The sequence below is a fragment of the Myxococcus sp. AB056 genome, assembly GCF_006547365.1.
Lineage (GTDB): Bacteria > Myxococcota > Myxococcia > Myxococcales > Myxococcaceae > Myxococcus > Myxococcus virescens.
On record NZ_VHLB01000018.1, the window covers coordinates 1 to 115,343 of the forward strand.

The 115,343-nt window shown below is 68.8% G+C and carries 71 protein-coding genes and 1 pseudogene (1 of these 72 running past the window's edge); 39 read left to right on the forward strand and 33 right to left on the reverse strand.

Going from position 1 to position 115,343, the window contains the following annotated elements:
* Positions 1-573, forward strand: a pseudogene (locus FMP39_RS10820) (hypothetical protein); the annotation flags it as partial.
* Positions 574-657: 84 nt separating this feature from the next.
* The gene (locus FMP39_RS10825) at positions 658-1,467 is read left to right on the forward strand and encodes a sigma-70 family RNA polymerase sigma factor (protein WP_141589837.1); all 810 of its coding nucleotides are present in this window, start codon (positions 658-660) and stop codon (positions 1,465-1,467) included.
* A 41-nt stretch (positions 1,468-1,508) separates the two neighbouring features.
* Here FMP39_RS10825 and FMP39_RS10830 read toward each other — a convergent pair whose 3' ends face one another.
* The 5 genes from FMP39_RS10830 to FMP39_RS10850 all read right to left on the reverse strand — a co-directional run bounded on the left by FMP39_RS10830 (position 1,509) and on the right by FMP39_RS10850 (position 11,970).
* Positions 1,509-4,955 carry a hypothetical protein gene (locus FMP39_RS10830; protein WP_228557865.1) on the reverse strand — a complete coding sequence of 1,149 codons (3,447 nt, stop codon included), beginning with the start codon at positions 4,953-4,955 and terminating at the stop codon, positions 1,509-1,511.
* Positions 4,949-5,488 carry a DUF1318 domain-containing protein gene (locus FMP39_RS10835; RefSeq protein ID WP_141589839.1) on the reverse strand — a complete coding sequence of 180 codons (540 nt, stop codon included), beginning with the start codon at positions 5,486-5,488 and terminating at the stop codon, positions 4,949-4,951. Before FMP39_RS10835 ends, FMP39_RS10830 begins: the two co-directional genes overlap by 7 nt.
* Positions 5,485-9,174 (reverse strand): hypothetical protein, encoded by a 3,690-nt coding sequence (locus tag FMP39_RS10840; protein WP_141589840.1) that lies wholly within the window; start codon positions 9,172-9,174, stop codon positions 5,485-5,487. Before FMP39_RS10840 ends, FMP39_RS10835 begins: the two co-directional genes overlap by 4 nt.
* A 145-nt stretch (positions 9,175-9,319) precedes the next feature.
* A complete protein-coding gene (locus tag FMP39_RS10845; protein WP_141589841.1) occupies positions 9,320-10,834 on the reverse strand; it encodes an amino acid adenylation domain-containing protein in 1,515 nt (504 codons plus the stop codon).
* Positions 10,831-11,970: an acyl-CoA dehydrogenase family protein gene (locus FMP39_RS10850; protein WP_141589842.1), complete on the reverse strand. Its 1,140-nt coding sequence runs from the start codon at positions 11,968-11,970 to the stop codon at positions 10,831-10,833. Before FMP39_RS10850 ends, FMP39_RS10845 begins: the two co-directional genes overlap by 4 nt.
* Before the next feature lie 599 nt (positions 11,971-12,569).
* Here FMP39_RS10850 and FMP39_RS10855 point away from each other — a divergent pair.
* The 12 genes from FMP39_RS10855 (at position 12,570) to FMP39_RS10910 (ending at position 55,707) form a co-directional block, all read left to right on the forward strand.
* Positions 12,570-13,955: an alkaline phosphatase family protein gene (locus FMP39_RS10855; RefSeq protein WP_141589843.1), complete on the forward strand. Its 1,386-nt coding sequence runs from the start codon at positions 12,570-12,572 to the stop codon at positions 13,953-13,955.
* Between the two features lie 52 nt (positions 13,956-14,007).
* A complete protein-coding gene (locus FMP39_RS10860; protein WP_141589844.1) occupies positions 14,008-16,551 on the forward strand; it encodes an NAD(P)/FAD-dependent oxidoreductase in 2,544 nt (847 codons plus the stop codon).
* A gap of 78 nt (positions 16,552-16,629) precedes the next feature.
* Positions 16,630-18,840: a beta-ketoacyl synthase N-terminal-like domain-containing protein gene (locus FMP39_RS10865; RefSeq protein ID WP_141589845.1), complete on the forward strand. Its 2,211-nt coding sequence runs from the start codon at positions 16,630-16,632 to the stop codon at positions 18,838-18,840.
* Positions 18,840-23,081, forward strand: coding sequence for an SDR family NAD(P)-dependent oxidoreductase (locus FMP39_RS10870; RefSeq protein WP_194858347.1), 4,242 nt, complete (start codon positions 18,840-18,842; stop codon positions 23,079-23,081). The genes FMP39_RS10865 and FMP39_RS10870 overlap by 1 nt, the downstream gene beginning before the upstream one ends.
* Positions 23,078-31,999, forward strand: a complete 8,922-nt coding sequence (locus FMP39_RS10875) for a non-ribosomal peptide synthetase/type I polyketide synthase (RefSeq protein ID WP_141589847.1) — start codon at positions 23,078-23,080, stop codon at positions 31,997-31,999. Before FMP39_RS10870 ends, FMP39_RS10875 begins: the two co-directional genes overlap by 4 nt.
* Before the next feature lie 10 nt (positions 32,000-32,009).
* Complete coding sequence (locus tag FMP39_RS10880; protein WP_141589848.1) at positions 32,010-37,568, forward strand: type I polyketide synthase; 5,559 nt, start codon at positions 32,010-32,012, stop codon at positions 37,566-37,568.
* A gap of 7 nt (positions 37,569-37,575) precedes the next feature.
* On the forward strand, positions 37,576-43,065 hold the full coding sequence (locus FMP39_RS10885; RefSeq protein ID WP_141589849.1) for a type I polyketide synthase: 5,490 nt from the start codon (positions 37,576-37,578) through the stop codon (positions 43,063-43,065).
* On the forward strand, positions 43,062-47,369 hold the full coding sequence (locus tag FMP39_RS10890) for a non-ribosomal peptide synthetase (protein WP_141589850.1): 4,308 nt from the start codon (positions 43,062-43,064) through the stop codon (positions 47,367-47,369). Before FMP39_RS10885 ends, FMP39_RS10890 begins: the two co-directional genes overlap by 4 nt.
* Positions 47,369-48,448, forward strand: coding sequence for a patatin-like phospholipase family protein (locus FMP39_RS10895; RefSeq protein WP_141589851.1), 1,080 nt, complete (start codon positions 47,369-47,371; stop codon positions 48,446-48,448). Before FMP39_RS10890 ends, FMP39_RS10895 begins: the two co-directional genes overlap by 1 nt.
* 18 nt (positions 48,449-48,466) lie before the next feature.
* Positions 48,467-49,630 (forward strand): ArsA family ATPase, encoded by a 1,164-nt coding sequence (locus tag FMP39_RS10900; protein ID WP_141589852.1) that lies wholly within the window; start codon positions 48,467-48,469, stop codon positions 49,628-49,630.
* Complete coding sequence (locus FMP39_RS10905; RefSeq protein WP_228557866.1) at positions 49,630-50,100, forward strand: hypothetical protein; 471 nt, start codon at positions 49,630-49,632, stop codon at positions 50,098-50,100. Before FMP39_RS10900 ends, FMP39_RS10905 begins: the two co-directional genes overlap by 1 nt.
* A 48-nt stretch (positions 50,101-50,148) precedes the next feature.
* Complete coding sequence (locus FMP39_RS10910) at positions 50,149-55,707, forward strand: type I polyketide synthase (RefSeq protein WP_194858348.1); 5,559 nt, start codon at positions 50,149-50,151, stop codon at positions 55,705-55,707.
* Positions 55,708-55,711: 4 nt separating this feature from the next.
* On the opposite strand, the gene FMP39_RS10915 is transcribed toward FMP39_RS10910, so the two are convergent.
* The 7 genes from FMP39_RS10915 to FMP39_RS10940 all read right to left on the reverse strand — a co-directional run bounded on the left by FMP39_RS10915 (position 55,712) and on the right by FMP39_RS10940 (position 61,756).
* On the reverse strand, positions 55,712-55,972 hold the full coding sequence (locus FMP39_RS10915) for an acyl carrier protein (protein WP_090490716.1): 261 nt from the start codon (positions 55,970-55,972) through the stop codon (positions 55,712-55,714).
* The gene (locus FMP39_RS10920; protein ID WP_141589854.1) at positions 55,969-56,757 is read right to left on the reverse strand and encodes a thioesterase II family protein; all 789 of its coding nucleotides are present in this window, start codon (positions 56,755-56,757) and stop codon (positions 55,969-55,971) included. The genes FMP39_RS10915 and FMP39_RS10920 overlap by 4 nt, the downstream gene beginning before the upstream one ends.
* A gap of 30 nt (positions 56,758-56,787) precedes the next feature.
* Complete coding sequence (locus tag FMP39_RS10925) at positions 56,788-58,188, reverse strand: hypothetical protein (RefSeq protein WP_228557867.1); 1,401 nt, start codon at positions 58,186-58,188, stop codon at positions 56,788-56,790.
* 145 nt (positions 58,189-58,333) lie between these two features.
* Entirely contained in the window at positions 58,334-58,486 is a 153-nt protein-coding gene (locus tag FMP39_RS37390) for a hypothetical protein (protein WP_194858349.1), read from the reverse strand.
* Positions 58,487-58,547: 61 nt separating this feature from the next.
* The gene (locus tag FMP39_RS10930) at positions 58,548-59,876 is read right to left on the reverse strand and encodes a cupin domain-containing protein (RefSeq protein ID WP_141589856.1); all 1,329 of its coding nucleotides are present in this window, start codon (positions 59,874-59,876) and stop codon (positions 58,548-58,550) included.
* A gap of 3 nt (positions 59,877-59,879) precedes the next feature.
* Positions 59,880-61,124, reverse strand: a complete 1,245-nt coding sequence (locus FMP39_RS10935; RefSeq protein ID WP_228557868.1) for a hypothetical protein — start codon at positions 61,122-61,124, stop codon at positions 59,880-59,882.
* An 11-nt stretch (positions 61,125-61,135) separates the two neighbouring features.
* Positions 61,136-61,756 carry a DUF6624 domain-containing protein gene (locus FMP39_RS10940; RefSeq protein WP_141589858.1) on the reverse strand — a complete coding sequence of 207 codons (621 nt, stop codon included), beginning with the start codon at positions 61,754-61,756 and terminating at the stop codon, positions 61,136-61,138.
* A 422-nt stretch (positions 61,757-62,178) separates the two neighbouring features.
* Here FMP39_RS10940 and FMP39_RS10945 point away from each other — a divergent pair, with 422 nt between their 5' ends.
* The 4 genes from FMP39_RS10945 to FMP39_RS10960 all read left to right on the forward strand — a co-directional run bounded on the left by FMP39_RS10945 (position 62,179) and on the right by FMP39_RS10960 (position 69,544).
* Positions 62,179-63,564: a hypothetical protein gene (locus tag FMP39_RS10945; protein WP_228557870.1), complete on the forward strand. Its 1,386-nt coding sequence runs from the start codon at positions 62,179-62,181 to the stop codon at positions 63,562-63,564.
* Positions 63,561-65,756: a phospholipase D family protein gene (locus FMP39_RS10950; RefSeq protein ID WP_228557871.1), complete on the forward strand. Its 2,196-nt coding sequence runs from the start codon at positions 63,561-63,563 to the stop codon at positions 65,754-65,756. The genes FMP39_RS10945 and FMP39_RS10950 overlap by 4 nt, the downstream gene beginning before the upstream one ends.
* Positions 65,743-68,676: a helicase-related protein gene (locus FMP39_RS10955; protein ID WP_228557872.1), complete on the forward strand. Its 2,934-nt coding sequence runs from the start codon at positions 65,743-65,745 to the stop codon at positions 68,674-68,676. The genes FMP39_RS10950 and FMP39_RS10955 overlap by 14 nt, the downstream gene beginning before the upstream one ends.
* A 169-nt stretch (positions 68,677-68,845) precedes the next feature.
* The gene (locus FMP39_RS10960; protein ID WP_090490707.1) at positions 68,846-69,544 is read left to right on the forward strand and encodes a LysM domain-containing protein; all 699 of its coding nucleotides are present in this window, start codon (positions 68,846-68,848) and stop codon (positions 69,542-69,544) included.
* A gap of 121 nt (positions 69,545-69,665) precedes the next feature.
* On the opposite strand, the gene FMP39_RS10965 is transcribed toward FMP39_RS10960, so the two are convergent.
* A complete protein-coding gene (locus tag FMP39_RS10965) occupies positions 69,666-70,577 on the reverse strand; it encodes a serine protease (RefSeq protein WP_228557873.1) in 912 nt (303 codons plus the stop codon).
* 305 nt (positions 70,578-70,882) lie between these two features.
* Between FMP39_RS10965 and FMP39_RS10970 the strand changes: the two genes are divergently transcribed.
* The 5 genes from FMP39_RS10970 to FMP39_RS10990 all read left to right on the forward strand — a co-directional run bounded on the left by FMP39_RS10970 (position 70,883) and on the right by FMP39_RS10990 (position 76,151).
* On the forward strand, positions 70,883-71,440 hold the full coding sequence (locus FMP39_RS10970; protein WP_141589861.1) for a hypothetical protein: 558 nt from the start codon (positions 70,883-70,885) through the stop codon (positions 71,438-71,440).
* 173 nt (positions 71,441-71,613) lie between these two features.
* Positions 71,614-72,831: a hypothetical protein gene (locus FMP39_RS10975; RefSeq protein WP_141589862.1), complete on the forward strand. Its 1,218-nt coding sequence runs from the start codon at positions 71,614-71,616 to the stop codon at positions 72,829-72,831.
* On the forward strand, positions 72,828-73,100 hold the full coding sequence (locus FMP39_RS10980; RefSeq protein WP_141589863.1) for a hypothetical protein: 273 nt from the start codon (positions 72,828-72,830) through the stop codon (positions 73,098-73,100). Before FMP39_RS10975 ends, FMP39_RS10980 begins: the two co-directional genes overlap by 4 nt.
* Positions 73,097-73,681, forward strand: a complete 585-nt coding sequence (locus FMP39_RS10985) for an HMA2 domain-containing protein (protein ID WP_141589864.1) — start codon at positions 73,097-73,099, stop codon at positions 73,679-73,681. The genes FMP39_RS10980 and FMP39_RS10985 overlap by 4 nt, the downstream gene beginning before the upstream one ends.
* Positions 73,682-73,718: 37 nt before the next feature.
* Positions 73,719-76,151: a cation-translocating P-type ATPase gene (locus FMP39_RS10990; protein WP_141589865.1), complete on the forward strand. Its 2,433-nt coding sequence runs from the start codon at positions 73,719-73,721 to the stop codon at positions 76,149-76,151.
* Positions 76,152-76,154: 3 nt separating this feature from the next.
* Here FMP39_RS10990 and FMP39_RS10995 read toward each other — a convergent pair whose 3' ends face one another.
* From FMP39_RS10995 to FMP39_RS11025, 7 genes are all read right to left on the reverse strand, one after another.
* A complete protein-coding gene (locus FMP39_RS10995) occupies positions 76,155-76,670 on the reverse strand; it encodes an SgcJ/EcaC family oxidoreductase (RefSeq protein ID WP_141589866.1) in 516 nt (171 codons plus the stop codon).
* A 405-nt stretch (positions 76,671-77,075) separates the two neighbouring features.
* Positions 77,076-77,564 (reverse strand): Hsp20/alpha crystallin family protein, encoded by a 489-nt coding sequence (locus tag FMP39_RS11000; protein WP_141589867.1) that lies wholly within the window; start codon positions 77,562-77,564, stop codon positions 77,076-77,078.
* 144 nt (positions 77,565-77,708) lie between these two features.
* Positions 77,709-78,965 carry a hydroxymethylglutaryl-CoA synthase family protein gene (locus tag FMP39_RS11005; RefSeq protein WP_141589868.1) on the reverse strand — a complete coding sequence of 419 codons (1,257 nt, stop codon included), beginning with the start codon at positions 78,963-78,965 and terminating at the stop codon, positions 77,709-77,711.
* Positions 78,966-79,014: 49 nt separating this feature from the next.
* The gene (locus FMP39_RS11010; RefSeq protein WP_141589869.1) at positions 79,015-80,052 is read right to left on the reverse strand and encodes an alcohol dehydrogenase catalytic domain-containing protein; all 1,038 of its coding nucleotides are present in this window, start codon (positions 80,050-80,052) and stop codon (positions 79,015-79,017) included.
* Between the two features lie 47 nt (positions 80,053-80,099).
* Entirely contained in the window at positions 80,100-80,840 is a 741-nt protein-coding gene (locus FMP39_RS11015) for a CoA-transferase subunit beta (RefSeq protein ID WP_141589870.1), read from the reverse strand.
* A complete protein-coding gene (locus FMP39_RS11020) occupies positions 80,837-81,634 on the reverse strand; it encodes a CoA transferase subunit A (protein ID WP_141589871.1) in 798 nt (265 codons plus the stop codon). The genes FMP39_RS11015 and FMP39_RS11020 overlap by 4 nt, the downstream gene beginning before the upstream one ends.
* Positions 81,631-82,317 carry a TetR/AcrR family transcriptional regulator gene (locus FMP39_RS11025; protein WP_141589872.1) on the reverse strand — a complete coding sequence of 229 codons (687 nt, stop codon included), beginning with the start codon at positions 82,315-82,317 and terminating at the stop codon, positions 81,631-81,633. Before FMP39_RS11025 ends, FMP39_RS11020 begins: the two co-directional genes overlap by 4 nt.
* A 153-nt stretch (positions 82,318-82,470) precedes the next feature.
* On the opposite strand from FMP39_RS11025, the gene FMP39_RS11030 reads away from it, so the two are divergent.
* The 7 genes from FMP39_RS11030 to FMP39_RS11055 all read left to right on the forward strand — a co-directional run bounded on the left by FMP39_RS11030 (position 82,471) and on the right by FMP39_RS11055 (position 90,093).
* Positions 82,471-84,579 (forward strand): nitrogen regulation protein NR(II), encoded by a 2,109-nt coding sequence (locus tag FMP39_RS11030; RefSeq protein ID WP_141589873.1) that lies wholly within the window; start codon positions 82,471-82,473, stop codon positions 84,577-84,579.
* The gene (locus FMP39_RS11035; RefSeq protein ID WP_141589874.1) at positions 84,569-85,927 is read left to right on the forward strand and encodes a sigma-54 dependent transcriptional regulator; all 1,359 of its coding nucleotides are present in this window, start codon (positions 84,569-84,571) and stop codon (positions 85,925-85,927) included. Before FMP39_RS11030 ends, FMP39_RS11035 begins: the two co-directional genes overlap by 11 nt.
* Before the next feature lie 124 nt (positions 85,928-86,051).
* Positions 86,052-86,465, forward strand: a complete 414-nt coding sequence (locus tag FMP39_RS11040; RefSeq protein ID WP_141589875.1) for a DNA-binding response regulator — start codon at positions 86,052-86,054, stop codon at positions 86,463-86,465.
* On the forward strand, positions 86,458-86,955 hold the full coding sequence (locus FMP39_RS11045) for a DUF6232 family protein (protein WP_141589876.1): 498 nt from the start codon (positions 86,458-86,460) through the stop codon (positions 86,953-86,955). The genes FMP39_RS11040 and FMP39_RS11045 overlap by 8 nt, the downstream gene beginning before the upstream one ends.
* Positions 86,956-87,083: 128 nt before the next feature.
* Positions 87,084-87,233 carry a hypothetical protein gene (locus FMP39_RS37395; protein WP_194858350.1) on the forward strand — a complete coding sequence of 50 codons (150 nt, stop codon included), beginning with the start codon at positions 87,084-87,086 and terminating at the stop codon, positions 87,231-87,233.
* A 657-nt stretch (positions 87,234-87,890) separates the two neighbouring features.
* Positions 87,891-88,103, forward strand: coding sequence for a KTSC domain-containing protein (locus FMP39_RS38670; protein WP_141589877.1), 213 nt, complete (start codon positions 87,891-87,893; stop codon positions 88,101-88,103).
* A 1-nt stretch (position 88,104) separates the two neighbouring features.
* Positions 88,105-90,093: an ATP-dependent endonuclease gene (locus FMP39_RS11055; protein ID WP_141589878.1), complete on the forward strand. Its 1,989-nt coding sequence runs from the start codon at positions 88,105-88,107 to the stop codon at positions 90,091-90,093.
* Positions 90,094-90,868: 775 nt separating this feature from the next.
* Here the strand turns inward: FMP39_RS11055 and FMP39_RS11060 are convergent.
* The 10 genes from FMP39_RS11060 to FMP39_RS11105 all read right to left on the reverse strand — a co-directional run bounded on the left by FMP39_RS11060 (position 90,869) and on the right by FMP39_RS11105 (position 103,243).
* On the reverse strand, positions 90,869-91,888 hold the full coding sequence (locus FMP39_RS11060; protein ID WP_141589879.1) for a sulfotransferase family protein: 1,020 nt from the start codon (positions 91,886-91,888) through the stop codon (positions 90,869-90,871).
* Complete coding sequence (locus tag FMP39_RS11065; protein WP_141589880.1) at positions 91,885-92,091, reverse strand: Nif11 family protein; 207 nt, start codon at positions 92,089-92,091, stop codon at positions 91,885-91,887. Before FMP39_RS11065 ends, FMP39_RS11060 begins: the two co-directional genes overlap by 4 nt.
* Complete coding sequence (locus tag FMP39_RS11070; RefSeq protein WP_141589881.1) at positions 92,081-92,662, reverse strand: aspartyl/asparaginyl beta-hydroxylase domain-containing protein; 582 nt, start codon at positions 92,660-92,662, stop codon at positions 92,081-92,083. The genes FMP39_RS11065 and FMP39_RS11070 overlap by 11 nt, the downstream gene beginning before the upstream one ends.
* Before the next feature lie 38 nt (positions 92,663-92,700).
* A complete protein-coding gene (locus FMP39_RS11075; protein WP_141589882.1) occupies positions 92,701-94,485 on the reverse strand; it encodes a GAF domain-containing protein in 1,785 nt (594 codons plus the stop codon).
* Positions 94,486-94,572: 87 nt separating this feature from the next.
* The gene (locus FMP39_RS11080; protein WP_141589883.1) at positions 94,573-96,030 is read right to left on the reverse strand and encodes a CHASE2 domain-containing protein; all 1,458 of its coding nucleotides are present in this window, start codon (positions 96,028-96,030) and stop codon (positions 94,573-94,575) included.
* A 72-nt stretch (positions 96,031-96,102) separates the two neighbouring features.
* The gene (locus FMP39_RS11085; protein WP_228557874.1) at positions 96,103-97,269 is read right to left on the reverse strand and encodes a FecR domain-containing protein; all 1,167 of its coding nucleotides are present in this window, start codon (positions 97,267-97,269) and stop codon (positions 96,103-96,105) included.
* Positions 97,269-99,080, reverse strand: a complete 1,812-nt coding sequence (locus tag FMP39_RS11090) for an OmpA family protein (RefSeq protein WP_228557875.1) — start codon at positions 99,078-99,080, stop codon at positions 97,269-97,271. Before FMP39_RS11090 ends, FMP39_RS11085 begins: the two co-directional genes overlap by 1 nt.
* A 184-nt stretch (positions 99,081-99,264) precedes the next feature.
* Positions 99,265-99,645, reverse strand: coding sequence for a response regulator (locus FMP39_RS11095; protein WP_141589886.1), 381 nt, complete (start codon positions 99,643-99,645; stop codon positions 99,265-99,267).
* 86 nt (positions 99,646-99,731) lie between these two features.
* Positions 99,732-101,123 carry a sigma-54 dependent transcriptional regulator gene (locus tag FMP39_RS11100; protein ID WP_141589887.1) on the reverse strand — a complete coding sequence of 464 codons (1,392 nt, stop codon included), beginning with the start codon at positions 101,121-101,123 and terminating at the stop codon, positions 99,732-99,734.
* Positions 101,120-103,243 (reverse strand): PAS domain-containing protein, encoded by a 2,124-nt coding sequence (locus tag FMP39_RS11105; RefSeq protein ID WP_141589888.1) that lies wholly within the window; start codon positions 103,241-103,243, stop codon positions 101,120-101,122. The genes FMP39_RS11100 and FMP39_RS11105 overlap by 4 nt, the downstream gene beginning before the upstream one ends.
* Positions 103,244-103,437: 194 nt before the next feature.
* Between FMP39_RS11105 and FMP39_RS11110 the strand changes: the two genes are divergently transcribed.
* Positions 103,438-104,628 carry a fatty acid desaturase gene (locus FMP39_RS11110; RefSeq protein ID WP_141589889.1) on the forward strand — a complete coding sequence of 397 codons (1,191 nt, stop codon included), beginning with the start codon at positions 103,438-103,440 and terminating at the stop codon, positions 104,626-104,628.
* 19 nt (positions 104,629-104,647) lie between these two features.
* Here the strand turns inward: FMP39_RS11110 and FMP39_RS11115 are convergent, their stop codons facing one another.
* Positions 104,648-105,328: a phosphoribosyltransferase gene (locus FMP39_RS11115; protein WP_141589890.1), complete on the reverse strand. Its 681-nt coding sequence runs from the start codon at positions 105,326-105,328 to the stop codon at positions 104,648-104,650.
* Between the two features lie 177 nt (positions 105,329-105,505).
* A complete protein-coding gene (locus FMP39_RS11120; RefSeq protein ID WP_141589891.1) occupies positions 105,506-105,727 on the reverse strand; it encodes a hypothetical protein in 222 nt (73 codons plus the stop codon).
* A gap of 236 nt (positions 105,728-105,963) precedes the next feature.
* On the opposite strand from FMP39_RS11120, the gene FMP39_RS11125 reads away from it, so the two are divergent.
* The 6 genes from FMP39_RS11125 to FMP39_RS11150 all read left to right on the forward strand — a co-directional run bounded on the left by FMP39_RS11125 (position 105,964) and on the right by FMP39_RS11150 (position 112,929).
* Positions 105,964-107,151 carry an SRPBCC family protein gene (locus FMP39_RS11125; RefSeq protein ID WP_228557876.1) on the forward strand — a complete coding sequence of 396 codons (1,188 nt, stop codon included), beginning with the start codon at positions 105,964-105,966 and terminating at the stop codon, positions 107,149-107,151.
* Between the two features lie 258 nt (positions 107,152-107,409).
* A complete protein-coding gene (locus FMP39_RS11130; protein WP_141589893.1) occupies positions 107,410-108,300 on the forward strand; it encodes a LysR family transcriptional regulator in 891 nt (296 codons plus the stop codon).
* Positions 108,301-108,596: 296 nt separating this feature from the next.
* Positions 108,597-109,301 carry an ABC transporter ATP-binding protein gene (locus FMP39_RS11135; protein WP_141589894.1) on the forward strand — a complete coding sequence of 235 codons (705 nt, stop codon included), beginning with the start codon at positions 108,597-108,599 and terminating at the stop codon, positions 109,299-109,301.
* A gap of 10 nt (positions 109,302-109,311) precedes the next feature.
* Positions 109,312-110,739, forward strand: a complete 1,428-nt coding sequence (locus FMP39_RS11140) for a DUF3526 domain-containing protein (RefSeq protein ID WP_141589895.1) — start codon at positions 109,312-109,314, stop codon at positions 110,737-110,739.
* 20 nt (positions 110,740-110,759) lie between these two features.
* On the forward strand, positions 110,760-112,175 hold the full coding sequence (locus FMP39_RS11145; RefSeq protein ID WP_194858351.1) for a DUF3526 domain-containing protein: 1,416 nt from the start codon (positions 110,760-110,762) through the stop codon (positions 112,173-112,175).
* A 271-nt stretch (positions 112,176-112,446) separates the two neighbouring features.
* Positions 112,447-112,929 (forward strand): MerC domain-containing protein, encoded by a 483-nt coding sequence (locus FMP39_RS11150; RefSeq protein ID WP_194858352.1) that lies wholly within the window; start codon positions 112,447-112,449, stop codon positions 112,927-112,929.
* A gap of 24 nt (positions 112,930-112,953) precedes the next feature.
* Here the strand turns inward: FMP39_RS11150 and FMP39_RS11155 are convergent, their stop codons facing one another.
* Positions 112,954-113,181: a di-heme oxidoredictase family protein gene (locus tag FMP39_RS11155; protein ID WP_228557877.1), complete on the reverse strand. Its 228-nt coding sequence runs from the start codon at positions 113,179-113,181 to the stop codon at positions 112,954-112,956.
* Positions 113,182-113,652: 471 nt separating this feature from the next.
* On the opposite strand from FMP39_RS11155, the gene FMP39_RS11160 reads away from it, so the two are divergent.
* A complete protein-coding gene (locus FMP39_RS11160; RefSeq protein WP_141589899.1) occupies positions 113,653-114,843 on the forward strand; it encodes a sensor histidine kinase in 1,191 nt (396 codons plus the stop codon).
* On the forward strand, positions 114,818-115,343 hold the 5' portion of the coding sequence (locus FMP39_RS11165; RefSeq protein ID WP_141589900.1) for a response regulator. The gene runs 188 nt beyond the window's last position; 526 of the gene's 714 nt are visible here — the first part of the coding sequence; it begins with the start codon at positions 114,818-114,820; the stop codon falls past the right edge of the window. The genes FMP39_RS11160 and FMP39_RS11165 overlap by 26 nt, the downstream gene beginning before the upstream one ends.

Genomic DNA, 115,343 nt, shown 5'->3' on the forward strand with positions numbered 1-115,343 from the left:
GGCCTTCTCCGGGGGGAGGGCTGGAGCGTGCGCTATGATTCGGGCGTGGTGGTGTACCGCCACGGGCCCGAGGGGGCGTGGCGACCGCCGCTGCTGGTGGCCCGCGCCGCGCTCACCCTGGGCGAGCCCGAGGCGGAGTCGTATTCCCTCAGCCTGCCCATGAATGACTTCGGCCTTCGTCCGGGCCTCACCCTGGCCCTGCAAGGGAGCACGGAGCCCAAGGGCGACGCACGCTCCTGGGGCGTGGACGCGCTCCTGCGCCTGCGCCCGCTGGTGCTCTCAGCCGAGCTCCACCAGGTGGCTTCTCCCCAGGGACACGCGGTGCTCGCCCACGTTCGCGCGGGCCTCAACCTGCCGGGGCCAGGGGCCACGGTGCTCGAGCCGTGGGTGCTGGTGGCGCGAGTCACGGGCGGCGCCCTGGCGGACGCTCCGGGCGGGGCGCGGCTGGATGCCGGGCTTAGCTGGTATCTCCGCCGGCAGGCGCTTCGCGCCACGCTGGGTGGGAGCTGGCGGCCTCCAGGGCACGGCGCGTCCGGCGGTCAACTCGGCCTGTCGCTTCAGCACCGGCGCTAGGTTTGGCGCGATGTAACCTCCTGGCGCCATCCAGGAAGGCATCCTGGTGACTGGGCGTTCTTCCGATGAGGAGGCGAAGGGCGGATGTCGACGCGAACCGATGAGCAGTTGATGGAGGCCGCGCGCGCTGGCGACGACAAGGCCCTGGACGAGGTCCTCGCCCGCCACGAGAAGCAGGTGTACCGCTTTGGCCTGCGCATGTGCGGCTCCGAGGAGGACGCCATGGAGGTCCTCCAGGAGACGCTGTTCTCCGCCTTCCGAGGCATCCACGCGTTCCGGGGGGACGCGGCGCTGTCCACCTGGCTGTACCAGGTGGCCCGCACGCACTGCTTCCGCCTGCGCCGCCGTCGCGTCGGCGCGCCCGAGGACTTCCAGCCGCTCGACTCGCCCGCGGCCACGAACGTCGCGGCGGAGGAGGCGACGCCGGACATGGTCTCCCACGCGCGGCAGATGGGCGAGGTGTTGCAGGCGGCCATCCTCGCGCTGCCGGAGGCGCATCGAGAGGTGCTCATCCTCCGGGACGTGGAGGGGCTCACGGCCGAGGAGGCGGCCAGCGTGGTGGGCATCGAGGTGCGGGCGCTCAAGAGCCGGCTGCACCGCGCGCGGCTCCAGATGCGCGAGCACCTCGCCACCCTTCTGGGGGAGGGCGCCCACGGACAGGGCGCGGGGTGTCCGGAGCTGGCGCAGGAGCTGTCGGAGTTCGCCGCGGAGGAGGTGGACCAGGCCGCCTGTGTGCGCCTGGAGGACCATCTATCCCGCTGCCCCCGTTGCAGCGACGCGTGCGACGCGCTCAAGCGCACGGTGTCCCTGTGCCGGCGCATCCCCGGGGATGAGGTCCCCGCGCCCGTGCGCGCGGCGGTACGGCAGGCGCTGTCACGCGCGCTGCCCGCCTGAGCCCGCTCGCCTTGGCGCACCGGGAGCCCCGGGGGCGCGGCCTACGGGGCCGAACGGGCCTCCTCGGCGGCGGGCGCCGCGAGCGCAGCGTAGATGTCGAACCACGCCAGGTACGAACGCCAGGCCGGGTCTCGCAGCTCGACCAGGGTGCGGCGCGCCTTGCCCAGTCGCTGAGGCACGTCGAAGGGCAAGCCTCCGTCGCCCTTCACATTCAACTGGGCCGCGAACCAGAGCACGTCCAGTTGCCCCGGATCGACGTTCGCGTGCGTCCGCGCGACCAGCGAGTCGGAGTGCTTCAGCGCCTCGCCCAGCCAGCGCGCCGCCCGTGCCGGGTCCTGCTGGTCCACCGCGTTCTCCGCCAGCCGCAGCTCCGCCAGCGTCACGGCGCGGATGTCCTCATCGCGGTCCAACTGGTCGAACTGATCCAGGTACAGCTTGCGCCGCGTTTCGAGCGCCCGCGCCGCGGCGTCCAGGCGTCCCAGCCGGGTCTCCGCGTTCGCGCGCAGGCCCGAGGCGATGAGGCGGTAGGAGCGCAGGACATGCTCCGGCGTGGAGTGGGCCCACTTCAACGCGCTCCGAACACCGGGCGTCGCCAGGTCTCGCTCGACCTGTTCTATGTCCTCCAATGTCCGCTGCGGCTGACCAGCACCCAGCGCCGCGGCGCCGCGCGCCAGCCGCACCACCATCCGGTTGCGCAGGCCCTCTTCGTCCTGGGGGCTCGCTTCCACGAGCGGCAGCTCCCGGTCATAGAGCGTCAGCGCCCGTTCGAAGCGGCCCGCGGCGAGGTTGTAGAGCGCGGCGCGGTCCAGGGCCAGCGGGAGGAACCTGGACAGCCGCTGCGTGGTCTCCACCATGGCCAGGGCCTTGTCCGCCGCCTGGGCCGCGTCAGCCTCACGGTCGACGTGGAGCAGCGCGTGGGCCCGCGCCATGGACACCGCGAGCCCCGCCCAATTGTCCACGTACGGCAGCTTGTCCCGCTGTTCGAGGTAGCCCAGGGCGATGTGGAAGTTGCCCACCTGCGTGTGCAGCAGCCCCAGCGCGCCGAGAATCATGGCCCGGTAGCGGACGTTGTTCCGCATCAGGTCCAGGGCCACCATGTAGTAGCGGTTGGCGCGCTCGGCGGCGGCGGGGTCGTGGTTGCGCAGGAAGTCCTCGTGATGGATGGCGCCCAGGAGCGCCTGCACCACGCGCTGGTTCTTCAGCTCCGGCCACGCGGCACGCAGCTCCCTCACCGCCGAGGTCACGGCCTGCGCATGGGCATCCCCCTCCAACTTGGGGAGCTGGCGCGCGGTGACGTAGGCCTTCACGAAGTGCGCGAGCGGCTTCGCCATGTTCGGAGCAGTGGTGGTGACTTCCTTCTCCACCACATCCGGACTGACGCCGGCTCGCAAGCGCAGGTTCATGGCTTCGACGGCGCTCTCCAGCGAACCGGTCCGCTGCGTCACCAGGTCGAAGTCCGCACGCGCCATGTCCTGGCGTTGCCGCGCCAGCCGCCGGTACGCGCGGCCCATCATTGCGCGGCGAAAGAGCCGCTCGGCGCGGCGTCGCTCCTCGCTCCCCGGTGGCGTGTCGTCGACGTAGACCATCGCCAGCGATTCCATGATGCCATCGGCGCCGAGCCCCGCCGCTCGCTCCACGGCGTCCTGGACCAGGACCCGTCTGCGCAGCGGGTCCTTCTGCTGCCGGTAGAATCCGAGCAGCGCCTCCCGCACGGCACGAGGAGGCCGCTCGCTTCGGAGCGCATTGATGTGGCGGCCCAGCTCCAGCGCGTACGCGTAGGCCGAACCGGCGGGCGCTGTCGTGAGTGCCTGCGCCATCGCTGCGTCCGCCTCGTCGTAGGGGCGTCCCCGGTACAGGGCGCGGACCGCGGCGCGAGCGAAGTCGAGCTGGTCGTCGGCCGGGAAGATGCGGTGCTCGGAGAGCCGCCGGCCCGCTTCAATCAAGGGCTCGCGCTCATCGAGCTTCCGGTACAGCGCGTCCGCTCGCGCGTGGTACGCCTCCAGCACCGCGCGCGGCGTGGTTTCGGCGATTTCGGCCGCCTCCAGCTCCTTCCGGGCCCGCGTGAAGTCACCCGCGTCATCCGCCAGCTCACTGCGCACCACGCGCTGGAAGACAGCGGCCGCGGGGCTGAGCGCGTTCGCGGGATCCAGCGCGGCCATGCGCTTCTGCTCCGCGACACTCAGCTCCTCCACCATGCGGCCCCGCTCGCGCTCCTTCATGGCGCGCCGGTGGTCGATGAGGACGCGGAGCGGTTCCTCCAGGCCCGCGGTGGCGGGGTCGCTCACCGAGCCCAGGTGGCGGGCGTAGAACTCCGCCGCGCTGAAGTCCTCGTAGGCCAGGTGCAGCATGCTCATGCGCATCATCAGCAGGCGGCGAAGCCTGGGCCGCGTCTCGAGCAGCAGCCGGTGGCGATAGAGCAGCAGCTCATCAGCGCGCCGGCCCACCATCCTCAGCTCCTCACTGAGCCGGCGCGCATCCCAGGCACTGGGGACCTGGCCATCCAGCGGCATCTGGTACACGTCCAGGGACTGCGCGCGTGAACAGGTCGCCGCCAGCGACGTGGCCGAGGGCGCCGGGTACTGGCAGTTCCAGGACGCACTGGTGAGCTGGTCCGGATTGGCGGCGGCGGCTTGCTCGGCGGCGTCGTCACGTTCCGTCGCGAAGGGCACCCGGAACAGCACGCCGCTGTCGCTGGCATCGATGACGCCATCCGCATTCGAGTCCGTGAAGAACTGCACCACGTACAGGTAGCGCCCATCCCGGGAGAACGTCGGCTGTCCGGTCTGCCCCGGGATGTCGAGCGACAGCGGGACGGGCTTCGCGCCGGGGGTATCCAGGCGCAGCGCCTCCAGATGGGGCGCGGCGCGCGCGGCGAAGCCGGGTCCCACCTGCCGCACGGAGCGCTCGATGGGGACGTACACCAGCCAGCGCCCATCGGGGGACAGGGTCGGGCTGGTCAGGTTCCGCTCGAGCAGGGGCGTCACGCGCCACTCGTCGCCCAGCTCGACGCGCGACAGGTGGAGGTCGCCCTGGATGGTGGTCCGGCTCACCAGCGCGATGCGCGAGGCGTCCATCCACTCCGCCTGGAGGGCGTTGGCGTCTCCTTCGAGGCACCGGCGCTCTTTCGCGGTGGGCAGCTCGCGCACGCACAGCTGGCCACCGGCCTGGTTGCGGAACGAGATGTAGAGCAGGTGCTTGCCGTCGGGACTGATGCGCGGCCAGGTGACATCCGCGCCTTCGTCGAACAGCCGGCGCTCGCGTCCGCGCTCCAGGTCCTGCGTGAAGATTTCGGTCGCGATGCTGCGGTTGGACGCGAAGATCAACGTGTTCCCGTCAGGCGCCAGTTGCCCCAGGAACTGGTCGCCCACGCCCACGGTGAGCCGGGTGGGCGTGCGCAGTCCTCCATCGTTCTCATCGTCCTGCGCCCAGACGCTCCCCGCGATCAGCGTCACCAGGGCCACGACGCCCCGTCTCCGCCGCGTCAGCACTGCTTCTCTCCCCAGGTCCCATCCTCGGCCTCGACCCAACCGCCGCAGACGACACCCTCCGCGTGCACCTTGTGCCAGTTCCGGCGCAGCGTCTCTTCCGGGACGTCGGGGCGGGCCGACCGCATCCACTTCCAGAGCAGCTGACGGGAGCGATTCACCCGCTCGACCAGGGCCACGTCGTCGGCGGTCATGCGCCCGGCCTGGCAGCGGCGCCGGGATGTCACCAGCAGCCCGTCCCGCCCTTCGCCCACGCAGTGGCGACGGAGCAGGTCGTCAACGCGGTCCGCGGGCGTCCTGCCGATGTTCTCCACCAGCGGCGTGGGCTGGATGCCCAGCTCTTCCAACTGATTGGGGGTGAATGGCACCGGCGTGGGATTCATGCCCGCGCGAGCCAGCCGCTGCTCCACGTCCTTGAACGAGCCCGAGGCCTGTTCCTCGAGCGCCGTCGCGCGGTCCACCATGACGATCTCCGGCGCGCTGATGCACCCGGACGTGGCGAGGGCGGCCCACAGCAGCAACCCACGGTGTTTCATGGCGTGGTCTCCGGAGGAGTCATGGATTTGATGAGCTGGTCGACGATGGGACCCATGGGGATGCCCCGGATTTCGTCGATGCTGAGCAGCTTCGCCAGGCCGCCCATGGTGATGCGCAGGCTGCCGAAGCCGTGGTTGAAGCTCACCCGCACGTGCTCCGGGTAGCCCAGCCGCAAGGCATAGCGGACCCGGTTGGTGGCGGGATTGACATGGCGGGGGTCTTCGATGTCGAGCAGGTCCAGCAGGTGGCGGTTGCCAATGCGCAGAATCTCCGCGCGGCCATTGATGCTGCGGTCCTTCGCGGAGATGACCACGGCGGCATTGCCGTCGAAGGGCTCGCCTCGGGAGGACTGGACGCCGGTGGCTCGCACGCGGGCCTCCAGGGTGGAGTGCTTGCCTTGCCAGTCCAGGAGCCACTGTCCGGTGATGCGCCCACCGCGAACCCCCATCTCCAACTGCGTCATGGAGACGACGTGCTGGTCGATGGACAGGTTCCCCGCCAGGGGCGCGACGGCGACGAGCGGCGTGCTGATGCGTTTGGCGGACACATACCCGCTGCGGGAGAGCAGGGGATGCTGGTCGGCGAAACGAAGCATCGGGTACGGGTTCACGTCGATGTCGCTCAGCAGCCGCAGCTGTCCCTCGCTGAGCTCGAGGTTCTCGGTGAGCGGGACGTTGCCGTCCATCCCTTCAATCTCGAACCCCTGCTCGGGCAGGCGCAGGTTCAAGTCCTGGAGGAGCAGGTTGGAGACGGTCCGGAAGACAGCGAGGTCGGGTGAGCCCACGCGGAAGTCGACGGTGACCTTGCCGCTTCCCTCCAGAATCCCGGGGCGCGCGAGCCTGGCCATGTCCTGCGACAGCTCGCCCCGGAGCCCCAGGCGGCGCCGGTCCTCGCTGAGGTCGAGCCGCCCCCGGACCTTCAAATGGGTGCTGGTCCCCGCGTTGGTCAGTTGGAGCTGGGGAACGTGGATGACGCCCGTGGGCTTGCGCCGCGCGGAGAACGTCGCTTCCACGTCCTGGACTGGATAGGGCAGCGCCGGGTTCTGTTCCAGCGCGCGAAGCTTCAAGTGCTGCTTCAGCTCGATGTCGTCCGCTTCCAGCGCCTCGGTGAAGCTGGCGGTGGTGTCGCTGGTCAGCTCCGAGAAGGACAGCCGCCGATCGCTCATTCCGACCGTGAGCTTTTCCACGCGCAGGTCACTGTGAACGGTTCGCTTGGGACCTTCGACGCGAGACGCCAGCTGCCAATGCAGCGCGGGAACGTTGAGCGACAGGGCGTCCTGCCTCCAGCGCAGGCCCCGCGCGCTCAACACCGCCGTTCCATCGAAGCTGGCGGTACGCGCCGGGTCCGGGGCGAGCCGCGGCGTGCCATCGGCTGTGACACCCGTGAGCACGCCGCGAAGCGTGCCGTGCACCTCGATGCCCACCGCGAGCCGCCCGGCATTCAGCTCCGGGGGCACCTGCGCCATGGCCAGCAAGGGCGCCAGGGGGCCCAGTGGGGGAATGTCGCCCTTCACGTCGATGCGAAGGGCGCGGGCCTTCCGGTCGAACGCCGCCGCGGCGTCCAGCATCACCTTCGGCCCTTCATGACTGGTGAGGCCCAACCGGAACGCGGGCTTCCGGCGATTGAGGTCCAGGGTCAGCGTCTGATGCTGGAGCCCCATGTCCTTCTCACCAGCCCGGAGCCCTTCGATTCGCAGGTCCACGTCGCCCTGGTGGCGCCAGGCGTCACCCCGCGAGCGCATCACTAGGGTGACGTCGCTGGCCGTCACGTTGTCCCACGCGGGCCGTTGCAGCTTCAGCTCCGTGCGGTGCTCCAGCCGTGGCGCGGATGAGAAGAGCGCCTTCACGCTGCCCTTGGAGTCCAGGCTCACACCCAGGTGCCGCCACGGAATGCGCGCGCCGACCGAGTCGGGAATGAAGGGGCGGGCGGCGGCGAGGTCCGGTGTCCGCGCGGCCAGGGTGTAAGACACCGCGTCGGTGTCCTTGGTGGCATCCAGGGACGCCTGCATGCCGCCGACGTCGAGCACGAGCTGCGCGCGGCCTCGGCTGAGCTGGGGCTCGTCGAGCTGCGGGAACGCGTCCGACGCATCGAGCTTCACGCGCACGGGGCCCTTCAGCAGCGTGCGCCCATCCGGCAACGACACATGGAGCGCCCCGACGGGCACGTTCGCGCTCAGTGCGAGGGGAGGCGCTGCCGCCAGCGGCGCGCTGAGCTGGAAGCCCATCCGTTCGGCCTGCGCTCGGAGGTCCGGAGTCCGGAGGTCCAGGGACTCCACCATGCCCGACAGGCTCGCGTTCCCGGCGACCTGGAGTGGGGAGGAGGGCTCTGGGCGGAGCTGATGTCCCTTCACTTCACCGTGGGCCTTTGGAATCCGCAGGGCCGTGGGGCCTCCCACGACGAGCCCATCGATTCCGAACGTCAGCTGCGCGGAGAGCCCCTGCCGCGGATCAGGTGTCGCCACCAGGGTGACGCGTCCTCCGCCGAGCGCCAGCCGGACCGGCTCACCGGCCATCCGGAGCGACGCGACGTCCACGTCCAGGCCCAGTCTGCCGCGAGGCCCCAGTTGAGGCATCGCGCTCAGGGTGACGTCTTGTGCGTCCAGCTTGACCTTGCCGCGCTCGAGCGTGAACGGACGCCATTCGGAAGGGATTGCCGCCAGCAGCCTTCCAAGGTCGATGTCCGCCAGGGCGCGTGTCACGACCGGGGGCGCGTCCGCGGCATCCGGGAGCACGGCCTGGGCCTCGAGCTCCGCGCTGTCCGTCAGCCGGGTGCGCTCCAGCTCCACGGCGATGTGGCGCTTCTCGACATCGAACCGCGCGGCCACCGCGCCGTGAAGCAGCGACCGGACCGAGAAGCGTGGGTCGAAGGTCTGCCGGGTGACATCGAGGTCCACCTGCGCCCGAGCGGCCGAAGCGCCAGCCTCCATCGAAAGGGCGAACGCCAGCTCCGCGAGGGCCGGGGGCGTGGCGGCGCCTTCGTGGCGCAGCTCCAGCGGCAGCGGCGCACCCGCCTGGCCCAGGTTCGCGAAGACCTTCCATTCCCCGTCGTGTTGCTTTGCTTCGACCCGCGCCGCGAGCCCGCCCAGGGACCAGCGCTCGGCGACTTCGCCACGCTGGACGCGGACGTAGCTCAGCGACACGCCCGACACATCGACGTGCCCGACAGGAAGCGGCGCTCCCAGGAGAACGGCGACCTGCTGGGAGGCACTCACCGGCGCTTCAACGCGCGGTGGCTCTGGGGCTTCAGTTCCCGTCAGTCCCGTGAGGGAGGTGGCGCCTGAATCGTCAGCGACCAGGGCGAGCGCCACGTCCCGCACCACCACCCGCTCAATCCGGATGGGGCCGGTCACCAGCGCACGGGGCGACCAGTGCGCCTCCAACGTGCCGACGCGCAGCAGCTCCGGCGCGGCGGTATGGAGCGGAGCGGGTGTCCGCACCACCAGCCCACCCAGCTTCAACCCCGAGAGGAGCTCGACCTGGGCGACCTGGTAGTCCACCTGGAGCCCGGTGGCCGCCTCCACCTCGGAGACAATGGGCTGCTTCAGCCAGGGACTGTCGAGGTTGCGCAACACCACCACGGCAGCGACCAGTGCCAGCGCGGGGAGCACGACCAGGATTGTAAAGACCACGCCCGCGATGATTCGAGCCCACCGCCGGCGAGGCCGTTCAGCTGTGGTGGAATCCATGTGGCCCGGTTGACGCGCGCGGCCATCATGGTCGGGGGCCTGTACGAAGTCGAGGAGACGTTGTGGGCAGGCGGGCAGGCGCGGGGCGGCTGCACGGACGGTGTGGGGGAGGGCCGCCAGGGCTCCCTGGCGGCAAGTCACCGGCTCAAGGCGCCTGCGTCAGTTCCCTCAGTGCGCGCCGGTTGAGCTTGCCGTTGGGAGTCCGGGGCAGCTCGGGCAGCACGCGGACCTCGTCGACAATCATGTAGCGAGGCAACCGCTCCGCGCAGTGCTTCTTCACCTTGAGCAGGGAAGGGGGCTTGCTGGCGCCGCTGACCACGAAGGCCACCAGCCGCGCTTCCAGGCCGGAGCCGGTGGCAATCACGCCCGCCTCGCGGATGTCCGGGTGCGTGAGCAGCGCCGCTTCGATTTCGCCCGCTTCGATGCGGCGCCCGCGCACCTTCAGCATGTTGTCGCGGCGGCCCAGGTATTCGAACGTGCCGTCCGGCAGCTCGCGGCAGCGGTCCCCCGTGGCATACGGCCCGCTCCCGTGGCGAGGCTGGCCCCAGTAGCCCAGCATCACCGTGGGGCCTTCCACCATCAGCTCGCCCACGCCGTCGCCTTCCTCCCGCGCTTCCTCTGAGTCCGGCGGCGGCCGGGCCAGCCACACGCGGTTGCCACAGCTCGCTTGGCCAATGGGCACCGGCTCGGTGCGGTGGGGCGAAATGTCCGTCACCTCATGGAAGGTGCAAACGTTTGTCTCCGTGGGTCCATAGAGGTTGAAGAACCGCGCCTGCCGCAGGTGCTCACGAAGCGGGCGCAGGTGCCGGATGGGGAACGGCTCGCCCGCGAAGAGCACGGCGCGGAAGGGCAGCGCCCCATGCTTCAGCAGCCCGCCTTCCTGCATCATCAGCATCAGCGCCGACGGCACCGAGTACCAACAGGTGAACCGCTCGCGGAGGACCAGCTCCACCAGCTTCTCCGGCGCGAAGGCCAGCGCCTCCGGGATGAGCGTGACGGACGCGCCACCCATGAAGGCCGCGTACAGGTCCAGCACCGAGAGGTCGAAGAAGAACGGCGCGTGGTTGCTGAAGCGGTCCTCCGGCGTGGTGCCCAGGAGCGCATGGCACCACTCGATGAAGGCCATCGCGTTCCGCTGGCTGATGCACACGCCCTTGGGCGTCCCCGTGGAGCCTGACGTGTAGAGGATGTACGCCAGGTCGTGGTCGCCCGAGCCGTGCGGCGGCAGCGGCTCAGACGAGAAGCTGCACAGCCGGTTCCAGCAGATCTCGGGCCCCTTGTCGTCCACCAGCAGGTAGCGCAGCCGGCTCACGCCGGCGTTGTGGAGCTCGGACGCACGCGTGGTGGTGGTCACCATCACGTCAATGCCGCAGTCGTCGAGGATGAGCCGCGTCCGCGTCGCGGGGTTCAGCGGGTCCAGGGGGACGTAGGCGGCGCCCAGCCGGGCAATGCCCTGCATCGCGGCGACGGCGCGCACGGACTTCTCGGTCCACAGCCCCACGCGGTCTCCCTGCTTCACGCCCAGCTCCTGGAGCGCACGGGCGATGCGGTTGGCGAGCGCGTCCAACTGGCCGTAGGTGAGGGTCCCGTCGGGACCCTTGAGGGCGATGGACTCGGGAGCCTTCGCCGCTGCACGGATGACGATTTGGTCGAGTGTCATAGGCCGAGCTGGTTGGCGATGATGTCGCGTTGGATTTCAGAGGTACCGGAGAAGATGGCGCTGGGAATGGCGTCACGCAGCACGCGCTCGATGCCCGTTTCGGCCACGTAGCCCATGCCGCCGTGAATCTGGATGGCGTCCAGGCCGCTCTGGATGGCGGCCTCGCTGATGGCCAGCTTGGCCAGGGACACCTCCATGACGGCGTCCTGGCCCCGGTCCATCTTCCAGCAGGCCTGGTACAGCAGGAGCCGGGACGCCTCCAGCCGCTGCTTCATGTCCGCCAGCTTGTGGGAGATGGCCTGGTTCTTCCCCAGGGCCTTCTTGAACTGCTTGCGGGTCCGGGCGAAGTCCGCCGTCTGTTCGAGCACCCGCTCCATCACGCCCACGTAGGCGGCGAAGAGGCACGCGCGCTCCCACTGCATGGAGCGCTTGAACATCGCCGCGCCCTGGCCCTCCGCACCCAGCCGCGCGGACTCCGGGACACGGCACCCCTCCAGATAGATGGGGGCGATGGGCGACGTGGACAGCCCCATCTTCTCGAAGGCGCGCCCGACGGACAGTCCCGGCGTGTCCTTCTCGATGAGGAAGGCGCTCAGGCCCATGTACCCATGGGCCGGCTGCGTGGCGGCGTAGACGAGGAAGACGTCCGCGGAAGGGCCATTGGTGACGTAGCTCTTGCCACCATCGAGCACGTAGCTGTCGCCGTCCCGCACCGCGCGCGTCTTCAGGGCAAACACATCCGAGCCCGCTTCCGGTTCGGAGATGGCGTTGGCGCCCACCCATTCCCCCGAGCACAGGCGGGGCAGGTACCGGGACTTCTGCGCGTCATCCCCGCTCTCCAGGATGGGCATCACGCAGGCGAAGAGGTGCGCTCCCACGGAGAACACCAGTCCGGTGTCCACGCAGCCACGCCCCAGCGCCTCCATCACCCGCGCGGTGGTCAGTGTGTCCAGCCCCAGTCCGCCATGCGCCGCTGGCACGGGCAGCCCCAGGAAGCCGAACTCACCACAGCGTTGCCACAAATCGCGTGGCAGGGCTTCCTTGCTGGGCCTTGCGGCCTCCGGCAACTGCGCCCGCGCGAAGGCGACGGCACGGTCATAGAGCTCCACCTGCTCGTGAGTCCAACTGAAGTCCATGTTTTCCTGACGTTCCAACGGGTGACAGCAACGAGGGGGCGCGCTTCGAACGCCTTGCGCTCGCGCTGCATGGCCCTCGGAGATGGATGGTGAGACGTGAGAGGAGTCAGGCGAAGTCTCGCGTGCGCGGGAACGCGTCGTCAAGAACCTCGGGGATGGTGGTCGAAAAGTGTGTCTTTTGAGGTGATGCTGGATGGGATTGAAGTGCGGGGTTTGGTAATTCCTATCTGCTGGGTCTGGTCCGGGGTGGACTCAATGAGTTACAAATGGGCGGGGACGCGATTTTCCGCTGCCGCGGAGGACCTGGTCTCGAGGGCCGGCCGCGCACCGTCGAACAGCACGGAAACGGGCTGAAATGAGGCCCATGACCCGCCCCTCCAGACCATGTATTCCGTTTCGTTTCACTACCCATTGCACTGGGTACGGTGTCACTCATTCCCGCTGCGATCGCTCGCGTGAGTGATTCCCAGCCTATGGCCGCGGTAAAATTCTACACGCGGCTGACCTGGTTGAAGTGGCTGAGCACGCATCTCAGACCAGGGTATGGGACAACCTGGTCGGTGATTGACTGGTTTGCTCGTGGGCAGTTTGCTTCGGACATGGAACGTTGCGTCGTTTTGGATTTGCCTGGATTGAGCGCGAGGTATGTCGGCCCCTCGACGCCAAACATGCAGGCATTCGTGGAGCGGGGGCGCATGGTGCGGCTCCAGCCCATCCTGCCGGCGCTGAACTGCACCATGCAGGCGACGTTCCTGACCGGAAGATACCCCAGCGAGCACGGAATCGTCGGAGATGGATGGCTCCATCGGGAGCTGGGAGAGGTCCGCTTCTGGCCCCAGTCCGATGGGCTGGTGCAGACGCCGCAGCTCTGGGACGCCGCCCGCAAGCTCGACCCCAGCTTCACTTGCGCCCGCGTGTGCTGGTTCATGAACATGTATTCGAAGGCGGACTACGCCATCACGCCGCAGCCGTCCTTCACCGCGGACGGGCGGGTGGTGCCTGACGTGTTCACGGAGCCGCTCCACCTGCGCAAGCCGCTCGTCGAGGCGCTGGGGAACTTCCCCGCGTATGACTACTGGGGGCCCCGCTACAGCATCCGCTCCTCGGAGTGGATCGCCGACGTCGCCATGTGGCTGGAGCAGCGGCACGGCCCCACGCTCTCGCTCGTCTTCCTTCCGCACCTGGACTACACGCCGCACACGTTTGGACCGGACGCGAAGGAGATCCACAAGAGCCTCCGGGAGATCGACGACGTCGTCGGGAAGCTGATTGGCTTCTACGAGTCGCGCGGCGTGCGCGTCATCATCCTCTCGGAGTTCGGCGCGGTCCCCGTGTCCCGGGCCGTCCACCTGAACCGCCTCTTTCGCCGCCGAGGGTGGCTGGCGATCCGGGAAGAGGGCGGCCGTGACGTCGTCTATCCCAGCGGCAGTGAGGCGTTCGCCGTCGCGGACATGCAGATCGCGCACATCTATGTCCGGAACCCGGCGCTCCTGGACGAGGTCAAGGCGCTGGTCGAGGCGGAGCCCGGGGTGGCCCAGGTGCTCGATGCCGAGGGCAAGCGCGCCCACCATCTGGACCACCCACGCTCAGGCGAGCTGGTGGCCCTGGCGGAACCGGATGCCTGGTTCACGTACTTCTACTGGCTCGATGACGCGCGTGCGCCGGACTACGCGCGCACCGTCGATATCTACCGCAAGCCAGGCTACGACCCGTTGGAGATGTTCGTGGACCCGAAGCTGGGTCTGCGCATGTTGGAACTGGGGGGCAGTGTCGTGAAGGAGAAGCTGGGCGTACGCTCCCGACTGGAGGTCGTCTCGATGGACGGTTCCCTCCTCAAAGGGGCGCATGGCCTGCCCACCGGCCCGGAGGATGGGCCGGTGCTGCTCACACGACACGGCGAACTGATCGAGGCAGAGACACTCCACGCCACGCAAGTCCACGACCTCATCCTGGCGCACCTGACCAGACAGCAGGCGGCGGCCTGAACGGCTTCCGCGAGCAACCTGAGCGTTGTCGCTGCAAGAGGCGGGACACTGCATGAACAAACTTCCAGGGAGCGCCATTGTCATTGGCGCCAGTATCGGTGGGCTCAGCGCCGCGCGCGTGCTGGCGGACCATTTCGAGCGCGTCACCGTCATTGAACGGGACGTGCTCCAGGATGGTCCGCGTCAGGGCGCGCCCCAGGGCAATCACATCCATGTCCTGCTGCGAAAGGGTGTGGACCTGTTGGAGCAGTACTTCCCCGGCCTCGTCGAGCAGATGAAGGCGGACGGCATCGAGCCCTTCGACTTCACCCAGGACCTCCGGTGGCTGCAGTTTGGTGACTGGATGCCGCGCCACCGCAGCGGCATCGTCCTGTACCCGCAGACGCGCTGCTCCCTGGAGCGCTACCTGAGAGCGCGGCTTCGCGCCTATTCCAACGTGGAGATCCTGGAGTCGACCTCCGTGCGGGCGCTGCTGGCCACGCCGGATGGACGGCGGATTCTCGGTGTCCAGACGCATGACCGCCACGAGGACGGCGGCGCGGTGACGAACCGGCTCGCCAACATCGTGGTCGACGCGAGCGGGCGCGGATCGCAGTTGGGCAAGTGGTTGTCGGAGTTGGGGTTCAGCCCGCCGGAGGAGAGCCGGCTGCCCATCAACCTCTGCTACGTGTCACGCCTCTTCGAGCAGCCGGAGACAGCCAGGGACTGGCGCGGGCTGTGGATCACCCCGCTGCCGCCCGACAAACCGCGCGGCGGGGCGATGCTGGGCGTGGAAGGCAATCGCTGGATTGTGTCCTTGTTCGGCTACGAAGGACACCACCCGCCCCGCGACGAGGACGGATTCGTGGAGTTCGCCCGCAGCCTCCGCGAGCCGGACATCTACGAAGCCATCAAGGACGCGAAGCCCGTCTCGGACGTTGGGGTGTACCGGGTGCCGGACGTGAAATGGCGCCACTTCGAGCGCATCCGGGACTTCCCCGCGGGGTTGCTCGTCCTGGGGGATGCCTGGTGCTACTTCGACCCTGTCTTCGGCCAGGGCATGTCGGTGGCGATGCTGGAGGCGAACCTCCTCAACGAGGCGCTGCACCAGCTCGACAGCCTGGAGGCGGTGACCCAGGCCTGGACGGCGTCCTATCTGCGCACGGGCGCGCAGTGGCTCCAGGGCCTCTGGTTCTTCGTGACGGCGGAGGCCATGCGGCATCCCCACGTCCCCGGCGAACGGACGCGGCTCATCAAGCTGGCCCAGTGGTACGTGGAGGAACTCTACGCGCTGAACCACGAGCATCCGGAGATCTACCAGGAGTTCCTCAAGCTGATGCACGTCCAGGCGGGGCCGGAGTTCCTCCTGCGCCCGGACATCGCCTTGCGGCTCGCGAAGCGCGCCTGGCAGCAGAAGTCCGAGAAGGGCTTGGGCTCCGAGGCACTGTGGCCCGCCAGCCGGGTGGCGCTGGGGGCGCGCTACGCGGGACGGATGCTGGCCAACCTGGTGGTTCCTCAACGGGTCGGCCCGCGTGATCGCATCTGCCACTTCGACACGGAAGTGCTGTGGAAGCCGGACAAGACGCTGGGGTGGTTCGTCCGGGATGCCCTGCGCGCCCAAGGTCTGCTGAGCGAGGCCGCCGAGGTGCGGCGGTTCCTGGACTACTGGCTCCCGGTGCAGGGCCTGGGCATCGCGAAGAAGGCGTTGATTGAGTTCTCCTACAACGTGGACGAGCCCGGCTTGGGCTTCATGCTCTACAGCGACAATGGGACGGTCACGCAGGCCTTCCGGGAGTACACGCGTCTGCTCGGCATCTCCAACGAGGGCATCGAGCGGTCCGTGGCCATCTGCGAGACATTCCGGCCTTCGGACCTGGGCCTGGTGCGCGCGGAGTTCAAGCCCGGAGGCCCTACCCGGTATTCCATTGCCGCGAGCTGGCATTTCGATTCCATGCGTGGGCACTCCGGCTTCGATGAGGCGATGAGCCGCTTGCCGGAGCGCTTCCGGGCAGGGCCCTTCGCGGAGCGGGTGAAGACCTACGCTGACGCGCTGCGGACCGAGTACTACCCGCTGTTCCTGGGACTGAGCTTCCTGGAGGACGGAACGCTCGAATCCAAGATGTACCTGGTGCGCTTCGACGAGCAGCGGCCTCCATTCCAGCCTGGCTCGGAGCTGTGGCGCTTCCTCCAGGAAATGGGCGTGTCTGCCCCGGAGCTGGAGCGGGTTCGCCAGTTGAACGCGCTGCTCTGGGAGCACTCCGCGGACAAGATGACCCAGGTCGCCATCGAAGCCTCCGAGTCCCAATCCCAGCCCAAGCGCATCAACCTCATCTACAGCGGGATCCAGACCTCTGCGGTTCTGGAAGCCATCTCCCGTTTCGGGTATCCCAACTCCTCGAAGCAAGCCGTTCGGGACTTCGAGCGGATGATGCAGACCGATCGCGCGAAGTTCGTCGCGGTGCGGGTGGGGCCCGAAGGTTTGAGTCCGCGCCTCAAGCTGTACAAGCACGCCCTTTTTGATTTTGGCGATCTGTCCGTGGTGGAGGACGGAGGCCTCGGGCCGCGTGATGCCACGCCGGCCGCAGTGAAAGACGTTCCGGACGTATGTCTTTATTGATTCTTGTTGGTCGAGAATGAAGTTCAAACAGGTGATGAGTCTGAGCGGCTTTCGAGTCGCCAGCGGAGCCGTGCTCTGATGTGGTGTGAACCCATTGCTGTGATTGGACTGGGGCTGCGTTTCCCCATGTCGGACTGCCCGCGTACGCTCTGGCAAATGCTATGTGATGGGATTGATGCAACGGGGGACATCCCGTCCGGGCGCTGGCCTTCGGCCTCTCTTTTTGATGCGGCACCTGATCGCCCCGGCACGATTCGCAACCGCAAGGCCGGACTGATTGAAGGCGTGGAGCTGGCCGACCCCGCGGCGTTCCGGCTGTCGAAGCGGGAGCTGCGGCAGATGGATCCGCAGCACCGTCTCCTCTTCGAGTGTGCATGGCATGCGCTGGAGGATGCGGGCCTGCCCTTCGACGCCGTGCGAGGGAGCCGCACGGGCGTCTTCATGGGCGTCAACTTCAGCGACTTCCAGCGGATGCTGGCGCGGGACTGGTCCGCGCTGGATGGCTATTCCGTCCTGGGAACGACGGCGTCCTTCGCGGCCAACCGGCTCTCCTACGCCTTTGATTTCCGGGGACCCAGCACCGTGTCGAGCGTGGGGTGTGCCTCCTCGACGGTGGCCCTCCATGAGGCGTGCCGCAGCCTGGCGCTGGGCGAGGTGGAAATGGCCCTCGCCGGGGGCGTCGAGCTGATGCTGTCGCCGGACAGCAGCATCATGCTGTCCCAGGCCGGCGTGTTCTCCGAGCGGGGGCAGTGCCGGACCCTGGATGCCCAGGCGGACGGCTACGTGCGCGGGGAGGGCGCTGGTGTCGTCGTCCTCAAGCGCCTTTCCAGGGTTGAGCCCGGTGACCGCGTGTACGCGGTGATTCGGGGCAGCGCCGTCAATCACAACGGCCGAAACGAGTGGATCATGGCGCCCAGCGCCTCGGCGCAGGCGGACGTCATCCGGCAGGCGTGTGAGCAGGGCGGGGTGGCTCCGGCGAGCATCGACTATATCGAGCTGCACGGTTCGTCCTTCCTCAAGGGCGACGCGGCCGAGGCGGAGGCCATCGGGGAGGCGCTCGGGACGCAGCGGCCGTTGCCCTGCAGGCTCGGCGCCATCAGCAACAACGTGGGCTACCTGGGCGCCGCGGCGGGCATCGCGCAGTTCATCAAGGTGTGCCTGTCGCTGCACCACCGCACGCTGGCGCCGACGATTCACGTGGACGCGCCCAACCCGTTGGTTTCGTTCGACGCGCTCGGGCTGAGCATCCAGACGGAGCTGGAGCCCTGGGCCGCGCGGGAGCCTGGGGTGCCTCTGCGAGCGGGCATCGTGTCCACGTCCCTGGGCGGTGCCAACGGCTTCGTGGTCCTGGAGGCGGCTCCGGCTGAGGTGCTGGAGCGGACGCCAGCGCCGGTCCATTTCCTGGCGCTCTCGGCGCTCTCTCAGGACGCGCTCCGTCAGCGGGCGCTCCAGCTTCGGGAATTCCTCGCCACGACGCCGGACTCGGTGGCGACGCTGGAGGACGTCTGCTTCACGGCGGCGCTCAAGCGTCAGCACCACCGGCACCGTGCCGTGGTGATCGCGGGCGACCGGGCTGGGCTCGTGGCGCTCCTCGATTCGCTTGCGACGTCGAGTGGGACGACGCTCCTGGTTCAGGAGGGCATGCCGCTGGATCAGGTGGAGGCCGGGCGTGTCTTCGTCGCGGATGGTGCGGTCCCGCCCGAGGTGTTCCCGGTGCGTGCAGGGCGCTGCGTGAGCCTGCCGGTCTACCCCTTCCAGCGTCAGCGCCTGTGGCCCGAGTGGCTTTCACCCGATGAAGTCTGCCGCTCACCCAAGGACGCGCGGCCAGACGCCGCCGCCCTGCTTCAGGCCGCCGCGGTGGCCGCCGGGGATGCTTCCCGCGTTCCCGATGTGCATGGGGAGGCCCAGATGCGGGCGTTCCTGCGTGGGCACCTCGCGGACGTGCTGGAGGTCGAGCCCGCGACGCTCGATGTGCAGGGACGGACCTTCTTCGAACTGGGCCTGAACTCCATCGGGGCCACGTTGTTGAAGGAACGCATCTCGCGGGCGCTCGAGCTCCCGTTGTCGACGACGCTCTTCTTCGAGCTGCCCCGGCTGGAGTCGCTGGCGAAGCGGCTGCTGTCCCTGCTGGAGGCGCGGCGTAGCCGCCTGCCGTCGGGCCCGGGCGACGTGAGCACGCCCGAGCAGGAGGAGCAGGGCCTGATGGAGCGCATTGCCGGGCTGTCCGAGGACGAAGCGCGCGAGCAGATCGCCCGGACGTTGGCCGAACTCAGCCTCGAGGTCGCGTGATGAACCGCAAGGACGGATTCATGGCGGAGTTGTCGCCACTCCAGCAGGCGTTGCTGACCATCGAGAAGCTGCAGAAGAAGCTGGCGACGGCCTCGAATGGTGAGCGGGAGCCGATTGCCATCATCGGCATGGCCTGCCGCTTTCCGGGGGGCGCCACCAACCCCGCGAAGTTCCGTGACCTGCTGTGGGGGGCACGGGAGGCGCTGACGGAGATTCCCAGCGACCGGCAGGCGCTCCAGGGGCTCTATGACCCGGACCCCTCCAGGCCCGGGAAGCTGTCCATGCGCCGCGCCGGCTTCGTCGACGAGGTGGACCGGTTCGACGCGGAGTTCTTCCACATCTCCCGGCGTGAAGCCGAGGGCATGGACCCGCAGCAGCGCTTCTTCCTGGAGGTGAGCTGGGAGGCCCTGGAGGACGCTGGCATTCCCCCGCACCAGCTCCAGGGGACGCGGACCGGTGTCTTCGCGGGCGTCCACGCGAAGGACTACGCGTTCGTCACGGGGGGCGGGCTGGAGAAGGTGAGCGCCCACTACTCCACGGGTGTGGACGCCAGCTATGTGGCGGGCCGGCTGTCGTACCTCCTCGGGCTCGAAGGGCCGAGCATGGCGGTGGACACCGCGTGCTCGTCCTCTTTGTCCGCCGTGCACCTGGCGTGTCAGAGCCTGCGGACGGAGGAGTCGACGCTCGCCATCGCCGGAGGCGTGAAGCTCATCCTGGCGCCGCAACTCAGCGTGTTCCTGTCCAAGGCGGGAGCCCTCTCCCCCAGCGGCCATTGCCGCACGTTCGACCGGGACGCGGACGGCATGGTGCAGGGGGAAGGCTGTGGCGTGGTCGTCCTGAAGCGGCTGCGGGACGCCGTCCGGGATGGCGACCGCATCCTCGCGACCCTGCGTGGCACGGGCATGAACCACGACGGCGCCAGCGGTGGTCTCACGGTGCCGAACGTCGGGGCGCAGGAAGCGCTGTACCGGCGCGTGTTGCAGCGCGCGGGCATCGAGCCCGGCCAGGTGGACTACCTGGAAGCGCACGGGACGGGAACGCGGCTGGGAGATCCCATCGAGCTGGACGGCGTGTCGCGCGTCTACGGCGCAGCGCGGACTTCGGAGCGCCCGCTGTGGATTGGCTCCGTCAAGCCGAACATCGGTCACACGGAAGCCGCGGCTGGCATCGCGGGACTCATCAAGGCCGTCCTGGTGCTCCAGGCCGGCGAGGTGCCTCCCTCCATCAACTTCGAGCACCCGACCCCGGAGTTCACGTGGGAGGGCTCAGGGCTCGCGGTGCCTCGAGCGCGCACGGCCCTGGCGGCGAAGGACGGACCTCATCGCGTCGCCGTGAGCTCGTTTGGGATGAGCGGTGTGAACGCGCATGCGCTCGTCGAGGCGTACGCGGAGGCCGCCCATGCCGCCGTGGACGCCGGGCCGTATGTGTTGCCCCTCTCCGCGCGCTCGGAGCCTGCGTTGCGCACACTGGCGGCGTCGTGGCTCCGGTACGTGTCGGAGGAGGCCGGTCCAGGAACGCGGCTCCAGGATGCGTGCTTCATGGCGGGCGCTGGACGCTCGCACCATGCGCACCGTGCGGTGCTCGTGGCGAAGACGCCCGAGGCGCTTCGAGCGGCCCTTCACGCTGTCACGGAGGGACGCGATGCGCCGGGTGTCACTCGAGGTCCAGTTGAGGGCGGGCCCGTCTTCGTCTTCGGTGGCACGGAGCCCGAGGCCAACCGGCTGATGCGTGAGCTGCTGGGCCGGGACGTCTTCCGCGCCCACGCGGAGAAGGTGGACGCAGTCTTCCGGCAGGTGGCGGGAGCGCAGGCGGGCGAAGGACACCCGGTGGGCGCGCTCCTCGTGCTCCAGCTCGCGTTGGCGGAGCTCTGGCGCGCGTGCGGTCTGACCCCCGCCGCTGTTTCCGGATTCGGCGTGGGAGCGCTCTCCGCGGGAGTTGTCGCGGGAGCGCTCAGCGTGGAAGACGCCGTGCGGCTCGCCCTGCAACTGACGCCAGCGCAGCCCGTGCGTCCTCAACCCGTGAAGTACCCATTCTTCTCCACCGTCGATGGCACCTGGGTCGAAGCGGGCGCGACGGTGCCGGGGGCGTACTGGGAGAGACAGTGCGCTGACGTGAGCGACCCGGCGTCGTCCGTGGCGCACCTGTGTGCGCGGAACGCCTCGGCATTCATCCAGGTCTCTTGTGAGGCTTCCGTTGGGGAGGCGTTCGAGGCCACTGCACGAAGCCGTGGAAGCAAGGCCGTCATCCTGCGTGCCAGCAAGCCCGGTGATGATGCCTGGACGGGTGTCCTGGACGTCATCGCGGGAGGGTACTCCTCCGGAGGCTCCATTCGCTTCGAGGGCCTCTTCACGGGGGCGCGCAAGACGGTGGTTCCGACGTACCCGTGGCAGCGTGAGCGCTACTGGTGGGACGGAGCGGTCGCTCCAGCGCCGAGCAGCGTGCAGCCCGTCCGGGATGCATCCCCCCGGGACCTCTTCTGCGAACTTACGTGGCATGCGCACACGGTGGGGCAGGGGCCCGTGGACGCGGAGGGGCGCTGGCTCATCGTGAGCACGCAGCCGGCGGCCTCGGAGTCGCTTCGGCAAGCCCTGTCCACCGCCGGAGGCACGGTGCGCGTGGCCATCGGGGGCTCCGAGCAGGCGTCGGTGCTGCGGGAGTGGCTGTCCGAGAGCCCGGCGCCCCGAGGCGTCATCTACCTGTCGGGTTCGGAGCACCCCGAATCACTGGAAGGGCTGCGCACATCGGTTCAGCGTGAGGTCCACGCGGCGGCGTCGCTCGTGCAGACCCTGGCACGGCAGTCGGCGCCTACGCTGCCTCGGTTGTTCCTCGTCACCCAGGGCTCGCAAGCCGCTGGCGGCGCGGCTGGCCCCACGGCGATTGCTGGCGCGCCATTGTGGGGCCTGGGACGGGTTGTCGCCTACGAGCACCCGGAGCTTGCCTGCAAGCGCATCGACATCGAACCCGCGGCCTTCGGTGCGCTGGTGACGGAGCTGGCGCGCAAGGTCCCTGCTGCCGCTGACGACGACGAGGTCGTGCTGCGCGGCGAGCAGCGGCTGGTGCCCTCGCTCACGCAGAGCCAAACGATTCCGGAAGGCGCGGGAGCGTTTCGTCCCCGGCAAGACCGCACCTATCTGATTACGGGTGGGCTCGGCGGAATCGGACTGCGGCTCGCCTCCTGGCTGGTGGAGCGCGGCGCGCGGCACCTTGCCCTCTGTGGAAGAAAAGGTGAGACCGACGAGGCCCGGCAGGCCCTGGCGCCGTTGCGTGCAGCGGGCGCGCGGGTGGAGACCTTCCGCGTCGATGTGAGCCGCCCGGAGTCGGTGGCGGAGATGCTGGCTGCCGTCCGCAGAGGCGGAGCGCCGCTGGGGGGCATCTTCCACAGTGCGGGTGTGCTGGCGGACAGCTCGTTGTTGCAGTGGGAGCCCCAGGACTTCGAGACGGTCATGGGCCCCAAGGTCGACGGTGCCTGGAACCTCCATGCGCTGGCCACCGACACCACCCTCGAGCACTTCGTCCTGTTCTCCTCGACAGCGTCGCTGATTGGCTCGCCGGGGCAGGCTAGCTACGCCGCGGCCAATGCATTCCTCGATGCGCTGGCGCACTTCCGTCGCGCACGGGGGCTGCCGGCCATCAGTCTCAACTGGGGGAGCTGGGGCGAGGTCGGTATGGCCGTCGCGGATGCTCGGCGTGGCGACCGGCTGGCGGAGCGGGGCATGTCGCCCATGTCCGTGGATGAAGCCCTGGCGGCCATGTCGCTGGTGCTCGCGGAGAACCGCGTCACCCGGGGCATCGCGCGCTTCGACGTGACGCGATGGACTGCCAGCCATCCTTCCATCGTGGCTTCGTCGCTGTTCCGGACCGCATCCGTCACCGATGCCGTGCCTGATGTCGTGGAGGCGCCGCGCAAGCTGCGCGAGGTGTTGCTCGCGTTGGAAGGCTCCGCTCGCCGCGGCGTCCTGGAGGCACGGCTCAAAGAGATGATCAGCGAGGTTGGAAAGATTCCGACGACGAAGCTCTCGTCCACGGACTCGTTCGACGCGCTGGGGTTCGACTCCATCATGGCGCTTGAGTTGCGGGACATGGTGCTGGGCGAACTCGACGTGAGCATGCCTCTCAAGAGTTTCGTTGATGAAAGTTCCATTGAGCAGGTGACGGCTGAGCTTCTCGGAAAGCTCGCTGTGGCCAGTGTGCTCGGCGCTGCCTCCTCGGAGCGCGATGAATCGAAGCGGGTCCTGCTATGACATTGAATGAGCTTCTTCAGGCCCTCGCTGGGCACGGCATCAAGCTGTCGGTGGAAGGGGACCGCTTGGCGGTCGATTCGCCCACGGGCGAGATTCCGGGAGCGCTGCGAGAGCAGCTCGTGGCGAACAAGGCCGCGTTGCTGACACTGCTGTCGGAGCAGCGCATGCCCCAGGCGGAGACGCTGCCGCAAATCACGCCCCGGCCCGAGGAGCGGCACGCGCCGTTCCCGATGACGGAGATCCAGCAGGCCTACAGCGTGGGCCGGCAGGCCGAGCTCGAGATGAACGCGGCGATGCACGCGTACAACGAGATTGACTGCCACGCGCTCGACCTGGCCCGCTTCGAGGACGCCTGGAACCTGCTCATCGCCCGCCACGAGATGCTGCGGGTGGTGGCGCTCCCGGGCTTCCAGCAGCGCATCCTCCCCGACGTGCCGCGCTACGTCCTGCCCGTGGAGGACCTGCGCGGACGCGAACAGGAAGAGACGGAGGCTCGCTTCCAGGCCATCCGTGAGCGGCTGTCGCAGCAGGTGCTGGCGCTCGACCAGTGGCCGTTGTTCGAGCTCCGCGTGTGCCAGCTCGACGGGGGCCGCTCGCGCCTCTTCATGAGCATCGATGGGACCTTCATCGATGGTTACAGCTTCCAGATTCTCTACCGGGAGCTCGTCCACCTCTACAAACACCTGGGTGGGGCGCCCGCGCTTCCGCAACTGGACCTGTCCTTCCGGGACTACGCGCTGGCGGTGCAGCACGCGCGCGGTGCTCGTTATGCGCGTTCGCTCGAGTACTGGCGCTCCCGCCTTCCGAACCTCCCGCCCGCGCCGGACCTCCCGCTCGACAAGGACCCGGGTTCGCTCCGACGTCCTCGTTTCGGGCGCGTGTTCGAACGGCTGGGGCCGGATATCTGGCAGCCGCTCAAGCAGCGAGCCCGCGCGCGCAAGCTGACGGAGCCGGAGTTGCTGCTGGCGGCGTACGCGGAGGTCATGGCGCGCTGGAGCCGCAGCCCTCGCTTTACGCTCAACGTCCCGCACTTCAACCGGCTGCCCCTTCATCCCCAGGTCAACGAGATTGTCGGCACCTTCGCCAGCTTCACGCTGATCGAGGTGGACCACCGGCCGGAGCGGACGTTCACGGAGCGGGCCCTTGCCATCCGGGACCAGCTCTTCCTGGCGCTGGAGCACCGTGAGGTCAGCGGCGTCGAGCTGCTGCGGGAGCTGTTCAGGGCCCAGGGCCGTATCGCGGGCGCCATCATGCCGGTGGTGATGACGAGCTTCGCGTCTCACTCCAAGAGCAAGGACTCGCACTGGGTCGACTTCCTGGCGGAGGAGTTCGGCGAGCTCATCGAGGCGCTGACGCAGACGCCCCAGGTGTGGATTGACCTGCAGATTGTCTACCAGCGGGGCGGCGTCTTCCTGAACTGGGACGTGGCGGAGGAGCTGTTCCCGCCCGGCATGATTGAAGACATGTTCTCCAGCTTCTGCGCGCTGCTACGGCGCCTGGCGGAGGACGACGCGGCGTGGGACCAGCAAGGGCTGGACACCCGTCCGGTCCGGCAGGTGGAGCTGCTGGCCCGCGTCAACGACACGGCGCGCCCGCGGAGCGGGGAGCTGCTCCACACCGGCTTCTACCGCCACGCCGCGGCGCGCCCGGACGCCCTGGCGCTGGCCTCGTCGAGCGTCAGCCTGAGCTATGGCGAGATCGCCCGGCGCTCCAGCCGGCTCGGACATGCGCTGCGCGAGCGTGGCGCCGCGCCCAACCGCATCGTCGCGATTGTGATGGAGAAGGGATGGGAGCAGGTCGTGGCCGCGCTGGGGGTTCTCAGCTCGGGAGCGGCGTACCTGCCCATCGACGCGGGGCTGCCGCACGAGCGGCGCGTCTACATGATGCGGAACGGCGGGGCCGAGCTGGCGGTGACGCAGCCGAAGTTCGCCCAGGAGTCCTGGCCCGAAGGGGTGCAGGTACTGGTCGTCACGCCGGACGCCTTCAGCGAGTACAGCGAGGCGCCACTGGCGCCCGTGCAGAAGCCCGAGGACCTGGCGCACATCCTCTACACCTCCGGCTCCACGGGTCAGCCCAACGGGGCCATGCTCACCCACGCCGGGATGGTCAACGGCGTGGAGTGGACGAACCGGAAGTTCGGCGTCGGGCCGGATGACCGCGTCATCGCGCTCAGCGCGCTCCACCACGACTTCTCCGTCTACGACGTCTTCGGAACCCTGAGCGCGGGCGCGGCCCTGGTCATGCCGGATGCGTCCTCGCGCAGGGACCCCTCCCACTGGGCCGAGCTGATGTCCCGTCACGGCGTCTCCATCTGGAGCACCGTGCCGGCGATGATGGAGATGCTGCTGACGTATCTCGAAGGCAGCAATGCCCGGCTGACCTGCCCGCTGCGTCTGGTGATGCTCGGCGGAGATTGGCTCCCCGTCACCATGCCCGCGCGGCTGCGGGCGAAGTTCGGCGACGTGAAGCTGATGAGCGTCGGCGGGCCGACGGAGACGTCCCTGTGGAACATCTCCCATCCGGTCGTCGAGGCCGACGAGCGCCGCCGCAGCATCCCGTACGGCAAGCCCATCTCGAACACGAAGTACTACGTGCTGGACGAGCACCTGGACGAGCGCCCCATCTGGGTGCCCGGCGAGCTGTGCTGCGCGGGCGTGGGCGTGGCGCTGGGCTACGTGGGCGCGGGAGCGGGCTCGAAGAAGTTCACCGTGCACCCTCGGACGAGCGAGCGCCTCTACCGCACCGGTGACCTCGGGCGGTACCTGCCGGATGGCACCATCGAGTTCCTGGGCCGCGTCGACTTCCAGCTCTCCATCCGTGGACAGCGCATCGAGCCGGGTGAAATCGAGGCCGCGTTGCTCCAGGAGCCGAGCATCAGCGCGGCGGTGGTCGGGGCGGTCGGCGAGCACCACGAAAAGCGCCTGGTCGCCTACGTCGTCGCCTCGGACACGAAGCGCGGCGTGGATACCCGGCACGTCCGCGAGTTCCTGTCCCGCAAGCTGCCCGAGCACCTGGTCCCAGCGACCTACGTCGTGCTGGAGGCGCTGCCGCTGACCCGCAACGCGAAGGTGGACCGCAAGGCGCTGCCGCATCCGGACCACGTCGCCCGGCCCACGCAGCGCGAGGAGAGCAAGCCCGCCGTCGCCGCCCGTCCAGGCCGTGAGGCCCAGGCGCTTCAGCAGTCCATCGCGAAGGCCGTGGCGGAGGTGCTGGGTGTTCCAGAGGTCCACCCGGACCGGAACTTCTTCGAGCTGGGCGCCAACTCGGTACACCTCATCAAGCTCCACCTCGAGCTCAAGGAAAAGCTGGGGCTGTCGGTTCCCGTCACGGACCTGTTCGGCCGGCCCACCGTCAAGGTGCTCGCGGCCAGGCTCGCGGCGGCGGGCGGTGAGGCGAAGCCCGAGGTGGCACTCGCGCCGCGCGAGGAGACGCCGCGGACGCAGGATGCGCGGGACATCGCCATCATCGGCTTGAGCTGCCGCTTCCCCGGGGCTTCGACGCCCGAGCAGTTCTGGCAGAACCTGATGCAGGGCGTGGAGTCGGTGGGCACCTTCACCGATGACGAGCTGCTGGCCGCGGGCGTCAGTCCGGAGGCGTTCCGGAATCCCGGGTACGTCCGCTCGTCGGCGGTGATGGAGGACTTCGACACCTTCGACGCGGAGTTCTTCTCGCTGACGCCCCGTGAGGCGCGCGCGTTGGATCCGCAGCAGCGGGTGTTCCTGGAGTGCGCCTGGGAGGCGCTGGAGCACGCGGGCTACCCGCCGTCGGGGCGCAACGGGCTCGTCGGCGTGTATGCCGGGAAGAGCGTCAGCCACTATCGCTATCCCTACCCGGACCTGACGCGCCCCATCGGCTTCTTCCAGGACCTGATGGCCCAGGACAAGGACTTCCTGGCCACGCAGGTGTCCTACAAGCTCGACCTGCGCGGGCCCAGCATCAACGTCCAGACGGCGTGCTCCACGTCCCTGGTCGCGGTGTCCGAGGCGTGCGCGGCGCTGAATGAGGGCAGCTGCGACCTGGCGCTCGCGGGCGGCGTCGCCATCAAGGTCCCCCACCGCGTGGGCTACCTGTACGAGGAAGGCAGCGTCTTCTCGCGCGACGGCCACTGCCGTCCCTTCGACGCCGGGGCCAACGGAACCATCCCAGGAAGCGGCGCTGGCATCGTGGTCCTCAAGCGCCTGAGTCAGGCGCTGGCGGATGGGGACCGGGTGCTCGCCGTCATCAAGGGCTCCGCCATCAACAACGACGGGCACCGCAAGGTGGGCTTCATGGCGCCCGGTGTCGAGGGCCAGACGGACGTGGTGCGCCGCGCGCACCAGCACGCGAAGGTGGACCCGCGGACCATCTCCTATGTCGAAGCCCATGGCACCGGAACGGCCATTGGCGACCCCATTGAAGTCTCCGCGCTGACGGAGGCGTTTGGGGGACAGGTCCAGGCGCAGTCGTGCGGCCTGGGCTCGGTGAAGGGCAACATCGGCCACCTCGACAGCGCGGCGGGCATCGCTGGGCTCATCAAGGTCGTGCTCGCGCTTCAGCACCGCACCTTGCCGCCCACGCTCCACTATCAGTCGCCGAACCCGCGGCTGGAGCTCCACAAGACGCCCTTCTACGTGGTGGACAAGGCCCGGCCGTGGACCGCGACGCAGGGTGTCCTGCGGGCGGGGCTCAGTTCGTTCGGCATCGGCGGCACCAACGTCCATGTGGTCGTCGAAGAGGCGCCGCCGCAGGCGACGCCGACGCCGGACGTGCAGCAGTTGGACCGCTCGCGGCACCTCCTGGCGCTCTCGGCGCGGAGCCCGGAGGCGCTGCGGCAGCTCGCGGGCCGCTACAGGGCGGCGCTCGAAGCACCGGGCGCATCGCTCGCGGACGTGTGTTTCTCCGCGAACACCGGGCGTGTCGCCTTCGACCACCGGCTCGCGGTGGTGGGGGCGGACGCCGCGCAGGTGGCCGCCGTCCTGGGCGCGGCGGAGCGGAAGGACGAGCACCCGGGAGTCATCCAGGCAGAGGCCGACACGAAGCAGGCGGTGAAGGTCGCGTTCCTGTTCTCCGGTCAGGGCTCGCAGTACGTCGGAGCCGCGCGCGAGCTGTACCAGACGCATCCGGGCTTCCGCCGGCGCATCGACTCGTTCGACCAGATGCTCCGTGAGTATTGGGACCGTTCGCTGATCTCCGTCCTCTACGCGGAGCCGGGCACGCCATCGCCCATCGACCAGCTCGACTACGCCCAGCCGGTGGTCTTCGTGTTGGAGTACGCGCTGGCCGAGCTGTGGATGTCGTGGGGCATCCAGCCGGACGTCTTGCTGGGACACAGCACGGGCGAGCTGGCGGCGGCCTGCATCGCGGGCGTGTTCAGCGTGGAGGATGGCCTGAAGCTGGCCGTTCACCGCGGACGGTTGATTCAGCAGCTTCCGGAGGGCAGCAACATCGCGGTCTCCGCCGCGGAGCCGGAGCTGCGCGAGTTCCTCTCCCAGGGCGGTTGGGCCAGCTCCATCGCGGCCGTCAACGGGCCGGACAACGTCGTCATCTCCGGCATCCCCGCGGAGATTGTGGAGATAGGCCGGGCGCTGGACGCGAAGGGCTACAAGGTCAAGCGGCTGAACATCCCGCGCGCGGCCCACTCGGTGATGATGGAGGCCATCCTCCCGGAGTTCCGGGCCGTCGCCGCGTCGCTGCGTTATTCGCCGCCGTCGATTCCGATGGTCTCCGGGATGACCGGCGAGCTCATCACGGACGGGCTCTGCACGCCGGACTACTGGTGCAGCCAGCTTCGCAACCCGGTGCAGTTCGGCCGGGGCGTGGAGGCGCTGTACCGCGACGGCATGCGCGTCTTCGTCGAGGTCGGCCCGAAGGCGACCCTGCTCGGCATGGCGGCGCGCTCGGTGCCCGAGGGCGCGGGCACCTGGCTGCCGAGCCTGCGCGCCGATGACGGGGGCTGGCGGCAGATGCTGGAGAGCCTGGCGGCGCTGTACGTGCGCGGCGTTGCGGTGGACTGGGCGGCGGTGGATGCCGGCTACCCACGGCGCAAGGTGGAAGTCCCGACGTATGCCTTCCAGCGTCAGCGCTACTGGGAGGAGGGCGCGGGCCTCCAGCGTCCCAACGGGCGAAGCGTTTCCCGCGCCGAGCACCCGCTGATTGGCGAGCGCGTGCCCCTGGCCGTCCTGGAGGCCGGTGAGCTGTTGTTCGAGGCCACGCTGGGGCCTGCCTCGCAGGCGTTCCTGGGCCAGCACCGCGTCTTCGGAACGCCCACACTGCCCGCGACGGGCTACGTCGAGATGGCATTGGCCTCCGGGGCCCGGCTGTTGGGCACGACCGCGCTGGAGTTGACGGACCTCGCCATCCTCAACGCGATGACCTTCCCGAAGGATGCCGAGCGGAAGGTGCAGTGCGCCGTGCGCCGCGACGGAGAGGGCAAGGCCGCAGTGCGCATCTTCAGCCGGACGGGTGAGGGCTCGGAGCGCGCGTGGAGCCTTCACGCGACGGGCACGCTCGCCGTCCTCGGTGATGATGCATCGGCCCCCGAGGCGCACGACCTCGACAGCGTGTTGAGGGACCTGCAGACCCCGCTTCCTGTCGAGGACTACTACCAGCGGGCACGGAACGCGGGCGTCGACTTCGGGCCGGAGTTCCAGGGCATCACCGAGCTGCGCCGGGAAGGCGAGCAGGTCCTGGCGCGCATCGAGCGCCCGGCGGGCCTCGGGAGCGGCGGCGGCTACCTCGCGCATCCCGCCCTGATGGATGCCTGCCTTCAGGTGGTGGGCGGCGCCTATCCGGACATGGATGGCACCGAGCTGTACGTGCCGGTGCACATCGAGCGGCTTCACGTGCTGGGCAGCATCGAAGACGGCGTGTGGAGCCACGCCGTGGTGCGGCCGGTGGACGAGGCTGGGAAGCGGTTGCGTGCGGATGTCCGCATCTTCGGAAGAGACGGAGCGCTGCGCGCCTGGGTGCGCGGCCTGGAGCTTCAGCGCACGAGCCAGGAGGCGCTGCGTGCCGCGCTCTCTACCTCGCTGGATGAGTGGCTCTACGAGCGGCGGTGGGAGCCGCTCGCGTTGGATGGGAGTCGTCCGGAGACGCTGGTGCCCGCGAGCGGCGCGTGCCTGATTCTCTCGGAGCGCGACGGCATGGGGCAGCAGCTCGCACAGGAGCTGACGCGCGATGGCCGCGCCTGCTTCGTCGCCATCCGTGGCGCACGGCCGCACCGTATCGATGAGATGACCTTCGAGGTCCCTGACTCGCCCGAAGCGCTCGTGGAGGCCTTGCGCGAACTGCCGCTTCCGGCGGCACTGTCCGACGTCATCCTGATGTGGGGCTCCCACACCGAGGAAGCGGAGACGCTGGATGCGGATGCGCTGGGGCAGGCGGCTCGGGTGACGGGTGGTGGCGCGCTGGGACTGCTCCAGTTCCTGCTGGACCGTGGGTACTCCGGCACGGTGTGGCTGGTGTCGCGTGGCGCGCAGCCCGTGAAGCCGGGCGTTCCGTTGCCCGGGCTCGCCCAGTCGTTGCTGTGGGGCATGGCGCGGCCCCTGGCCATCGAGGCGTCGGAGCTGGATTGCCGGTGTGTCGACCTCGATGCCCAGGGCGAACCGAGCGCCCAGGTGGAGCTGCTCGCGCAGGAGATTCGCCGTCGCGCGGAGGTGGCGGAGGACCAGGTGGCCTATCGCGATGGCCGCTACGTCGCGCGACTCCGGAGGGTCGAGTCACGGAAGCTCGTTGAAGCGTCCGCGGATCGCGTCGAAGCCTTCCGGGCGGACCGCAGCTATCTCGTGGCGGGCGGGCTCGGACGCCTGGGCTTGCTGACGGCGGAGTTGCTGGCGAGCCGGGGGGCACGCAACCTGGTGCTGACAGGCCGGGGCGCTCCGGGGGCGCAGGCGGTGGAACGTCTGGAGCACCTGCGCCAGCAGGGTGTCCGTGTCGAGTACCGGCAAGTCGACATCGCGGATGCGGAGCCGCTAGCCGCGCTGCTGAACGAGGTTGCGCGGGACATGGCCCCTCTGGGCGGCGTGTTCCACTCGGCCGGTGTGCTGGATGACGGCGTGCTGCGGCAGCAGCGCTGGGAGCGCTTCGAGACCGTGCTGCGGCCGAAGTTGCGTGGCGCCTGGAACCTGCATCGTCTGACCGCGGGCCTGCCGCTGGACTACTTCGTGATGTTCTCCTCCGTCGCATCGCTCGTCGGCTCGGCGGGACAGTCGAATCACTGCGCGGCGAACGCCTTCGAGGATGCGCTGGCGCACCACCGCCGTGCCCTGGGTCTGCCTGCCCTGAGCATCAACTGGGGCATCTGGGCCGGTGACGCGGGCGCCCAGGTGTCGGTGAGCGAGGAGGCTCGGACGCCGGGCTTCGGCGTCATTCCGAAGGCGCAGGGCCTGCGCGCGCTGGTGCTGCTCCTCACGTCGCGCGTTCCTCAGGTAGGCGTGGCCGCCATCGACTGGGCTGTCTTCGGAAGCGGCCGGGCCACGCCCTACGTCGCGGAGTTGCGCGAACGGGCAGGGGGCGAGCGCACGGTGGAGCGCGCGTCGTTCCTGGACACGCTCACGGCGGCGCCCATCGAGATGCGTCGGCAGTTGCTGATGGACTACGTCCGCGAGCAAGTGGCGTGGATGCGAGGCGTGGGCTCCAGCGAGTCCATCGACCCGGCGCGTGGGTTCCACGAGCTGGGCATCGATTCGCTGGCGGCGCTCCAGCTCAAGAACCGGCTTCAGAGCGGGCTCGGCGTGTCGCTGCCGGCGACGCTCGTCTTCAACTACCCGACGGCAGAGAAGCTCGCGACGCAGCTCATGGACGCGTTCATCCCTCTGGAGTTCACGGAGGAAGCGCGCGTCACGTCGAAGTCAGACGCCCCGGTTGAGAGCCCGCTGGAAGGGCTGGCTGAAGCGAACCTCGCGCACCTGCTCTCCGAGCAGCTGTCGAAGATGAACTAGGGACGGAACGATGTCAGCGCAAGGAAGCGATACGAGCTACGGCGAGCTGATGAAGCGCGCACTCCTGAAGTTGCAGGAGACGCAGTCGAAGCTCGATGCCCATGAGCAGGAAAAGCACGGGGCCATTGCCATTGTCGGCATCGGCTGCCGTTTCCCGGGGGGCGTTACCAGCCCTGGCGAATACTGGCGCCTGCTCTCCGAGGGCGTGGACACCGTCACCGAGATTCCATCCGACCGGTGGAACGCGGACAGCTTCTTCCACCCCGACCCGGACCATCCCGGTGGCATCTACACGCGCCACGGGAGCTTCCTGAGGGACATCGACCAGTTCGAACCGCGCTTCTTCGGCATCTCCCCGCGTGAGGCGGCGCGGATGGACCCGCAGCACCGGCTGCTGCTGGAGGTCGCCTGGGAGGCCATGGAGCGTGCCGGCCGGAATCCGACGAGCCTGAGCGGGACGCGGACTGGCGTGTTCGTCGGGCTGATGGGGCAGGACTACACGCAGATTGCCACCCAGTCCCCGGAGCTCATCGACGCCCACACCGGCGCGGGGAATGGCGCGAGCGTCGCCGCGGGACGCCTGTCGTATTCCTTCGGACTCGAAGGGCCCAGCCTCACGGTCGATACCGCGTGCTCCTCGTCACTGGTCGCGGTGCACCTGGCCATCCGCAGCCTGCGTCAGCGCGAGTGCGACTTCGCGCTGGCGGGCGGGGTGAATCTGGTCCTCTCTCCCGTCGCGACGCTGATTGAGTCGCGCACGCACATGCTGTCGGCCGATGGCCGATGCAAGACCTTCGACGCCTCGGCGAACGGCATCGGGCGAGGGGAGGGCTGTGGGCTCGTCTTCCTGCGGCGCCTGTCGGACGCGATCGCAGATGGGGACCCCATCGTCGCGGTGCTTCGCGGCTCGGCGGTGAACCAGGATGGGCGGACCAGCGGGCTCACGGTGCCCAACGGGCTTGCCCAGCAGCGCGTCATCCGGGATGCCTTGCGGGACGGACAGGTGGAGCCCGCGAAGGTGGGCTACGTCGAGGCCCACGGGACGGGGACGTCGCTGGGTGACCCCATCGAGCTGGAGGCCCTCGCGTCCGTCTACTGCGCCAGGACGGGACGGCAGCAGCCGCTGATGGCCGGATCGGTGAAGACGAACATGGGGCACCTCGAAGGTGCGTCCGGTATCGCGGGGTTGATCAAATCCGCGCTGTGCCTGGCGAACGAGGAGGTCCCGCCGCATCTCCACCTGCGCACGCCCACGCCGCATGTGGACTGGAAGCAGTTGGCCATCGAAGTGCCGACCGCGCGCCGTCCGTGGCAGGGGACGGAGTCGCGCTTCGCGGCGGTGAGCTCGTTCGGCTTCTCGGGGACGAATGCGCACGTTGTCCTGGAGTCCGCGCCCCGGCCGAAGTCTCCGGTCCGGGATGTGGAACGCCCGCGTCACGTCCTGGCGCTCTCCGCACGCTCGAACGCCAGTCTTCGCAGACTGGCCGGCTCCATCGCGGAGGAGCTGTCGCTGGGCCCCGCGGAAGGGCTCGCGGATATCTGCCACACGGCGAACACCGGCCGGAGCGCCATGGAAGAGCGCGCGGCCTTCACGGCTTCGACCTCCGAGGAACTGACCGAGGCGCTGCGCGCGTTCAGCCGTGGAGCGCCCACCGTCCCCGAGACCTGCGTGGAAGGCCGCCGCGACGCCGAGGCACCGCGCGTCGCGTTCATCTTCACGGGCCAGGGTTCCCAGTACGCGGGCATGGGCCGGGAGCTGTTCGACACGCAGCCCGAGTTCCGCCGGGAACTCCTGCGCTTCGAGGGCATCCTGAAGCCGCACCTGGAACGGCCGCTCACCGAGGTGCTCTTCCAGGACACGGAAGGGGCGCTGGACGAGACGCGATACACCCAGCCGGCGCTGGTGGCGCTGGAGCTGGCGTTGGCGCACCTGCTGCGAGCGTGGGGAGTGCGCGCTGACGCGGTCCTGGGCCACAGCGTGGGCGAGTACGCGGCGGCCATGTTCGCGGGCGTCCTGGAGCCCGAGGTCGGCTTGCCCCTGGTGGCTGAGCGCGCTCGGCTGATGCAGGCGCTGCCCGAGCGCGGCGCGATGCTGGCCGTGTTCGCCGAGCCAGCGCGCGTGCTGCCGCTCATCGCCGGGCATCCCCGGGTGACGCTGGCGGCCATCAACGGGCCGCGGAACACCGTCATCTCGGGAGACAGCACGGCCATCGAAACCGTGGTCCAGGCGCTCGTGGAGGCGGGCATCGAGAGCCGGCGGCTGAAGGTGTCACACGCGTTCCACTCTCCGCTGATGCAGCCCATGCTGGCGGAGTTCGAGCGGGCCGCGAGCCGCGCCTCCTTCCAGAAGCCGCGCCTTCCCCTCATCTCGAACCTCGACGGACGCGAAGCAGGCGAGGCCATCACCCAGCCGGCCTACTGGTCCCGGCATGTCCTCCAGCCCGTGCGCTTCGAGGATGGCATCCGGACGCTCCTCCAGCGCGGGGTGCGTGTGTTCCTGGAGGTGGGCCCCAAGCCCTCGCTGTCCAACCTCGCGCGGGACGTGGTGGCGGGTGAAGAGGCGCTGTGGCTGGAGACGCTTCACCCGCGCCGCTCCGACTGGGCCGGCCTGCTCCGGGCGATATCCGAGCTGTATGTGCGCGGCGCCAGGCTGGACTGGGAGCGCTTCGATGCGGGCTATGGGCGGACCCGCAAGGCCCTGCCGACCTATCCCTTCGAGCGGCAGCGGTACTGGCTGGACGTGCCCGCGCCGTGGACGCGCACGTCGCGCCGTGCGTCGACCCACCCGTTGCTGGGGACGCGTCTGGAATCCGCCGCTCTGAAGGAGGGGACGACCGTCTTCTCCAGTGAGCTGTCGGCGGGAACCGTGCCTTTCGTGGCGGACCATCGGGTGTACGGCAAGGCGGTGGTTCCCGCGGCGGCCTACGTGGAGATGCTGGCCTCGGCGGCGGCGCAGGTGCTCGGCACGGAGTCGCTGCGGCTGGAGGACATCTCCCTGCTTCAGCCGCTGGTGCTCCCCGAACAGCAGACGCGGGTCGTCCAGACGTTGCTGGAGGACCAGGGCGAGGCGGGCCTTGCGTGCAAGGTGGTGAGCCGGGGGGACGAGCGCTCGGAGGAGGGCGGCGGCGCGCGCTCGGCCTGGGTCACCCATGTGACGTGCCGGGTGTCGACACTGAGCGCCGTGGCCCCCTCGGTGGATCGGGCGGCGTGGGGCCGTGACTGCTCGACGCCTGTCGCCATCGATGAACTCTCCGCCGTCTTCACGCACCACGGGCTCGACTATGGGCCGTCCCTGCGAGTGCTGACGTCGCTGCATCGGGGGACAGGGGCCGCGCTGTCGTTGGGCCAGGTGGAAGACCGGAGTGGGCACTACCGCGTCCACCCGGCGCTCTTCGACGGCTGCTTGCGCACGGCGGCGGCGGTGTCGCAGCTCTCGGAGGAAGACGCGCTGCACCTCCCCGTGGCCTTGCAGACGCTGGACCTGTACCGGCCGCTGCCGGAGCGGGTCTGGACGTATGCGGCGCAGCCTCCCCGGGAGGGACAGGAGGGCTTCTCCGCGACGGACCTGACCCTGTGTGACGACGATGGCGCCGTGGTGGCCGTCGTGTCGGGGTTCTCGGTGCGCAAGGCCGAACGCGACGTGTTGCTGCGTGGGCTCGACAACGACTTCCAGGACTGGCTGTACCGCCTCAACTGGGTGTCGCGTGCCGTCACGGAGGAAGCCCACTCCGCGAATCAACATTGGGCCGTCTTCGCCGGCGAGGGCGATTTTTCCTCGGAGCTGGTGCAGGCGCTTTCGCAGCGTGGCGAGCGCTGCACGTTGGTCCGCAAGGGGGAGTCGTTCAGCAGCACGCCCGAGGGCTTCCGCATCAATCCCGCCAACCCGGAAGACCCTGCGCGGCTCGTCACTGCGTGGGCGAATCAGCCTCCCACGGGGCTGGTGTACCTCTGGGGCCTCGATGAGGGAGGCCAGGCGGGTGACACGGGCGCCAGGCTCGACGCGGCTCAGGAGTTGGGGTGCCTGGGCGCACTGCGGTTGACGCAGGCCCTGGCGCATGGGCAGGGCGCGTCGCCCCGGCTGGTGCTGGTGACGCGGGGCACGCAAAGCCTGCCCTCCGATACGCACGGCGCCCGCGTCGCGCAGGCGCCGCTGTGGGGCTTCGGACAGGCCGTGGCGACGGAGTTGCCCGAACTGCGGTGCCTCCGCATCGACCTGCCCGCGGAGCCCCGGTCCGAAGACCTGGGCACCTTCGTGCGGGCGCTCGCGTTGCCGGATGGGGAGTCTGGCGCTGCCATTCGTGGCGGCGGTCTCTACACCCCCCGGCTCGAGCGGGCCCGTTCACGGTCGGTCACGGCGAAGAAGGTGTCCATCGTCGCGGAGGCCACCTATCTCGTCGCGGGAGGCCTGGGGGGACTCGGTCTGCGTGCCGCCAACTGGTTGGCGGCACAGGGCGCACGGCATCTGGTCCTGATGGGGCGCAGTGCTCCGGCTCCTGAAGCCCGCGCCCAGCTCGATGCGCTCGAGGCCCAGGGCGTGAAGGTGCGGGTCGCACGGGTGGACATCGCGTCTCACGACGCCATGGCGGACCTCTTCGCGAGCCTGCGTGAAGCCCCGCCCGTGCGCGGCATCATCCATTCGGCGGGCGTCCTCCGCGACGGAACGCTCGCCAACCAGACGTCCGAGCAGTTCCGGGAGGTGCTGGCCCCCAAGCTTCAGGGCGCGTGGAACCTCCATGCGCTCAGCCAGGGCATGGCGCTGGACTTCTTCGTCTGCTTCTCGTCCGCCGCCTCGCTCATCGGGTCTCCGGGCCAGTCGAACTACGTCGCCGCGAACGCCTTCCTCGATGCGCTGGTCCATCTGCGCCACGCGGAGGGGCTGCCCGCGCTGACGCTCAACTGGGGCTCGTGGGCGGAGACGGGCATGGCGGCGCGACTGGAGCGGGCAGCCTCCGCGCGGCCGGGGGCGCAGGGCTTCGGCGCCATTCCCGTCCAGCAGGGCTTCAGCGTCCTGGAGCGGCTCATCGGGAGCGCGCAAGTCCAGTGGGGCGTCTTCCCCGTGGACTGGACGCGGCTGGCGGAGCAGTTGCCAGGGCTCGCGCGGCAGGCGCTCGTCCAGGGCTTGCTGGGGAGCGTGCCACATCGGGTGCAAGCGCCGGCCTTCCGCGCGCAGTTGGACGCGGCGCCGCCGAATCGCAAGGCGGAGCTGCTGCGTCAGCACGTCGCGGGGCAGGTGTCCGCGACGTTGGGCATGTCGGAGTCGGAGCGGCTGTCCGGAAACGAGCGCCTGTTCGAACTGGGCGTCGATTCGCTGCTGGCCATCGAAATCAAGAACCGGCTCGCGAGCAGTCTCGGGCGAAGCCTGCGTTCGACGCTGATTTTCGACTTCCCCACCGTGAACGGACTCGTCGCGCATCTGGCCGAGGAGCTGGAGCTGGGGACAGAGGTTCAGAAGAAGCAGGAAGCATCGCGGGAGGCGCAGGGCGCGCTCTCCGCGGAGATTCAAGGGCTGTCGGAGCAGGAGCTGACGTCCCTCATCGACCAGGAGCTGGAGAGCGCGCTCACCAGATGAGACCCTGATGGCGAAACTATCTACACGCATTTCCGAATTGCCTGTCGTCAAGCTCGCGTACCTCGCGAGCCAGCTGCGCTCGAAGAAGGAGCTGCTGGCGGCCGAGCCCATCGCCGTGGTGGGCATGTCCTGTCGCTTCCCCGGCGGAGGTGACCTGCCAGAGACGTTCTGGGAGCTGCTCGCCGAGGGCCGCGACGCGACACGGGACGTACCTGCCTCACGCTGGGACGTCGACGCGTTCTACGACCCCACGCCCGGTGTCCCGGGAAAGATGTACACGCGCCGAGGCGCCTTCATCGACGGCGTCGACCTGTTCGACCCTGGCTTCTTCGGCATCACGCCGCGTGACGCCAAGGGCATGGACCCACAGCAGCGCTTGTTGTTGGAGGAGTGCTGGCGAGCCCTGGAGCGCGCCGGCATCCCGCCCGCCGGCCTCACCGGGAGCCGCACCGGCATCTTCCTGGGGCTGATGCACAACGACTACAACCTGCTGGGCATCGCCGAGAACATGGAGTTCCACTCGGCGTCGCTCAACTACCCGTCCGTCGCCGCGGGACGCATCTCCCACACGCTGGGCCTTCAGGGGCCCGCGGTCTCCGTGGACACGGCGTGCTCGTCGTCCGCGGTGGCCATCCACCTGGCCTGTCAGAGCCTCCGCAACGACGAGAGCGACCTCGCGCTCGCCGCGGGCGCGAACCTGAACCTCTCTCCCGTCACGGTGATGGTGGAGTGCCAGAACCGCATGCTGGCGGCGGATGGCCGCTGCAAGACGTTCGACGCCTCCGCGGACGGCTTCGGGCGCGGCGAGGGTTGCGGCGTCGTCGTGCTCAAGCGCCTGTCGGACGCGCTGGCCCAGGGCGATGCCATCCTCGGCGTCATCCGGGGCTCGGCGGTCACACATGACGGCCGCAGCAGCGGGATGATGGTGCCGAACGGACGCTCGCAGGAGCGCGTCATCCGGGCGGCCCTGGATAGCTGCGGCGTGGAGCCGGACCAGGTGGGCTACATCGAGGCCCACGGGACGGGGACGCTGCTCGGCGACCCCATCGAGATGGAGGCGCTGCGGTCCGTCTTCGGGCGCAAGGGCGCTCGCGGTGAGCCGCTGTACGTCGGCTCGGTGAAGACGAACATCGGGCACCTGGAGGCTGCCGCCGGTATCGCGGGGCTCATCAAGGTCCTGCTCGCGTTGCAGAACGAGGCCATCCCCGCCCACCTGAACTTCGAGCGGCCCAATCCGAACATCCGCTGGGACGACCTGCCCGTCACCATTCCCACGGCCACGCGGCCCTGGCTGCGCGGTGACAAGCGCCGCATCGCGGGCGTCAGCAGCTTCGGCTTCAGCGGCACCAACGTGCACATGGTCGTGGAAGAAGCCCCCGTGCTGGCGCGGCCCCGCGTGGACGCGGAGCGCCCGGCCCATGTGCTGACGCTGTCGGCGAAGAGTGAAGCCGCGCTCGAAGCGTTGATGGAAGCGCAGGAACGCGCGTTGCCGGACGACCCGGTGACGCTGGGAGACTGGTGCTACACGGCGAACACGGGCCGCTCCCAGTTCGAGCACCGCGCCGCTGTTTCGGGCGCCACGGCCGCGGAGCTGCGCGCGAACCTGACACGGCTGCGCGAAGAGAAGCTGCGCCCGGCGCGCGAACCCCTGCGCGGAACGGAGAGCCCCCGGCCTGTCTTCCTCTTCACGGGGCAGGGCGCGCTTCGCCCTGGAGTGGGACGGGAACTCTTCGAGACGCAGCCGGTGTTCCGGGCAGCGGTGGAGCGGTGCTCGAAGGCGCTGGAGGGCCTGCTCGATTGCAGCCTCGAGGCGCTCCTCTTCGGTGAGTCTTCCGCGACGCTCCTGGAGGACACGCGCCATGCGCAGCCCGCGCTGGTGGCGCTGGAGTATGCGCTGGCGGAGCTGTGGGGGGCCTGGGGCGTCACGCCAGCGGCCCTCATCGGGCACAGCCTGGGAGAGTATGCCGCGGCCGCTGTCGCGGGGGTGTTCAGCATCGAGGAGGCGCTGCGTCTGGTCGTGACGCGCGCGCGGCTCATCGGCGAGCTGCTGGGCCCAGGCGCGATGCTGGCGGTCTCTGCTTCACTCGACACGGTGAACCGGGCCATCGCGCCGCACGCCGGCTCGGCCTCCCTGGCGGCGGTCAACGGCCCTGATGACGTGGTCATCTCCGGGACGCCCGACGCCATCACCGAGGTGGAGCAGGCGCTGTCGAGCCAGGGCATCCAGACGAAGCGTCTGCGGATGTCCTACGCCTTCCACTCCACGCAGATGGAGCCCGTGCTGAAGCCGTTCGCGGAGGCCTTCCAAGGGCTCACGCTGTCGGCACCGCGCATCCCGCTGGTGTCCACACTGGAGGGCCGGCGTGTCGGCGACGAAGTCTCCCGGCCCGATTACTGGTGCCGCCAGATTCGAGAGCCCGTCGCCTTCGCCAAGGCGCTGGAGGCGTCGCGGGAGGACGGGCACCGGACCTATCTGGAGCTGGGGCCCGCGCCCATCCTGGCTGGCATTGGCCGCAGGACGTTCCAGTCGGAAGACCTGTGCTGGCTCCCCAGCCTGCGTCCGTCCACCGGAGAGACAGCGCAGCTGCTCTCCAGCGTGGCGGAGCTGTACATGCGTGGCTTCGACGTGGATTGGGCTGCGTTCGATGCACCTTTCGAGCGGCGCCCGCGCTGCTTGCCGACGCATCCCTTCCAACGTGAGCGCTACTGGATGGACTTGCAAAGCCCCGAGAATCGCCGGGGCCATGCGGCGCGTGACGATGCCGCGCGAGGCGAGGCGCACGCCCTGCCGGGGACACCGCTGTCGCTCGCGGGTGCGAAGGAAACGCGCTTCGCGGTCCGGCTGAGCAGGAACGAGCCCGCCTTCATCGTGGAGCATCGTGTGCTGGGCAACCCCGTGCTGCCAGCCGCCTGCTACGTCGAGATGGCGCTCGGCGCCGCGCACCACGCGACGTCCGGCGGGAAGCCTCTGGAGCTCACGGCCATCGAGCTGGAGCGAGCGTTGGTCTTCGCCGAGGGACAGTCACAGGACGTCCAGACGGTGCTGACGCCCGAGGAGCAGGGCTCCCGCTTCGAAATCTTCGGACAGGCGACAGGGACGGCGGACCGGAGTTGGGCCCGGCTGGCGCAGGGCCGCATCACCGAGGGCCGCACGCACCCGGAGAACGTGGCCCTGGAGTCGGAGCTGTTGCAGGCGTTCCCCCGGCAGGGCTCCGTCAGCGCGCACTACGACATGATGGCGCGCGGCGGGTTGGAGTACGGCCCTTCGTTCCGAGGCATCGATGCGCTGCGGTTCGGCGGGGAGGGATGCCTCGCCCACGTGCGGCTGCCCGATGCGCTCGTCATCGGTTTGGGGGACTACTGGCTGCATCCGTTGCTGCTCGACGCATGCTTCCAGACGGCGGCGGCGGCGTTCACGGACGGCGGCGCGCAGGTGGGAGGAGAAGGGCAGGGGCGCATTCCGGTCGCCATCGAGCGGCTGCGTTGGTTCAAGCGGCCTGGGAGCAGCATCTGGGTGCACGCCCGAACCGGGGCGCGCACGTCGCTCTCTGAGGGACTGGCGAGCGCCGACCTCCGCATCCTGGATGAGGACGGCGCCGTCGTCGCCGAGGTGGAAGGTCTGCTGCTGAAGCAGGTCGACCGCCGCGCGTTCCAGGCGGCCTTCTCGGGGGCGATGCAGGAGCTCCTCTTCGAGCTGGCGTGGCGGGAGCAGCCCGTGCCCTCCGCGCGTGACCAGGTGGCTTCGCAGTCCGGGCCCTGGTTGTTGCTGGTGGACTCGGACCGCGTCGCGGACGAAGTCAGGGCGTTGGCGCGGCAACGCGCTTGGACCTGTGTGGTGGCCACGCCCGGTGCGTCCTACGAACGCGTCGACGCGACCTACTACCGGCTGCCCCCCCATGACGCGGCGGGCTTTGACCGGCTGCTCCAGGACGCCTCCGCTCCAGCGGCAGTGGCCTACCTGTGGGGGCTCGGCGACCGTTCTCCCGAGGCCCTCTCCGGCGCGGTGACGTCGAGCACCGTGGGCGCGCTTCACCTCGTGAAAGCGATGGCGCGTGCCAGCTGGGCGCAGCCGCCTGCCCTCTGGATGGTGACGGAGAGCGCGGTGGCCGCCACGCCCACGGATGCGGTGGAGGGCTTTGCTCAGGCCTCCCTCTGGGGCTTCGGCCGCGCGGTGGCCATCGAGCACACGGAGCTCATGTGCCGCATGGTGGACCTGGAGCCGGGCTCCGAAGCGCTGGAGCGGTTGTTCCACCTCATGGCGCAGCCGCCGCAGGAGAACGTCATGGCCCTGCGCGGCGGCCGGATCCTGGGCGCGCGCCTCGTGCGTCCTGGCAAGCCACCTGAACGCGCGGCCTCCGTGCGTATCCACCCGGATGGCGTCTACCTCGTCACGGGAGGCCTCGGGGCGCTGGGGCTCGCGACGGCGGAGTGGCTGGTGGGGGCCGGGGCGCGGCACCTGCTGCTGGTGGGACGGAGTGCGCCCACGGACGCGGCGGACGCTCGACTCGAGGCGCTGACCGGCCGGGGCGTCGGCGTCACCGTCGCGCGCGCGGATGTCTCACGACAGGAGGACGTGCAGCGGCTGGTGGCGGGCGTGTCCGAGCGGGGCCAGTCCCTGCGAGGCATCATCCACACGGCGGGCGTGCTGGAGGACGGCGTCATCCTGCACCAGGATGCGGAGCGCTTCTCGCGCGTGTTCGCGCCCAAGGTGCAGGGCGCGTTGAACCTGCACCGCGCCACGGCCGGGATGCCGCTGGACCTCTTCGTCATGTACTCGTCCGCGGCCTCGCTGGTGGGCGTGGCGGGACAGTCCAACTACGTGGCGGCGAACAGCGTCCTGGACGCACTGGCGCACCATCGGAACCGCCTGGGCCTGCCAGCCCTCAGCATCAACTGGGGACGGTGGGCGGGCGCGGGCATGGCCGCGAAGAGCGCGGACAGGCCGGAAGCGTCGGACGCCGCCAGCCTCACACCCGAAGTGGCGCTCCAGGTCTTCGAACAACTGCTGGAGCAGGGGGCCGTGCAGGTGGGCGTCGTGCCCTTCAGCGTCTCCTCGCTGGAGGCGGGGCCTTCACCCGGCCATGGTCCCTTGTTCTCCGAGCTGATGCTCCGTGAGCAGGCCCGGTCCGCGGCGGCTTCGCGGATGCATGAGCTGATGGAAGAGCTGAAGCGGGCGGACGGAGAGCGCCGGCGCGCGCTGCTGACACGGTACGTGCAGAGCCGACTGGGGCCCTTGCTGGGTTTCGCTCCGGACCACGAGGTCCTCCAGAAGAAGATCTCCCTGAACGAGATGGGGCTCGATTCGCTGCGCGCGGTCGAGCTGAAGAACCGCATTGGCCGCGAGCTGGGAGTGGACCTGCTCATGGCGCGTTTCATCGACGGCACCACGCTCGACGGGATTGTGGATGCGCTGAGCACCCAGCTCGAGCTCAAGGATCTGCTCGCGCGTGCTCCCGCGGCGGAGGCCGCAGCCGACATCGAGGAGTTGACGGTATGAACCTGGGGGAACTGCTCGCCGAGCTGAATCGGCGGGGCCTGGAAGTCCGGGTGGAAGGCGACGCGCTGAGGCTGCGCGGACCGAAAGGCGCCGCCACCCCGGAGCTTCGGCAGTCACTGGCGGAACACAAACCCGAGCTGCTCGAGCTCCTGCGTGCCCATGACCGGGGGCAGGAGGAGGCGCCCATCGTCCCGGTTCAACGCACCGGGCCCGCGCCGCTCTCCTATGGGCAGACGCGGCTGTGGTTCCTCGACCGTTTGGAGCCCGGGAGCACCGCCTACAACCTGATGCTGGCGTTGCAGGTCGAAGGGCACCTCGATGTGGCCATCGTGAAGCGCTGCTTCACCGAGGTCATCCGCCGCCACGAGGTGCTGCGCACGCGGTATGCCGAGCACGCGGGCGTCCCGGTCCAGATTGTCGACCCGGAGCCCCGGTTCGACTTCCGCGTGCTCGACGAGCGCGAGGTGCTGGCCTCCGAGCCCGCGGGCGTGGAGGCCTTCCTCCAGCGTGAGGGCAAGCGGCCCTTCGACTTGTCCACGGGCCCCGTGATGCGCGTGCTCATCATCGAGCGGGGGCCCCAGGGACAGTACCTCCAGCTCTGCCTGCACCACATCGCGGCGGACGTGTGGGCGCAGGCCATCCTCGTCCGCGAAATCGTGACGTTGTATGGTGCCTTCGCCAGCGGCCAACCTTCGCCGTTGCCGCCCCTGACGCTCCAGTACTCCGACTTTGCTGTCTGGCAGCGGGAGTACCTCCAGGGCGAGGTCCGCCAGAAGCTGGTGGACTACTGGCGCAGGAAGCTGGAGGGGGCGCCTCCGCTGCTCGAGCTTCCCACGGACCATCCGCGCCCCAAGGTGCAGTCGAACCGCGGCGGCGAGGTCCGCTTCGAAGTGGGCCCCCAGCTCACCGCCGCCCTGAAGGCGCAGAGCCACACGGCCCGCACCACGCCCTTCGTGGGGATGCTGAGCGCGTTCTTCGTGCTCCTGCACCGCCTCACGGGGCGTGAGGACCTGGTCCTGGGTGCGAACTCCATCAACCGGACGCGCACGGAGCTGGAGCCGTTGGTGGGCTTCTTCGTGGACAACCTGGTGATGCGGGTGGACCTCGGCGGCGGCCCGGGGTTCGCCACGGTGCTGGAGCGCGTGCGTGAGACGGTGCTCGATGCCTTCGCTCACCAGGACCTGCCCTTCGACCTGCTCGTGGAGGAGCTGAGGCCCGCGCGCAGCCTGGGCTTCAACCCGTTGTTCCAGGTCGTGTTCGCCTGGGTCCGCGCTTCCGGCGAGGCCCAGGACGAGACGGGCCTCCGCATGCGGCCAATCGAGTTCGAGGCGGAATCATCGCGCTTCGACCTCAACCTCTTCGTGGATGACCACGGCGACCGGTTGTCGGCGCGGATGGTGTTCAACCGCGACCTCTTCGAGCAGGACACCATCCAGCACTACGTGGACTGCTTCCAGGTGCTGCTCGAAGGGCTCGTGGCCGAGCCCCAGCGGCCGGTGGGCGAGCTGCCCGTGCTCCCCGCGGATGTCCGCGAGCGCGTGCTCCGGCAGTGGAACGACACGGGGACGCAGGAGACGGAAGGCGCGTGCCTCCATGCGCTCATCGAAGCCCAGGCGCTGCGCACGCCGGATGCGGTGGCCGTCGTCGTGGACGACTGGGAGCTGACCTACGGCGAGCTCGACCAGCTCAGCGACCGGGTCGCAGCGTCACTCCAGGATTTGGACGTGGGACCGGAGGTGGTGGTCGGCGTCTACCTGGACCGTTCGGCGGAGCTCATCGTGAGCCTGCTGGCGGTGATGAAGGCAGGGGGCGCGTTCCTCGCGCTCGACGCAGACGAGCCCGTGGACCGGCTCCGCCACATCGTCGCGGATGCCCGGCCCCGGGTGGTGATTTCTTCCACGAAGCTGTCCGAGCGCCTCTGGGGCATGGGGGGCTTCGTCACGCTCAACGTGGACGAAGGCTTTCGGGGCGTGCCCGCTGCGCCGGGCCAGCAGCTCCGCCGTGACGTCCTCCCCGACCAACTGGCCTACATCCTCTACACGTCAGGCTCGACGGGCCGGCCCAAGGGCACGGAAATCACGCACCGGAGCATCGTCAACTACCTGCGCTGGAGCGTGGACGCCTACCGCCTTCGCGAAGGGACGGGGAGCCCGGTGATTGGCTCCGTCAGCTTCGACGGCACGCTGACGAGCCTCTTCGCGCCGCTCCTGGCGGGCCGCGCGCTGTTCCTCGTGCCTCGCGGTCACGAAATCGACCAGTTGACGTCCCGGGACTACCCCGAGCAGGGCTTCAGCTTCATCAAGATGACGCCGTCGCACCTGCGGGCCTTCAACGGCCTGGGGCGCACGCGCGAGGTGCTCGGCCGCACCCATGCAGTGGTGCTGGGCGGGGAAGGGCTGCACGGTGTGGACCTGGCCCCGTGGCGGGAGCAGGGCCTCCCCACGCGCGTCATCAACGAGTACGGCCCCACCGAGGCCGCGGTGGCGTGCTGCTTCGAGACACTGCTGCCGGATGGAACACCCCCTCCGGAGCGGGTGCCCATTGGCCGGCCCATCCCGCACATGCGGTTGTACATCCTGGACCGGTACCTCCAGCCCGTGCCCGTGGGCGTCCCCGGCGAGCTGTACATCGGCGGCGTCGGACTGGCCCGAGGCTACCTGCGCCGGCCGGACCTGACGGCGGAGCGCTTCGTCCCCAACCCCTTCGACGGGGGCCCCGAGGGTTCGCGGCTCTACCGCACGGGGGACCACGCCCGGTACCTCTCCGACGGCCGCATCGAATACCTGGGCCGCCAGGACGACCAGCTCAAGATTCGCGGTCACCGCGTCGAGGCGGGAGAGGTGGAGGCCGCGCTGGGCCGCCATCCCGACGTCGTCCAGGCCGCGGTGCTCCTGCAGCGCCTCCCCAGCGGGGCGCCGCGCCTGGTGGCCTACGTGCAGCCCCAGTCGATGGAGAACGGAGACCTGCGGGCGGAGCTGCGCAAGTCCCTGCGTGAGGTGTTGCCCGAGTACATGATGCCGGAGGCCATCGCGGTCCTCCCGGAGCTGCCGCTGACGCCCAGCGGGAAGATTGACCGCAAGGCGCTCCCGCCCGTGGAGTCCGAGGCCCCCGTCGCCAGCGCGCTGGCCCGCACGGAAGCGCGGACCGAGACGGAGCGGCAACTCCAGGCGCTGTTCGGTGAACTCCTGGGACTGAGCTCCGTGGCGCCCACCGACAGCTTCTTTGAGCTGGGAGGCCACTCGCTCCTCGCCGTCACGCTCATCTCGCGCATCTCCGCGAAGCTGGACATCGAGGTGCCCCTCAACGAGGTGTTCGACCGGCCCTCCGTGGAGGCCCTGGCGCACTGGATTGACGAACACTCCAGCAAGGTCACCGCGCTCATTCGCCAGCTGCCCGCCTGTGTGGTGGCGCTGAAGCCCCTGGGACACAAGCCGCCGCTGTTCCTCACCCCGCCGTCCGCTGGCAGCCCGGCCGTCTACGTCGCCCTGGCCCGCCACCTGGACGCGGAGCAGCCCGTGTTCGGCTTCCAGATGCCTGGCGTCATGGACGACCAGCTGCCACCGGAGACCATCGAGGACACCGCCGCGCTGTATGTGGCGGCCCTGCGGCAGGTGCAGCCGCGCGGGCCGTACCGGATCGCCGGCTGGTCCTACGGTGGGCTCGTCGTCTGTGAGATGGCGCGGCAGCTCGAAGCGCTCGGGGAACAGGTGGCGCTGCTCGGCCTGATTGACGGCGCGGCGCTGGACCGGCTGTCCGCGCACGACGGTACCCCGCAGGAGATTCCCGCGGGCTCCCAGCTCATCAAGGTGCTGGGGGAGGCCCAGATGCCGCGGGACTACGCCAGCCTGAGATTGATAGGCGAATGGATGGGAATCAGCCTGCCCGAGGCATGGGCAGACCTGCTTCGTCGGGATACAGATGGGCAGTATTCATACCTATGGCGTTTCTTGCGAGACAGCGCGCTGACGGCCCGGAATTTCCTGGCAACACGCCGCTCGGAGCAACTCTATACGTTCTCTTCGTATAAAGGCTCCGCCACACTTTTCAGGACGGGTCCGGTGACGATTGGAGGCGATCCGCTCGTCGACAGTGTGCGCAGATTCGCGCTCGCGGGGACGGAAGTGATACCGGTTCCAGGCAATCACATGACGCTCATCATGGATGAGCGGAATGTCGCCGTGCTTGCAATTGAAATACAGAAATGTCTGGATAGGGTTTTGTCGCTCCCGCCAATCGCAGAAGTGTCTCGGGCGGAAATGCCAGCAAAGGGGCTGGCTGCGCAGCTCCCCATGGAGGTCATGTAATGCCGCACCGAGTCCTTGCAATGGATGGTACGTCTATTTCCGGCGGTGAGGGGTATGTCACCGCGGGCTTGCTCAAGTCGTTGAAGGAGACGCTGACCAGCCGCGGAGGCGGGCAGAGCCTGCTGAACGACGTGGAGCTGTTCTCCGGCACGTCCGCGGGGTCCTTCAACGCCGCGTTCTTCGCCACCTACGAGAACCCCGATGACGCCTTCCCCAAGATCCTCGACTTCTGGGGTGAGGTCGTCCAGATGAACCGCAAGGCGGTGTCGCTGGGGCGGACCGCCATGGCGCTGACGGGCAACGCCGCGCTGCTCGACTCCAGCTACATGCGCGACTTCTTCTGCAGCTACTTTGGCGCCACGTTGCGCCTGGGAGACCTGAAGCGGAAGGTGGCGCTGCCGTCCTTCCAGCTCGACGGTCACCGCAAGTCGCTGCGGACCTGGAAGGCCAAGATCTTCCACAACACCGGTCCGGACAACGACTCCGACCACAACGAGCTGGTGGTGGACGTGCTGATGCGCAGCGGTTCGCCCCCGCTCTCCTATCCCGTCTACCAGGGCATCCGGGAGCAGGGCAGCGGCTACGTCGACGGCGGCATCTTCGCCAACAACCCGTCGCTGGTGGCGCTGGCGCAGATCATCAACAACATCACCCGCAAGAGCCGCTCGGAGAAGGTGGAGACGCTGGAGACGGAGCCGCCCGACCTGACGAACATCCTGATGATGTCGGTGGGCAACGGCTGCATGTCTTCCTACCTCACGCCGCACTTCTGCAAGGGCGTGGCCAACTGGGGCTTCTCCAAGTGGCTGCTGGACTTCCACGACCCCATGGTGCTCGTGAAGATGATGCTGGAGGCCGGCTCGGACGCGGCGGACTACCAGTGCCGCATGATTCTGCGGAAGAAGTACTTCCGCCTGAATCCCGTGGTGGACCAGACGCTCTCCGCGGCGAACCTCAAGCAGGTGGAGTCCACCGTCCAGAGCCTGCTGAGCACCCAGTCCACCGTCTCGCAGCTCAACCGTGCGCAGACGTGGCTCGGGAAGTCGGGCTGGCTGTCTGACGCGGCCAAGGCGGCCTAGCGCGAGAGGTGGATTGAGATGGCCAGGATCATTCTTGTCTCCGGTACCGGCGGTTCCGGGAAGACCACGGTGGCGGCCGCGACGGGGCTCGCGGCTTCCCGCCGGGGGCTTCGGACCCTCGTGCTTTCGTTCGACCTGTCTCGCGGCCTCAGCGCCGCCATGGGCGTCGAGAGTCCGCTCTTCGCTGGCCCCCGGGGCGTTCCCGTGGGCGTCAACGACCACCTGTCCTTCCACGAGGTGGACGTTGGAGAAGAGCTCCGCCGGGGATGGAACGGAGGCCAGGGCGGACTGGCCGCGCTCGTGGATGGCGGGCCGGAGCGCGTGAACGCGGAGGAGGTGGCGATGACGGCCGAGGCGGCCCACGTCGTCATGCTCCTCCGGCTGGGCGAGTACCTCCGCGAGCAGCAGCACGACCTCGTCATCGTGGATTGCCCGTCCACCCGCACGGCCCTGCAGTTGCTCAACACCGTGCCAGCGATGAGCTGGTACGCACGCCAGCAGCAGACCCCCACGCAGCCGGGGCGCAGGGCACGCCTGCTGGCGGCGAGCCTCCACGGCGCGGACGCGAGCCTGGAGGTTCGCGACCGGCTGAACGCCGTGGACGCGCTGCTGCACGACCCGGAGGTGACGACCCTCCGGCTGGTGACCACCGCGGACACGGTGTCCGGACAGGAGGCGCAGCGGGCGTACACGTACTTCAGCCTGCTCGGCCTCGCGGTGGACTGCGTCGTCATCAACCGACTCGCACCGGAAGCCGCCGACGCCGGCTCCGGCCAGGTGCGGACGCAGCAGCCACACGTCGAGAAGCTCCAGCGCGCCTTTTCGTCGCTGCTCGTGTTGAAGGTCCCGCACCAGGCCACCGAGGTGGTGGGGGACAAGCCGCTGGAGGTCTTCGCGGAGCAGCTCTACCAGGGAGAGGACCCCGTCCGTCTCACGGCCCCGCAGCCTGCCCTGGGCATCCGCAAGGACGCAGTGGATGCGTACTCGCTGGAGGTGCGGCTCCCCTTCGTGGCGAAGAGCGATGTCGAGCTCTCCCGCCGCGGCGCGGAGTTCGTCATCCAGGTCGGGGCCGTCCGGCGCAACGTCGTGTTGCCTCGGATGATTGCACTCCTCCCGACGTCGGGCGCCCGCATGGAGGGTGACCGGCTCATCGTGAGTTTCCAAAAAGAAAGAGGTGTTTGATGTCCACGCAAGATGATCGTTATCCGCAGGGTTCCTTTGGCGCTTCGCCGGAGTACGGCGCTCGGTTCGCCGAGCTCACCAACGCCCTGATTCCGGGCGGGCGAGGACTGGTGCAGCAGCTCTTCCGCGCGAAGCAGGAGGCGCTCAAGGGCGTCGCGCACATCCTCGATGCGCAGATTCACGAGCTGCAGCACATCGACGCGGCCATCGAGGACCGGGCGAAGCAGGCGCACACGGCTCCGGCGGCGGGCCAGCCGCCCCGGTCCGGCGTGTCGTTTGGTGACGTGCTCCAGAAGGCGGGGGACCTGATCCTCGCGAAGCGGCCGAAGGGGACGACGGGTTCCGAGGCTGGCGCCCGGCCCAGTGACCGCCGTGCGCCTCCGGAGAGCGCTACCTCTCCGGATTCCAGCAGCTCGGCCGCTGCGTCCAGCCCTGCACCGGAACCGCTGGAAAAGATCTCCATCAGCTAGTCGAAGCGAAAGGGGTGGGCAGTGTCGGATGAGTCCATTCGAGTGAGGATGTCCAACGAGGAGAATGCTCTCTCGATGGAGTCGATGACGCCCTTGCAACGGGCGGCATTGGCCATCAAGACCCTCCGGGCGCGCGTGGATGGATTGGAGCGCGCGCGCTCGGAGCCCATCGCCGTCATCGGCATGGGGTGCAGGTTCCCCGGCGGCGCGAACGACCCGCGCGCCTATTGGGAGCTGCTGCGCGGCGGCGTCGATGCCGTGAGCACCGTTCCGCCGGACCGCTGGGACGTGGACGCGTACTACGCGGCGGACCCGGATGCGGGCTGGAAGATGGTGGTCCGTGAGGGTGGGTTCCTCAACCAACCCATCGCCGGCTTCGACAGTGAGTTCTTCGGCCTGTCGCCGCGCGAGGCGAACTACGTCGACCCGCAGCAGCGCTTGATGCTGGAGGTGTCCTGGGAAGCCCTGGAGGACGCCGGAATCGCCCCGGGCTCCCTGGTGGGCAGCGACACGGGCGTCTATGTCGGCTTCCTGAGCAGTGACTACGGGCGCGTTCCCTTCAACGCGGTGCAGACACGGGACCTGCCGTACATGGGGACCGGGAACGAGCTGAGCTTCTCCGCGGGACGTGTGTCCTACGTGCTGGGCCTCCAGGGGCCGTCCATGGTGGTCGCGACCGCGTGCTCCTCGGCGCTCGTCTCCGCCCATCTGGCCTGCCAGGCGCTGCGGCAGGGGGAGTGTTCGCTGGCGCTCGCGGGCGGGGTGAACGTGATTCTCCGGCCGGACAACAACATCGTCCTGTCGAAGATGCGGGCGCTGGCGCCGGATGGGCGCTCGAAGACATTCGATGCGTCCGCCAATGGCTACGGGCGCGGCGAAGGCTGCGGGGTCCTGGTGCTCAAGCGGCTCTCGGATGCGCAGCGGGACAAGGACCGCATCCTCGCCGTCATTCGTGGCTCCGCGGTGAACCATGACGGGCTCAGCGGCGGCCTGACGGTCCCCAACGGGCCCGCGCAGGAGAAGCTGCTGCGCAAGGCGCTGGAGTCGGCGAGCCTGGCCCCTGCGGACGTGAACTACATCGAGGCCCATGGCACGGGGACGCCGCTGGGCGACCCGATTGAGCTGCGGGCGCTGGACGCGGTGCTCCGGCATGGGCGCGGCGCGGACGCACCGTTGCTCGTCGGCTCCGCGAAGACGAACCTCGGGCACCTGGAGTCCGCCGCTGGTGCCGCGGGGATGATCAAGGTCGTGCTGTCGCTGGGACAGGACGAGATTCCTCCGCACCTGCACTTCCGTACGCCCAACCCGGCCGTGGACTGGCAGCAATTGCAGATCGCCATCCCCACGGAGGTGACGCCGTGGCCCAAGGCCGACAAGCCCCGCGTGGCCGGTGTCAGCGGCTTCGGGCTCAGCGGCGTCAACGCGCATGTCCTCATCGAGGAAGCTCCGCCCGCGCCTGCCCGGACGCCGGACGCGACGCCGCGGCCGGTGCACGTCCTGACGCTGTCCGCGCGCAGCCCCCAGGCGCTGAACGAACTGGCGCAGCGTCATGCGCAGGCGCTCGGCGGCCCGGGGCTCGCGTCCCAGTCGCTGGAGGACATCTGCTTCACCGCGAACACGGGGCGGGATGCCTTCCGGCACCGGCTCGCGGTGCTGGGAAGCTCGCAGGAGGCCATGCAGGCGCAGTTGACGTCCTTCCTGTCCGGGCAGACGTCATCGTCGGTGCTGCGCGGGAAGGCGGACGGGGAGCCCCGGCTGGCCTTCCTGTTCACCGGGCAGGGCGCGCAGTGGCTGGGCATGGGAGAGGAGCTCTTCCGCACCGAGCCCACCTTCCGCGAGACGCTCCTGCGTTGCGACGCGGTGCTGAAGCCGTTGATGGGCCAGTCGCTCATTGACCTGCTGCACCCCGCCGAGCGGGACGCGCAGGCGCGAGCCCGGCTGGACGAGACGGGCTTCACCCAGCCCGCGTTGTTCGCGCTCGAGTACGCCCTGGCGCAGGTGTGGATGCAGTGGGGCCTCCGCCCGGACTTCGTGATGGGGCACTCTGTGGGTGAGTTCGTGGCGGCCTGCGTGGCCGGCGTCTTCACCCTGGAAGAAGGATTGGAGCTCATCGCCACGCGCGCTCGGCTGATGCAGTCCCTGCCCGCGGGCGGGACGATGGCCGCCGTGTCCGCGGATGCCACGGAGGTGGAGGCGCTGCTCTCCCGGTATGACGGGCAGGTGTCCATCGCGGCCCTCAACGGCCCCCGCAACGTGGTGATTTCGGGGCGCGAGGCCGCCGTCAGTGAATGCGTGGCCGAGCTGACGCGGAAGGGCAAGCGCGGCACGATGCTGCGCGTCTCGCACGCGTTCCACTCCGCGTTGATGGACCCCATCCTCGACGCGTTCTCCAAGGCCGTGGCGAAGGTGAAGCTCCAGCCTCCATCCATCCCGCTGATTTCGAACCTGAGCGGGCATGAGGCGGGGAAGGAAATCCTGACGCCTCGGTACTGGGTGCAGCATCTTCGTGAGCCGGTGATGTTCGCCCGGGGCATGCAGACGCTGGAGCAGGCCGGCGTGAAGGCCTTCCTGGAGGTCGGCCCGAAGCCCACGCTGGTGACCATGGGCCAGTCCTGCATCACGCAGGAGGACACGCTCTGGGTGGGCAGCTTGAGGCCGGAGCGCTCGGACTGGCAGCAGATGCTGGAGGGGCTCGCGGCCCTTCACGTCGCGGGCGTGCCGGTGGACTGGCGCGGCGTGGACCAGGGGCGCGAGCGCCACAAGGTCGCGCTGCCCGTCTATCCCTTCCAGCGGCGCAATCACTGGATGGACCTCAACGGCTCCACCTGGGACATCCCGGGCGTGAGCACCGCGCCGGAGGCAGGGGCCACGCGAGGACATCCCCTCTTGGGCCATCCGCACGCGTCGCCTTCACAGGTGCGGCAGTTCGAGTCCTCCGTGGGCGCCGCGAAGCCTGCCTTCCTGAAGGACCATGGCGTCTACGGACAGATTCTGATGCCGGGAGCGGCCTACGTGGAGATGGGGCTCGCCGCGGGAGCTTCGCTCTTCGGTGCGGCGGGCGGGATGGTGGACGAAATCACCTTCTCGCAGGCCCTCTTCCTTCCGGAGGAAGGGGCGCGCCGGGTGCACCTGCTCTACTCGCCGGAAGGCGAGCGCGCCGGGCGCTTCGAAATCCACAGCCAGGAGGAGCGCACGGGAGAGGGGGAGCCCGCGTGGATCCTCCATGCCCACGGAAAGCTCTCCGCGACGACGGCCGCGCCAGCCGAGCGCGTCGACGTGGAGCGTCTGCGGGCCTCGCTGACTCGCGAGGTGCAGGTGGAGGGCTACTACGCGAAGCTGGGGCAGGCGGGGCTCGCGTATGGTCCCAGCTTCCGAGGCATCCAGTCGCTCTGGCGGGGTGAGAACGCGGTGCTGGGGCGCCTGGCCCTCTCAGGCAGCGCTGCGGCGGACGCGGGGCAGTACCAGCTTCAGCCCGCGCTCCTGGATGCGTGCTTCCAGATGGTGGGCGCCGTGCTCGACGAGGAAGGGGATGCCGCCTACCTCCCCGTGGGGGTCGGCAAGGTGCAGGTGCAGCGCGGCGGGCTGGGTGAGGTGTGGGCCCATGCGACCCTGGCGCGGAGCGATGACCCGAAGGGCCCGGGCTACGTGTGCGACATCCAGCTGCTCACGGCGGATGGGGAGCGCGTGGCCACGGTGGAGAAGCTGCTGCTTCGGCGCATCACCCGGGAGGGACTCCTGGGCGCGAAGAGCAAGCGCTACCAGAACTGGCTGTACGAGCTGGAGTGGCAGGCCCGGCCGTTGGAAGCCCCAGCGGCAGGGGCGGAGGCGGCGCAAGCCGGGACACAGTGCCTCATCCTCGCCGACGCGGCGGGGCTGGGCGCGCGCCTGGCCGAGCGACTGACGAAGCAAGGCTGGCACGTGGTGACGGTCCCTGCTGGAGCGCGAGCCACGGTCGATGACCGCGATTCGGCGCTCGCGCTCCTGGGCCAGTTGCGCCCGGAGGCGCTGCAAGGGCCCCTGCATGTTATCGACCTGTGGAGCCTGGACGGTGGTGGGGACGACATCCCCGCGCAGGCCCTTGGACATGGCACGCGGGTGCTCGTGCTCGCGCAGGCGCTCGTCGAGGCCAAGGGAAAGAGCACCTCGCTCTGGTTGGTGACTCGCGGTGCCCAGGCGACCTCGGAGAAGGAGCGCATCACCCACCTGGGGAGCTCGGTCCTCTGGGGCCTGGGCAAGTCCATCACCCGCGAGCATCCGGACCTCCATTGCCGGCGTATGGACCTGGATGCCAACGCGTCCGAGCACGAAGTCGCCCAGCTTCATGCGGAGTTGCTCGGTGGCAGCGGCGAGGACGAACTCGCGCTGAGAGGAACGACGCGCCGCGTGCCCCGGCTGGTGCGCAGCCGGAAGCTCCGTGGGGCGAGCGGCGAGGCCGCACTGAAGCCGGACGCGAGCTACCTCGTCACGGGTGGCCTTGGCGGACTGGGGCTCATCGTGGCGGAGCGACTGGTGGAACGCGGAGCGCGCCACCTGGTCCTGATGGGGCGGCGTGAGCCGGGGCCCGAGGCGCGCACTCGACTGGATGCGCTGGAGCAGCGCGGCGTCACCATCCACTGCGTGAAGGGTGACGTGGCCGTGGCCGCTGACGTGGAGCGCGTCCTCGCCGGGCTCTCGGGACGCGTGCCGCCCCTGCGTGGCGTCATCCACTCCGCGGGCGTCATCGATGACGGCCTCTTCGTGCAGATGACGCCGGAGCGGCTGGCCAAGGCCTTCGCGCCCAAGGTCTCCGGTGGGTGGAACCTCCACCGTGCGTTGCAAGGCACGGCGTTGGACTTCTTCGTCGTGTTCTCCTCGGCGGCGTCGCTCATCGGATCGGCGGGACAGGCCAACTATGTGGCCGCGAATGCCTTCCTGGATGCGCTGGCCCGCTCCCGCCAGGCCGACGGGCTGCCCGCCCTGAGCCTCAACTGGGGCGCCTGGGCCGAGGTGGGCGCGGCGGCGGAGGAGCAGATCCGCCGCCGCATGGAGCAGCTGGGCTTCGGCGTGATTCCTCCGGAAGAGGGCCTCCAGGTGTTCGAGCAGTCCCTGGGGCTGAGCGGTCAGCTCGGTGTTCTTCCCGTGGATTGGGCGGTGCTCGGGCGGCGTGGACGTTCGCCGCTGTTCGAGGCATTCATCGAGAAGGCCAGCCCCGCGGCGAGCGAGGGGATTCGTCAGCGGCTGGAGCGGCTCGAGCCCAAGGAGCGGCGCGGTGCCTTGCGTGCGCACGTGGGCGAGCTGGTCAACGGCGTACTGGGGCGTCCCACCACGGAGCCACTGGACCCGAACCAGGGCTTCTTCGAGTTCGGCATGGACTCGCTGATGTCCGTGGAGCTGCGCAACGTCCTGCAGCGGAGCCTGGGCACCTCGCTGCCCGCGACGGTGGCCTTCGACAACCCCACCGTCAACGGGCTGGTGGACTACCTGGCGGCCGAGGTCCTGGGCCTGAAGGAAGAGGCCCCCGCGCCCGTGGAGGAGGCTCCCGAGGACGCGGAGCTGGAGTCGCTCCTGGCGGACGTGGACAGCCTGGACGATGACACCGTCCAGGCCATGCTGCGTAGAGGCCGCTGAGCGGCTACGGCTGCCGGGGCCTCGCGTCGTAGACGAGGTCGGCGATGGCGGAGATCGTCTGGAGGTTTTCGACCTTCAGCGACTCCGAGGGGATGGTGATGCCGTACTTCTTCTGGACGAAGCCCATCATCCGGGCGGTCTCCAGCGAGTTCAGCACGCCGAGCTCCAGGAGGGGCGTGGAGGAGTCGAGGTCCTCCGCGTCCCCGTCCAGGAGTTCATCCGCGACATAGCGGGTCAGGACATCGAGCAGGTCGTCTCTGTTCATGGTGCTGGGGTTGCTCCGACTGCGAGTTCGGCATGGACGGCCTGAACCACCTGGGCCGTCAGCTCGTTGAGAAAGAAGTGGCCACCGGGAAACATCTTCATCGAGAAGGACTGCTGTGTTTGCAGTCGCCACGAGTCGAGCGCGGCTTCCGAGACGCGAGGGTCGCGAGTGCCACCGAAGGCACACAGCCGCACCGGAAGCGGAGGCTCGTCCTGGTAGGTATAGCGCTCTGAAATCTTCAGGTCGGCGCGCAGGATGGGGAGGATGAGGTCCAGGATCTCCGGCTGCGCCAGGACCTGCTGCGGAATGCCGTCGTAGCGAGCGGACAGCTCGCGGATGAAGTCGTCTCGCCGCAGGCCGCTCAGTGGGGGAAGTCCACTGCGCCGGGAGGGCGCCTCGGAGCCGGAGACGAGCAGGGTGCCCGGCAGCGGAAGGCCCCGGCGGCGGAGCTCGCGCGTCAGCTCGAAGGCGATGAGCGCGCCCAGGCTGTGGCCGAAGAAGGCAAACGGGCCATCGAAGAGGGGCGACAGCTCCCGCACGAGCGCGTCCAGCAGTTGTGGGAGTTCCTCCACGGACGGCTCATGCAGGCGATTCTCCCGGCCGGGAGGCTGCACCGCGCACACCTCGATGTCCGCCTCGGGGAGCAGGTCCGCCCAACGGAAGTAGGGGAGGCTGCCTGCTCCCGCGTAGGGGAAGCAGAACAGCCGGAGACGAGGCGACGCTTGGGGTTTGCGGCGGACGAGCCAGGGGGACTCGGCCGCCGCGATGCTGGATTCAGGATTCATTGACGATGGATGAGGTGAAGGACAGAGGTTCTATTTCCGGCAGCCGTCGCGGACCCCGCGGGCCGTCGCCGCGAGGGCCTCGATTCCCAACGCGAGCCAGTCCGCGCCGTCGCGCGAGAACCGCTCGGCCAGCTCTGCGTCCACCACTGGGGCCCGCTTTGAGCCAGGGCGAAGCTGCTGGAGGAAGTTCTCCCGGGCGGTGACGGAGTTCCGCGCGGAGCGCTCCGCGAGCTTGAGCCCGCTGGCGAACACCTCCGACAGCTTGGGGTCGCGCAGGTTGGACGGAGAGCCCTCGGTCGATTCGCGGCAGCGCCGCGCGAAGTCCGCCGCCGTGTGCTTGGAGGGCGAGGCCAGCAGCACGCGCTCCAGCGCGGAGGCCTCCGGCCCCGGCGCGTCGAAGTTCGCCGCGTCTCCCTCCGCCTCGCAGACACCCATGGCGTCCAAGGCCACTTCTGGCGCCAGCGCCCGAGGGCAGCCCCCGAGCTGTTGCAGCTCCCGCCGGCAGGCCTCCACGTCCACGGGCGGAAGCGGCAGGGCGGAGATGAGGGAGAACAGCGAGTGCAGCACGGGCAGCTTCACGGTTTCCGAGCCCGGCAGCGCCTTCAGGACGCGCTGCACGGAGTCCCAGGGCTTGGGGCCTCCGGGCGTGTAGAGCTTGAGGTAGCCCTGCTGGAGGAAGCTCAGCCAGCCCTCCGCGAAGGACTGGGCGCGCTTGCGGCTCTCCGGCGAGGCGATGCGAGAGGCTTCGTCATACACCGCGAGGAAGTACTCGAGGCAGATGGCCTTGCGCAGCCGGATGATGCGCTCCCCCGCGGTGGTGGCCAGCGTCGCGGGCGGCGTCGTGGACAGCCCCAGCAGCTCGAGCTCCTCCGCGCTCAGCCACAAGCGCCCCCGGTCGAGATCCGCCTGGAGGTCCACTGCGTCATCGAACATCTGAAGTCCCACGGCGGAGAGCTTCGCGATGCGCCGCACCGTGGCTTCGTCCACGTCCGCGAGCTGGAGCCGCTGCGCCATGTAGGCGCCCGGCACGGCCTTCAGGTACCAGAGGGAGAACAGCTCGTGCGCGGTGAGCGGACGGCCCTGGTTCAGCGCGTCCCGTTCCGCGGCGAAGGCGCGAAGCTGCTCCACGAGCCTCCGGCGGCCGTCCATGAGCGGGGGCGCGGCGGCCATGAACTCCCGCAGCGCCACGATGGCGTCCAGGTCATCGGTGAGGAGGGTGGCGTCGTCGAGGGCCGCGTACCCGTTCGCGCGGACGAACTCATCGATGCGCCGGACGCCGAACCCGTAGTACGTCCAGAGGCGGCCTTCAGACTCCGTGGCGGCAATCTGTGGCAGGTAGCCCAGCACATCGGCTTCGAGGAGCCATCGCCGCATCGCGGCGAGGGAGATGTCGCTCAGTGGGTTGCCCTGCAGGTCGACAGCGTTTTTCATGTCACGGCTCCTCGGGAGATCCAGGAGGGTGACAGGATAGTGAGGGGGGCTGCATGCTCCAGAATGCCTTACATCGGTTCTGCGAGGCACACTGCGCAGGTTGGGAAGCGGGCCGCTGGGACGAATGCCCAGCGGCCCGAGGCCATTAGTAGGGGGAGCAGTAGATGCGCCTGCAGGTAAGGTTCATGGCCGTCGTGGCACCGGGAACCGTGGCCTTCTCCATGACGTTCATCAGCTTTACGAGCTTCTGCTTGGCCTGCTTGGACGATCGGGGGGCCTTCGCCTTCGTCTTCGTCATGACATTCCTCCGTCGATGGATGTGGACTGCTGGCCAAGCCTGGGCGCTGACGGCGGATGCGTCAAGTGCTGAGAGTGATTGCGCGAAATGCGTGAAGTTTTTTCAGAATGCCGCGCATTCCTTCGCGCGTTGCGGCAATGACTGCTGAATCATGTCTTGCAGAGCGTCGTGTCCGAAACGGACTCAGCAACTCCTCGACGCTTACAGCCACGCCGGAGTTCAGCTTTCGGAAGAATATTTCAATGGCGCGTCCGCCACCCGCGCCGTGCAGGGCGTGGCCGTTGGCGGAACAAATCCACCGTGTGGCGCTGTCTCGTTCAAAGAGGACGGGGAAGCTCGGGTCCACCCTCACGTGGTGTGAGTCACGCAATGGCTTTTCACGCATGGGCGGCGGCACGGGCTCGAAGCCTCCCGAAGTCAACCGCTTGAGCCAGGTGGCTTGGATGTGCTGTCGCGCCTCTTTCGGGTGGCTGACATCGCGAAACGCGCGCACGGCTTCGGTGAGCGCCCGGGGCAGCTCCGTGGCCAGGACACCGTTCTTCGAGAGGGCACCGCGAGCCAGGGGCGATGCCGATACCTGCGCGAGCCGTGTCTGCTTCCACTCCTGGTCGGCGAGCGACGTCTCGTCGATCATCCCGCGCAGCAGGTCGTCCACGGAATAGATGGCGTGGTGCTCGGTGATGGGGATGCCGACATTCAGGCTGCTGGCCACGCCTGAGCCGGCGCTCTCGCCCACGTGGTAGTACGTGGAGGGCCAGTAGAGGATGTCGCCGGGCTCGACCTCCGCGACGAAGGACGACGCCAGGTAGGGCTGGTAGTTCAGGATGGTGGAGACGTCCTCGCTCCACGGCCGCTTGCGCCAGAAGCGCATCCGCTTGCGTCCGCGCAGCGCGAACATGAACGTGGTGAAGCGGTCCAGGTGGACCCCCACGGGGCTGTGCTCGTAGGTCCCATGGAACAGCGAGGTGATGCCGCCCGTCACGGGCATGCCCACGCGCTGCCACAGGCCGGAGAAGAAGGCGCGTTGCCGTGACCAGAGCTGGAAGCCGGAGGCGTGCAGCGTGGCGATGATGAGGGCATAGCGGCGCTCGCCCAGTTGCGAGGCGATGCGGGCGTCATACCCGTCCAGGGAGCCATCGGACTTTCTGGGCAGCCACTCCCGGGAGCGGAGCTGCCGCAGCCGGTCCACCGTGAAGGAGACGTCGGGCCGTGACGCCGGCTCGTAGCTGCGGGACAGGTAGCGCTGGGTGGCGCCAGCCGACGCCTCGAAGACGTCGTCGACGGTGAAGGGTGAGGCCTGCGTTCCCTTGAAGAGCACGGGGCGCTGGTTCCAGTAGCGCCTGACGAAGGTGTCCCAGTCGAAGCGCGTAGCGATTTCCAAGGTGGGCATCCGTCAGACCTCCGCTCCGGTGACGACGTGAATCCCGCGCAGCCGGAGGAGCGCCGCCAGCGTGGCGCGAATGGCCTCTCGCTGCGGACCGGGGCGAGCCAGTTTGCACAGCTCACCGACGCAAGGCGGCGCTTCCGAGGACAGTGCGTTGATGAGCCGCTGTCCCACGGCCTCGTTGAGGCCGGGAAAGGCATGTCCGTTGACGGCCCAGATCCACAGCCCCGAAGGGTCCTTCATCCGGATGATGTCCACGGTCGGCGTCTTCCGCACCCGGTCGGAGTCTGACAGGGGTGGGGCCTGGTCCGGCGGCGGCACGGGCTCGAGCGCGCAAGCGCTGACCCTCCGGGCCCAGATGAGGCGCAGGACCTGCTGGACGTCTTCCTCCCGAGTCAGCGCGTGGAGCGTATCGGCGGTCTGCTCGACGGATGGAATGGCGGCCTGTGCGCCCTTGCGCGGCCGGCGCCAGGGGTAGGGGTGGTAGGGCACGCGCTCATCGTGCGCATGCCGCGCTTCGAGGAGCCCCACGAGCACGTCCTTGACCGCGTCCGTGGGCCGGCTCCCCTTGACGGGAATCCACACCCGGACGGCCATGCAGTCCCCCTGGGCTTCTTCGAGCTGCCAGTAGCGAGAGGGGCTGTAGAGCAGCTCACCGGGACCGGCCTCCAGGGTGGTGGCCTTGTCCAGGTGGCGGTCGAAGTCTTCGGTTTCGTTGGGGGGCGAGCCCCAGAGCTTCTTCCAGAGCCGGACGCGCAGCCGGCCCTGGAGCACCAGCGTCACCAGCGAATGGTGGGGCCGCTTCGCGATGCCGTAGGGGCCTCGTGAGAAGCGGCCCAGCAACAGGTCGGTGGCCATGGGCAGCACCGGGACGCCCACGCGCTCCAGGAGCCCCTTGAGGAAGTCTCGCAAGGCGCTCCAGAGGGCGAAGTCGAACATGAACGGTTGTTCGACGTGGAGCTGGAAGGACGCGCCGCCCAGGTGCTTGGAGGCGCGGCGCGAGAACGACTCCAGAGACGCGTCGTCTTCACCCGGGAGGAGCGTTCCCGGGGCGGCGAGCCTGGCGGCCTCCACGAAGAAGCGCGCGTCGGGAAGGGCGCGGAAGCGCGTCCCGTGGCGGAAGGGGGCGCAGGCGGAGATCGCGGCCTGGAAGACCTGGTCGACGGGGAGGATGGGGCCGGGCAGTGCCAGGCGCGCGGGTGCCTTCTCCCAGTGTTGCTTCACGAAAGGCTGCCAATCGAAGGCGTGGTGCATGGCGGCTCCCGTCACGAAGCTTGGAATGTGCGGCGAATCTTCCGCGCATAGGCGGCGAGCGACGGCAGGTTCATCTCCTTCCTGCGCAAGTCGACGCCGGCTTCTTTCTCGATGGGGTAGGGGACGAGCGCTCCCTTCACCTTGCGGAACTTCGTTCCATAAAGCTGCTTCTTCCCCTCCCGCATGCGCACCACGTCAGTGAGGTAGGCCACCTGTTGGATGGGAACGTCGCCTCGTGCCGCCGCGTCCCGCAGCAACTTCAGGCAGCGTTTCTGAAAGGCCAGCGAGCAGTCGGCATGTTGAATCAGCCGCCAGGCGGCCGCGGCTCCGCTGCGGCCCACGAGGCGATGCCCGGGCCAGCCGTGGACCTTGATCGTCTCACGCAGCCAGTCGATCCCCGCGACGGTGAGCGCATCGAGCTTGTGTTCAAGAGCACGGTCCTTGAACTCCGTCGCCACCCACGCAGAACGTAATTGGCTGTCGATGCGGTCCAGCCGTAGCAGTTGCGTGCGGAGGTCTCGATTGACGGTGGGGCGAGGTGCGGCGCTCGACGTCCGGGCCGCTCGCGGAGCCTTATGGGAAGGGCGTCCTTCACGGCGTCGTGAGTCCTGCAGTCGTTCAACGAGGCTCATGGCCGTCTACATTAGCAGACAGCCGCGACCACTCCGTGGAAGGACTGCAAGGCAATGCCGTGCGTCATGCCCCCAGGATGCATGGTGCCAGACGGGCGCATGGCTCTCGTTGGCGTGCTCCACGTCGACCGTGGTGTGCTCCAGCAGGTGAACTCCCGCATCTGCTCGAAGGTGGCGTGGTCACGCAGGAACGCGAAGATGGGGTGCGTGACTTTGGATGGATGAGGTTTGTTCACTGTGGATAGTGGCAGCCTTGACTCTCGGAGAGCTGGAACATTTTCAAGACACGGCTTTCAGAAGCCTTGCCATGAGCCACTGCGTCATTGGGCCAGAGAGGTCCCCAATGACACGTTGGCCATACTCCCTGGGGGGTAGGTCCCCTGTCTTTCCAGCACGGCGCCGAGATGCGAGCCTGCGCGTGCATGCCCACGCTCACGCCGTTGAAGAGTCCCGCCGATGCCCTCTGCTGGGTGGCGCCGCCCGCGGAGAATCCCGAGCTGACCTCCGAAGACCCGCTCGCGCTCGACTATGTCTCGCAGCAGGTGGGGCTCTGGGGGTTGCCCACGCTGACGACGCGCTCCAGCAGGGCCCAGGCCTACGCGATGGTGCTCTATGGATTGCAGCTCGTGGAGCGGGCCATCGAGCACCATGCCTACCCCGCGACGGACGAGGTTCGGCGAGAGCTCTTCGAGCGCTGGGAGCGCTTCTGGGCCCTGGCCACGCTGGAGTTCCGTGCGGGCCAGCTTCCTCGGGGCGATTGGGATTCCATGCGGGGCGTGCGAGGTGCGCGAAATGCGTGGCGCTCAGGTGCGTCGAGCCTGCCGCTCGACTTCCAGCTCATCTCGCGTCAGCAGGAGCTGGGAAACCTGGGTGCCTACCTGGCACCGCTGCGGCGCTCCGGGCTCGTCATCGACGGTTCCCTGCGGCCGGGCCCGGGCGCGCTGGCGCTCATCGACGCGTTCTGGGACGAGCCCTCGGAGAACAAACACCGGGGACGATATGAGGAGTACGCGCTGCTGGCGCTGGACAGGAAGTCGACGAGCATCGCGCGGGTTCACGGACGGTTGACATTGGCTCAGGTGGGGCGGTTCAGCCGTCTGACCTCCTTAGTCGAGCGCGGACGCACCGCCCAGCAGCACCGGTTGTTCGAGGCCCTCTTCGTGCACGCACGGGACCCGCACTCGTTCGCGATGAGCCAGTTGGTCGAGTCGGCATCGAAGGCCGGGGTCTCTGCTCCGCGAGACATCCTCGACGCGGCGCTGGCGGGCCGGCTGGGACGGCTCTCGGATGAGCTGCTGGCGCTCCTGCTGACGGCGCGCCGCTTCGGTGAGGTGATGCAGGGACTCGTCGGGGCCTTCGACCGGGTCTATTCCTGTCTGGATGGCGCCGGTTGGGTCGCTCCCCGCGAGCGCATCGGGCGCGAGGCCCTCGATGCGGAGACGCTTGGGGCGCTGAAGGCCGCATGCGCGGCGCTGCTGTCCTCGCCGCGGGTCGGCGCGATCCGGCGACTGCCCATGCATGGCGCCGCCTTTCTTCGATTGGTCGAGGCGCTGGTGGAGGCGGATTCACTCGAGGCGCTAGACCTGTTGCTGCTCTATCACTCCCATGTGCAGCGCGAGCGGCGACGCGGCGAAGGCTGGATTCGCAACGAGGCCGGCAAGCTCGTGCTCATCGTCACGTCCTACACCGCGCGTCCGGAGTCGGCACGCTTCCCCTCGTTCAAGCTGGATGTGGTCCGCACGTTGCTGACGGACCTGGGACGGCTGCCCATGAGCCGGGAGCTGGATGTTCTGGAAGGTGCCGCATGATGATCGAATCCCGGAGGCTCATCGAGCAGGTCCTCGTCTCCGAGCAACCCTGCCTGGGAGCCGTCTTCTGCTCCTACACATTCGACCCTTCCTATTTCGAGGACCGCATCCTGCGCGCATTGCTGCGCCTGCAGGGGGACCCGGAGGAGGAGGCTGTCCGCTACCATGAGGAGGCCCGTGCGGCGCTCCGCGAGACACCAGTGGCTTGCTTCGTCGACGCCCATGTCCGCCGGGGAGGCCGTCGCCTGCCGTATGACCTCCAGCTCATCCGGGAGCGGACGTTCCACCCGAAGGTCATCCTGGTGCTGTACGACGGGGAGGCGCGCGTCGCCGTGGGCTCGGGCAATGCCACCAGGCCGGGCCACGAGCAGAACGCCGAACTCTTCTTCACTCGCACGTTGCGCTACGACGTCCCCGCCGACGCGGCGTTCCTACGGAACGTAGACAGGTTCCTCAGAAGCTGCGCGGCACTCGCGACCCATCCGGGCACCCAGTTGACGCTGGTCCGCTCCGCGCTCGCGGCAAGAATCTCCGACACCCCGTTTCCCAGCGGCCAGGCGCCGACGGATGCGCTCTTCGTGGACACCTTCAGCGCGTCCATGCTCGCTCATCTGAAAGAGGCGCTCCCCGAGGATGCGCGAGTCACTCGTGTGGGCATCCTGTCCCCGTTCTTCGAACAGGATGACCTCGACATCGCGGATGACACGACGGGGCTCGCGTCGGTGCTCTCCGAGTTGCTCGCGCTTCGCCCCGGGAGTCCGCCGCCGCTGGACCTCGGCGTGCCATGGGAGGACGCACCACTCGCCCCTCCCTATGGCGGGGGAACGCCCGTGCTCGCGGAGGGCGAAGGGCGGCTGTGGGCCTCGCGTTATCGCGAATCGGTCGACGGCGAGGACATCGAACGCCTGGAGTACTTTGGGGTCAATCGCGTCACGGCGAAGCGTGTCGAAATCCAGCTCGGTTCCGGGCGGCCTGGGCGGTACGAGCGAGAGGCATTCGAGCATGAAGTCACGGAGGGGCGGATGTGGCTCGTGGAGCCGCCGACGGTCCATGCGCCGAGGCGAATCCTCGAGCGCATCGTCCGCGAGCACGAGGTCCAGATCTGGCTCCATCCAACGGCGACGCTGACACCTGCCGGCCGCGCGAGCCGGCGGCCCCTGCATGCCAAGCTCTTCCTGCTGACGGTGACGACCGCGGGCAGGACGCTGACCTATGCGCTCATCGGGTCCGCCAACGCCTCCGCCGCCGCGCTTTCGCGTGGGGTGGAGCAGGGGGGCAACGTCGAGGCGGGCGTCCTGCTCTGCCTGGACGGAGAGGTGCGCTTGTCGGAAATGCTGCCCTCGCTGGTGTGCGCGCCCTTCGAGTCGGTGCGCTTCGAGGAGCGGGAGGCGCCCGGGGCCGACGTCGATTTCTCGGCATGGCTCGAGGACGTCGTCCATGACGCGGCCGATCGCACATTGACAGTCACCTGGAGTCAGCAGGGACCAGCGGGACTGGAGGCCTGGTCCTGGTGGTACCTGGACAGGGAACTGGCGAAGGGCGTGGGGCCGGGCTCGGGTCCGGTGGTGCTCTCCGACTTCGAGCTGGCCGCGGCGGGAGCCGAGCTGGAGTTCCGCGCGGCGGGACAGTCGTGGCTCGTTCCCATCCGCGTCGCGGACCTCGCGATGCTGCCCACGAGTGCCCATCTGGCGGGCCTGGGAGTCCGAGAGTTGCTGGCGCTGTTGGCGCGGCGTGTGGGCGCGGAGCGGTTGTCGACCCTTCGCGAGCAGCGAGGCGTAGCGGGGGTCGACTCCATCCTGGACTCCGTATTTGGCGAGGGCTTTGGCCCCACGGACGTCTTCAAGGCCTGGTGGGGACTGAAGGAGGATCTGCTCGCCGCATCGACGGTCTCCGCGTTTCGTTATCGGTTGTTGGGGCCGATGGGGGCCCGGACGCTCTGGGAGCGGCTGCGCGACTTGCCTCGGGATTCCGTGTCCGATGACGAAATCTGGGTCTACGGCTGCGAGCTGCTTCGCGAACTGGAGCAGCTCGTGTTGCCCGAGAGCGCGGATCTGGAGGCGAAGCAGACGCTGCTCGCGGAGCTGCGGACCCTGCTGCGCGCGGACTTGACGAGGCTGCGACCGCGAGGTGCCGGGTGGCTGGACGGTGTCGTTCGTTTCTACGGGCTGGAGGGCACCCATGGAAAGACGTGAGCGGACGTGGTTGCGGAGCTTCCTGCACCTGGATGCACGGGCCGAGTCGACGGTGGTGCCCCTGCGAGACATCGAGCGACAGGAGGACACCGTCCTCCGCGCGCTGGAGCTGTTCGATGATCAGCCAGGAGTCGTGCTGGCGGATGAAGTCGGAATGGGGAAGACGTATGAGGCGCTCGGCGTCCTTGCGGCCCGGTTGCATGTGCTGCCGGATGCCCGGGCGCTGATTCTCACTCCAGGGCCCGACCTCAATACGAAGTGGTCCAAGGAGCTGCGTGCCTTCTGTGACACCAGCCGCCCCATGTACCGGGGCTTCGCGGGTCAGTCCAAGACCGCGAGCACCCTGGCTGAGCTGGTCGCGGCCGCTCGCGAGACGCGAATCACCATCGCGCCCGTGAACATCTTCGCGGGAAGTCGCTCCCTGGCGGACCAGGCCTGGTTGCTTTCGTTGTGGGCGGATGCACAGGGGCTCGCCGGCAATCAGGTGGCGGCCATCTTTCGTCGCTACCGGGACGGCGCGGTGGCGCGCGTGGACGTCGAGCAGCAGGCGTTCCTCGATACCTTCGAGTGGTCGGTCATCAGGCCCCATGTCCGAGAGGCGTTGAAGAGACACAAACAGCGCGCGGGAGAGGGCTCACTCGACGCGCTCTGGAAAAGCGAGGAGTACGACGGCTTCGCGAACCAGAGGTGGGTCGATGATGCGCTGATGGACCTGCGCTTCCGCCTGGTCGGGCAGCTCATCCCCGACTTCGACCTGCTCATCGTTGACGAGGCCCACAAGCTGAAGAACGTGGACTCGGTGCGGGCCACCGGGGTGCGCACTGTTTTCGAGGGGCGCTTCGACAAGGCGCTGTTCCTCACGGCCACGCCGTTTCAGCTCTCTGTCGACGAGCTGAAGCAGGTGCTCTCGCTCTTCGCCCTGGCCCGGTCCGCGCCCGCTGACCTGATGGAGCAGGCCCAGCGATTGTTGGACGACGTGGGGGACTACAAGCAGGCCTATAGCGAGCTTGAGCGCGTCTGGTCACAAGCGGACGAGGCCGTCATCTCGGACTTCGGCGCGTTGTTTTCGAGGGACCCCCAGCTCGTGGAGGAGCCGGCGGATGCGTCCCTGCGGGCGGTGGTCCTGTGCGCGCGCCGATTGCTGTCCCTGAAGGCGGAGCGCATCGAGCCGGGCTTCCGGCGGTGGATGATTCGGAGCCTCCGGGAGGACAAGCGTGTCTACCGCAGGAGCCACCGCTCCCGGCTGCGAGCCCAGGGTGGGGAGGGCGTTCCCTTCATGCTTTACGAGCGGTTCATCGCGGAGCTCTTCCGGGGGAAGAACCGCACTCATAAGGCGGCGGTTCAGATCAACATGGTCTCCTCCTACGGGGCAGCGCGCGAGGGGGCGCTGCTCTCCAGTGAGCGGCAGGCCCTGCCGGACGGCGACGCCGAGGCCTACCGCGGGCTCTTGCGGAGCGTGGTGGGGGAGCTGCGCGTGGAGCAGGGGGGCCACCCGAAGGTGGACCATGTCGTGCGGGACGCGCTGGAGGCTGTCGCCCGCGACGAGAAGACGCTCATCTTCTGCGCCCGCATCGAGACGCTCCGCGAGCTGAAGCGGAGAATCGAGGCGGAGTGGGAGAATCTCCTGCTGGAGCGATGGAGGAAGGTGTTTCCGGTCGCGAGCCACGGCGACATCTTCGAGCACGAGCTGGACGGCAAGCGGGTGGATGGACATCACTCTCGCCTGCGTGATCGGTTCGGCCGCGCCCAGGATGCGCTCTACCTCGCGCTGCGAGAGCGGTATACCGGTACGCTGTTGGAGGGCGTCGTGGTGGAAGGGGCCCACCTTGAACTCGTCATCGAGCGGGCGAACGGCCTCCTGCGCCAGCAGCGCGTTTCCAAGACGCAAGCGGAGAGGATGGACTGGTCCCTGGTCAAGCGCTGTGTCGAGCAGGCCGTGGCCCTCTTCGTGCGAGACGGAGTATTGGCGGGGGATGTCGACCCGGAGGTGTTGAGCCATCTGACGGACGCGCGCTTCGTGGCGCTCGGCTTCGACCTCGTCGCCGACGACGTCGAGGACTCCGCGGAGGGAGACAGGACGCCTTCCTGGACGATTGACGCAGGGGAAGCGGCCCTCGTGCTTCGCCGCGAGCATCTCTGGTCCTACCTCAAGGGGCCCCTGCTCGAGGTACCTCCCGAGCTGCGGGTCCGTACCGTCGAGCGGCTCGCCAGCTATCTCGTCGCTCGCAATGTCCCCTTCCTTCCGGAGCTGCTGGCCTTCGCGAAGGAGCAGGGCGTTGACGTGGAGGCGGTGGAGTCCCGGGCGCTGTTGTCGGTGGTGGACCGCTTCTGGACTACGCCTGGGGGGCGGCCCTGGTTCGAATTGCTGAAGCGCTTCCTGACCTATGCGGGGAAGCTCGACGAGGAGCGGCGGCGCGAAGTGCTCGATGATGCGGTTCGCGCGGGTGCGCTCGTCCGCCACACCGTGGAGGGCGAGAGCCGGGAGCGGCTTCGCGAGGCCTTCAACACGCCACTGTACCCGATGGTCCTCGTGGCCAACGAGGTCATGCAGGAGGGGCTGGACCTGCATCATCACTGCCGTCGGGTGGTTCATCACGACCTGGCGTGGAACCCCGCGCAGCTCGAGCAGCGCGTGGGTCGCGTCGACCGGCTGGGGTCGCTCGTCCAACGGCTTCGCGCGCGACAGCCGGACACCACACTGGACGTTCATCTTCCGTTGATTGCCAACACCATCGACGAGCGCCTGGAGCGAACGGTTCGGCTGCGGGAGCGCTGGCTGGAGTTCCTCTTGGGGGCGGCGCCCCGCATCGAGGAGTACGGCCTGGCGGATGACCCCCTGAAGCCTCTGCCAGATGCCTTCGCGCAGGCGCTCCGCGTGGAGCTGGGGCCGGTGGCGAAGGCACGGCTGCCAGACGGGTGATGCTCACTTCGGTACGGAGGCGGCATCGCAATCGAGCGCCTCCAGGTTCCTGGTTTTATTCGGGTTTTCTCGATTTCCAGCCCCTCGTTTCCCTGCGGATTCCAAGATTTTGGGAAACCGGACGCAACTCCGGGAGGGCCGAGACGACAATGGGATCCAGGAGACCTGAATGTCCACGTCCATCAATTCGAGCCGCAGGGGAGCACCTTCCTCCTACCTGATTTGCAAGGGGGACACCCTCTCTGAGCTCGCCGCTCGCTTCAAGACGTCGGTGAAGGAGTTGGCGCGCATCAACAATATCGCCAATCCAGACCTCATCTACGCGGGGGCCACGCTGCGCCTCCCCGGGAGCGCTGGCGGCCGCCCCACGGGCCACAGCGGCAAGGATTCCTTCGACTCGGGCAAGAGCGGTCCGCGGGGCTCCGGCGGTGCGTCGGGCGGCGGAGAGGTCAGCGGGAGCGGCGGTGTGGCCCCGGGCCAGGCGACCTCCGCGATGCGCAGGCTCGCCGAGGCGGGCCGCCAGGCCGCGCTGGGCATGGGCGGGTACAACAGCCAGGGCCTGTGCGCCACGGGTGTGAGCCGGGCCATCCAGAACGCCTTCGGCTTCAAGGTCTGGGGCAACGGCAACCAGATTGACAACAACCTGCCGCGCGACAAGTTCAAGCAGGTCAACATGTCGCTCGAGCAGGCGCTGAAGATTCCGGGCCTCGTCCTCACCTGGGAGAGCACCTCCAGTCGACTGGGCAGCATCTACGGCCACACGGCCATCACCACCGGCGACGGCCACTCGTCCGCCAGCGACTTCATCGAGCGCAACACGACCAACAGCGGCCGCACCGGGTTCAAGGTCTTCATGCCCATCATCTAGTTCCGCCGCACGGTGGAACCTGTCGTCTCATCGCCTCCGGGGCATTCGACCGGAGGCGATGTCGTGTCCGGGATTCAAGTTCACGGGCGGCTGGGCCTGACGGAGCCCTCTCACGCGCCCGCTACCTGACGGCGCTGTAGGTCCGGATCTGCGTGTTGATCCACGGGATGTAATTGGAGACCCGCGTATAGATGCCGGGCAACCCCGCCCTCGCGCAGCCCACGCCGAAGCTCACGATTCCCTGGATCACGTACCCGTGGGGCCCCGGTACGATGAGAGGTCCTCCGCTGTCCCCTTGGCATGAGTCCTTGCCTCCATCCTTGTACCCGGCCCCGAACATCGCCTGCTCGTTGATGGTGATTCCCTGGGAGCCGTAGCGATTGGCCACGTCCCGGTGATTGAGGGTGGGGACCCCCACCTGCAGTAAGAGGGGGGACGTGTCATACCCTCCGTCCTGTGTCAGGCCCCAGCCCGCGACGGTCGCCATCGTGTTGTCTGGAACCTTCTCCCCGCTGGCAGGGAGGCAGACAGGTGCGCGGTGGCCTCCAGATGCGTACTGCTGGGCCAGATTGGGTCGCATGGTGGATGACTGACCGCAGGCACCGGCAACGGCCTGGTCGAACTTGATGGGCCGGTCGAGCTTGAGAACGGCGATGTCGTTCATCGTCGTGTCCGGATTGTATTGCGGGTGAAGGACCGCCCTCACCACCCGGGCTGTGGCTTGTGCCGCGGTGGGACTGTTCAGGTTATGAGCCCCTGCGACCGCGGTGACGTTGGACGAACCGTAGTAGAAACAATGGGCAGCGGTGAGGACGATATCGGTCTCTTCCTTGAGACCGACCCGCACGAGGGCGCCACCACAGAAGTGGCTGTTGCCCTGCTGCAAGCTGACAATCCATGGGAAGGAGTGAGGCCGAGCCTCGAATCCTCCCACAATCTCCTGGTCCATCTGGCTGATCGTATCGAACGGCTCTCGCTCCACCTCCGGACCACCGCACCCCAGCAGACCGACCGCGACGACCACTCCGCTCATGAATCGCAATGCAACCTCCCGTTTCAAGTGCGGAGGCCGTCAGCAATCCACATGCCGGATTGCTGCCCAATCGATTCACGTACTTGTCCGCGCAACAGCAGGCTCGGTTCGGGTCATGACACGTCAAGTGGAAGCGCTTGACGCGTCAGCCGCACCTTCGTGAACCTTGTTCGTCGCGGGGCACAGGCGCGGGGACATCGGCGCAAACATGCGCTTCGTGGGGAGATGGCCGAGCCCACGGGCGCGCAGTCGCGCGACGTTCGGGGTTGTCCCAGGGCCACCGCGAGGGGAGAGTGGGCGCCGCGATGCGTGAATCCCCTGATGCGTTCCTGCTCGGCATGTTCCAGAAGTCGGGCCTGGCCTGCGGCTCCGTGGACGAGGCCTGGCAGCGCTCCGAGTACCTCTATCCCTTGTTGGGCTGGCTGACAGCGCGGTTCCCCGAGCCCACGGCCTTCCAGATTTGTGCGGAGTGGCTGCGGCTGGCCGCGACGCGTGTGGAGGGCGCCGCCGCCGCCGCGGACCTCTTCGCCCAGGCCCACGGTGAGGCCTATCGTCAGGGGCATGTCATCGCGGGGGCGTTGGGGGACCTGCGCAATGCGTCCATCCTCGAACAGAAGCCCGCCGTCGCCGCGTTCGCGGACGCGGCCAGCCACCTGTGTGAAGTCTGGGCCGCGGTGACGACGCACGAAGTGGACGCGGAGACGAATCCCTGGGCCCGCGCCAAGGCCGCCGCGGGCGCCATGGTGACGGCGCTGGTGGCGCAGCGAGGTCAGGACGAGAAAGACCCGGCGGCGAAGGCGCAGGCGCGTGTCGAGCTCACCGAGCTCCTGCGCACTGCCCGGGCGGCCATCACCGTCCGCTGAGGCAGCCGTCAACCCGGCGGCGTAGGTCTTGCCCCGCAGGACCGGTTCTCCCGGTCCTCGAATCTCCCTAGCTTGAGTGCGCCGATTCCTGGAAGCCCACATCGGATGCACCCCCCACCAGCCGTGTCGCGTCCTCCAGGTCTGGCGCGCACGGCTGTTCCGCACTCATGCCCATGACACGAACCGCTCCATTCCATCCGGAAGACGCCGCCACGCCGGCGGCCGCACTGCACCCGTTGCGAGACTTCGCCGAGAAACTCGGGCGTGAGTTGCGCTTCGAAGACATCCGTTCGGGCGCGTGGCACGCCCGGCTGGTGACCGCCTACGTGCGTCACTACGAGGCGCGGCGCGCCGGTACCGCGTCCGCCGTCCGTGCGTCCGAAACGGACGCCCTCATCCGGCGTGCCAGCAAGGAAGCTGCGCTGGTGGGGGCAAGCGCCGCGGGTATCTCCACCAGCGCGGCCATGTTCACCCTGGACACTGGCTTCGTGGGGGCGCTCGTGGCCGTCCCCGTGGCCGGGGCCGCCATGGGATTGGACACGATGCTGCGCTCGCTCATCCAGGCCCGGATGATGTGCGACGTGGCGTCCGCGTTCGGCGTGCACATCGACCCGGATGACCCGTGGGATCTGCTCCACCTGAACGCCCTCACGTCGGGCTCGGAGACGTGGGAGGACGCGGACCACGGCGGTGCGGGGCTCGTGGGCCGGATGCTGACCGAGGACACGGAGGCGGCGGAGCGGAAGCTGGGCAACCGCTTGATGGGAGAGGGCGTGCTGCGAAACCTCCTTCCCTTCGCCAGCGTCCTGACCTCCTCCGTCACCAGTTGGCGGCACACCCGCCGGCTGGGTGAGGCCTCGGTGGAGTATGCGCGCTACCGCCGCGCCTTGGACGATGCGTTCTCCGCCGTGCGGGCCGTGGATGCGCGGTGCGTGGAGCTGCTCATCGAAGGCGCCTGGTGCCTGTTCGGAACGGATGGGGTGCTGAGTTCCGAGGCGACCGTCATGCTGGCGCACCTGCTGCGCAACAGCCCCTCCGCGGCGCGCAAGCGGCTGCTGGAGCGCCTGGGCGAAGACGAGGCGCAGTGGGTCGAGCGTCTCCACGAGGTACCCGAGCCCGCGCGGGATGCCTTCCTGCACGCGCTCGAGGTGATTGCCGCGGTGGACCTGTCCATGTCGAACGCGGAGTGGTTGCTGTTGCGGCAGGCCGCCGCCGCGCTCAACCGGCCGTTGCGCCGGGAGCGGGTGCAGGCCCTGCTGAAGCAGTTCCGGACCCACGGCGTCGTTCGTGCGCCGCAGGGCGACGCGTTCGAGCCGCGCGACGGGCGGATGCCGTCGTCTCCCGTCGCCGGGCTGGGCGCTGACGCCCATGCCGCTCCGGGGGGGCTATGAAGACGGCGGTGGCATTCCTGGCGGGCGTGGCCAGCGGCTGGATGGCCCGGAGCACCGTCGACAACTCACGCGGTGCGGTCGTCTCCGTGGCGACGGCGGCGTTTGATTTGGTGGCGTGGACGCGGCGGGTCTTCGCCACCGAGCGTGAGTACCTCTCCGACCTGGTGGCGGAGGCGCGCTCGCGGGCGAACCTCCATCAGGCCCACAACCGGCGGGCGGCGGACAGTGGCGCCCGGCCCATCGCGGACAGCCGAGAGGGGCACGCATGAGGCTCGACCCGGACTCGGGCGCCATCGAAGGGGAGTGGTTGTTGCTCGTGCACCACTCCCCGGGCCGGCTTCGTGTGCGCGCGAGCTGCTTCCGAGATGACTCGGACCTCGCGGACCGCGTGCGCGGTGAGCTGGGGGAGACGCAAGGCGTGTTCGGCACCGTCCATTCTCCACTCACGGGCAGCTTGCTCGTCGAATACAGCCCGGACGAGGCCGACGTGGAATCGCTCCTGGCGACCATCGTCGACACGGCGGGCCTGGACGGCATCGTCGACGCCAAGTTCATGGCGAAGTCGCGGATGGCCCCGGCCGAGCACGTGGTGAGCGGCGCCCGGTGGCTGGACGGCCTGGCGCGTGAGCTGACGGGGGCGGGCCTCTACGAGCTGATTCCCGTGGTGCTGACGGCCACGGGCATCTACTCGCTGGTGGCGAACCCGTCGCAGAAGGGCTGGCTGCCTCGCTGGGACAACGCGCTGTACTGGGCCTACAGCGTGTTCCGTGACGGTGTGCGGGAGCAGGAGCTGGAAGGCGCCGCGCGCGTCAGCGGGACGGTGGCCTTCCGGCCCCGGCCCCACGCGTGAGGCCGCGGTTGCACTGCGTTCAGCTCGGGGGGCGTTCATGCGGGCGGAGGTGGAGTTCCTGAGTGGCATGGCGCGCGGCTTCAAGGGGCGCGCGCACGATGTCCTGGATGGGCATCAGCGGCCCGTGTCCGTCCACGTCACGGACGTGGCTCCGGGCCGGCTCCTCATCCGAGGCGCGGCGGAGGATTCCAAGACGCTGCGCCAGTTGCTCGGCTGGCTGGAGTCCCGCCCCGAAGTCCAGGTGGCCACGTGTCAGCGCAGCACGGGCCTGGTCAAGGTGCACTACCAGGAGTCCTCGCGCTTCCCTGGCGCGTTCGCGCTGCGGGTGCGGGACTTCGCCTTCACGTTGCACCAGCTTCCGCCCAAGCCATTCCAGGTGGAGGTGCTGCACGCAGTGCACGGGCGCGTGCGCCTGCACGTCCGAGGGCTCGAGGACGACGACATCCTCAAGCTGGCGGCCTGGGCCGCGACGCTGGCGGGGGTGCACAAGGCGAGCGCCTCGCCGGCCATCCATTCGCTGGTGGTGAGCTTCGACCCGGAGATGCTCAACGCGAGCCAGTTGATGGCGGCCCTGCGCACGAGCGACCCGTCCACCTGGCCCGCCGCGCCCGAACCGCCCCGGCGGGAATGGGCCGCCACGGTCTTCAATTCGGCGGTGCTCGCCGCATGCGTCGTGAATGCGGCACCCATGCCCGTGTTGGCCACGGGCGTCGCGTTGACGAGCCTGCCGCTGGCACAGCGCGCCTTCCAGTCCGTCGCGGAGCGGCGCATCACCGTGGACCTGCTCGACCTGGTGGCGGTGGGGGTGTCCCTGGCCACGGGGCAGGTGCGGACCGCGGCGCTCATCACCTCCCTGCTGGGCGTTGGCGACTTGTTGATTGAGCGCAGCGCGGACCGCGCCCGGTCCGCCATCTCCCGGTTGATGCGGCTGGAGGTGCTGTACGCCTGGCGGCTGCGGGTGGACGGAGAGGTGGAGCAGGTCCGGGCGGACCGGCTCAAGGAGGGCGACCTCATCGTCGTGCACTCGGGGGAGAGCGTGCCCGCCGACGGGACGGTGGTGGCCGGCACCGCGTGGGTGGATGAGAAGGCGCTCACGGGTGAATCAGAGCCCCGCGTCCGCGAGGTGGGAGACCGCGTGCTGGCCGCGTCCGTGGTGGGCGAGGGCAGCCTTCGGGTACGGGTGGTGCGCGCCGGTGTGGAGACCACGGCGGCCAAGATTCTCCACATCCTCGAAGGCGCAGGCGCCAAGCCCATGACGTTGCAGGCGAAGGTGGACTCGGTGGCGAACGGCGTCGTGCTGCCGACCTTCGGGCTCGCCGCGGCGACGGGGCTGTGGACGCGCGAGGCGTCACGGCCCATCAGCATCCTCATCACGGATTTCGGAACGGGTGTCCGCATCGTCGTGCCGGCGAGCGCGCTGGTGGCGATGACGCTCGCGGCGCGGCAGGGAATCCTCATCAAGGGGGCGCAGTACCTGGAGCGGCTGGCCCAGGCGGACACCATCGTCTTCGACAAGACGGGCACGCTGACGTTGGGGGTCCCGGAAGTGGTGGACGTCATTCCCGCGCGGGGCTGGGACGCGCGCGAGGTGCTGTCGCTGAGCGCCGCCGCCGAGCTGCGTCAGTCTCATCCCGTAGCGGAGGCGGTGCGCCGGCATGCCCAGACACAAGGCGTGGAGGTGCCGCAGCCCGAGGCGGGACTGGAGGAGTTCGTCCTGGGGCGGGGCGTCTGCGCCCAGGTGAACGGGCGCCGCGTCTGCGTGGGCAGCGCGCGCTGGATGCAGCAGCAAGGCGTGGACGTGACGGACGCGGGCTCGGCGCTGGCCTGGTCCGTGCCGCGCGATGTCGCCACCCTGTGGGTCACCGTGGATGGCGCGCTGGCCGGGTGCATCAGCTACGTGGAGACACTGCGGCCGGAGAGCGCGGGCGTGGTGCAGGCCCTGAAAGAGAATGGGCGCCGGCGCATCGTGCTGCTGTCCGGGGACTCGCCGTCGCGGGTGGCGGAGGTCGCGAGCCGGTTGGGCGTGGACGAGGCCATCGCGGAGCTGCTTCCCGAGGACAAGGCCACGCAAGTGCGCGCGCTCCGGCGCCAGGGACGCATCGTGGCCATGGTGGGGGATGGCATCAATGACGCCCCGGCGCTCGCGCTCGCCGACGTCGGTATCTCCTTGAGGGGGGCGACGGACGTGGCGCTGGAGACGGCGGACGTGGTGCTGCTGCGAGGCAGCCTCGATGACCTGTTGCTGGCGTTCGACGCGGGCCGCGACACCCTGAGCCGCGTGCACCTGGGGCTCGGGCTGGTGCTGGTGCCCAATGCCGTGGCCATGGTGCTCGCGGCGCTGGGATGGCTGCCGCCCGTTGCCGCCGCCGTCATCAACAACGGCTCCACGGTGGTGGCTGGCTTCGCCGCGCTGGCGCCGCTGTTCCGTCAGGCGCGCGCCGTCCAGCGCGAGGATTCCACCACCCACTGAGCATCAGGGCGTCTGGGGCGCGGCCGCCTGGGGCCTGGGCTTCACGTCCGTGTTCTGGCCGGCCAGGATTTGCCACTGCCCGTTCACGTGCTTCATCACGTACCGCATCTGCGTGCGCAGCACGCCGGGCTCGGTGTCCTGGACGCCAGGGGGCAGGCCGAGATGGCCCGTCACCTCGTGCGTGGTGTCGACAATGGCCAGGTCATCCTGGATGAACTGGACCTTGCGCACGGTGACCTGGCTCTGGCTGCCCTTGAAGATGGTGGCGAAGATGCCCGCGTGGCGCTCCTGGATTTCATCGCGGCCTTCGAAGACGGTGCCCACGATGTTGATGAAGGCCGCGTCCGGGGCGAAGTCCTTGGACCAGGCCACCGCGTCCTGGCGGTTCCAAGCCTCCGTCTGGTCACTCACGAGCTGGAGGATGTCCGCCTCCGCTGGCGCCGTGCCGGTGGTCGCGCACGCGGACGCCAGCAGGAGGAGGGGGGCCAGGAAGGAAAGGGGAAGGGCGCGGCGCATCATTGGGTAGCCTTCTTTCGGGAAAAGCCGGTTGTCGTGTCAGGTCCCATAACACGGCCGGCTTCTCCCAAGCGCCCCTCCCGGTGCCTCAGGCGTCTGGCCTGGTGGGTTTGGCGTCCTTCCCCAGCTTCTGCCGCAGGCTCAACCTCGAACTCCACATCGCTGGCGTCACCACCAGGTCAAGTCCCGAATCTTGTGTAGTGGGTTCGAAGGGGGCTCGATGGCGGACGTGTCCCGTTGCCACGCGCGCTGCGCGCGGGCGGTACGGGTCGCAATGCGCGGACGCCTCCGGGCGACCCTTGCCACCCGAAGCGCGGGTGTCCGGAGGCGTCCATCCCGTTGTTTGCCTTAAGGCGCCGATTCGCCGGGCTCACCCGGAGGGGCCCCCGGGTTGCTCAGCGAAGTGGCTCAGGCCTTCGCCTTGTCACTGCGTTCGCCACCGCCGACCTTGATGCGCTTGGGCTGTTCCTCGGACTTCTTGGGGATGCGCACGTTGAGGACGCCACTCTTGAAGTCCGCCTGGACGTCGTCGGCATTCACGCCTCGGGGGAGCGTGAAGGTCCGGCTGAACGAGCCATAGTTGCGCTCGTAGGCGTAGTAGCGGTCACCTTCGTCGCGGCGCTCTTCTTCCCGCTTGCCGCTGATGGTCAGCCGGTTCTCCGCGAGGGTGATTTCCAGGTCCTTCTCCTCCACGCCGGGGACATCGGCCTTGAAGATGAAGGCATCCTGGGTCTCCTTCACCTCGAAGTCGGGCACGAAGCCGCCTTCCCGTGTGCCCTGGGGGCCGAGCATCCGGCCGAGGTCGAATCCCAAGAGCTCCTGCATGCGCTCGAAGGGGTCCCAGCCGCGCGGGGCTCCCAGCATGCCTCCGCCTCTGCGGGCAGGTAGGTCCGCCATGATTCCGTCTCCTTTCAGCCGTGCCCCGTTCGTCGAGGCAGGGGTTTCGAGATTCACGGTAGGGAGACGGCGGCGGAAGGGGAGGCACCGGGAAGCCTGCCGGTGCCTCGTCACGCGTCTGGGATGGGCGCCCGGCGCCCTGCGTCAGTTCCCTTCGGCGTACTGGCGGCGGTGGTCGCGAATCTCCGTCAGCCGGAAGGCACCGGGCGGCGGGGCCACGGCCTCGGGGGCATCCGCCGGCAGCTTCATCAGGCGCTCGTATTCCTCGATGGAGACGCGCTCGCGCCGGGCCAGCACGCCCTCCAGGTCCGCCTTCGCCATCCGCTCGGCGGCCCTCTCGCCCACCGTGCCGGAGTAGAATTCGGCCGCGCAGCCGCTGCCGTAGGACAGCAGGCCCATTCGCTGTCCCGCCAGCGCGCCGGCCTCGCGGTGCAGCAGGCCCGCCAGCGCCAAGTAGAGGGACGCAGTGTACACGTTTCCGATGCGCGAGTTGAGTCCCAGTGAAGTCGCCACCTGGGCGTCATAGCTGGCGGCCGACTTCGCCTGCGCCTCCCGCGACTCCGCCGTCGACGCCGCCGCGTCCGGCGCATCCTCCAGGTCGCACAGGCGCAGTTGGGTGTGCGCCTTCCGGGCCATCTTGCAGAAGGGCACGTGGTAGGCGATGCGCGCCAGCTGTTCGCCGGGCAGCGCATCCGACCAGCGGACCAGGCCCGCCGCCAGGGCCTTCTCGCGCCAGCCCCGGTAGGCGCCGGACAGGGCCTCCAGGTAGCAGGTGATGGAGTAGTGCCCGTCCACCAGCGCCTCCCGCCGGCCCACAGGCCGCCAGAAGTCATACACGTCCATGGTGCACACGCCGTTGAGGCCCACGTCCATGGCGAGCAGGTCAGGTTGTTCGGAGACCAGCAGCGCCACCGCGCCGCCGCCCTGGGTGGGCTCGCCCGCGGTGTTCAGCCCGTAGCGCGCGATGTCCGAACACACCACCACGGCCACCTTGCCCGCGCCCGCGCCGGACGCAATCCACTCCACCGCCGCCATCAACCCGGCGGTGCCGCCGTAACACGCGTGCTGCGTGTCATAGGTCCGCATGGTGCGCGGCAGCTTCAGCAGGCCCTGCACGTGCGAGGCGACGGGCTTCGAGTGGTCGATGCCCGTCTCCGTGCCCACCACCAGCATGCCGATGCGAGACGGGTCCACGTCCTGCTGACGGATGAGGCGGGCCGCCGCGGTGGCCGCCAGGGCCACGGTGTCCTCGCCGGGGTCGGTGACGGCCATCTCCCTGGCGCCCAGGCCCGCCGTGTACTTGGCCGGGTCCACGCCACGTGCCCGGGCCAGGTCTTCGATGTCCACGTACCGGGACGGCACCGCGACCGCCAACGCTTCGATTCCCACGCGCTTCTTCATCGGACTCCTCGATTCCTTGTCGTGCTCTGGATTCCAGCCGCCGCTTCGCTCACGCCTCGGGGGGCACCAGCACCAGCCGGCCCGCCACCTCGCGGTTCTCCAGCCGGAAGTGGGCCTTCGCGGCCTCGGCCAGGGGCACCGCGTCCGTCACGAACTGCCGCACGCCGCCGGTGGCCGTCAGGCGCAGGGCCTCGTCCAGCTCCGCCTGCGTGGTGGCGTAGGCCCCCAGGATCTCCAGCTCCTTGACGATGACGAGCCCCGGGTTGAGCTGCACCATCCCTGACTCCAGGTTGCCCACCACCACCACGCGGCCTCCGGGCGCCATGGACTTCAGCGTCTGGTCGAACGTGGCGCTGCCGACGATTTCGACGGCCATGTCCACACCCGCGCCCTGGGTGCGCTTGCGGACGTCCGACGCGAAGTCCAGCCCGCGCGACACGATGACCTCGTCCGCGCCCGCCTCCTTCAGCGCCTGCACCTTCGCCTCGCTGGACGTCACCGCGATGACGCGCGCGCCGTCCAGCCGCGCGAGCTGCACGGAGGACAGGCCCACGCCGCCACTGGCGCCGGTGATGAGCACCGTCTCGCCCGCGCGCACCTTGCCACGCGTGCGCACCGTGTGGACGGCCGTGCCGGTGGTGCAGCACACCGTGGCCGCCTCGTTCCAGGGCAGCGACGCGGGCACCCGGCCCAGTCCGCCGACGGGGGCCACCATGAACTGGGCGTAGCCACCGGCCAGCTCCTCGCCGAAGAAGCGGTTGTCCGTCTTGCAGAGGCTGTTGCGGCCGCTGCGGCACAGGGCACAGTCGCCACACGACATGCGCTGGAGCGTCGCGGCGCGGTCGCCCGTCTTCCAGCCCGGCGTGTCCGGGCCGACTTCAATGACTTCACCCGCGGCCTCGTGGCCAAGAATCGCGGGCACGCTGGTGCGGGGCAGGTTGCCTCGGCGGTTGATGACGTCGTGGTAGCAGACGCCACAGGCATGCACGCGCAGGAGGACCTCGCCACGCCCGGGACGGGGCATGGGCACGGTCTCCATCTTCAGGTTGCCCGCTTCACCAAAGCTGCGCAGTACGACGGCTTTCATCGGGGTGCCTCCGTGCATCTGAATTCGTGGAAGGGGAACGGCCCTGCTCAGGCGCCGACGAGCGCGTCGCGGTAGCCGTGCGGGTCGATGGCGCGAATGGCCGCCACCGTCCGGGCATCCGGCAGCGAGGTGACGGACAGCGCTTCGGAGACCTGGAAGGCGAAGCCCGTGCGCTCCGCGATGTGCTCCTCCGAGGCCCAGGGGTGTCGCGCGAGCAGCCGCGCGCCGGAAGCGCCCAGTTCGAACACGCCCAGGTCGGAGATGAGCGTCACCGGCCGGCGCGGATCTCTCGTGGTGGCGACCTGCACCTCCGGCACCAGGTTGCGGCGCGACTGGCGCGGCACCAGCAGCACCGGCCGGCGCACCCACTGCCGCAGCGTCGCGGCGCCCGCCACGCCGGGGAACTTCGTCCGCGGCTTGTCCAGGCTGCCGCTGGCCGTCATGTTGGTGCGGCCCTCGGCGTCCACCTCGGCCGCGCCGAAGAAGACGGTGTCCACCCGGCCGCGCCGCGCGTGGTCGAACAGGTCCGGAATGGTGATTTCCGCGGACCGGCCATCCAGGTAGCCCAGGTCCTCGGAGGAGGGCAGCAGCGTGGGAATCTCCGGATCCAACGAGCCCACGCAGGCCAGGTACGTCAGGTCCGGCGCGTGCGTCGCGCGCGCCACGGCGATGGCCAGGATGGCCAGCGGTGACGCCACGCCCGTGGCCACCACGCCGCCGTCATCAATCTGCCGCGCCAGCAGGGAGACCACGGTCTCCGCGGGGGTGACGTCCAGCGTCGCGCTCATGCCGCCCTCCGCGTCAGCACCGTTTCCAGGAACTCCGCTTCACGGCCCGTCTCCGCCAGCGACAGGTAGCGGGCCAGCATCCCGTCGTCGTGCGGGTAGAGCCCGGCGCAGCCGGTGGGCAGGGCGCCGCCGGGCGCCAGGACGATGCGGTCCACCTGGAAGCCGGGCAGGGTGGCGCGAGGCAGCTTCGCCACCCGTTCCTCCACCGTGGCAATCACCCGCTTCGCCGCGCCCGCCACCAGCAGGTCCGTGGTCGGGTCTTCCATGTAGAGGTTGCCGCGCTCGTCCGCGGCGCGCGCGTGGAGCAGCGCCACGTCCGGATAGAAGGCAGGCTCCACCGCCACGCGCAGGCCGGTGAAGGGGTCCTCCACCGTGGGAGGCGGCTCCGTCCGCGCCAGCCCGGACACGTCCGCGTCCGGCGCGGGGATGAAGGGCAGCCCCATGGACGCGGCGCGCAGCCGCTGGACGACGCGGTAGCCATCATGTTCGCGCCAGGCGAGGGTGCCTTGCTCCATGGCCCGCTTGAGGCAGGGCATGGGACGCACGCGGCCCTGGAGGCTCAGCGCGCCGAAGGCAATCTCCAGCCTGCCCAGACAGCCGCCCGCCACGAGGAACTCCGCGGGCAGCGGGTTGGGGAGGGAGATGAGGCCCAGGCCGCGCTTGCCCTGCGCGATGAGCTCCATCACCAGCGCCATGGGGGCGCGACCCAGCATGAAGCCGCCGGTGGCCAGCGACGCGCCATCCGGAATGGAGGCCACCGCCTCCTCCAGCGAGCACCAGCGCGCCGTCTTCATGCACCCTCCGAATCCGTGCCGGTGGCCGACACGTTCGGCACCATGCGCAACGGGGAGGGCCCTGCCTGTCCAGCGGTGTCCCCAGCGGCGGCGAAGGGCGGGAACAACATGCCCACCATGCCGTCGGCGATCTGCTCATCCGTGAGGCGCCCGTCCGGCTTGAACCACTTGTAGATCCACAGCACCATTCCCAGGAACGAGAAGGCGCCCACCGTCGGGTCCACGGGGCGGATGAGGCCCTGCTGCGAGGCCTGCGAAAAGGCCTCCTCCAGGAAGTCCACGTACTTCTTCTTCCGGGCGTCGATGAAGGCGCGCGTCTCGCCGGTGAGCGTGGCGTGCTCGTGGAGGATGATGATGACCTCCTTGCTCCACCCTCGCGTCACCAGCAGGATGTTGTGGCGCATGCACGCGCGAAGCCGCTCCACCGGATTCGCGATGTCCTGCACCCGCGAGAGGACCTGCTCCTCGAACAGGTCCATCCCGTAGTTCATGATGGCGAAGAGCAGCTGCTCCTTGTTCTGGATGTGGTGGTAGAGGCCCGCCTTCGTCATCCGGCACGCGGCGGCGATCTCCTGCATCGACGTGCCCTCGTACCCCCGGTCACAGATGAGCCGCGCCGCCGTTTCAAGGATGGCTCGGTAGCGCTCGCCCTCGTCCGGCTTCCGTCCTCCGGTGTTCGTCACGTCTGCTCCCTTCTGGAGACCTACCGACCGGTAGGTAGCAGCGCCCGACGCGGGGTGTCAATCGCCAAAGTCGGCCCCCGGGCCGGCGGGCCTCCTGATTTCCCTGCTATTTCAAGGGGTTGGGGAGGGGCTGGCGGTTAGACTCCGCGGGCCATGCGGTACGCCCTCGTCCCCATCCTGTTGCTCGGTGTCGCCCTCACGACGGTGGGGGTGGGGGTGTTCACCCTGTTGGAGCGCAACCGGGAGGCGCAGTGGCACCAGTTCGCGGTGGAGCGCCAGGCCCAGTTGGATGAGGCCACACGCGGGGTGGCGGAGACGCTGGAGGACGTGGCGGAGGACCTGCGCTTCGCCGGGGAGCTGATGTCTCAGCCCGGCACCTTGGCGGAGCACCGGCGGGAGATGCGAGCCCTGTTGGAGGCGGTGGGCCAGTACAAGGTCCTCATCGCCTACGACGCCAGCGGCAAGGAATGGCTGCGCATGTTGGACCGGCGCATGGGCAAGCAGGTGGCGCGAGCGCCCGTGCTGGCGCAGATGGCGGAGGCGGCCCGGCGGGCCCTGCTGCGGCCGCCGGGGGACGTCACGCTGTCACCTCCCATGGAGGATGGCGGCTTGGACTCGCTGCGGGTCATGGCCACGGCGCTGCCCGTGGATGAGCAAGGCCGGCCCGAGGGCGCGGTGGCGGTGCTCGTCGACACGACATCCTTCTTTACGCCGCTGCGCATCGTGACGTCGGACCCGGACGCGCGGCTGTTGCTCCTGGGCACCTATGGTCATCCGACCTCCGCCAGCGACCCCACCCTGGCGGACTGGTTCCGGCGGCTGGAGACGGAGGGCGCGTGGGTGCCGGGCTTCACGACGCTGGCGGCTCGCATGCGCGAGGGGGAGCGCGGCGCGTTGCCGCTGCGCGCGGAGGAGGCCGAGCGATTGGGCCTGGGCCGCTCGGAGGCCATCGCCGTGTTCACGCCCATCCGCGTTCGCGGTGGCAGCCATTGGGCCGCGGCCACGTTGGTGTCTACCGCGACGCTGCGATCGCATCAGCAGGCCCTCATCTGGCGGCTCCTGGCCGCGGCGCTGCTCGTGGCGCTCTTCCTGGTGACGTTCGCCGTGTACGTGGTGCTGGCGCAGCGCCGCGCGGCCGCCTTGCGAGAGAGCCGTCAGCACGCGGACCAACTGGCGCACCTGCACGACAAGACGCAGAAGATTCTCGACCACATTCCTTCTGGGGTGCTGGCGCTCACCGTGGACGGGCGCATCAGCGCGGTGAACCAGGTGCTCCGTGAGCGCATGCCTCCGGACGCCATTGGCGCGCCGTTGGAGACGGCGTTCCCCCAGGCCCCGGCACCCGTGGTGTCCCGGATTCGCGCCCTGGTGGAGGCCGCTGCGAGCGAGTCGCGCGCCCATGGCATCCTGGGTGAGACGCTGGTGCTCTTCGGCGAGGAGGGCCGTTTCAATCTCCACGCGGTGCCGCTGGAGGCGCGCCACCCGGAGGTCCAGACCTTGTTGGTGGTGGAGGACCTGAGCAACGTGCGCGCGCTGGAGACGCAGTTGCTGCGCGCGGAGAAGCTGGCCACGGTGGGGGTGCTCGCCGCCGGTATCGCGCATGAGATTGGCACGCCGCTGGGCGTGGTGCGTGGGCGCGCGGAGTACGTGCTGGGCAAGCTGGGCCGGGAACACCCGCAGGGGCCTGGCATCGCCGTCATCATCGAGCAGATCGACCGGGTGAGCCGCACGCTGCGGCAGCTCCTGGACTTCTCGCGCCTCCAGCCCACGGCGGTGCGGCCGGTGCCGCTCATCTCCCTGCTCCAGGACGTCCAGGAGTTGCTGCGCATGGAGGTGGAGCGGCGCGGGGTTCGCTTCGAGGTGACCGTTCCGGAGACGCTGCCTCCACTGGCCGCGGACCCGGACCAGCTCCAGCAGGTGCTGGTGAATCTGGCGCTCAACGCCTGCCATGCGTGTGGCGAGGGCGGGCAGGTGACGCTGTCCGCGGCGGTGCCAGAGGCGGAGCCGTGGGGGCTGGTGGCGCTCACCCTCCGCGACGACGGCTGCGGCATTCCCCGGGAGCACCTCAATCAGGTATTCGACCCCTTCTTCACCACCAAGAAGCGGGGACAGGGCACGGGACTGGGCCTGACGATGGTGGCCCACGTCGTGCGCAACCATGGTGGCCGGCTGGAGCTGGAGAGCGAGGAGGGCCGGGGCACCTGCGTCACCGTGCTCTGGCCCATCGCGAAGCCCAGCGCGGAGGAGCGGTATGTCGGTTGAAGGACGCATCCTGGTCGTCGATGACCACGTGGAGATGGGCCTCATGCTGCGAGAGCCCCTCACGGACGCGGGCTACGTCGTGGACCTGGCCACGGGCGGCGAAGAGGCCATCCGGATGGCGCGCGCACGGGCCTACGACGCGGTGCTGTGTGACTTGCGCATGGAAGGGGTGGACGGCCTGGACGTGCTGGAGGCCGTGCGGGCGCTCGACGCGGACATCCCCGTGTTGATGATGACGGCCTTCGGCGGCGTGGAGAGCGCGGTGGAGGCGATGAAGCGCGGCGCGTACCACTACTTCACCAAGCCCTTCCGCCTGGATGAGGTGCTGCTCTTCCTCGAGCGCGCCTTGAAGGAGCGCAGGCTCCAGGTGGAGAACCGGGCACTGCGGCGCGCCGCTGCCGAGCGCAGCGGGTTGGGGGCGCTGGTGGGCCGAAGCGCGGCGATGCGGAACCTCTACGAGCTCATCGACCGCGTGGCCTACGCCCAGGCGGCGGTGCTGCTGCGAGGCCCGAGCGGCACGGGCAAGGAGCTGGTGGCGCGTGCGCTGCACTTCCAGGGGCCTCGCGCCTCCGGACCCTTCGTGGCCGTCAACTGCACGGCGCTGCCACATGACTTGCTGGAGAGCGAGCTGTTCGGTCACCTCAAGGGGGCCTTCACCGGCGCTACCCACGCCCGTCGCGGCCTCTTCGTGGAGGCGGATGGGGGCACGCTGTTCCTGGACGAGATTGGCGACATGCCGCTGGAGCTTCAGGCCCGCCTGCTGCGCGTACTGGAGGACGGCGAGGTGCGCGCGGTGGGCGCCGACGGCAGCCGCACCGTGGACGTGCGCATCGTCGCCGCCACGCACCAGGACCTGGACGCCCGCGTGCGCGAGGGCCGCTTCCGCGCGGACCTGTTCTACCGGCTCAATGTCGTGACGCTGCTGTTGCCTCCGCTGGCGGAGCGGCGCGAGGACATCCCCTTGCTGGTGGAGCACTTCACGGCTCGCGCCCGCGCGCGCAACCCTCGCTCCCGCATGCAGTCCCTGTCTCCGGAGGCGGTGGCCGCGCTCGCGACCTTGCCTTGGCCGGGAAACGTGCGTGAGCTGGAGAACCTGATAGAGCGGCTGGTGGTGATGGTGGCGAGCGAAGTCGTGGGGCTGGAGGAGTTGCGCCCACACCTGCCACCCGAGGCGCCGGAGGTGCAGCCCTTGGTGATGGCGCAGCACGCGCTGTGGCCCCTGCGGCGGCTGGAGGCGGAGTACATCGCGTGGATGGTGACACGCTGCGGCGGGAACAAGACGCGCGCCGCGGAGGTGCTCGGCATCGATGTGTCCACCATCCATCGCCGCGAGCGGGAGCGCGGGTAGGGGCGCGCGAGACACCGTGGTAATCCGCCAGGGACGTCTGGCGTGATGCAACGGTTCGCCCGCACGTTGCCCGGGGCTCTCGGGGGGGGGGACAGCGGGCATGGGCATTGCTTGATGTTGCAACGTGAAGTCCTCGTCCATTGCCCGTGCCCTCCTGCTCGGAGGGGATGCGTCGCTCAGCTCGCTCCTGATGGACGTGCTGGCCGAGCTGGGCATCGCGCTGGAGTCGGGCGCGCCGGCTGGTGGATGTCCGGACCTCGTGCTCGTCCACGTCGAGCGCGGTGAGAGTCTCCAGCGTCGGCTTCAGCGCGCCCGGGAGCTTTCGCCCCAGGGGCCCATCATCGTGCTGGTGCCCTTCGCCGATGAGCGGCTGATGGGACTCGCCCTGCGGCTGGGCGCCCGCGACTGTTTCGCGCTGGGCGGGCCGCTCGGTGAGCTGCGCCGCGTGTTGCTGGCCCACGTTCCAGGTCATCCGAGTTCCGTATTCATCTCTCCCGGCGGGGCCGTGCCGCCGTCCACCGAGTCGCCCCATGATTGAGCCTCTCGCCGTGTCCGCGGTGCCCGCCACTCCCGCGTTTCCGGACCGCCCGCTCGTGGCGCCGCCCGCTCCTTCCGAAGTGCCGCTTTTTCAGGATGCCGGCCTGCGGGTGACGACCGAGCGGGTCGTCGCCCGGGGCAGGACGCTGCTGCTCGCGGACGTCCAGCGGGTGGAGACGGTGCGGCGCACGCCTCGCATGGTTCCTGTGTTGGCCACGCTGGGCCTGTGCATGAGCGTGGGGCTGCCGGCCCTGTCCGCGCTGTCCGTCTCCAGCAGCACGGCGAAGGGTGTCTATGAGGCGGCGCTGATCGCCGTCGTCATGGTCATCTTCGGCTGCATCGCGCGGCTCGTGCTCGCCGAGGAGTCCTACCGGTTGGTGCTGCATACCCGCGCCGGCTCTTGGCGCGTGCGCGCGAGCAAGGATCCGAAGTCCCTCATGCTGCTCGCCGGACTCATCCAGGACGCCGTCGCGGCACGGGGACGGCACTGAGCGAGCTGGAGCTGTGGAATGACATCACTGTCTTCCTTCGCACCCCAGATGTCCCCTTGGGGAACAACGGTCGAGCGCCAGCTTCGCGATCTGGAGGTAGGCGGCAAGAATCACTACGGCAGCACGTCTTGGGGGGCACCGAGGTGGCCGTGCTCTTCTACTCCCTCATCGAAACGGCGCGCCTGCGCGGTAAGTTCCTGGGCCACGACCTGCCCCGGGCCGCGCTCGCCGCTATCCAGGGCCCTGGCACCGGCTCGCTCCCGCATCGCCAAGACTGACAGGCACTCGCGCTGATCTCTCGGCCGCTCCAGCTCTGCGTCCACACTGGGCACGGCGAACTCTTACGATGAGCCAACTGCGCAAGCTCCTCTCGCGCCGTTGACGATTTGGTTCGGGCGGCACCTTGGCTGCGAGCGGCCACCCCTCGCGCGAAGCTTGCCTCTTGGTTTCGCACACTACCAGTGTGCGTTAGGGTAGTTGTATGCTGCTTGGAGGGACTTATGGACCCGTAGGGTGAGAGTCCCGAAGTGGCAACAGGTCGAAGTCGCATCGCTGGGGTGACGCCGAAGCCAGCCGGTGTGGCACCCGAGGATTATTGCCTCCCAGCGCGCTTCAGCCGCTCCTGCTACGCCAGATTGGCACCTGCCCGCTCTGCAACAGGGCGATCAGCCCCAGGGCTCCGCCTGAGCGCCCCTCTCGGATGTGACCAAGTCGTATTAGCATTCCCCAACTGTCGGCCTTTTGCACCAGACCCATACGCCTGCAGTCGTGTTGGCAATAACGCAGTAGGCGGGACGACTTCTTCCCTGTCGAAATAGGGGCTACATCATAGGCTCTTAGGTCGCGACAGCACCAGGTCGGGCAATCCTGACTCACCGCTGAACAGGATTTCATGATTGCAACCGTCACCAAGCGCGGGAGACGATGCCAAACCTATGCACAGGGTTCCTGTCACGTCGAGCAATATCCGCTCTATAGGGTATGACTCAGCTGTATCGGTCCTTGAGGTGGAATTCAATGATTTTAGTGTTTATGTCTATTCAGGAGTCCCGCTATCGCTTCACGCGAGTCTCATGCAGGCGAACTCGAAGGGTGCATTTCTTGCCAAATACATAAAGGGTAGGTTTGTGTACAGGAGGGTTGAGTGACATGAAGATAAAGACAATTCGAATTGAAAACTTTCGATCTTATCGCGATGAGACGATTGGTCTGAATGACTACACGTGCATAGTGGGAACAAATGGGGCCGGAAAGTCCACCATCCTAACTGCCCTAAATATATTCTTTCGCGATCAGAGTGGGGCAAGTACGAACATTACTCATCTAGATGAAGAGGATTTTCATAATAAGGACACGAATGTCCCAGTGAGAATAACTCTTACATTTAAAGACCTGTCTGAGGCGGCACAGGAGGATTTTCGAGACTACTACAGGCAGGGCGAGTTGATTATTTCCGCTGTAGCCAAGTGGGATCCTGTACTGAAGCAGGCAGAGGTTCTTCAGTTTGGGCAGCGCAGAGTGATGAAGAAGTTTAAGCAGTTTTTTGCGAAGTTCAATGGAGGCGAAAAGGTATCGGCTCTGCGGGATGTCTATGATAAATTGAGGCTGGAAATACCTCAGTTGAAGCCCGTGAAAATCAGGCAGGAAATGCATGATGAGCTCTCTAGCTATGAGATGTCGCATCCAGAGCTTTGCGAGCCGATCCCAAGCCAGGATCAATTCTACGGGGTCACAAAGGGGGCCAACCGACTACAGCGTCACGTGCACTGGCTTTATCTGCCGGCAGTGAAGGATGCAACACTGGAGCAGACTGAGTCGAAACGATCGGCGCTTAGCGCTCTGCTAGAGCGTGCATTGCAGGTCGGGGCAACATTTGACGACCCGCTGAATGAACTGAGAAGGGAGGCTGAGGGTAAGTACCGAGAACTCTTGGCCAAGAAGCAATCAGTGCTCCAAAATCTGTCGACTGCATTGGATGTCCGGATTCGGCGTTTGGTTCAGTCTGATGCCAATCTTAGGGTTGAATGGCTAAATGCTCCAGAGAGCTATGTTAGTATACAGGACCCTATTGCGCGGATAATCGCAGGGGAGAGTCGATTTTCGGGGAACATGGCCAGGTTTGGACATGGCCTTCAGCGAGCGTTCTTGATTGCGCTCCTTCAGGAGCTTGCCAGTGTTCAGGATACATCTAAAACAACGCTGATACTTGGGTGTGAGGAGCCGGAACTCTATCAGCATCCATCTCAGGCAAAGCATCTTGCCAAGGTGTTGCAGACTCTGGCGAGTTCATCATATCAGGTGATGACTTGTACTCATAGTCCTCATTTTGTCTCCGCGCGAGGGTTTGAGGACGTTAGGGTCGTTCGCAGGGATAGCTCTCAAAAGCATGCCTATGTGAGTGCTCTTACGCTTGAGCATCTACGAACATCCCTGAATGCGTATACTTCAAAGCCTGCCTCTCATAGTAATGGGACGCTTGTGAGGCTTGAGCAGATTCTTCAGCCATCGATCAGTGAGATGTTTTTCTCGGAGGTTGTTGTTTTTGTTGAGGGAATTGAGGATGTGGCGTGTATAACGACTTATCTTGAGCTTCTGGGGCTCTATGATGATTTTATTAGGCTCGGGTGCCACTTTGTTCCTTGTGGAGGAAAGAGTCGACTTGTTGAGCCCATTGTTATCGCTAAGGGCCTGAAAATTCCGACGTTTGTCGTCTTTGATTCAGATGGTCATGACCAAAGCCCGCTCCATAGATCGAGGCACGAGAAAGACAACAGGGAGCTCTTGAGGATTTGCTTGTCTCAAGGGGTGGAGCCATTTCCTCAGAGTACATTTTGGGCCGTAGATCACGTCATGTGGAGAACTGAGATTCAAGGTGAAATAGAGGGCGAAATCGGTCAGGAAGATTGGCATTCGGTCAAGGAACGTGTTCGAAAAGAGAATTCAATTAACTTGCCGAGCGTTGATAAGCACACGTTGTTCTTGGCGTATTGCCTGAGCTACGCCTGGGAGGAGGGGAAGCGTTCTCAGTCCTTGGAGCGTCTTTGTAAGGCAATCTGCGCCTTTGCGGCAAATGCGACTGGGCGAGAAGGGCCAAAGGAGCAGGCCACGCCACCTTCGCCTGTAAATGTTCTTGCATAGGTGCGAACGCCATGGCGACGGGGCGTGTTTGTGAGCCTTGGTGCCTTGTTCTCATGTTTGTCGGATCGCTAATGGGCGCATGGCGTTCAGGAGTCGTGTTGAAATCAGGGTGTCCGGTAAGAATGGTAGCCGTGCCACGGAGCTATTGAACTATGTCCGCTTCGGCATTTGAGGAAAGGCGATACGCCACTTTTGAAGCGTTTATCCGTGAGATTCGGACGTGGATTCACGGAGTCGGTGCACAATGCGCCCAGTTGTGTGGATGCACCACAAAGCATTCCTATCGCTCTCCATGGACGTCGTTCAAGCTGCAGCACTTCACTGATGACCGTTGGAATGGTCCTTACGTTGTCAATGCTGACACGAGGCGGGAAGCGCTGTTGGAGCTTCTCGACCTAGTGGATGCTGGCAAGACCGCCGAAGAGATTTTTGCGCCGGACAAGACTAGCGGAGACACGCGCACCATACGTGTGCTGGGACGAAGCACGGCTGCTGGATTTTACGCTTATCAACATAGGACAGGCGTCCCTATCGACGCCCAGACTCGGTGCTGTGGTGGTCGCTCACCTCTCCGGTAGGCGCTTGAGTCGGAAAGTCCAGTCACGAACTTTGCCGGCAATGGCGGAGTGGGTCTGAAGCTCGCGGCCGACATGTTGCTGTGTGGTGTCTTTTGTTGAGGCCAGCATTCTCCATGTTGACACCCGCCAAAGACTTGGTTGGTTGGACACTTTCTAGGGGGCGCGGAGTCGGCAATCGCTTCTCTGCTTTGATGGGGCTACTCCGGTGGTGCTAGGGATTTTAAGTGGAACTTGTGGTCCGCCCTCTCGCGCTCGGCCTCCAGCGCGTCGTGAATATGTCGGCCCCATTGCTCCGCGAGCGCCCGCCCGTTCGATGAGACGCAGCGAGACTTCTCCTCCGTGTCGTCCTCGAAGGGCAGCACGGGGTTCTTCGCGTTTCGCTCCAGGACGTCGCGCAAGCGCGGGGTGTCCTCGGCCTTCAGCTCGAGAGCGAACAGCTCCGTGAGCACCCGCAGGCCTTCCGGCTGGAGCTGCCGGTAGTCCATCAGCCGCGCCTGGGCTGTCCGCGCGCGATAGCCTTGGAGGCCCGCGTCGCAAATGGCCGCGAGGACGCGCGCACCGTACTCGTCCAGGGGCATGCCTTCGAGTTGCCCGGGCTCCAGGCCCAGGTGCGCGGGGTTCAGCAGTCCCGGAAGCATGTGCGCGCCCCGGTGATTTTGATGCGACGCCATGACCTCGACCGGGTCCCGGTAGAGGAACATCCACGGCACGCCAGGGAAGGCGCGCTGGAGCAGCGGGAGCTCCAGGGTGTGCCACGCGTCCAGCTTGAGGAACACCGCGTGCTCCTCCGGATGTCGCTGTTGTCCGAGGGCTCCCACCACCGCGCGCAGCCATTCGATGCGCTGCGTGTCCGTGACGCCTGGCAAGTGCTGGTGCGCGCGCAGCACCGTGTCCACGGGGCCGGCTTCGGACAGCACGACGTGGCGCGGCAGCGCGGCCAGCAACTGCGCCACCAGCGTGGAACCGCAGCGGGACATGTGGAAGACGAGCCCGCGCACCGGGAGGCCGGGCTTCTCAGCCTGTCGTGCCACCAGTGCGTCCATGGACGTCTGATGCCGGAAGAGCAGGGCGAATGGGTGGCGGAGCCTCCGCTCCAGCGTCTCGTCGAAGAATGGGTCCGTGAATCGCTGGCCTCCCATGTGGCACCAGTCCACCCGCGGTTGTCCGCCGTCCACGTGGATGCGCGCGGGCATCCAGCCCTCGAGGTCCGGTGTCATATCCATCGCTCCCGCCAGACCCGGCGAGCGGCGCGCAGGGCTTCGTGGATGTCCTCGGCGGTGAAGTGACAGTCGTGCGCGGCGCCCAGCTCGATGGCGCGTGCCACGAAGGCCGCGGTGTCCGGAGTCTCCCGTAGAGCAGCCTGGAGCGTGACGTCCTCCAGTACGCGGAGACGGAATCGTTCGAAGGCCTCAGCGCTCATTCACGGCCCGCGTGAAGACGTCTCGCAGCCAGTCATTCACATCGCAGTCCAGCACCAGATGGACGCGGTCGGTGTCGCTGGGGTTGTCCACCCGGTGGGGACGGTTGAAGTCCAGGTACCAGCACTCACCGGGCTGGAGGACGACTCGCTCGCCGCCGAGGAAGAAGGCCACGTCGGGGTGCGTGGTGATGGGAACGTGGAGCCGCACCTCGCCGTCCTCGTAACCCAGGTTGTAATCGGTGTGCTCGCGGATGCGCGCGCCCGCCGCGAGCTTCAGCAGACGCGCGGCGCCGATGGGACACTGGAACGTGGCGAGCACGGCGCGGAACGCGGGGCAGCGCGCCAGCAGGGGCGTGTCGGCGTAGCGCTCGCGCCCTGTCGGGTCCGGATAGATGCGGCCTTCCATGCCGCCAATGGAGCGCAGGGGCACACCGCTCCACTCTCCTTCGTATTCGCGCTTGTTGAAGTGGGGAACCCACGCCTCGGCGGGCAATGCCGCGAGCTCCTGCTGGAGCGGCGCGGCGTCGAAGTGGAAGGGCAGGCGGAGGCGGTCAGGCACGGGCGTCGACATGCGGTGCTCCTCGTCGCGGTGAAGGGTTCCAACGTGGCTCATGCCAGCCGCCGCGGCCGGTGCTCCGTCTTGGCCCGGATGAGCGCTGCCTGGGCTCGGGCCAGCGTCCCCTGAGGGTCTTCCTCACCCTCGACGGTGACGGTGGCGGACACCACATCGGGTGCGCCAGGGGTGTCGCGCAGCTTCTGCCGCAACGCTTCGGCCCGCGCCGCGTCCACGCCAGGAAGGGCCAGGAGGAACGTCCCACCATCCCATCGCACCGCGAAGCCTCCAGGGACTCCCAGGGCTTCGATGATGCGGGCTCCGTCTCGCAGCGTGGCGTCCCCCGCGTCGAAACCTCGAGTCGCGTTGATGCGCCCCAGCCCCACCAGGTCCGCGAGCAGCACGCTGAAGGGCATGCCATCCCTGCGGCAGCGGCCAATCTCGCGCAGCACCCGTTCCTCGCCCACGCGTCGCGACACCAGTCCCGTCAGCGCGTCCACCCGGTGTTGCCGCTCCCGCTCCTCACGGGCTGGCCGGATATGTCCGATGTCGGCGAGCGTCAGCATCTGCGCCATGCCGCCAGGGATGGGGAAGGGCCGCGCCACCCAGCGCAGCCGGTGCGGCTGGGGCCGCTCCAGGACCAGCGTCAGGCGGAGGCCTCGGGACGATTCGGAGGCCAGGTCGAGCTGCCGCAGCGTGCTCGCCGGGTCCGCGGTGAGTCCCGCGACGTGCTGGCAGAAGGCATCGAACGTCATGGCCGGGAAGGGCGCCGGCGGCAGGCCCAGCAGGTCCGTCATCGCGGTGTTGCACGCGTGGGGTTTGCGTCCAGGCGCCACGACCAGGGCCGCTACATCCAGGGCCTGCACCGCATCACGCAGGACTCCCAGGGCCGACGCTTCGGTGAGCGCGGGCTCTGCCTGGGCCTTTCCGGTGGCCGGTTTCATCCGGGCCCGTTGTTCCAGGTCCTCCGCGACACGGTTCGCGAGCTCCCGCAGCGCGGCCAGGTCCTCGGCTCCCAGGACGAGCGGGCGCGTGTCGATGACGCACAGCGAGCCCAGGACTTCGCCCGTGGACGTCAGCAGCGGTGCGCCCGCGTAGCTGCCCACGATGCCGTCGCGCACCAGCGGGTTGTCACGGAAGTAGGGATGGCGCCGGGCGTCCGGTACGACGAGCGGCTCGCGCCCCTGCACCACGTGGTGACAGAACGCCCAGTCACGAGGCGTGCCCCGGTCCTTCGCGAGGGTGGGGGGCAGGCCGACGTGGGCCTTGAACCACTGGCGCTCGCCCAGCACCAGCGTCAGCAGCGCCACGGGAACACCGAAGGCCTGGGCGACCTCCTTCACGAGCTGCTGGAGCTCCGCCTCGGGCGGTCCGTTGTCGACCAGGTGCATGGCCGCGATGCTCGCCAGCCGTTGCCGCTCCTGCTCCGCGGCCCCCTCCGCCGAAGGCGGCTGTGGCGCGAGCTGTCCTGCGAGTACGCGACGCAGCGTGTCCCGCATCACCTCCGAGGAGGCCCGACGACTGAGCAACGCATGGATGCCCAGCGCCTCCTTGAGCTGCCATGCGCGGACGCGCAGCTCGTCGAAGGCAGTGACCACCACGACCGCCGTTGCGGCGGAGTCCTCCTGTTCCCGAAGCCACGTCAGCAACGCGAAGCCGTCCAGCCGGGGCAGCGCCAGGTCCGTGATGAGCAGCAGGGGCGCACCGCGCTGGCGCACGACATCTTGGGCCTCCGCTCCATCCTTGGCGACGACGCCTTCCAGGCCTTCCTCCGTCATCAGGGACAAGAGGCCAGCGGCTCGCTGTGGGTCGGGCTCGGCGATGAGGGCGTAGCGGCGCATGCAGGAGCGAGGATGCTGCCACGGCTGCTGCCTGGCTCAAGGCTTCGTGTGGCGCGGGTTCGCCCGGAGCGTTTGTTTGGCTAGTCGCTAGTCCTGGTGCATTGCGTCGGCGCGGGCGCGCTGGGCGTCTCGCTGCGGCGCCGCTGGCTCCACGGATGCCTGGGGGTAGCGGATGAAGAGCCGGCGGAGGGCGCCGCGCTGCCGGCCCATCTCCTGCGCGCGCGACGCCGCGTCCACCACCAGCATCAGCATGAGGCCCACCCACGCGGGGACCAGGGGAATGACCCAGCCCGGGTCCGACGCCAGCCACGCCACCAGCGCCGTGTGCAGGACGGCCAGCGTCCCCGCCCATCGGAGGACCGCGCCGGACGTGCGCGCGCGCCGGCAAAGCCAGACGAAGGCCGCGAGCACCGCCGCGGTCTCCAGAATGCCCAGCAGCGCCACCAGTCCCGACGAGCGCATCAGCCGGCCCGACCGCAGGTTGTCCAGGGCGAAGGCGTGAATCTCCACGCCGGGCACCGCCACCTGGCCGGGCAGGGTGCTCTGGCCATGCAGCCCCGTGGCGGTGACACCCACGAACACTGTCTTGCCTCGCAGCGCCAGGTCCAATCCCACCGAGCGCGGGTCCGCGTGGAGCAGGTCCGCCAAGCTCACCCGGGGCAGCCAGTTGGGCGCGGGCAGCCGCATCAATGGCGCGCCGTGGTCCCATGTCGCCAGCTCACGCAGAGGCTCCGCCCGTTCGGGCGTCAGGTGCAGCGCGGTGGCCAGTGCCAGCGAAGGCCAGGCCTGTCCGCTCACGCCCACGGCGTAGGGATATCGACGGATGACGCCGTCACCGTCCACCAGCATGTTGAGGGTTCCACTGCCCCGAGCCGCCATGCGCAGGGGCGCGATGCTTCCCGCCACCTCCAGGGCCTGAAGCCGCAGCGCGTGGGCGGGCAGGGCCAGCGGCGTGCCCAGGGCGCCATCCTGGAGGGGCGCCATCACCGGGACATCGCCCGTGAGCGCAGCGGCTCCCAGGACGACACCGTTCCCTTCCGAAATCGCTTCGGCCAGCCGGGCATCGCCGTCGCGCGCGAGGAGCCGTGCCTCCAGGTCCGCCGCCAAGGCTTCACCCGCGGGCTGCTCCGTCAGTCCGGAGCGGCCGAGCGCCTCCAGGATGTCCTCACCCAGTTCCAGCGCATCACGCGGCCCGGGCTGGTCGAAGACGACGTCCACCGCCACTGCGGAGGGGCGCTGGGCGGCGAGCGCATGGAAGGCGCGGGCCCACGTGGTACGTGACAGCGGCCAACGCTCGCTCAGCGTCGCGAGGGCGCGATCATCCACTTCCACCAGCACCAGGTCCGCGCTCGGCGGCACAGCGGGCAGCAGCCGGCTCACGGCCTGGTCATAGAGCGGGCGCTCCAGAAAGCCCGGTGCGCCACCAGTGGCCGCCGTCACCCCCGCCAGCGCGATGCCCACGCACGCACCCAACACCCGCAGTACTGCGGGCGAGGGCAGACGGAGGCCGTCGCGGCGGTGGGGCTCGGCGGGACTGGAGTCCATGGGCGGGGGCCTGCTGGCGGGCAGGGCCTGACCATCATGCGTGCGCGGATGGGTGCACGCAACGCAACCGTCTCAGGGCTGGACGTCGAAGGCGTAGATCTTCGAGGGGACGCCCACGAAGCCGTCTCCGTCCACGGCCATCACCCGCCAGAACCACTTGCCCTGGCGGTGCCCTGGAATCGCCAGCTCCGGGCTGGTGCTGTCATACGTCTGGACGCTCGCGGCGAAGTCCGCCGTGCGAGCCACCTCCACGCGGTATGTCGCGGCGCCCTCCAGCGTCCGCCAGGACGCCTTCGGGGCCGTGGCGAACGCGCCTCCTCGAGGGCCCACCAGCGTGGGCGCGGGCAGCAGCGGGCGAGGCGGCTCCGGTGGTGAGCCCGGCTTCGCGCGCGAGCCATGGCCGCCCGACACCTCGACCTCGGCCTGCTCCGCGCTGAGCGCCACCTTGCCTTCCAGTGTTTCCAGCCGGCTGGTGCCGTCGTCCTGGGCCGACACGCGGAACCGGGTGCCCCGCACACCGGCCACCGCGCCGCGCGTGCGGACCTCGAAGATGGAGCCCGCGCCACCCGGCGCCGCGTCCGTCTCCACGGTGCCTCGCAGCAAGTCCAACTGCACCTTGCGCTGGAGGTTCGCCATCAGCTCGATGGCGCCCACCTTGATGAGACTGTTCTCCACCACGCGCACCATGCTGCCGTCCGCCAGGGCCAGCTCCGCCCGGGCGTCCGCGCCGGTGCGCAGCAGCTCGCCTGGGTAGAGCGAGTCACCCACCGTCCGAGCGAGGAGCTCGGCTTCCGTCGCGCCGGCCTCCACCGCGCCGCTGGCCGCCCGTAGCCGGGCCACCGCGGGCTGGGCGGGCCGCTCCACGTAGGCGAACTGGAGCTGTGCGGGCTCGCCCTCCACGGACGGCGGTGCCATGGCGGACACGCGCGTGCGGGGCACGCCCGCCGCCACCAGCACATCCGCGGCCCGTTTCGCAGCGGCGAGGCCCCGTCCGTCCAGCCGGTCCGCGTCCGGAAGCTTCGCCGCCACCGTCACGGAACGGATGGCGGGGCGCGCCAGGAGCGCCTGGGCCACGTGCGTCAGGCACGCGTCCGTCTCCGCGCCCTGAGGCGCCAGCGGCCGGCCGAACACGATCCGGCCGCTGTCGAAGCGCAGCCCGCCGCACGGCGCCTGCGTCTGCGCAGCGAGCGCGGGTGGACCCGCCAGCATCACCGCCATCATCCAAGGGGCTGTCCGCATCACCGCGTGCCTCCTCCCGTCGAAGGCTCGGCGACCTTCATGATGTTGAACTCGACGCGCCGGTTGTTATCGCGCCCCTTGGCCGTCTCGTTGGTGTCGACCGGCTTCGCCTCACCATAGCCCACCGCGTCCAACCGCTGCGCCGCGATGCCTTCCTTCACCAGGAAGGCCACCACGTTCCTCGCCCGCCGCTGGGACAGGTCCAGGTTCTTCGTGTCGTTGCCCTGGTCATCCGTGTGGCCTTCCACACGGACCATCAGGATTCGCGGCTTCGCCTTGAGCGTGGCGGCCACCTGCCGCAGCAGGCCGTGGGACCTGGCCAGAATCACGTCCTGGCCGGTGCCGAAGTACACCTTGTCCAGGATGACGATGCGTGCGCCCTCCACGCGCACCTGCGCCTTGCCCTGGTCCGGGCAGCCGTCGTCATCCTTCACGCCGTTGATGGTCTCCGCCTCCAGCGGACACTGGTCCACGGCGTCCGGGATGCCATCCTGGTCGTTGTCGGGGTCGGGGCAACCGTCCTCGTCCTCGAAGCCGTCCAGGTCCTCCGGCTCGGTCGGGCACAGGTCCTCCGCGTCGACGACGCCATCCTTGTCGGTATCCATCGGCGCGGGCGGCAGCGCCAGGGGCGCCGGGGCCGGTGTGGGCTGGCCCGCCTCGGCGGGCGGCTGGTGGGCGTTCGGGTCATCCGGGCAGCCGTCCTCGTCCTGGAAGTCGTTGAAGCTCTCCGGCTCGGTGGGGCACACGTCCGTGACGTCGGGGATGCCGTCACCGTCATCGTCCGGGTCCAGGCAGTTGTCGTCGTCCTGGAATCCGTCGAAGTCCTCGGGCCCCAGGTCGCAGACCGCCGCGGCGAAGGCGGGGCCGCCCTTGGATTCGAACGGCGTCCAGGCCACACCCGCGAGCACGCGGAAGGACGGGGTGCCATAGCCCCGCGACAGGCCAGGGCCCGCGCCGACATGCGCGGCCAACCCCGGAGTGAAGCGGTACTTCAGCGCGGCCAGGATTTCCATGGGCCGCTCCTCGGCGCTCGTCTCCTTCAGGCCCAGCGCGCCCGCCAGGGTGGCCTGCGCCGTGAGGGCCTGCGTGAGGGGCACCTCGGCGCCCACCGCGTAGGCGAACTCGTTGCCCACGCGGAGGTTGCGCAGCTGCTCCTCGCGGCGGACGTTGAAGCCCACGTTGGCCAGCAGGCGGACGGCGGTGGTGGCCCACTCTGCCACGAAGCGCGGCTGGAACGTCACCGTGTCCGAGCCCAGGAACTTCGAGCCGCCGCCCGTGGGCAACGTCAGGGGCGCCGTCACCGCCAGATGGATGCCGCTGTCGGTGGAGAGCAGGCGGACCTTCGGCACCAGCCGCAGGTCACCCACGCCCGTGGTCCCCACGCCGTTCGACAGGTCCGGCGCCACCGCGGCGGCGGGTTCCGACGTCGTGTGGGAGATGGGCAGCGCGACGCCAAGCTCCACCCGGTCGAACAGGGAGATGGCGCCCATCAGGTCCAGCGTGAGCTGGCTGTCCACGATGCGGTAGAGGAACCGGTCCGCTCGCGGGTCCACGAGGTTGAGCGGATCATTCGCGTAGTTGAGCGACGCGCCCAGGTTCCAGGAAAGGTGCGGCGCGATGCGCGCGCCATGCATCCCGAGTACATCATAGGCACCCGGGGCCGGCTTGTACTGCTGCACGTCGATGGCCTGCGACGCCGCGGGTTGGGCGCTGGCGGTGGCCGAAGCCACCAGCAACAACGGGGCGGCGAGCCGTGTCACGCGGCGAAGGAAGCTGCGCGGTGAGGACCGCGTGAAGTGAGGAAAGAGCATGGAGGGTCGAGGCTGGGACGGGCCCCGCCGAGGAGCCGCGAAGGTTGTCACCGGCGGATGACTGACTCAAGAAACGATGAGCCGTCGGTGTCTCAGTTGCTCAGGGCCGTCCCGGCGACATGCAACTCGATGACGCGTCGTCGCGCGGAGCCTGGGGGTTCGCACGCAGCGGCAGGGGCGCGAACTACACGGCGGCGGCGGCGAGCAGACGTGAGACGTGCTCAGCCAGCGCGGGCAGCGGCTGCGGCTTGGAAAGCACCAGGTCCACGCCCAGCCCCTGCGCGCGGTCGGTGAGCTCCTGGGTGGCGAACGCCGTCAGCAGCACCATCCGCGTCTGGGGCGTGTAGCGGCGCACGAAGTCCGCCAGCATCAGCCCTTCTTCGGAGAGCGTTCCGCTCAGGCGCAGGTCGCTGATGACCAGGTCGTAGCGGCCCGTCGTCATCAGGTCCAGGGCTTCGTCCAGCGCGCCAGCCGAGTCCACGCGGTAGCCAGCCCCGGAGAAGAACTGGCCCAACACCCAGCAGAGGGAAGACTCGTCGTCGACGATCAGGATGTTCTGAGCCACTGAGCGGGCCCCGAAGCAAGCTCAGGGCCAGAGACAGGCTTGTCTCGGTCCCAAGCAAATTCGGGTGCTTGCTCCCGTGCAACGGCTCAAGACTGCTTGCTGCGTCCAGACTCCGGATCCGGTTTCTGGAATCCGGACCGATTGATGCCCAGGCGCTTCAGCCGCTCGTAGAGGGATGACCGGGGGATGCCGAGCCGCGCGGCGGCGCGCTCCACGTGGCCGTGCTCGCGGCGGAGGATGCGCTCGATGTGGCGGCGCTCCAGCTCCTCGAGGGTGAGGTGGTCGTCGGCGTCGGAGGCGGGCTCGCCGGCGGTGGCCTCGAAGCGCAAGTCTCCCCGGGACAGGGGCCCGCCGCCGGATAGCAGCACCGCGCGCTCCAGCACGTTGCGCAGCTCGCGGATGTTGCCGGGCCAGGCGTAGCGGGTGAGGGCCGTCTCCGCGTCGGCTTGCAGCCCCACGCCGCCGCGGCCTCGAGCCGCGCCCAGCTCCGCCAGGAATTGGTGCGCCATCCCGACGATGTCCTCGGGCCGCTCGCGCAGCGGGGGGACATGGAGGATGAGCGTGCTGACGCGGAAGTAGAGGTCGCTGCGGAACCGCTTGTCCCGGGCGGCCACGGCCAGGTCCTGGTGCGTGGCCGCGATGAGGCGCACGTCCACGCGGCGGTCCCTCACGTCGCCCAGCCGCCGGAAGCGCTTCTCCTCCAGCACCTTCAGGAGCTTGGGCTGGACGGCCGCGTCCATGTCGCCAATCTCGTCCAGGAAGAGGGTGCCTCGGTCGGCGACCTCCAGCAGGCCCTGCTTGGCGGCCACCGCGCCGGTGAAGGCGCCCTTCTCGTGGCCGAACAGCTCCGAGTCGAGCAAGTCCTTGGAGAGCGCCGCGCAGTTGAGGTCCACGAAAGGCGCGTCCTTGCGTGGGCCGCCTTCATGCAGCCACCGCGCGAGCACGCTCTTTCCGCTACCCGTCTCGCCGGTGATGAGCACCGGGCTGTCGCTTTCGATGATGCGTTCGGCCTGCGCCTGGAGCGCGCGGATGGCGGCGCTGCCACCCATGAAGGGGTTCACCGTCCCACGGACGAGGCGCGAACGCTCCGCCAGCAGCCGCTGCCGCTCGCGGCGCTGCGACACCAGCCGGTCCAGCACCACCTTGAGGACGGCCAGCTCCACCGGCTTGGTGAGGAACTGCTCGGCGCCTTCCTTCACGGCCTGGACGGCCAGCTCGATGGAGCCATGGCCGGTGAGCACCACCAGGGGCACCGAGGCGTCGATGTCCTTGAGGCGCGGCAGCAGCTCCAGCGCGGTGCCGTCCGTGAGCCGGTAGTCCACCACGGCCACGTCCGGACGCGAGGTGCGGAACGCCTCCTGCGCCTCGGCGAGGCTGGTGGCCTCGTCCACGTCGAACCCATGGGCGGTGAGGAAGCCTCTCATGCCCAGGCGGATGCCGGGCTCGTCGTCCACGAGAAGGATTCGGGTGCGCGTCATGAATTCAGGGAGTCTACGTGCTGGGTTGATACACGCGAAGAAACAGCAGGAAGCAGCAGTGTGACTTCCGCGCCACCCTCCGGGTGATTGCGCAAGCGGATGATACCCTGATGCTCCTCCAGGATGCGTTGGACGATGGACAGGCCCAGCCCCGTGCCGCCGCGCCGCTTGCTGAAGAAGGGCTCGAAGACATGGGACAGGTCCTCCGCGCGGAAGCCCGGCCCACCGTCGCGCACGGTGCACCGCACCCAGGCCCGGCCCGCCTCTTCCACTTCTTCCGTCGCCACCCGCACCGCGCTGCCCGCAGGTGAATGCTGCACCGCGTTCTCCACCACGTTGCGAAACACGTGAAACAAACGCCGGGCGTCCATGCGAACACGGGGCAGCTCCGCCGCCAACTCGCGATTCACATTCACACCGGCGCGCTCACTGGCCAGAGCGCACGCGGAGAGTGCATCCACCACCACCGGGAGCACGGGGCCTTCCACCCATTCACCGCGGGTGGGGCGGCCGTACTCGAAGAGCTCCTGCGTGAGGTGGTTGAGGCGCTTCACCTCGCCGCGCAGCACGTCGACGTAGGGCTTGAGCTCCGCGCGCGCGCCGAAGGTCGCCTCCACCGCGTCGACCACCGCGGAGATGGAGAAGAGGGGGTTGCGGACCTCGTGGGCCACGCCCGCGACGATGGCGCCCATGGCGGCCATCGTCTCACTGCGCCGCAGGCTGGCCTGGAGCTCCAGGAGACGCGTCACCTCCGTGGCCACCAGGATGATGCGCGAGTCCTCGCCGCCCGCTTCCTCCACCCACGTGGCGGACACCTCCCACGTGCGGCGCGACACCGGGTCGCCCAGCTCGCGGGTGGCGCTGGCGCGGGTGCGGCGCAGCTCCTCCACCAACGGCAGTGCGTGCGACCAGGGTGGGGCACTGGCCGCGGTGAACAGCGGCTGGCCGGACGGGTCCATGCCTTCGAAGAGCGCGATGGCGGCGGCGTTGAGACGCTGGACGGTGCCATCCGCCCCCAACACCATCAGCGGCGAGGCCACCGCGTCGAAGGTGCGGCGCCATTCCTGGGCGGAGCGGCGGAAGCTGTCATGCAGGCGCTGGCGCAGGTCATCCGCGAGCCGCCGGTCGGTGATGTCGGTGACGACGCAGCCGACATGCAGCTCCGCCTGCGCATCCAATGCGGAAGCGGCGGCGCGGCTGCGCACCCAACGCACGCGGCCGTCGGCGCAGATGAGCCGGTGCTCCAGCTCCGCCTCGGCGCCGGGGGCCAGGCCCTCGATGCTGGCCCGGTAGCGGGCGCGGTCCTCGGGGTGGATCATCTCCGCCCACAGCGGCGGCGGTCCGCCATCCGGCGCGGGCTGGACGAACGCGGAGGCGGCATAGCCGGTGGTGCGCTCGATGACGGGCGTGCAGTAGAAGTCGCGCAGCCTCCCGCCGCGCAGCTTGCCGCCCCACAGGTAGTCCGGCAGCGAGCGCGTCAGCACGTCCAGCCGGCCCTCATGCTCCTGGAGGCTCTTCTCCGCGCGCATGCGCTCGGTGAGCTCGGACATCGCGGCGATGACGCCCAGCACCTCGCCGTTCGCGCCGCACACGCGCAGATAGCTGCCGAACCAGAAGCGGCTCTCGCCCGGCGCGGCGGGCGTTTCCACCTGGAGCAGGGTGTCCTGGAGGGAGGCCCCCGTGGTGAGCGCCAGTTGGAGGCGCGGGGCGATGAGCTTGCCCAGGTCGGGCATCACCTCGGTGACGTGCCGGCCCAGGTGCCGCTCCGCGGGCAGACCATGCATCGCCGCCAGGGCCGTGTTGATGTGAACGTAACGCAGCTCGCGGTCGAAGAAGGCGAAGCCCACGGGCGTCACGTCCATGACGGCTGCGCGAAGCGCGCTGGCGTCATCCGCGCTGCGCAGGGCGGCGTCCCGTGCGCGGTGAGCGCGCTCCCGGGTTCGCAGGAGCAACAGCGCCAGGGTGCCGCTGATGAGCAGCCCCACCGCGGCGGTGAGGAGGACGCGGGCAGGGGGGCTCACCGCCCCGGAGTAGCTCCAGACTCCCTCGACTGCCGCGGAGAGAGTCGTGGCCACGAGGACGGCCAGCAGCAACTGTCGACGGGAAGGAAACTCGTGCATGCGGTGGGCGGCGAGCGCGGGAGCTTAACCGCAATCCCCGCTCAGACGGTGGCTCGTCGGGCATTGGCGTGCCGCCCTGATGGTGTCGCGGACGAGGGAACGGTCCCAGGGATGTCCACATCCGGAATATTAGGGCCTGGGACTAGATTGGTGGCCGCCAACCTGGATGCCCTCACCGAGATGCCGATTCCATCATGACCCTGGCAGTCCCCCTGCTCGTCGACGAAGTGCCGCGGACATCCCTTCCCACCTCCCACCCCCACGTACTCGCCGAGCCGGAAGCCTTCGCCCAGGACCTTCAGGCGCTCAAGCAGGAGTTGGAGTCTTCGCTCGGCGAGGCGGACCTGGCGCACGCGCGGAAGATTGAACGCTGGGGACGGGCCTGTTCCGCGCTGGGCTACGCGACGGCGTGGCTGATGCCCAATCCCGTGTCGGCGCTGCTCATCGCGCAAGGCAACACGGCGCGCTGGACGATGATGGCCCATCACATCACGCACCGGGGCTACGACAAGGTGCCGGGCGTGCCGGCGCACTACACGGGCAAGCGCTTCGCCACCGGGTGGCGCCGCTTCCTGGACTGGCCGGACTGGATTCATCCCCAGGCGTGGCGGCATGAGCACAACGTGCTGCACCACGGACACACGGGGGAGACGGCGGACCCGGATCTGGTGGAGATGAACACGGAGTGGCTTCGCCAGTCGCGCATGCCCCTGCTGGCCAAGTACGCGCTGGTCGCGTTCTTCGCCTGCACGTGGAAGGTGACGTACTACGCGCCCAACACGTTCCTGGAGTGGCGGCGCTTCGAACGCAAGCGCGCGGGAGGGCCGGACGAATCAGGCACGCTGCCCCTCATCACCGCCTTCAACCCGTTCACCGTCGAAGGCCGTGCCTTCTGGTGGACGTGCCTGCTGCCCTACGCGGGCCTGCGCTTCGTGCTGCTGCCCGCGCTCTTCGCGCCACTGGGCGCGTGGGCCGTCCTCAGCGTCTTCGCCAACAGCGTCTTCGCGGAAGTGCTCACCAACATCCAGAGCTTCGTGCTGATTGCGCCCAACCACGCGGGGGACGACCTCTACCGCTTCGAGGGCCGGGCGCGCAGCGGCGCGGAGTTCTCCGTGCGGCAGGTGGTGGGCTCGGTGAACTACGCCACCGGCAACGACGTGGTGGACTTCCTCCACGGCTGGCTGAACTACCAGATCGAGCACCATCTCTGGCCCAGCCTGCCCATGACGCGCTACCGGCAGGCGCAGCCCAAGGTGAAGGCGCTGTGCGAGAAGCACGGCGTGCCCTACGTGCAGGAGAGCGTCTTCCGCCGCGTGAAGCGGTTGGTGGACATCATGGTGGGGCGGACGTCCATGCGCGCATGGGGGCCGGCTCCGCGCGGCTGAGGTCCGCGAGGCGCCGGGCTCAGGCGGAGGGCTGTGTTTCGCTGGCAGCCCCTTCCCGGGCTGCCTCGGCGAGCAGGGCGCGCACCTCGTCGTCCTCCGTCTGCGCGAAGTCGCGATACCACAGGCCCACGGAATAGAAGGGCTCGGGCATGCGGACGCAGACGACCTCGTCCGCCACCTGGGCCAGGCTTTCGCAGGACTCGGCCGCGGCCACGGGCACGGCCACGATGATGGCCGCGGGCTCCAGGAGCCGCAGCGCCGCCACGGCCGCCCGCATCGTCGTTCCCGTGGCCAGCCCGTCATCCACCAGGAGGACGGTGCGCCCACGCACGTCGGGGAGCGGCCGGCCTTCCCGGTAGCTCTCTTCACGCCGCTGGAGCTCCACGGCCTCGCGGCGGGCCGCGGCTTCAATCTGTTCGCGGCCGATGTTCAGCTCGTCCAAGACCTCGCGGTTGAGCACCCGCACGCCCCCGGAGGCGATGGCGCCCATGGCCAGCTCCTCGTGGCCGGGCGTGCCCAGCTTGCGGACCAGGAAGACATCGAGCGGCACTCCGAGCTTCCGCGCGACTTCGGCGCCCACGGGCACGCCGCCCCGTGGCAGCGCCAGCACCAGGGTGCCGGGTTGCCGCGCATGGCGCAGCAGGTGGTCCGCGAGCACGCGGCCTCCCTCATAGCGGTCCTGGAATTCGGGCTCTCGCATACCGCCACTCCTCGCCGCTCCCTGGAATGGAGCGGGCGCTCGTCAGGAGAAAGTTGACCACGCCGGTGGCCTCGTGGAACGGGACGGGCGTTCGTGCTGGCGCCCGTCGCTCGCCTGGGCTCCCGCCTTCCCACCGCGGGGGCGCGGCGTGCTCGTCCGCCGCGCTCCCGGTGTTGCTCACGCGATGATTTCTGGCCGCCCAGGCTGGTTGGGTACCGGCGGGTCATGAATGCCGGGTGGCTTGATTTCGGGCGGCTGCGGCGGCTCGATTTCCGGCGGCTGGCGCGTGGGCGGGTCCTTCTGCGGCGGCGCCTGCGGCCCGGGAGGCTCACGCCCGGGCTTCTTGTCGGGGTCGGGGTCCTTCACGGGCGAGTCAGGTGTCGTCGGTACCTCGGGCATGCCGTGTTGCTCCTCTCGGGCTGACCAGCACGAAAGACAGTGAGCACGCCCGAGCCTGCGGGCACCGCCCTCGTTGCCCAGTCAACGCGAGGACCTCCGGGCCCCGGGCCGCCCGGTTGGTGATCAGCCATCCCCCGCGGACGCGAGCGAGGCAGCCCCTTCCCGTCTGCTGCACCGCGCCATCGCCGCCGTCACGTTCCGTGGAGCGAAGGACACGAGCCAGAAGGAGGCGGACGATGAAAGCTGCCCTATGGGGAATCGGTGGCGCGGGGCTGGGTCTGGGGCTGATGTACTGGACGGACCCACGCAGTGGCCGCTGGCGCAGGTCCCATCTGCAGGGGAAGGCCGTCCACGCGGCGCATGAGGCGGGAGGCGCGGTGGGCGTCGTCGCTCGGGACCTCTCGCAGCGATCGCGCGGTGTCTTTTTCGAATCGATGCGCAAGCTGCACCGGGAACCGGTGGAGGACCTTGTCCTGGAGGAACGGGTGCGCTCGGCCCTGGGCCGGGTGTGCTCACATCCCGGAGCGATTCGCGTGATGGCTCGGGATGGCGTGGTTCGGGTGGAAGGCCCCATTCTTCGCGAGGAACTCCGGCGCGTGCTGCCCCGCATCGGAAAGGTGCAGGGGGTGCATGGGCTGGACAACCAGCTTGTTCCGTATGCGGAGGGCTCAGCGCACCCGGCGCTGCAAGGAGGCACCATGCGCTCGGGTGAGTCGAGGCCCTTCTTCCAGGAGCACTGGTCGCCGTCCGAACGGCTCTTCGGGGCGCTGGGCGGCCTGACGCTGACGGCCTGGGGGCTGGGGCGCCGGGGAGTGACGGGAACCCTGGCGACCCTGGGGGGCGTGATGCTGAGCACGCGGGCCTTCACGAACCTGGGGCTGCGGCGGCTCACGGGGATGGGCGCGGGACGGCGGGCCATCACCCTTCACAAGGACATCAACGTGAACGCGCCGGTGGAGGAGGTGTTCGCCTTCTGGAGGGAGATGCAGAACTTCCCCCGGTTCATGACACACGTGGATGAAGTGATTCCGGGCGTGGAGGGCCGCTCGCACTGGAAGGTGCGCGGGCCCGCGGGGCTGCACTTCGAATGGGACGCCGTCGTCACGAAGTTCGTGCCCAACAAGGTGCTGGCGTGGAAGAGCGTGGAGGGCACGGCGGTGGAGAACCTGGGCGTCATCCACTTCGAGTCCACGCCGCGCGGCGGCACTCGGGTGGACATCCGGCTGTCCTACAACCCGCCAGCGGGAGCCATTGGCCATGCCTTCGCGAAGCTGCTGGGCGCGGACCCGAAGAAGCAGATGGATGACGACCTGCTGCGCTTCAAGTCGCTGCTGGAGCGGGGGAGGGCTACCGGCCGTGAGACGGTGACGCGCGAGCAGGTCGCGCCCCGGCGTATGTCGTCCCGGGGCCCCCTCACTCACTAGGCGGTGCCGGCCCCGGCGCTTCAATCAATCCCTGAGTCGCTGGGGCTCCGTTTCCCGACTGGGGCTCGTAAAGGAGGCGCTGTTCGAGGCGACCATTTAGCGGGCCTTCACCTGCCACGTTCCAGTTGTCCGGCCGCTTGGCGATTCCAGTGGGCGCGCGACGTGCGCTGACTGGACCACCCGGCGTGCTCTGGCACAATGCGGAATGTCTCGTGACTCCCTTCGGACGCACCGGAGGCAGCGTGTGCAGGGGGCGCGATGCGGCTCGACCTCGCGGATCTTCACTTGTTCCTCTGCATCGTGGATGCGGGGAGCATCACGCAAGGTGCCCAACGCGCGAACCTGACGCTGGCATCCGCGAGCGAGCGTCTGCGCAGCATCGAGGATGCGGTGGGCGTCAAGCTGCTCGAGAGGCGGCCTCGGGGCGTGGTGACGACCGAGGCCGGTGACGCACTCGTGCACCACGCTCGGTTGATCCTGCATCAACAGGAGTTGTTGAAGGATGAGTTGAATGCGTTTGTTTCAGGCCGGCGCGGCACCATTCGCCTCTATGCCAACACCGCGGCGCTGACCGAGTACCTGCCCGAGAAGCTGGCCCCATGGCTTGCCAGGCACCCGAGGCTGAACATCGACCTGAGAGAGCGAACCAGCGCGGATATCGTCAAGGCGGTCGAGGCGGGTCTGGCGGAGGCCGGACTGATTTCGGACGCCGTGAAGACGGGCACGCTTCAAGTCCGCCCGTTGGAGCCCGCCCCCCTGGTGCTCATCATCCCCGCCGGGCACCCGCTGGCTGCATCCAAGAGCCTCGCGCTCCGTGATGTGTATCGGGAGCCCTTCGTCGGCCTCGCGGCCGAGAGCGCCTTGCAGGAGCACATTGACGGGCACGCACGTCGCGCGGGATTCGACGTGTCCTTCCGCGTCCGGATGAAGGGCTTCCGGGGGCTGTGCGAGATGGTGTCTCACGGCGTGGGCCTGGGCATCGTCCCGGAGCGTGTTGCCAACCGGCATCAGCGGGAGGGCACCTATCGGAAGGTGCCTCTTTCGGAGGCCTGGGCTCAGCGCCGGCTCTGTGTCTGCTTCCAGGACTGGGACGGCCTGTCCTCTCCTGTTCGTGCGTTGCTGGAGTATCTGCTCGGTGGGGGAGAGTGACGGCGCGCCCGTGTCATGGGCGCCCGGTGTTTTGCCGCGGAGCACTCCCAGGTCTTGCGAGCACCCAGCGCGGCCATCGCCATGGCGCGCGAGCGCACGGTCACGCTCGGGTCTGGCGCGTTGGCGATGAACGCGACGTAGGGTGAACGCGCCTCATTTCCATCACCGCCAGCACGTTCGACCTCCCGGGTCCGGGAATCCCCGAGCCCTGTCGCATGCCAGGAATGCTGCCAGGGAGAGGCCGGAGATGCAATCGAGTTGCGTTTGTTGCCGGGTCTTCGTTATGGGGATGGCCCATGCTTGAAGCGAAGAAGCTGTCCAAACGTTATGGCGAGCACCTGGCCCTGGAGTGCCTGGACCTGTCCATCGGGGCGGGCGAGGTGTTCTGCCTGCTGGGGGCGAACGGGGCGGGGAAGACCACCACGCTGAACCTCTTCCTGGGCTTCATCACCCCCACGCAAGGCGAGGCACGCGTCGCCGGGTTGGAGGTGCAGCAACACGAGGCCCACGTGCGTGGGCTCCTGGCGTACGTGCCCGAGCTGGTGATGCTCTACCCGCGGCTGACAGGCCGGGAGAACCTGGCCTACTTCAACACCCTGGCGGGCCGCCCGGCGCTGTCCACCCAGGAGTCCAGCGGGTGGTTGGCGCGCGCGGGGCTGCAACCGGGGGCGATGGACGTCCCCGTTGGCCGCTATTCGAAGGGCATGCGGCAGAAGGTCGGCATCGCCATCGCGCTGGCGAAAGGCGCACGGGCCTTGCTGTTGGATGAGCCCACGTCGGGGTTGGACCCGCTTGCGTCCAACGAGCTCTCCGAGCTGCTCCTTCGCCTGAGTGGTGAAGGCATGGCGGTGCTCATGGCGACGCATGACCTGTTCCGCGCGAAGGAGTCTGGCACGCGGGTGGGCATCATGAAGTCGGGCCGGCTGGTGGAGACGCGCGCCACGCGGGATCTGGGGCACGCGGAGCTGGAGCAGCTCTATCTGGCGCACATGCGTGGCTGAGGACCGACGAATGATTCGAGCCATCGCCCGAAAAGAGTGGATGGAGCTGTCTCGCGACGGACGCTTCCGGGTCGCGGGAGCCCTGGTGTTCTTGCTGGCCAGCGTGGGCATCGCGGTCGGCGCGCTCCATGTCCGGGACTCCCGTGCCGAGCGCGAAGCGGGTGCTCGCCTGACGCGACAGCATTGGTTGGAGCAGGGAGAGAAGAACCCGCATTCGGCCGCGCACTACGGTGTCTGGGCGTTCAAGCCGGAGTCAGTCCTGGCCACGTTTGACCGCGGCGTGGAGCCGTATCTGGGCGTCGCCGTCTACCTGGAGGCGCACAAACGGAATGCCACCCAGTACCGTCCCGCGGCGGACTCCACGGCGGCGGCACGCTTCGGAGAGCTCACGGGGGCCGGGGTCCTCCAGCTCCTGCTGCCCCTGCTTATCATCCTGCTGACCTACTCCGCGTTCACCGCCGAGCGGGAGCAGGGAACGCTGCGCTTGCTGTTGAGCTCCGGCGTGCGTCGTCATCAGCTCGTGCTGGGCAAGGCCCTGGGCGTAGGGCTGGCGCTCGCGGCGCTGCTGGTGCCCCTCTTCGTAGTGGCCGTGGTGTTGGTGGTGGGCCTGGGCGGCGGAGCGGGCGTCTCGCCGGGCGAGCTGCTGGGCCGTCTGTCAGGGCTGGCACTGGGGTATGGGCTGTACCTGTCGGGCTTCGTGTTCCTGGGGCTGGCGGTCAGCGCGTGGGCGCGGACCTCCCGGGGGGCGTTGGTGGTGCTGCTGGGCGCGTGGATGGTCAACGCGCTGCTGGTGCCCCGGCTCGCGGTGGACGCGGCCCGGGCGTGGGCGCCGGTGCCCACGGCGCAGGACTTCGCGCGGCAGCTGGCGGAGGACTACGAGAAGGGCCTGAGCGGTCATGACCCGGCGGATCAGCGACAGGCGGCGCTCGAGCGCGAGACGCTGGCGCGCAACGGCGCGGCGTCCCTGGAGGCGCTTCCCGTCAACTTCCGGGGCATCGCGCTCCAGGCAGGGGAGGAGTACAGCAACCGCGTGGGCGCGCAGCGCTTTGGCGAGTTGGAGACCCGCTACGGTGAACAGGAGCGACTGCACCGCTTCTTCGCGCCGCTGTCTCCCATGCTGGCGCTGCGGCACCTGTCGGCGTCGCTCGCACGGACGGACCTGTCCGCGCACCTTCGCTTCGCGAAGCAGGCGGAGCAGTACCGGCAGGGGCTGGTGAAGCAGATGAATGACGCCGTCACGTTCCGCTCGAAATACGGCGATGCGAACTACAAGGCGGACGCGTCGCTGTGGCGTGAGGTGCCGGAGCTGCGCCTGGACGAGGAGCGGCTCTCGGATGCGCTGGGCGCGCAGGTGCCGGAGCTTCTCCTGCTGGGCCTCTGGCTGGCGTGGACCACCCTCTTCGCGCTGCGCGCTTGCGCACGCCTGAGCGCCGTCTGAGGCACGACGAGACCATGAACATGTCATTGCTTCGACACGAGTGGTTCCTGCTCCGGAAGGACCGGATGCTCGCCTTCTCCGCCGCGCTTCTGCTCGGCTTGATGGCGTTGGGCCTCTACAACGGTTGGCGTTTCACCCGGGACCTGCGGGCCTACCAGCAGCGCCTCGTTACCCAGGAGACGGAGCGGCGGGCCCGTCTGGCGGAGGAGGCGGAAGCCTTGCGCCAGGGGCGAGGGCCGGAGCTGCCGCCCTGGAAGAGCCCGGCGATGCCGGTGCCCGTGGGCAACACGCTCGTCCAGCCCGAAGCCCTGCTCCCCCCGGGACCGCTGGGCGCATTCACCGTGGGGCAGATGGACCTGTTGCCGTCCGCCTACCAGGTGTCGCTCCAGGGGCGCCTCACGGACTTCGCGCGTGACACACTGGAGCACCCGGTGCACCTGGCGACAGGAACGTTGGACCTGTCGTTCGTGCTGCTCTACCTGCTGCCCCTGTTCGCGCTCGCGTTCTCCTTTGACCTGGTGTCGCGTGAACGCGAGGACGGAACGCTTCGGCTGGTGCTCGTGCAGGCCACGGGCCTTCGCGGCTGGGCGCTGCGAAGGCTCGCGGTCCGCGCGGGTGTCCTGCTGGGCCTGTGCGTGCTGGCGGGCGTCGCCGGCTACGCGCTGACGGGCGGGGCAGGGGGACTGGGGCGGTTGGCGGGCTGGCTGACGTTGGTAGTTGGGTACGGTGCCTTCTGGTTCGCGCTGGCGCTGGCTGTGAATGCGCGGGCCCTGAGCTCCGCCACCAATGCGCTGGTGCTCGTGGGGGCGTGGCTGGTGTTGGTGGTCGTGGTTCCCGCGGTGGCGCAGCTGGGCGTGAGTGGCCTGTATCCGGTGCCGTCCCGCGTGGCGCTGGTCGGGGCCACGCGCGAGGCGTCGCTGGAGGCGCAGAAGCGCGGCAGCGAGGTGCTATCCGCCTACTTCGAGGACCATCCTGAGCTGGCGCCCAAGGGGGCCAAGGCGGAGGGGTACTGGCCCACGGCGTTGGCCGTGCAGGACGAGGCGGCCCGGGCGACCGCGCCCGTGGTGGCGGCCTTCCAGTCGCAGTTGGAGCGGCAGCAGGATGCGCTGGGGGTGCTGCGCTTCCTGTCTCCCGCGCTGGCTTTCCAGCAGGCGCTCCAGGACGTGGCGGGCACGGGAGGCTCACGGCACGAGCACTTCTTGCGACAGGTCGACCACTTCCACACCACGTGGCGTGAGGCACTGCTTCCTCGCGTCTTCTCGGGCGCCACCTTGGGGGCCGCGGAGCACGCGCGGCTGCCTCGATTCGCCTATGTCGAGCAGCCAGGCACCGACGTCGTGCCCCAGGTGGCGCTGGGGCTCCTCGCGCTCGTGCTGCCGACGCTGCTGGCGTTGGGGCTGGGCCTGGCATGGTTGGCACGGCCCCGCATCGCTTGAGCGTGTGGCCGTAGTCGTCGTCGCGGTTCGCGGCCCGCGCGGAGGGAATCCTCGCGGGCCGTTGCGCTGTGCCTCAACGGTGCGGTCATGCGCGGTGCGCGAGGTTCAGCGCGGAGCGGCGCTCGTAGCGCCTGTGTGACGTGGCTGGCGGGTACCTCCCGTGTGTGGGCGTGCGTCACGTCACGCCGCACATGGGCACGTGCGTCTCTGGATTGTCGAACAACGCGGCTCCGGAATTCACCGGGGTCGACTTCCCCCTGGAATGACTGTGATGCGCTCCTCCTCTTCCTCCGTTCCTGATGCGGCCTGCGACTGCGTCCATCACCGGGCTCAAGCCGCCGCCGACCCGAACGAGCCTCCGAAGGTGCCGGGAGGCCGCTGGTCGATGCTGGTGCCGTTGCTGGCGTGCGCGGTGTGCCCCACCTGCCTGGCGACGTATGCGCAGGTCCTGTCGTTCCTGGGCGTGGGACTGTCGCTGACGGAGTCCGCGCACCAGGTGTTGCTCGCCGTAGCCGTCACCGTGTCATTGGCCGTGAGTGGCTGGCGGTCGCGGCGTTTGCGGCGGGTGGGCCCACTGCTGGTGACGGCCGCGGGGTGCTCGCTCCTGGTGCTGGGGCATGCACTGGAAGAGGACCCGGTGCTGACGTGGAGCGGGGTGGCGGTGTTGCTCGCGGGGGGCCTGTGGGAGCGCCGTGTCTGGCGCCGGCTCTTCACCCGCGGTCCCGCATGCGAGCGTCCCGCCGCCCAGCCCTGAGCAGGCGGGACTCCGGAGCGGCGTTCAGAGCGTCTGGAGGAACGCGAGCAGGGCGTCTCGCTCCGGCGCGGAGAGGGCTTCGTAGGCGCGCCGTGAGGACTCCGCCTCGCCGCCATGCAGGGTGACGGTGCTGGCGGCGCCGTCGTGGAGGTAGGGCGCCTCGGGTTCCGTGGGAGTGGAGGTGCTGTTGCACGCCGAGCCCAGCAGGAGCAGGGCCGAGGTGAGCGTCCACCGGAAAAAACACGTCCTCATGCTGCTGAAATTCATGGTGCCTCGTAGAAGAGGCATCCTGGTTGTTGCAGACGTGTTTCATTTGCAGTGCGCATGGTGAATTGGGCGGTGTCGTCCCCGCCCGGAACGGAGCGGCGCGGACAAGAGTTCTCTGTTGTCGGGATTTTCCATGAGCCCACGCGCGCAAACCTTGCGCATAGAGGGTCTCGATGTCGGATGTGCGCACATCTTGCGTGCGTCCTTGGGGTTTCCTCCGTGCTCAGTCGCTGGCCTGGGGCTTGCTGAAGCGCTCTCGCCGGGCCGGAATGACCTGGCTCCAGGAGCCTTCATGGCCATTCGCGGTGCGCCACAGGCGGTCCAGGTCATGTCCTCGGCGGAGTTCTTGGACTTGCGGGTCGTGGCCCCTGGGCGGCGTGCCGAGCCAGCGCGAAGCGGGGGAGGAAGTTCCTGCGCCCAGGCGTTCAGCGCGGATAGGCTCTTACCCCAGGACTCATGGCGGAAACCTTGTTCGAGGAATTGAAGCGGTACGTGGGGTTCGGCTCGGCGGACGAGCAGGCTCTCGTGACCTTGCACGCCACCGCGAAGCCCCACTTCGCGCGCTTCGCTCGCGTCTTCTACGACCGCATCCTGGAGCATGAAGGGGCTCGGCAGGCGCTCGAAGGGGGCGAGAGCCAGGTGGGCCACCTGCGCGGCACCCTGCAGGTGTGGATGGACCAGCTCCTCCGCGGCCCCTGGGACGAGGCCTACTACGCGCTGCGCTGCCGCATTGGCCGCATGCACGTGCGCATCGCCCTGCCGCAGCACTACATGTTCGGCGCGATGAACATCCTGCGGCAGGAGTTCAACAGCCACATCGACGCCACCTACCTGGAGCAGCCCGCGGCACTCCGCGCGGCCCGCTCCGCGGTGGGGAAGATTCTCGACCTGGAGCTGGCCATCATGCTCCACACGTACCGGGAAGATCTGCTGGCGCAGCAGGCGCGCAGCGAGCGGCTGTCCACCTTTGGCCAACTGGTGGGTTCCATCGGCCACGAGCTGCGCAATCCGCTGGGCGTCATCGAGACGTCGCTCTACATCCTGCGCGGACGCCCGGGGGCCGTGGACGAGCGCACGATGAAGCACCTGGACCGGATTGGCGACCAGGTGGGCATCGCCAACCGCATCGTCTCCGACCTGCTGGACATGATTCGGGACCGGCCCCTGCACCTGCAGGAGGTCTGGTTGGACGAGGTCTGGCAGGACGCGCTCAAGGCCGTGCAGCGGCCCGACACTGTCGTCGTGAGCGCGGAGGGACTGACCTCATTGCCCGCGGTTCAAGGAGACGCGGGGCAGCTGCGCCAGGTGTTCGTGAACCTGCTCGACAACGCCGTCCAGGCCCTGGAGGAGACGGGCGGGACGGTGTCACTGTCCGCCGCCACGCCCGAGCCGGGGATGGTGGAGCTGGTGCTGGAGGATTCCGGGCCGGGTGTCAGCGACGTCATCCGCCGCCGCCTCTTCGAGCCGCTGATGACGACGAAGGCGCGCGGCATCGGGCTCGGGCTCGCGCTGGTCAAGCGCATCGTGGAGCGGCATGGAGGGAGCATCGCGTATGTCCCCCGTCCCGGAGCGGGTGCGCGCTTCGTGATTCGGCTTTCCCTCGTCGCTTCGGAGGAGACGCATGCGCCAGTACCTCCTGCTGGATGACAACCTGGCGTTCGCGGAGAACCTCGCGGAGATTCTGCGCGACGGCGGGGACGCGGCCACTGTCGTCACGAGCGGTGACGAGGCCGTGCGGTTGGCGCGCACCACGCGCTTCGACGTCCTGCTGACAGACATGCGCATGCCCGGCATGAGCGGCGCGGATGCCGTGCACCACCTCCGCCGCGTGGATCCGGGCCTGGCCGCGGTGGTCATCACCGCGCACCCACGCCAGGATGACTTGGAGACGGCCCGGCGCGAAGGTCTGCTCGCGGTGCTGCCCAAGCCCGTGCCCATCCCCACGTTGGTGGAGCTGCTGTCCGGTGCTCGCCGGGATGGGCTGGTGGTGCTGGTGGAGGACGACCCGGCGCTGAGCGACAACATCGCCGAGCTGCTGCGGGCGCGCGGCTTCTCCTGTGTGACGGCGGCCTCGGTGCTGGACGCGGACCGAATCCTCTGCGTGCAGCCCTTCGCCGCGCTGGTGGACCTGCGCGTCCCCGGTGGGC

Coding starts and splice junctions, on each gene's coding strand:
- FMP39_RS11005 (WP_141589868.1), bottom strand. CDS start 78,965: ATGAAGAAGCGCGTGGGAATCGAAGCGTTGGCGGTCGCGGTGCCGTCC.
- FMP39_RS11045 (WP_141589876.1), top strand. CDS start 86,458: ATGATTGAGCCTCTCGCCGTGTCCGCGGTGCCCGCCACTCCCGCGTTT.
- FMP39_RS10940 (WP_141589858.1), bottom strand. CDS start 61,756: ATGAGCCTCGTTGAACGACTGCAGGACTCACGACGCCGTGAAGGACGC.
- FMP39_RS11015 (WP_141589870.1), bottom strand. CDS start 80,840: ATGAGCGCGACGCTGGACGTCACCCCCGCGGAGACCGTGGTCTCCCTG.
- FMP39_RS11155 (WP_228557877.1), bottom strand. CDS start 113,181: ATGAGGACGTGTTTTTTCCGGTGGACGCTCACCTCGGCCCTGCTCCTG.
- FMP39_RS11035 (WP_141589874.1), top strand. CDS start 84,569: ATGTCGGTTGAAGGACGCATCCTGGTCGTCGATGACCACGTGGAGATG.
- FMP39_RS10960 (WP_090490707.1), top strand. CDS start 68,846: ATGTCCACGTCCATCAATTCGAGCCGCAGGGGAGCACCTTCCTCCTAC.
- FMP39_RS11075 (WP_141589882.1), bottom strand. CDS start 94,485: ATGCGCCGCTACGCCCTCATCGCCGAGCCCGACCCACAGCGAGCCGCT.
- FMP39_RS11030 (WP_141589873.1), top strand. CDS start 82,471: ATGCGGTACGCCCTCGTCCCCATCCTGTTGCTCGGTGTCGCCCTCACG.
- FMP39_RS11120 (WP_141589891.1), bottom strand. CDS start 105,727: ATGCCCGAGGTACCGACGACACCTGACTCGCCCGTGAAGGACCCCGAC.
- FMP39_RS11100 (WP_141589887.1), bottom strand. CDS start 101,123: ATGACGCGCACCCGAATCCTTCTCGTGGACGACGAGCCCGGCATCCGC.
- FMP39_RS10855 (WP_141589843.1), top strand. CDS start 12,570: ATGGAACGTTGCGTCGTTTTGGATTTGCCTGGATTGAGCGCGAGGTAT.
- FMP39_RS11140 (WP_141589895.1), top strand. CDS start 109,312: ATGATTCGAGCCATCGCCCGAAAAGAGTGGATGGAGCTGTCTCGCGAC.
- FMP39_RS10915 (WP_090490716.1), bottom strand. CDS start 55,972: ATGAACAGAGACGACCTGCTCGATGTCCTGACCCGCTATGTCGCGGAT.
- FMP39_RS10850 (WP_141589842.1), bottom strand. CDS start 11,970: ATGGACTTCAGTTGGACTCACGAGCAGGTGGAGCTCTATGACCGTGCC.
- FMP39_RS10945 (WP_228557870.1), top strand. CDS start 62,179: ATGCCCACGCTCACGCCGTTGAAGAGTCCCGCCGATGCCCTCTGCTGG.
- FMP39_RS11145 (WP_194858351.1), top strand. CDS start 110,760: ATGTCATTGCTTCGACACGAGTGGTTCCTGCTCCGGAAGGACCGGATG.
- FMP39_RS10905 (WP_228557866.1), top strand. CDS start 49,630: ATGTCCACGCAAGATGATCGTTATCCGCAGGGTTCCTTTGGCGCTTCG.
- FMP39_RS11055 (WP_141589878.1), top strand. CDS start 88,105: ATGAAGATAAAGACAATTCGAATTGAAAACTTTCGATCTTATCGCGAT.
- FMP39_RS11150 (WP_194858352.1), top strand. CDS start 112,447: ATGCGCTCCTCCTCTTCCTCCGTTCCTGATGCGGCCTGCGACTGCGTC.
- FMP39_RS10890 (WP_141589850.1), top strand. CDS start 43,062: ATGAACCTGGGGGAACTGCTCGCCGAGCTGAATCGGCGGGGCCTGGAA.
- FMP39_RS11010 (WP_141589869.1), bottom strand. CDS start 80,052: ATGAAAGCCGTCGTACTGCGCAGCTTTGGTGAAGCGGGCAACCTGAAG.
- FMP39_RS37390 (WP_194858349.1), bottom strand. CDS start 58,486: ATGACGAAGACGAAGGCGAAGGCCCCCCGATCGTCCAAGCAGGCCAAG.
- FMP39_RS11115 (WP_141589890.1), bottom strand. CDS start 105,328: ATGCGAGAGCCCGAATTCCAGGACCGCTATGAGGGAGGCCGCGTGCTC.
- FMP39_RS11110 (WP_141589889.1), top strand. CDS start 103,438: ATGACCCTGGCAGTCCCCCTGCTCGTCGACGAAGTGCCGCGGACATCC.
- FMP39_RS38670 (WP_141589877.1), top strand. CDS start 87,891: ATGCACAGGGTTCCTGTCACGTCGAGCAATATCCGCTCTATAGGGTAT.
- FMP39_RS10975 (WP_141589862.1), top strand. CDS start 71,614: ATGACACGAACCGCTCCATTCCATCCGGAAGACGCCGCCACGCCGGCG.
- FMP39_RS10930 (WP_141589856.1), bottom strand. CDS start 59,876: ATGCCCACCTTGGAAATCGCTACGCGCTTCGACTGGGACACCTTCGTC.
- FMP39_RS10835 (WP_141589839.1), bottom strand. CDS start 5,488: ATGAAACACCGTGGGTTGCTGCTGTGGGCCGCCCTCGCCACGTCCGGG.
- FMP39_RS10950 (WP_228557871.1), top strand. CDS start 63,561: ATGATGATCGAATCCCGGAGGCTCATCGAGCAGGTCCTCGTCTCCGAG.
- FMP39_RS11020 (WP_141589871.1), bottom strand. CDS start 81,634: ATGAAGACGGCGCGCTGGTGCTCGCTGGAGGAGGCGGTGGCCTCCATT.
- FMP39_RS10900 (WP_141589852.1), top strand. CDS start 48,467: ATGGCCAGGATCATTCTTGTCTCCGGTACCGGCGGTTCCGGGAAGACC.
- FMP39_RS10990 (WP_141589865.1), top strand. CDS start 73,719: ATGCGGGCGGAGGTGGAGTTCCTGAGTGGCATGGCGCGCGGCTTCAAG.
- FMP39_RS10825 (WP_141589837.1), top strand. CDS start 658: ATGTCGACGCGAACCGATGAGCAGTTGATGGAGGCCGCGCGCGCTGGC.
- FMP39_RS10880 (WP_141589848.1), top strand. CDS start 32,010: ATGTCAGCGCAAGGAAGCGATACGAGCTACGGCGAGCTGATGAAGCGC.
- FMP39_RS11000 (WP_141589867.1), bottom strand. CDS start 77,564: ATGGCGGACCTACCTGCCCGCAGAGGCGGAGGCATGCTGGGAGCCCCG.
- FMP39_RS10955 (WP_228557872.1), top strand. CDS start 65,743: ATGGAAAGACGTGAGCGGACGTGGTTGCGGAGCTTCCTGCACCTGGAT.
- FMP39_RS11135 (WP_141589894.1), top strand. CDS start 108,597: ATGCTTGAAGCGAAGAAGCTGTCCAAACGTTATGGCGAGCACCTGGCC.
- FMP39_RS11080 (WP_141589883.1), bottom strand. CDS start 96,030: ATGGACTCCAGTCCCGCCGAGCCCCACCGCCGCGACGGCCTCCGTCTG.
- FMP39_RS10875 (WP_141589847.1), top strand. CDS start 23,078: ATGACATTGAATGAGCTTCTTCAGGCCCTCGCTGGGCACGGCATCAAG.
- FMP39_RS10865 (WP_141589845.1), top strand. CDS start 16,630: ATGTGGTGTGAACCCATTGCTGTGATTGGACTGGGGCTGCGTTTCCCC.
- FMP39_RS10870 (WP_194858347.1), top strand. CDS start 18,840: ATGAACCGCAAGGACGGATTCATGGCGGAGTTGTCGCCACTCCAGCAG.
- FMP39_RS11090 (WP_228557875.1), bottom strand. CDS start 99,080: ATGCTCTTTCCTCACTTCACGCGGTCCTCACCGCGCAGCTTCCTTCGC.
- FMP39_RS10985 (WP_141589864.1), top strand. CDS start 73,097: ATGAGGCTCGACCCGGACTCGGGCGCCATCGAAGGGGAGTGGTTGTTG.
- FMP39_RS10980 (WP_141589863.1), top strand. CDS start 72,828: ATGAAGACGGCGGTGGCATTCCTGGCGGGCGTGGCCAGCGGCTGGATG.
- FMP39_RS10910 (WP_194858348.1), top strand. CDS start 50,149: ATGTCCAACGAGGAGAATGCTCTCTCGATGGAGTCGATGACGCCCTTG.
- FMP39_RS10860 (WP_141589844.1), top strand. CDS start 14,008: ATGAACAAACTTCCAGGGAGCGCCATTGTCATTGGCGCCAGTATCGGT.
- FMP39_RS10965 (WP_228557873.1), bottom strand. CDS start 70,577: ATGAGCGGAGTGGTCGTCGCGGTCGGTCTGCTGGGGTGCGGTGGTCCG.
- FMP39_RS10895 (WP_141589851.1), top strand. CDS start 47,369: ATGCCGCACCGAGTCCTTGCAATGGATGGTACGTCTATTTCCGGCGGT.
- FMP39_RS10845 (WP_141589841.1), bottom strand. CDS start 10,834: ATGACACTCGACCAAATCGTCATCCGTGCAGCGGCGAAGGCTCCCGAG.
- FMP39_RS11130 (WP_141589893.1), top strand. CDS start 107,410: ATGCGGCTCGACCTCGCGGATCTTCACTTGTTCCTCTGCATCGTGGAT.
- FMP39_RS11060 (WP_141589879.1), bottom strand. CDS start 91,888: ATGACACCGGACCTCGAGGGCTGGATGCCCGCGCGCATCCACGTGGAC.
- FMP39_RS10970 (WP_141589861.1), top strand. CDS start 70,883: ATGCGTGAATCCCCTGATGCGTTCCTGCTCGGCATGTTCCAGAAGTCG.
- FMP39_RS11065 (WP_141589880.1), bottom strand. CDS start 92,091: ATGAGCGCTGAGGCCTTCGAACGATTCCGTCTCCGCGTACTGGAGGAC.
- FMP39_RS11085 (WP_228557874.1), bottom strand. CDS start 97,269: ATGCGGACAGCCCCTTGGATGATGGCGGTGATGCTGGCGGGTCCACCC.
- FMP39_RS10885 (WP_141589849.1), top strand. CDS start 37,576: ATGGCGAAACTATCTACACGCATTTCCGAATTGCCTGTCGTCAAGCTC.
- FMP39_RS10935 (WP_228557868.1), bottom strand. CDS start 61,124: ATGCACCACGCCTTCGATTGGCAGCCTTTCGTGAAGCAACACTGGGAG.
- FMP39_RS11125 (WP_228557876.1), top strand. CDS start 105,964: ATGAAAGCTGCCCTATGGGGAATCGGTGGCGCGGGGCTGGGTCTGGGG.
- FMP39_RS10920 (WP_141589854.1), bottom strand. CDS start 56,757: ATGAATCCTGAATCCAGCATCGCGGCGGCCGAGTCCCCCTGGCTCGTC.
- FMP39_RS11160 (WP_141589899.1), top strand. CDS start 113,653: ATGGCGGAAACCTTGTTCGAGGAATTGAAGCGGTACGTGGGGTTCGGC.
- FMP39_RS11105 (WP_141589888.1), bottom strand. CDS start 103,243: ATGCACGAGTTTCCTTCCCGTCGACAGTTGCTGCTGGCCGTCCTCGTG.
- FMP39_RS10995 (WP_141589866.1), bottom strand. CDS start 76,670: ATGATGCGCCGCGCCCTTCCCCTTTCCTTCCTGGCCCCCCTCCTCCTG.
- FMP39_RS11070 (WP_141589881.1), bottom strand. CDS start 92,662: ATGTCGACGCCCGTGCCTGACCGCCTCCGCCTGCCCTTCCACTTCGAC.
- FMP39_RS10840 (WP_141589840.1), bottom strand. CDS start 9,174: ATGGATTCCACCACAGCTGAACGGCCTCGCCGGCGGTGGGCTCGAATC.
- FMP39_RS10925 (WP_228557867.1), bottom strand. CDS start 58,188: ATGAAAAACGCTGTCGACCTGCAGGGCAACCCACTGAGCGACATCTCC.